The sequence below is a fragment of the Pantoea sp. X-Soil-ISGK-421 genome (assembly GCF_059730785.1).
Genome location: NZ_AP035979.1, coordinates 2411560 through 2526170, shown reverse-complemented (window position 1 = coordinate 2526170; position 114611 = coordinate 2411560). Strand labels below are relative to the sequence as shown.

The 114611-nt window shown below is 54.9% G+C and carries 112 protein-coding genes, 1 tRNA gene and 1 pseudogene (1 of these 114 running past the window's edge); 72 read left to right on the top strand and 42 right to left on the bottom strand.

What is annotated here, in order from left to right; all coding sequences use genetic code 11:
• Positions 1-307: 307 nt before the first annotated feature.
• Positions 308-457 (bottom strand): hypothetical protein, encoded by a 150-nt coding sequence (locus AC6I8K_RS11835; RefSeq protein WP_483817676.1) that lies wholly within the window; start codon positions 455-457, stop codon positions 308-310.
• A gap of 71 nt (positions 458-528) precedes the next feature.
• Positions 529-2694, bottom strand: a complete 2166-nt coding sequence (locus tag AC6I8K_RS11830; RefSeq protein WP_497826771.1) for a putative bifunctional diguanylate cyclase/phosphodiesterase — start codon at positions 2692-2694, stop codon at positions 529-531.
• A gap of 309 nt (positions 2695-3003) precedes the next feature.
• Between AC6I8K_RS11830 and phnF the strand changes: the two genes are divergently transcribed.
• The 13 genes from phnF (at position 3004) to phnE (AC6I8K_RS11765) (ending at position 13678) form a co-directional block, all read left to right on the top strand.
• A complete protein-coding gene (gene phnF, locus AC6I8K_RS11825) occupies positions 3004-3720 on the top strand; it encodes a phosphonate metabolism transcriptional regulator PhnF (RefSeq protein WP_064739159.1) in 717 nt (238 codons plus the stop codon).
• Positions 3717-4163 (top strand): phosphonate C-P lyase system protein PhnG, encoded by a 447-nt coding sequence (gene phnG / locus AC6I8K_RS11820; protein WP_064739158.1) that lies wholly within the window; start codon positions 3717-3719, stop codon positions 4161-4163. The genes phnF and phnG overlap by 4 nt, the downstream gene beginning before the upstream one ends.
• Positions 4163-4738, top strand: a complete 576-nt coding sequence (gene phnH / locus AC6I8K_RS11815; RefSeq protein ID WP_064739157.1) for a phosphonate C-P lyase system protein PhnH — start codon at positions 4163-4165, stop codon at positions 4736-4738. The genes phnG and phnH overlap by 1 nt, the downstream gene beginning before the upstream one ends.
• Entirely contained in the window at positions 4738-5814 is a 1077-nt protein-coding gene (locus tag AC6I8K_RS11810; protein WP_497826770.1) for a carbon-phosphorus lyase complex subunit, read from the top strand. The genes phnH and AC6I8K_RS11810 overlap by 1 nt, the downstream gene beginning before the upstream one ends.
• Complete coding sequence (locus AC6I8K_RS11805) at positions 5807-6655, top strand: alpha-D-ribose 1-methylphosphonate 5-phosphate C-P-lyase PhnJ (RefSeq protein WP_064739155.1); 849 nt, start codon at positions 5807-5809, stop codon at positions 6653-6655. The genes AC6I8K_RS11810 and AC6I8K_RS11805 overlap by 8 nt, the downstream gene beginning before the upstream one ends.
• Positions 6645-7406, top strand: coding sequence for a phosphonate C-P lyase system protein PhnK (gene phnK / locus AC6I8K_RS11800; protein ID WP_497826769.1), 762 nt, complete (start codon positions 6645-6647; stop codon positions 7404-7406). Before AC6I8K_RS11805 ends, phnK begins: the two co-directional genes overlap by 11 nt.
• A gap of 63 nt (positions 7407-7469) precedes the next feature.
• Positions 7470-8174, top strand: a complete 705-nt coding sequence (phnL, locus tag AC6I8K_RS11795; RefSeq protein WP_483817672.1) for a phosphonate C-P lyase system protein PhnL — start codon at positions 7470-7472, stop codon at positions 8172-8174.
• Positions 8171-9307, top strand: coding sequence for an alpha-D-ribose 1-methylphosphonate 5-triphosphate diphosphatase (phnM, locus tag AC6I8K_RS11790; protein ID WP_483817671.1), 1137 nt, complete (start codon positions 8171-8173; stop codon positions 9305-9307). The genes phnL and phnM overlap by 4 nt, the downstream gene beginning before the upstream one ends.
• Positions 9307-9840 carry a ribose 1,5-bisphosphokinase gene (phnN, locus tag AC6I8K_RS11785; protein ID WP_497826768.1) on the top strand — a complete coding sequence of 178 codons (534 nt, stop codon included), beginning with the start codon at positions 9307-9309 and terminating at the stop codon, positions 9838-9840. The genes phnM and phnN overlap by 1 nt, the downstream gene beginning before the upstream one ends.
• Before the next feature lie 226 nt (positions 9841-10066).
• Positions 10067-10897, top strand: coding sequence for a phosphonate ABC transporter ATP-binding protein (gene phnC / locus AC6I8K_RS11780; RefSeq protein WP_497826767.1), 831 nt, complete (start codon positions 10067-10069; stop codon positions 10895-10897).
• A 26-nt stretch (positions 10898-10923) separates the two neighbouring features.
• The gene (phnD, locus tag AC6I8K_RS11775; protein WP_064739149.1) at positions 10924-11850 is read left to right on the top strand and encodes a phosphonate ABC transporter substrate-binding protein; all 927 of its coding nucleotides are present in this window, start codon (positions 10924-10926) and stop codon (positions 11848-11850) included.
• Positions 11851-11933: 83 nt separating this feature from the next.
• Positions 11934-12797: a phosphonate ABC transporter, permease protein PhnE gene (gene phnE, locus AC6I8K_RS11770; protein ID WP_483817669.1), complete on the top strand. Its 864-nt coding sequence runs from the start codon at positions 11934-11936 to the stop codon at positions 12795-12797.
• Positions 12794-13678, top strand: a complete 885-nt coding sequence (gene phnE, locus AC6I8K_RS11765; RefSeq protein WP_064739147.1) for a phosphonate ABC transporter, permease protein PhnE — start codon at positions 12794-12796, stop codon at positions 13676-13678. The genes phnE (AC6I8K_RS11770) and phnE (AC6I8K_RS11765) overlap by 4 nt, the downstream gene beginning before the upstream one ends.
• On the opposite strand, the gene AC6I8K_RS11760 is transcribed toward phnE (AC6I8K_RS11765), so the two are convergent.
• Positions 13632-16220: an ATP-binding protein gene (locus AC6I8K_RS11760; RefSeq protein WP_497826766.1), complete on the bottom strand. Its 2589-nt coding sequence runs from the start codon at positions 16218-16220 to the stop codon at positions 13632-13634. The genes phnE (AC6I8K_RS11765) and AC6I8K_RS11760 overlap by 47 nt on opposite strands.
• Before the next feature lie 144 nt (positions 16221-16364).
• Between AC6I8K_RS11760 and AC6I8K_RS11755 the strand changes: the two genes are divergently transcribed.
• The 6 genes from AC6I8K_RS11755 (at position 16365) to AC6I8K_RS11730 (ending at position 22735) form a co-directional block, all read left to right on the top strand.
• Positions 16365-17870, top strand: a complete 1506-nt coding sequence (locus tag AC6I8K_RS11755) for a sugar ABC transporter ATP-binding protein (RefSeq protein WP_064739145.1) — start codon at positions 16365-16367, stop codon at positions 17868-17870.
• 10 nt (positions 17871-17880) lie between these two features.
• Positions 17881-18864, top strand: coding sequence for an ABC transporter permease subunit (locus tag AC6I8K_RS11750; RefSeq protein WP_064739144.1), 984 nt, complete (start codon positions 17881-17883; stop codon positions 18862-18864).
• A gap of 103 nt (positions 18865-18967) precedes the next feature.
• Positions 18968-19906 (top strand): ABC transporter substrate-binding protein, encoded by a 939-nt coding sequence (locus AC6I8K_RS11745; protein ID WP_483817667.1) that lies wholly within the window; start codon positions 18968-18970, stop codon positions 19904-19906.
• A 219-nt stretch (positions 19907-20125) separates the two neighbouring features.
• Positions 20126-20809: a D-lyxose/D-mannose isomerase gene (locus AC6I8K_RS11740; protein WP_497826765.1), complete on the top strand. Its 684-nt coding sequence runs from the start codon at positions 20126-20128 to the stop codon at positions 20807-20809.
• An 11-nt stretch (positions 20810-20820) separates the two neighbouring features.
• A complete protein-coding gene (locus tag AC6I8K_RS11735) occupies positions 20821-21681 on the top strand; it encodes a ketose 1,6-bisphosphate aldolase (protein WP_497826764.1) in 861 nt (286 codons plus the stop codon).
• Between the two features lies 1 nt (position 21682).
• Positions 21683-22735, top strand: a complete 1053-nt coding sequence (locus AC6I8K_RS11730; RefSeq protein WP_064739141.1) for a carbohydrate kinase family protein — start codon at positions 21683-21685, stop codon at positions 22733-22735.
• Here the strand turns inward: AC6I8K_RS11730 and AC6I8K_RS11725 are convergent.
• Positions 22672-23418 (bottom strand): response regulator, encoded by a 747-nt coding sequence (locus tag AC6I8K_RS11725; protein ID WP_064739140.1) that lies wholly within the window; start codon positions 23416-23418, stop codon positions 22672-22674. The genes AC6I8K_RS11730 and AC6I8K_RS11725 overlap by 64 nt on opposite strands.
• 410 nt (positions 23419-23828) lie before the next feature.
• Between AC6I8K_RS11725 and AC6I8K_RS11720 the strand changes: the two genes are divergently transcribed.
• Together AC6I8K_RS11720 and AC6I8K_RS11715 are read left to right on the top strand one after the other, a co-directional pair.
• The gene (locus tag AC6I8K_RS11720) at positions 23829-25127 is read left to right on the top strand and encodes an NCS2 family permease (protein WP_497827245.1); all 1299 of its coding nucleotides are present in this window, start codon (positions 23829-23831) and stop codon (positions 25125-25127) included.
• A gap of 262 nt (positions 25128-25389) precedes the next feature.
• Positions 25390-25947 (top strand): hypothetical protein, encoded by a 558-nt coding sequence (locus tag AC6I8K_RS11715; RefSeq protein WP_497826763.1) that lies wholly within the window; start codon positions 25390-25392, stop codon positions 25945-25947.
• A gap of 49 nt (positions 25948-25996) precedes the next feature.
• Here the strand turns inward: AC6I8K_RS11715 and AC6I8K_RS11710 are convergent, their stop codons facing one another.
• Entirely contained in the window at positions 25997-27445 is a 1449-nt protein-coding gene (locus tag AC6I8K_RS11710) for an AMP nucleosidase (RefSeq protein WP_064739139.1), read from the bottom strand.
• A 547-nt stretch (positions 27446-27992) separates the two neighbouring features.
• Here AC6I8K_RS11710 and AC6I8K_RS11705 point away from each other — a divergent pair.
• From AC6I8K_RS11705 to ybiX, 9 genes are all read left to right on the top strand, one after another.
• Complete coding sequence (locus AC6I8K_RS11705) at positions 27993-29108, top strand: branched-chain amino acid ABC transporter substrate-binding protein (protein ID WP_483817663.1); 1116 nt, start codon at positions 27993-27995, stop codon at positions 29106-29108.
• Positions 29109-29190: 82 nt separating this feature from the next.
• Positions 29191-30105, top strand: coding sequence for an ABC transporter permease subunit (locus AC6I8K_RS11700; RefSeq protein ID WP_497826762.1), 915 nt, complete (start codon positions 29191-29193; stop codon positions 30103-30105).
• Between the two features lie 10 nt (positions 30106-30115).
• Entirely contained in the window at positions 30116-31396 is a 1281-nt protein-coding gene (gene livM / locus AC6I8K_RS11695) for a high-affinity branched-chain amino acid ABC transporter permease LivM (RefSeq protein ID WP_497826761.1), read from the top strand.
• Positions 31389-32264 carry an ABC transporter ATP-binding protein gene (locus AC6I8K_RS11690; RefSeq protein ID WP_483817660.1) on the top strand — a complete coding sequence of 292 codons (876 nt, stop codon included), beginning with the start codon at positions 31389-31391 and terminating at the stop codon, positions 32262-32264. Before livM ends, AC6I8K_RS11690 begins: the two co-directional genes overlap by 8 nt.
• A complete protein-coding gene (locus tag AC6I8K_RS11685) occupies positions 32257-33006 on the top strand; it encodes an ABC transporter ATP-binding protein (RefSeq protein WP_064739134.1) in 750 nt (249 codons plus the stop codon). The genes AC6I8K_RS11690 and AC6I8K_RS11685 overlap by 8 nt, the downstream gene beginning before the upstream one ends.
• Positions 33007-33126: 120 nt before the next feature.
• Positions 33127-34539 carry an EmmdR/YeeO family multidrug/toxin efflux MATE transporter gene (locus tag AC6I8K_RS11680; protein WP_064739133.1) on the top strand — a complete coding sequence of 471 codons (1413 nt, stop codon included), beginning with the start codon at positions 33127-33129 and terminating at the stop codon, positions 34537-34539.
• Between the two features lie 136 nt (positions 34540-34675).
• Positions 34676-34843: a hypothetical protein gene (locus AC6I8K_RS11675; protein WP_196762334.1), complete on the top strand. Its 168-nt coding sequence runs from the start codon at positions 34676-34678 to the stop codon at positions 34841-34843.
• A 355-nt stretch (positions 34844-35198) separates the two neighbouring features.
• On the top strand, positions 35199-37484 hold the full coding sequence (locus AC6I8K_RS11670) for a catecholate siderophore receptor Fiu (RefSeq protein ID WP_497826760.1): 2286 nt from the start codon (positions 35199-35201) through the stop codon (positions 37482-37484).
• A 49-nt stretch (positions 37485-37533) separates the two neighbouring features.
• On the top strand, positions 37534-38211 hold the full coding sequence (ybiX, locus tag AC6I8K_RS11665; protein ID WP_064739131.1) for a PKHD-type hydroxylase YbiX: 678 nt from the start codon (positions 37534-37536) through the stop codon (positions 38209-38211).
• Positions 38212-38255: 44 nt separating this feature from the next.
• Here the strand turns inward: ybiX and AC6I8K_RS11660 are convergent.
• From AC6I8K_RS11660 to AC6I8K_RS11650, 3 genes are all read right to left on the bottom strand, one after another.
• Positions 38256-38331: transfer RNA gene (locus tag AC6I8K_RS11660), tRNA-Asn, on the bottom strand.
• Between the two features lie 103 nt (positions 38332-38434).
• The gene (mtfA, locus tag AC6I8K_RS11655) at positions 38435-39211 is read right to left on the bottom strand and encodes a DgsA anti-repressor MtfA (protein WP_064739130.1); all 777 of its coding nucleotides are present in this window, start codon (positions 39209-39211) and stop codon (positions 38435-38437) included.
• Between the two features lie 351 nt (positions 39212-39562).
• The gene (locus AC6I8K_RS11650; protein WP_483817657.1) at positions 39563-40237 is read right to left on the bottom strand and encodes an ASCH domain-containing protein; all 675 of its coding nucleotides are present in this window, start codon (positions 40235-40237) and stop codon (positions 39563-39565) included.
• A 590-nt stretch (positions 40238-40827) separates the two neighbouring features.
• Between AC6I8K_RS11650 and AC6I8K_RS11645 the strand changes: the two genes are divergently transcribed.
• Together AC6I8K_RS11645 and AC6I8K_RS11640 are read left to right on the top strand one after the other, a co-directional pair.
• On the top strand, positions 40828-41526 hold the full coding sequence (locus tag AC6I8K_RS11645; protein ID WP_497826759.1) for a phosphohydrolase: 699 nt from the start codon (positions 40828-40830) through the stop codon (positions 41524-41526).
• Between the two features lie 76 nt (positions 41527-41602).
• Entirely contained in the window at positions 41603-41851 is a 249-nt protein-coding gene (locus AC6I8K_RS11640; protein ID WP_064739127.1) for a hypothetical protein, read from the top strand.
• A 41-nt stretch (positions 41852-41892) separates the two neighbouring features.
• Here AC6I8K_RS11640 and AC6I8K_RS11635 read toward each other — a convergent pair whose 3' ends face one another.
• On the bottom strand, positions 41893-43494 hold the full coding sequence (locus AC6I8K_RS11635; protein WP_483817655.1) for a methyl-accepting chemotaxis protein: 1602 nt from the start codon (positions 43492-43494) through the stop codon (positions 41893-41895).
• Positions 43495-43618: 124 nt separating this feature from the next.
• Positions 43619-45010, bottom strand: a complete 1392-nt coding sequence (gene dcm, locus AC6I8K_RS11630) for a DNA (cytosine-5-)-methyltransferase (protein ID WP_497826758.1) — start codon at positions 45008-45010, stop codon at positions 43619-43621.
• Positions 45011-45138: 128 nt separating this feature from the next.
• On the opposite strand from dcm, the gene AC6I8K_RS11625 reads away from it, so the two are divergent.
• From AC6I8K_RS11625 to AC6I8K_RS11605, 5 genes are all read left to right on the top strand, one after another.
• A complete protein-coding gene (locus AC6I8K_RS11625; RefSeq protein WP_064739124.1) occupies positions 45139-45615 on the top strand; it encodes a very short patch repair endonuclease in 477 nt (158 codons plus the stop codon).
• A 70-nt stretch (positions 45616-45685) separates the two neighbouring features.
• Positions 45686-45958 carry a hypothetical protein gene (locus tag AC6I8K_RS11620; protein WP_483817653.1) on the top strand — a complete coding sequence of 91 codons (273 nt, stop codon included), beginning with the start codon at positions 45686-45688 and terminating at the stop codon, positions 45956-45958.
• A gap of 14 nt (positions 45959-45972) precedes the next feature.
• Entirely contained in the window at positions 45973-46875 is a 903-nt protein-coding gene (locus AC6I8K_RS11615) for a DUF808 domain-containing protein (RefSeq protein WP_497826757.1), read from the top strand.
• Between the two features lie 44 nt (positions 46876-46919).
• On the top strand, positions 46920-47054 hold the full coding sequence (locus AC6I8K_RS11610; protein ID WP_255253243.1) for a hypothetical protein: 135 nt from the start codon (positions 46920-46922) through the stop codon (positions 47052-47054).
• Between the two features lie 181 nt (positions 47055-47235).
• Positions 47236-47415 (top strand): YodC family protein, encoded by a 180-nt coding sequence (locus AC6I8K_RS11605; protein WP_064739122.1) that lies wholly within the window; start codon positions 47236-47238, stop codon positions 47413-47415.
• Positions 47416-47466: 51 nt separating this feature from the next.
• Here AC6I8K_RS11605 and AC6I8K_RS11600 read toward each other — a convergent pair whose 3' ends face one another.
• The 3 genes from AC6I8K_RS11600 to yodD form a co-directional block, all read right to left on the bottom strand.
• Positions 47467-48687, bottom strand: a complete 1221-nt coding sequence (locus tag AC6I8K_RS11600; protein ID WP_483817652.1) for a glycosyltransferase family protein — start codon at positions 48685-48687, stop codon at positions 47467-47469.
• A gap of 26 nt (positions 48688-48713) precedes the next feature.
• Positions 48714-49511: a mannosyl-3-phosphoglycerate phosphatase-related protein gene (locus tag AC6I8K_RS11595; protein ID WP_483817901.1), complete on the bottom strand. Its 798-nt coding sequence runs from the start codon at positions 49509-49511 to the stop codon at positions 48714-48716.
• A gap of 358 nt (positions 49512-49869) precedes the next feature.
• Positions 49870-50103, bottom strand: coding sequence for a YodD family peroxide/acid resistance protein (yodD, locus tag AC6I8K_RS11590; RefSeq protein ID WP_497826756.1), 234 nt, complete (start codon positions 50101-50103; stop codon positions 49870-49872).
• A 310-nt stretch (positions 50104-50413) separates the two neighbouring features.
• On the opposite strand from yodD, the gene AC6I8K_RS11585 reads away from it, so the two are divergent.
• Positions 50414-50572 (top strand): YqaE/Pmp3 family membrane protein, encoded by a 159-nt coding sequence (locus AC6I8K_RS11585; protein ID WP_073991665.1) that lies wholly within the window; start codon positions 50414-50416, stop codon positions 50570-50572.
• Positions 50573-50640: 68 nt separating this feature from the next.
• Positions 50641-50835: a protein DsrB gene (gene dsrB, locus AC6I8K_RS11580; RefSeq protein WP_064739120.1), complete on the top strand. Its 195-nt coding sequence runs from the start codon at positions 50641-50643 to the stop codon at positions 50833-50835.
• Positions 50836-51308: 473 nt separating this feature from the next.
• Here the strand turns inward: dsrB and AC6I8K_RS11575 are convergent, their stop codons facing one another.
• The 15 genes from AC6I8K_RS11575 to fliF all read right to left on the bottom strand — a co-directional run bounded on the left by AC6I8K_RS11575 (position 51309) and on the right by fliF (position 65197).
• Positions 51309-53012 carry a methyl-accepting chemotaxis protein gene (locus AC6I8K_RS11575; protein WP_497826755.1) on the bottom strand — a complete coding sequence of 568 codons (1704 nt, stop codon included), beginning with the start codon at positions 53010-53012 and terminating at the stop codon, positions 51309-51311.
• Positions 53013-53163: 151 nt separating this feature from the next.
• Positions 53164-53799, bottom strand: coding sequence for a transcriptional regulator RcsA (gene rcsA, locus AC6I8K_RS11570; RefSeq protein WP_064739118.1), 636 nt, complete (start codon positions 53797-53799; stop codon positions 53164-53166).
• Positions 53800-54430: 631 nt separating this feature from the next.
• Entirely contained in the window at positions 54431-55219 is a 789-nt protein-coding gene (gene fliR / locus AC6I8K_RS11565) for a flagellar biosynthetic protein FliR (RefSeq protein ID WP_064739117.1), read from the bottom strand.
• A complete protein-coding gene (gene fliQ, locus AC6I8K_RS11560; protein ID WP_008105408.1) occupies positions 55219-55488 on the bottom strand; it encodes a flagellar biosynthesis protein FliQ in 270 nt (89 codons plus the stop codon). The genes fliR and fliQ overlap by 1 nt, the downstream gene beginning before the upstream one ends.
• 40 nt (positions 55489-55528) lie before the next feature.
• Positions 55529-56260 (bottom strand): flagellar type III secretion system pore protein FliP, encoded by a 732-nt coding sequence (fliP, locus tag AC6I8K_RS11555; RefSeq protein WP_061723562.1) that lies wholly within the window; start codon positions 56258-56260, stop codon positions 55529-55531.
• The gene (gene fliO / locus AC6I8K_RS11550) at positions 56260-56655 is read right to left on the bottom strand and encodes a flagellar biosynthetic protein FliO (RefSeq protein WP_064739116.1); all 396 of its coding nucleotides are present in this window, start codon (positions 56653-56655) and stop codon (positions 56260-56262) included. Before fliO ends, fliP begins: the two co-directional genes overlap by 1 nt.
• Before the next feature lie 2 nt (positions 56656-56657).
• Positions 56658-57068, bottom strand: a complete 411-nt coding sequence (fliN, locus tag AC6I8K_RS11545) for a flagellar motor switch protein FliN (protein WP_007891449.1) — start codon at positions 57066-57068, stop codon at positions 56658-56660.
• The gene (gene fliM, locus AC6I8K_RS11540) at positions 57061-58068 is read right to left on the bottom strand and encodes a flagellar motor switch protein FliM (RefSeq protein WP_064739115.1); all 1008 of its coding nucleotides are present in this window, start codon (positions 58066-58068) and stop codon (positions 57061-57063) included. The genes fliN and fliM overlap by 8 nt, the downstream gene beginning before the upstream one ends.
• Positions 58069-58072: 4 nt before the next feature.
• Positions 58073-58558: a flagellar basal body-associated protein FliL gene (fliL, locus tag AC6I8K_RS11535; RefSeq protein WP_064739114.1), complete on the bottom strand. Its 486-nt coding sequence runs from the start codon at positions 58556-58558 to the stop codon at positions 58073-58075.
• A gap of 130 nt (positions 58559-58688) precedes the next feature.
• A complete protein-coding gene (locus tag AC6I8K_RS11530; protein ID WP_497826754.1) occupies positions 58689-59948 on the bottom strand; it encodes a flagellar hook-length control protein FliK in 1260 nt (419 codons plus the stop codon).
• Positions 59945-60388 (bottom strand): flagellar export protein FliJ, encoded by a 444-nt coding sequence (gene fliJ, locus AC6I8K_RS11525; RefSeq protein WP_008105396.1) that lies wholly within the window; start codon positions 60386-60388, stop codon positions 59945-59947. The genes AC6I8K_RS11530 and fliJ overlap by 4 nt, the downstream gene beginning before the upstream one ends.
• A 19-nt stretch (positions 60389-60407) precedes the next feature.
• A complete protein-coding gene (gene fliI, locus AC6I8K_RS11520) occupies positions 60408-61772 on the bottom strand; it encodes a flagellar protein export ATPase FliI (RefSeq protein ID WP_064739111.1) in 1365 nt (454 codons plus the stop codon).
• Positions 61772-62473: a flagellar assembly protein FliH gene (gene fliH, locus AC6I8K_RS11515; protein WP_483817648.1), complete on the bottom strand. Its 702-nt coding sequence runs from the start codon at positions 62471-62473 to the stop codon at positions 61772-61774. Before fliH ends, fliI begins: the two co-directional genes overlap by 1 nt.
• Complete coding sequence (gene fliG / locus AC6I8K_RS11510; RefSeq protein WP_483817647.1) at positions 62466-63458, bottom strand: flagellar motor switch protein FliG; 993 nt, start codon at positions 63456-63458, stop codon at positions 62466-62468. Before fliG ends, fliH begins: the two co-directional genes overlap by 8 nt.
• Positions 63455-65197 (bottom strand): flagellar basal-body MS-ring/collar protein FliF, encoded by a 1743-nt coding sequence (gene fliF, locus AC6I8K_RS11505; RefSeq protein WP_064739108.1) that lies wholly within the window; start codon positions 65195-65197, stop codon positions 63455-63457. Before fliF ends, fliG begins: the two co-directional genes overlap by 4 nt.
• A gap of 233 nt (positions 65198-65430) precedes the next feature.
• Here fliF and fliE point away from each other — a divergent pair, with 233 nt between their 5' ends.
• Together fliE and AC6I8K_RS11495 are read left to right on the top strand one after the other, a co-directional pair.
• Entirely contained in the window at positions 65431-65742 is a 312-nt protein-coding gene (gene fliE / locus AC6I8K_RS11500) for a flagellar hook-basal body complex protein FliE (protein WP_064739107.1), read from the top strand.
• Between the two features lie 133 nt (positions 65743-65875).
• Complete coding sequence (locus AC6I8K_RS11495; protein WP_483817646.1) at positions 65876-66583, top strand: YnfC family lipoprotein; 708 nt, start codon at positions 65876-65878, stop codon at positions 66581-66583.
• 39 nt (positions 66584-66622) lie between these two features.
• Here AC6I8K_RS11495 and AC6I8K_RS11490 read toward each other — a convergent pair whose 3' ends face one another.
• A complete protein-coding gene (locus tag AC6I8K_RS11490; RefSeq protein ID WP_497826753.1) occupies positions 66623-67834 on the bottom strand; it encodes a diguanylate phosphodiesterase in 1212 nt (403 codons plus the stop codon).
• Positions 67835-67954: 120 nt separating this feature from the next.
• Positions 67955-68599: a helix-turn-helix domain-containing protein gene (locus tag AC6I8K_RS11485; RefSeq protein WP_497826752.1), complete on the bottom strand. Its 645-nt coding sequence runs from the start codon at positions 68597-68599 to the stop codon at positions 67955-67957.
• Between the two features lie 144 nt (positions 68600-68743).
• Here AC6I8K_RS11485 and AC6I8K_RS11480 point away from each other — a divergent pair, with 144 nt between their 5' ends.
• The 4 genes from AC6I8K_RS11480 (at position 68744) to AC6I8K_RS11465 (ending at position 70470) form a co-directional block, all read left to right on the top strand.
• Complete coding sequence (locus tag AC6I8K_RS11480) at positions 68744-69133, top strand: hypothetical protein (RefSeq protein WP_007891426.1); 390 nt, start codon at positions 68744-68746, stop codon at positions 69131-69133.
• Entirely contained in the window at positions 69114-69443 is a 330-nt protein-coding gene (locus AC6I8K_RS11475; protein ID WP_064739104.1) for a hypothetical protein, read from the top strand. The genes AC6I8K_RS11480 and AC6I8K_RS11475 overlap by 20 nt, the downstream gene beginning before the upstream one ends.
• Before the next feature lie 82 nt (positions 69444-69525).
• Positions 69526-70047, top strand: a complete 522-nt coding sequence (locus AC6I8K_RS11470; protein WP_497826751.1) for a hypothetical protein — start codon at positions 69526-69528, stop codon at positions 70045-70047.
• A 156-nt stretch (positions 70048-70203) separates the two neighbouring features.
• A complete protein-coding gene (locus AC6I8K_RS11465) occupies positions 70204-70470 on the top strand; it encodes a hypothetical protein (RefSeq protein WP_101764034.1) in 267 nt (88 codons plus the stop codon).
• A 20-nt stretch (positions 70471-70490) separates the two neighbouring features.
• On the opposite strand, the gene AC6I8K_RS11460 is transcribed toward AC6I8K_RS11465, so the two are convergent.
• Entirely contained in the window at positions 70491-70730 is a 240-nt protein-coding gene (locus tag AC6I8K_RS11460; RefSeq protein WP_064739101.1) for a DinI-like family protein, read from the bottom strand.
• Between the two features lie 63 nt (positions 70731-70793).
• On the opposite strand from AC6I8K_RS11460, the gene iraP reads away from it, so the two are divergent.
• Positions 70794-71087 (top strand): anti-adapter protein IraP, encoded by a 294-nt coding sequence (gene iraP / locus AC6I8K_RS11455; RefSeq protein WP_064739100.1) that lies wholly within the window; start codon positions 70794-70796, stop codon positions 71085-71087.
• A gap of 195 nt (positions 71088-71282) precedes the next feature.
• On the opposite strand, the gene AC6I8K_RS11450 is transcribed toward iraP, so the two are convergent.
• The 3 genes from AC6I8K_RS11450 to AC6I8K_RS11440 form a co-directional block, all read right to left on the bottom strand.
• Positions 71283-71606: a DUF6388 family protein gene (locus tag AC6I8K_RS11450; protein ID WP_064739099.1), complete on the bottom strand. Its 324-nt coding sequence runs from the start codon at positions 71604-71606 to the stop codon at positions 71283-71285.
• Positions 71607-71739: 133 nt separating this feature from the next.
• Positions 71740-73032 (bottom strand): ABC transporter substrate-binding protein, encoded by a 1293-nt coding sequence (locus AC6I8K_RS11445; protein ID WP_497826750.1) that lies wholly within the window; start codon positions 73030-73032, stop codon positions 71740-71742.
• An 8-nt stretch (positions 73033-73040) separates the two neighbouring features.
• Positions 73041-74585 carry a methyl-accepting chemotaxis protein gene (locus AC6I8K_RS11440; protein ID WP_497826749.1) on the bottom strand — a complete coding sequence of 515 codons (1545 nt, stop codon included), beginning with the start codon at positions 74583-74585 and terminating at the stop codon, positions 73041-73043.
• A gap of 195 nt (positions 74586-74780) precedes the next feature.
• On the opposite strand from AC6I8K_RS11440, the gene yedD reads away from it, so the two are divergent.
• Complete coding sequence (gene yedD, locus AC6I8K_RS11435; protein WP_483817640.1) at positions 74781-75254, top strand: lipoprotein YedD; 474 nt, start codon at positions 74781-74783, stop codon at positions 75252-75254.
• A 171-nt stretch (positions 75255-75425) separates the two neighbouring features.
• On the opposite strand, the gene fliT is transcribed toward yedD, so the two are convergent.
• Genes fliT through fliD form a run of 3 tightly spaced genes read right to left on the bottom strand, consistent with a single transcriptional unit; the run spans position 75426 to position 77623 of the window.
• Positions 75426-75779 carry a flagella biosynthesis regulatory protein FliT gene (fliT, locus tag AC6I8K_RS11430; RefSeq protein WP_483817639.1) on the bottom strand — a complete coding sequence of 118 codons (354 nt, stop codon included), beginning with the start codon at positions 75777-75779 and terminating at the stop codon, positions 75426-75428.
• Positions 75779-76186: a flagellar export chaperone FliS gene (gene fliS / locus AC6I8K_RS11425; RefSeq protein WP_064739095.1), complete on the bottom strand. Its 408-nt coding sequence runs from the start codon at positions 76184-76186 to the stop codon at positions 75779-75781. The genes fliT and fliS overlap by 1 nt, the downstream gene beginning before the upstream one ends.
• Before the next feature lie 12 nt (positions 76187-76198).
• Entirely contained in the window at positions 76199-77623 is a 1425-nt protein-coding gene (gene fliD, locus AC6I8K_RS11420) for a flagellar filament capping protein FliD (RefSeq protein ID WP_064739094.1), read from the bottom strand.
• Between the two features lie 336 nt (positions 77624-77959).
• On the opposite strand from fliD, the gene AC6I8K_RS11415 reads away from it, so the two are divergent.
• The 16 genes from AC6I8K_RS11415 (at position 77960) to AC6I8K_RS11340 (ending at position 95231) form a co-directional block, all read left to right on the top strand.
• Positions 77960-79246 carry a FliC/FljB family flagellin gene (locus AC6I8K_RS11415; RefSeq protein WP_483817638.1) on the top strand — a complete coding sequence of 429 codons (1287 nt, stop codon included), beginning with the start codon at positions 77960-77962 and terminating at the stop codon, positions 79244-79246.
• Positions 79247-79309: 63 nt separating this feature from the next.
• Positions 79310-80269 carry an HNH endonuclease gene (locus tag AC6I8K_RS11410; protein ID WP_497826748.1) on the top strand — a complete coding sequence of 320 codons (960 nt, stop codon included), beginning with the start codon at positions 79310-79312 and terminating at the stop codon, positions 80267-80269.
• A gap of 73 nt (positions 80270-80342) precedes the next feature.
• Entirely contained in the window at positions 80343-80708 is a 366-nt protein-coding gene (locus AC6I8K_RS11405; RefSeq protein ID WP_497826747.1) for a cell envelope integrity TolA C-terminal domain-containing protein, read from the top strand.
• A gap of 555 nt (positions 80709-81263) precedes the next feature.
• Positions 81264-81854, top strand: coding sequence for a response regulator transcription factor UhpA (gene uhpA / locus AC6I8K_RS11400; protein WP_497826746.1), 591 nt, complete (start codon positions 81264-81266; stop codon positions 81852-81854).
• On the top strand, positions 81854-83350 hold the full coding sequence (uhpB, locus tag AC6I8K_RS11395) for a signal transduction histidine-protein kinase/phosphatase UhpB (RefSeq protein ID WP_497826745.1): 1497 nt from the start codon (positions 81854-81856) through the stop codon (positions 83348-83350). Before uhpA ends, uhpB begins: the two co-directional genes overlap by 1 nt.
• 10 nt (positions 83351-83360) lie before the next feature.
• Complete coding sequence (locus tag AC6I8K_RS11390; RefSeq protein WP_064739656.1) at positions 83361-84689, top strand: MFS transporter; 1329 nt, start codon at positions 83361-83363, stop codon at positions 84687-84689.
• A 137-nt stretch (positions 84690-84826) separates the two neighbouring features.
• On the top strand, positions 84827-86218 hold the full coding sequence (gene uhpT / locus AC6I8K_RS11385) for a hexose-6-phosphate:phosphate antiporter UhpT (protein ID WP_064739089.1): 1392 nt from the start codon (positions 84827-84829) through the stop codon (positions 86216-86218).
• 212 nt (positions 86219-86430) lie between these two features.
• The gene (locus tag AC6I8K_RS11380; protein WP_483817632.1) at positions 86431-87399 is read left to right on the top strand and encodes an HNH endonuclease signature motif containing protein; all 969 of its coding nucleotides are present in this window, start codon (positions 86431-86433) and stop codon (positions 87397-87399) included.
• A 143-nt stretch (positions 87400-87542) separates the two neighbouring features.
• On the top strand, positions 87543-88265 hold the full coding sequence (locus tag AC6I8K_RS11375; protein WP_007891379.1) for an RNA polymerase sigma factor FliA: 723 nt from the start codon (positions 87543-87545) through the stop codon (positions 88263-88265).
• A gap of 51 nt (positions 88266-88316) precedes the next feature.
• Positions 88317-88820: a flagella biosynthesis regulatory protein FliZ gene (fliZ, locus tag AC6I8K_RS11370; RefSeq protein ID WP_064739087.1), complete on the top strand. Its 504-nt coding sequence runs from the start codon at positions 88317-88319 to the stop codon at positions 88818-88820.
• Between the two features lie 131 nt (positions 88821-88951).
• Positions 88952-89938, top strand: a complete 987-nt coding sequence (locus AC6I8K_RS11365) for a D-cysteine desulfhydrase (protein ID WP_494517261.1) — start codon at positions 88952-88954, stop codon at positions 89936-89938.
• A 190-nt stretch (positions 89939-90128) separates the two neighbouring features.
• A complete protein-coding gene (gene tcyJ / locus AC6I8K_RS11360; protein ID WP_483817630.1) occupies positions 90129-90929 on the top strand; it encodes a cystine ABC transporter substrate-binding protein in 801 nt (266 codons plus the stop codon).
• Complete coding sequence (gene tcyL, locus AC6I8K_RS11355) at positions 90929-91597, top strand: cystine ABC transporter permease (protein ID WP_064739084.1); 669 nt, start codon at positions 90929-90931, stop codon at positions 91595-91597. Before tcyJ ends, tcyL begins: the two co-directional genes overlap by 1 nt.
• Positions 91594-92346: an L-cystine ABC transporter ATP-binding protein TcyN gene (gene tcyN, locus AC6I8K_RS11350; protein WP_064739083.1), complete on the top strand. Its 753-nt coding sequence runs from the start codon at positions 91594-91596 to the stop codon at positions 92344-92346. The genes tcyL and tcyN overlap by 4 nt, the downstream gene beginning before the upstream one ends.
• Before the next feature lie 236 nt (positions 92347-92582).
• A complete protein-coding gene (locus tag AC6I8K_RS11345; RefSeq protein WP_497826744.1) occupies positions 92583-93668 on the top strand; it encodes an acyltransferase family protein in 1086 nt (361 codons plus the stop codon).
• A gap of 480 nt (positions 93669-94148) precedes the next feature.
• Positions 94149-95231: an acyltransferase family protein gene (locus AC6I8K_RS11340; RefSeq protein WP_497826743.1), complete on the top strand. Its 1083-nt coding sequence runs from the start codon at positions 94149-94151 to the stop codon at positions 95229-95231.
• 73 nt (positions 95232-95304) lie between these two features.
• Here AC6I8K_RS11340 and putA read toward each other — a convergent pair whose 3' ends face one another.
• Positions 95305-99249, bottom strand: a complete 3945-nt coding sequence (putA, locus tag AC6I8K_RS11335; protein WP_497827244.1) for a trifunctional transcriptional regulator/proline dehydrogenase/L-glutamate gamma-semialdehyde dehydrogenase — start codon at positions 99247-99249, stop codon at positions 95305-95307.
• A gap of 391 nt (positions 99250-99640) precedes the next feature.
• Here putA and putP point away from each other — a divergent pair, with 391 nt between their 5' ends.
• From putP to phoH, 6 genes are all read left to right on the top strand, one after another.
• A complete protein-coding gene (gene putP, locus AC6I8K_RS11330; protein ID WP_064739079.1) occupies positions 99641-101125 on the top strand; it encodes a sodium/proline symporter PutP in 1485 nt (494 codons plus the stop codon).
• A gap of 309 nt (positions 101126-101434) precedes the next feature.
• Positions 101435-102268: an iron uptake transporter permease EfeU gene (gene efeU, locus AC6I8K_RS11325; protein WP_483817627.1), complete on the top strand. Its 834-nt coding sequence runs from the start codon at positions 101435-101437 to the stop codon at positions 102266-102268.
• A gap of 54 nt (positions 102269-102322) precedes the next feature.
• Complete coding sequence (efeO, locus tag AC6I8K_RS11320) at positions 102323-103441, top strand: iron uptake system protein EfeO (protein ID WP_497826742.1); 1119 nt, start codon at positions 102323-102325, stop codon at positions 103439-103441.
• Positions 103442-103443: 2 nt separating this feature from the next.
• On the top strand, positions 103444-104721 hold the full coding sequence (efeB, locus tag AC6I8K_RS11315; protein ID WP_497826741.1) for an iron uptake transporter deferrochelatase/peroxidase subunit: 1278 nt from the start codon (positions 103444-103446) through the stop codon (positions 104719-104721).
• A 296-nt stretch (positions 104722-105017) separates the two neighbouring features.
• The gene (locus AC6I8K_RS11310; protein WP_497826740.1) at positions 105018-105221 is read left to right on the top strand and encodes a hypothetical protein; all 204 of its coding nucleotides are present in this window, start codon (positions 105018-105020) and stop codon (positions 105219-105221) included.
• Between the two features lie 74 nt (positions 105222-105295).
• Positions 105296-106084 (top strand): phosphate starvation-inducible protein PhoH, encoded by a 789-nt coding sequence (gene phoH / locus AC6I8K_RS11305; RefSeq protein ID WP_008105319.1) that lies wholly within the window; start codon positions 105296-105298, stop codon positions 106082-106084.
• Between the two features lie 209 nt (positions 106085-106293).
• On the opposite strand, the gene araC is transcribed toward phoH, so the two are convergent.
• The 4 genes and pseudogenes from araC to AC6I8K_RS11285 form a co-directional block, all read right to left on the bottom strand.
• On the bottom strand, positions 106294-107172 hold the full coding sequence (gene araC / locus AC6I8K_RS11300; protein ID WP_497826739.1) for an arabinose operon transcriptional regulator AraC: 879 nt from the start codon (positions 107170-107172) through the stop codon (positions 106294-106296).
• An 87-nt stretch (positions 107173-107259) separates the two neighbouring features.
• Complete coding sequence (locus AC6I8K_RS11295; RefSeq protein ID WP_497826738.1) at positions 107260-108681, bottom strand: MFS transporter; 1422 nt, start codon at positions 108679-108681, stop codon at positions 107260-107262.
• Entirely contained in the window at positions 108681-110714 is a 2034-nt protein-coding gene (locus AC6I8K_RS11290; RefSeq protein ID WP_497826737.1) for a beta-galactosidase, read from the bottom strand. The genes AC6I8K_RS11295 and AC6I8K_RS11290 overlap by 1 nt, the downstream gene beginning before the upstream one ends.
• A gap of 142 nt (positions 110715-110856) precedes the next feature.
• A pseudogene (locus AC6I8K_RS11285) lies at positions 110857-111146 on the bottom strand (phosphoketolase family protein).
• 520 nt (positions 111147-111666) lie between these two features.
• Between AC6I8K_RS11285 and AC6I8K_RS11280 the strand changes: the two are divergent.
• The 3 genes in view from AC6I8K_RS11280 to AC6I8K_RS11270 are tightly spaced (at most 16 nt apart) and all read left to right on the top strand, a layout consistent with a single transcriptional unit that may run on beyond the window.
• On the top strand, positions 111667-112902 hold the full coding sequence (locus AC6I8K_RS11280) for an MFS transporter (RefSeq protein ID WP_497826736.1): 1236 nt from the start codon (positions 111667-111669) through the stop codon (positions 112900-112902).
• Between the two features lie 16 nt (positions 112903-112918).
• Positions 112919-113989, top strand: a complete 1071-nt coding sequence (locus tag AC6I8K_RS11275) for a sugar phosphate isomerase/epimerase family protein (protein WP_497826735.1) — start codon at positions 112919-112921, stop codon at positions 113987-113989.
• Positions 113986-114611 carry the 5' portion of a Gfo/Idh/MocA family protein gene (locus tag AC6I8K_RS11270; protein ID WP_497826734.1) on the top strand. Its footprint extends 526 nt past the window's final position, so 626 of the gene's 1152 nt are visible here — the first part of the coding sequence; it begins with the start codon at positions 113986-113988; the stop codon falls past the right edge of the window. Before AC6I8K_RS11275 ends, AC6I8K_RS11270 begins: the two co-directional genes overlap by 4 nt.

Below are 114611 nucleotides of genomic sequence, written 5' to 3'. Positions count from 1 at the left end.
GTAATTCAAAACCGCGCGATGAATCGCGCCGCTACAGATGCGGATAATAAATGATGCATCCCATACCGTAATGGGCACGGAGCTCTGGTTGATAAATAATGCATCCAACATCAGCCCACACCGTAGCGGCGCAATTTATTGCGCCATGCCGGGATGTGCACGGAGCTGCGGCGGGTAATTCAAAACCGCGCGATGAATCGCGCCGCTACAGGTGCGGATAATAAATGATGCATCCCATACCGTAATGGGCACGGAGCTGCGGTTGATAAATATTGTATCCAACATCGCCACACCGTAGCGGCGCAATTTATTGCGCAATAGCGGGATGAGCACGGAGCTGCGGCGGGTAATTCAAAACCACGCGATGAATCGCGCCGCTACAGGTGCGGATAATAAATGATGCATCCAATACCGTAATGGGCACGGAGCTATGGTTGATAAATAATGCATCCAACATCAGCCCACACCGTAGCGGCGCAATTTATTGCGCCATAGTGGGAGGGGCGCGCCGCCGCCACGTATGTTCGCTCACACCATCTTCTCAATCTCTTCAAACGGCACCGCGTGGCTAAATAAATACCCCTGCAGTTGATTGCAGCCCGCGTCGGCCAGCGCGCTTTTTTGACTTTCAGTTTCAACCCCTTCGGCGGTGACGGTTAAGCCCATCGCATGACCTAACCGCACCACCGATTCGACAATCGCGGTAGAGTTTTGCGCCACACCCAGCGACTGGGTAAAGGAGCGGTCGATTTTGATTTTATCCACCGGGAAAGTGCTGAGGTAATTCAGGCTCGAATAGCCGGTGTCAAAATCATCCAGCGCAATGCGGAAACCGGCTTCGCGCAGCGCGATGATGCTATTGCGCGCTTCATGTTCATCTTCAATCAACACGCCTTCGGTGATCTCCAGTTCCAGGCGCTTTGGATCGGCACCTTCTTCTTGCACGATCTGGACGACGCGCTCGACGAAATTGCTGGCACGGAACTGTACCGGCGAGACATTGACTGCCACCACAATAGCGGGCAGCTTTAATGACGTTTTACAGGCTTCGCGCAGCACCCATTCGCCCAGCGGAATGATCATCCCGGTCTCTTCAGCGATGGCGATGAAATCCCCCGGCGAGACATCACCGCGCAACGCATGATGCCAGCGCAGCAGCGCTTCCAAACCCACCACCTGCTGGCCGCTGATGTCCATTAACGGCTGATACCACACCGCTAATCCCTCAAATTTCACCAGTGCCTGACGTAAATCTGCCGCCATTTGCTGGCGGGTACGCAGCGATTCATCCATCACCTTCTCGAACTGGCGATACTGACCACGCCCGTGATTTTTCGCATCATAGAGCGCAATATCCGCTTTGCGCATCAACTCCAGCCGATCAATACCGTCTTTCGGTGCCAATGCCAGCCCAATACTCACACCCACCCACAATTCGCTACCGACCAGCGGATAGGGCTCGCTTAAACGCGTGATGATGCGGTTGGCCAGCGACTGCACCTGGCCAATATTATCGACACCGGGCATGACGATAATGAACTCGTCGCCGCCGATACGTCCGACGGTGTCACTGGCGCGCACAATCTCATTAAGTCGTCGCGCCACTTCAATAATCAGCTCATCACCGGCGTGATGGCCGTAGGTATCGTTAATGTTCTTAAAGCGATCAAGATCCAGCAGCAGCAGGGCCACGCGCTGATCGTGGCGTCCGGCGGCCGCCAGCGCTTGAGTGAGACGATCCTCCACCAGCGAACGATTCGGTAAACCGGTCAGCACATCATGGAAAGCCAGATGCTGCGCCTGCGCTTCGCTGGCACCGAGTTTGAGCAACGACTGCGACAGCTTGAGCGACGAAGTCCAGATGCGGCGCACCATCACCAGACATAACAGCGTAATTAAGATCACCGATAACAGCGTTGAAGGGCCGATGGTGCGCAGCATTTGTGCGCCAGGTTTGTCAGGCTGCCAGCTGAGATAACCCACCGGTTCACCCTGTTGCGAATTCAACAGATATCGCGCTTTGGTCTTTTCCGCCGGTTCGCTGTCGCTGAAGTGCAGCTGGCGCAATTGGCTGCGATCCGCGAGGTTACGCAGATAGCCATCATCCAGAAACTTGATGCTCACCAGACGATAGCGTCCGGCTTGTTTAGTGCTGCTAATATCGCCTACCGCCAGCGCAGCGGCGCGTTGACCAATGCGCACGAAATCGGCGTGGTCGGTCGGGCCCGCCACCACATCACTGTGTTGTACCAATGGGCTTTTCAGCATGTCTTGCAAGTAAGGGCCGATGCGTTTATCCGGCACCGGTTGGCCGTTGCGCCACACGTTAATCAGCTGGTTGTCGCGGTCCAGCAGCACCACCAGCTGGTGATCAAACATGTCATACAGCCAGCCGCCAACATTTTGCGTCAGCCAGCGCTGATCGGGATGCGACGACGCCAGCTGATCGGCCAGCGGCGACCAGCGCGTCAGGCTACGCAGCTGACGCAAATGTTCCGTCAGGCTCTGCGTAAAGGAGGCCTCAATCATGCGTTGCTGCTGATCGCGCGCTTCGTTATTGGTTAATGAGGTACCCCAAAACAACCCTACGCCCGCGCCAACAAAGGTAAGCAGCAAAATTGCCACCAGCGGCAGAATAACTTCGCGAACAAAGTTGCGACGAAAACCATCCGATAGTTTTAGTGCGTTAATCATTTTAGGGTTGGCCTGACAAGAAGGATTCATCTTTTAACTTAGCAGAACATCCCCATGCTGTACTGCGTAAGGGCAGTGAAAGCGTGATGTAAATAAGCGGTAAATTTTTGAACACTGTCACAAAGCAAACAGTTAAACATAATTTATTAAATCTGCTGCCGTTGCGCTGACATTCTGCTGTCCTAAAGCAAATTCATCTTCACGTCATTGAGCCGTCACGCCGCTGTCATCTGGCGCACGCAATGTAATCGCCATCCCGCAGCAAGCCCGCTGCGTTCCTCAACCAATGCGAACGAGGTATAGAGCGTGATGGAGATATCCAGACATCCGACCACTGTCTATCAGGCCGTTGCTGCCCAACTGGAGCAGGCGCTGCAGGAGCGCTATCGCTGCGGCGACTATCTGCCTTCCGAACAGCAGCTGGCCGATCACTACGAAGTAAACCGTCACACCTTGCGGCGCGCGGTCGACGAGTTAGTGAATAAAGGGCTGCTGCAACGGCGTCACGGCGTGGGCATTTTGGTGCTGATGCGTCCTTACGATTACCCGCTGCATGCGCAAGCGCGCTTTAGCCAAAACCTGATGGAGCAGGGCAGCCATCCCACCAGTGAACGCCTGCTGGCGGTGCTGCGTCCGGCCAGCAGCGATGTGGCCAGCGCGCTGGGCATCAATGAAGGCGACAACGTCATTCATCTGCGCACGCTGCGCCGTGTCAACGGCGTGGCGGTGTGCGTCATCAATCACTTCCTTGCCGATCTCAACTGGTGGCCGGCGCTGCAGCAGTTTCACAGCGGTTCATTGCACGACTTTATGCAACAGCAACTTGGCCTGAGCCTAACGCGCAGCCAAACCCGCATCAGCACCCGCCGCGCGCAGGCCAAAGAGTGCAAGCAGCTGGAGATTGCGCTGCAGTCGCCGCTGTTATGCGTGCGCACCCTGAATAAACATCGCGATGGTCAGGTGGCGGAATACTCCATCAGCCTGACGCGTGGCGACATGATTGAACTGACTCTGGAGCATCAATGAAACAGCAAACAGCCCGCCAGCATTGGCTCTCGGTGCTGGCACACAGTGAAGCCAGCCAGCTTGAGGCGCACTGGCAGCCGTTAAAACTCAACGCCAGTTTTGAACGCGTGCGCCCAGCGGAAACCGGTTTGACCCGGCTGCAGGCACGCATGGGCGGCAGCGGTAAGCGCTTCGTGATGGGTGATGCCACGGTGACGCGTGCGGTAGTAAAACTGCACGACGGCACGCTCGGCTTTAGCTACGTGCTGGGACGCGATAAATCGCACGCCGAACGCTGCGCGCTGATTGATGCGCTGCTGCAACAGCCCGAAACCCAGGCGCTGTTACAGGAAAAATTGATTGCCCCGCTGGCGGCACTGCGTGAAGAGCAGCGTCAGCTGCGCGCACGTGAAATCGCCAGCTCCAAAGTGGATTTCTTTACGCTGGTTCGCGGAGATAACTGATGACTTTACTGGCGAGTTTTAACCATCCGGTGGCTGATGCCCAACGTGCCTTCCGCCGCATCCTCAAAGCGATGAGCGAGCCGGGCGTGATGGTATCGCTGCCGCTGCAGCAGGGCTGGGGCGATCTCTCACCGGCGGCGACGGCGGTACTGCTGACGCTGGTCGATCAAGAGAGCGCGCTGTGGCTGGATGGCCGCATGGATAACGACGTGGTGCGCAGTAATCTGCGATTCCACACCGGCGTGCCGATTGTTGATGAGCGCGATGCGCCGTTTGCGCTGACGCACGCCGCGGCCAATCCCGATCCGTCGCTGTTCGCTGCGGGTGACAACATGTCACCGGAGAAGAGCACCACGTTGATCGTCGAAGTGCCGTCATTAAGCGGTGGGTTAACGCTACGCCTCTCTGGCCCCGGTTTACGCGAGCCACGCGCCATTGCGCCGCAGCTGCCGGAAGCGATTCTGCACTATCTGCGTGAGCGTCCACATCCGTTTCCCCAAGGCGTTGATCTGATTTTTACCTGCGGTGAAGCGATGATGGCGCTGCCACGCACCACCGACGTGGAGGTGTGCTGATGTACGTTGCGGTAAAAGGGGGCGAGAAGGCTATTGCCAGCGCCCATGAGCTGCAGGCCGATCTGCGCCGTGGCGACCGTGCGCTGCCGGAAGTGCAGTGCGATCAGGTGGCACAACAGCTCGGATTAGCGGTCGATCGCGTGATGACCGAAGGCGGCATCTACGATCCGCAGCTGGCGGCCTTAGCGATCAAACAAGCGAGCGGCGATCTGGTGGAGGCGATCTTCCTGCTGCGTGCCTATCGCACCACGCTGCCGCGCCTCGCCGACAGTCTGGCGCTGGCAACGGATGAGATGCGCATCGAGCGCCGAATCTCCGCCGTCTATAAAGATTTACCCGGCGGTCAGGTGCTCGGCCCAACCTACGATTACAGCCATCGCCTGCTCGATTTCACCCTGCTGGCCAACGGCGAAACGCCTGCCGCGCCGCGTGACGATCAGGCGTTGCCGGAGTGCTGTCCGCATGTGTTCAGCATGATGACGGCAGAAGGATTGGCGGCGCGCGAAGAGGATGACGGCAGCGAGCCGTGCGACATCACCCGCGAACCGCCCGGTTATCCGGCCACGCGTGCGGCACGCCTGCAGCAGCTGGTGCGCGGCGATGAAGGCTTCTTGCTGGCGCTCGGCTACTCGACGCAGCGCGGCTATGGCCGCAACCATCCGTTCGCCGGCGAAATTCGCACCGGCTATCTCAGCGTCTCCATCTGCCCGGAAGAGTTGGGCTTTGAGATTGAGATTGGCGAAATCCTGCTGACCGAATGCGAAATGGTCAACGGCTTCACCACCGAAACTGACGGCGCGCCGCACTTTACGCGCGGTTACGGCCTGGTGTTTGGTCGTTCAGAGCGTAAAGCGATGGCGATGGCGCTGGTGGATCGCGCACTGCAGGCGCCGGAGTATAACGAACGCATTGCCGGTCCGGCGCAGGACGAAGAGTTTGTGCTGTCGCATGCCGACAACGTGGAAGCGGCGGGCTTTGTCTCGCACTTGAAACTGCCGCACTACGTCGATTTCCAGGCGGAGCTTGAGCTGCTGAAACGGCTGCGCCAACAGCATCAGGAGCAGAACCATGAGTGAGTTAACCGGCTACAACAACGGTTATCTGGATGAGCAGACCAAACGCACCCTCCGCCGCGCCATTCTGAAAGCGGTAGCGATTCCCGGTTATCAGGTGCCGTTTGCCGGACGCGAAATGCCGATGCCCTATGGCTGGGGCACCGGCGGCATTCAGATCACCGCCAGCATTATTGGTGATGCCGATGTGCTGAAAGTGATCGATCAGGGCGCCGATGACACCACCAACGCGGTATCGATTCGTCACTTCTTCCAGCGCGTCAGCGGCGCGGCCACCACCGAACGCACTATGGATGCCACGCTGATCCAGACGCGTCACCGCATTCCGGAAACGCCGCTGGAAGAAGATCAGATCCTGATTTTCCAGGTACCGATCCCTGAGCCGCTGCGTTTTATTGAGCCGCGCGAGACCGAAACCCGCACCATGCACGCGTTGGAGGAGTACGGCATCATGCAGGTGAAACTGTATGAAGATATCGCCCGCTACGGCCATATCGCGACGACGTATGCGTATCCGGTGAAGGTCAACGATCGCTACGTGATGGATCCGTCGCCGATCCCCAAATTCGACAACCCCAAAATGCACATGATGCCGGCGCTGCAGCTGTTTGGTGCCGGGCGTGAAAAACGCATCTATGCGCTGCCGCCGTTCACCAAAGTAGAAAGCCTCGACTTCGACGATCACCCGTTCAGCGTGCAGCAGTGGGATGAACCTTGCGCGCTGTGCGGTTCGCGCCACAGCTACCTCGACGAGGTCGTAATGGATGACGCCGGTACGCGCATGTATGTCTGCTCCGATACCGATTTTTGCCACCAGCAGCAGGAACAACAGCATGCACAGTGAACAGCCGCTGCTTGCGGTCAACAATCTGACGCACCTTTATGCACCCGGCAAAGGGTTTGAAGAGGTGAGCTTTGAGCTTTATCCCGGCGAAGTGTTAGGCATTGTCGGGGAGTCCGGTTCGGGCAAAACCACGCTGCTGAGCAGCCTGTCGGCACGCTTAGCGCCGCAGCAGGGCAACATTCTCTATCGCGCGCAGGATCTCTATCAGCTGAGCGAGAGCGATCGTCGCCGCCTGCTGCGTACCGAATGGGGCGTGGTGCATCAACATCCGCTCGACGGTTTACGTCCGCAGGTCACCGCGGGCGGCAATATCGGCGAGCGCCTGATGGCGGTGGGCCAGCGTCATTACGGCGATATCCGCAAAGAGGCGATGCGCTGGTTGCAGGATGTGGAAATCCCCGCTAACCGCATCGACGATCTGCCCACCACCTTTTCCGGCGGCATGCAGCAACGTTTACAGATTGCGCGCAACCTGGTGACGCAGCCGACGCTGGTGTTTATGGATGAGCCGACCGGCGGGCTGGATGTGTCAGTGCAGGCGCGTCTGCTGGATTTGCTGCGCACGTTGGTGCGCGAGCTGAATCTGGCGGTAGTGATTGTCACCCACGATCTCGGCGTGGCGCGTTTGCTGGCGCATCGCCTGCTGGTGATGAAGCAGGGCCGCGTGGTGGAGAGCGGGTTGACCGATCGGGTGCTGGACGATCCGCATCATCCGTATACCCAGTTATTGGTTTCGTCGGTGCTGAGTTAATCGTTGGTGCGGACATGAATAAGGTCGCCATTTATGGCGACCACTCAACATCAGGACATCAACATGCAACCTTTATTGCGCGTAGAGCATCTGAGCAAAACCTTTGTACTGCACAACCAGAACAGCGCCGCGCTGCCGGTGTTGCAGGATGCCAATCTCGAAGTGAGCGGCGGCGAATGTGTGGTGCTGCATGGCCGTTCCGGCAGTGGAAAATCCACGCTGCTGCGCGCGCTGTACGGCAATTATCAGGCCAACAGCGGTCACATCTGGCTGCAACATCAGGGTGAATGGATCGATATGGCCAACGCGACCGCCCGCCAGATTCTGGCAATTCGCTGCCATACCGTCGGTTGGGTCAGCCAATTTTTGCGCGTCATTCCCCGCGTGCCGACGCTGGAGATCGTCATGCAGCCGCTGCTCGAACGCGGCACCGAGCGTGCTTTCTGTGAGAAGCGCGCCAAAGAGCTGTTGACGCGCCTCAACGTGCCGGAGCGTTTATGGTCGCTGGCGCCGTCCACTTTTTCCGGCGGTGAGCAGCAGCGCGTCAACATCGCACGCGGCTTTATTGCCGACTATCCGGTGCTGCTACTGGATGAGCCGACCGCTTCGCTCGACAGCGCCAACAGCGCTGCGGTGGTGGAATTGATTGAACAGGCACGCGCCCGTGGGGCCGCCATTGTCGGTATTTTCCATGACGAAGCGGTGCGCGAACGCGTGGCCGATCGCCTGCACGTCATGCAGCCAATGAAAGCAGGAGCAGAAGCATGATCATTAATAATGTCCGGTTGGTGCTGGAGCAGGCCGTGGTGGCGGGTTCACTGGAAATCCGCGACGGGCGCATCGCCAGCTTCAGTGACAGCGTCAGCCACTTGCCGGGCGCGCTGGATGGCGAAAACGCCTTCCTGCTGCCGGGTTTGGTGGAGCTGCACACCGATAACCTCGACAAGTTCTTTACGCCACGCCCCAAAGTTGATTGGCCCGCACACTCGGCGATGAGCAGCCACGATGCGCTGATGGTCGCCAGCGGCATTACCACGGTGCTGGATGCGATTGGCGTCGGTGACGTGCGCGACGGCGGTCATCGCCTGGATAATCTCACCAAAATGATTGATGCGATTCAGGACAGCAATCGCAAAGGCACTAACCGCGCCGATCACCATTTGCATCTGCGCTGTGAGCTGCCGCACAACACCACGTTGCCGCTGTTTGAAGCGCTGATGAACACACCGGAGCTGTCGCTGGTGTCGCTGATGGATCACTCGCCGGGTCAGCGTCAGTACGCCTCGCTGGAGATGTATCGCACCTATTATCAGGGCAAATATCAGCTCAACGACGCGCAGATGGATCAGTTTGAGCGTGAGCAACTGGCGCTGGCTGCCGAGTTCTCCACGCCCAACCGCAACGCCATCGCCAGTTTGTGCCGGTCGCGCGGCATCCCGCTGGCCAGCCACGATGACGCTACGGCAGCGCACGTTGCCGAGTCACATGACGTCGGCAGCGCCATTGCCGAATTCCCGACCACGCTGGAAGCGGCACGCGCGTCTCGCGACTGCGGCATGCAGGTGCTGATGGGCGCGCCCAACATCGTGCGCGGCGGTTCGCACTCCGGCAACGTGGCGGCGGCGGATCTCGCCAGCCACGGCCTGCTGGATATTCTCTCCTCCGACTATTATCCCGCCAGCTTGCTCGACGCGGTGTTCCGCCTTGTTGCCGATGAACGCAATACGATGACGTTACCGCAGGCTGCCGCGCTGGTGACGCGCAACCCGGCGCAGGCGATTGGCCTGCACGATCGTGGCCGCATCGCCGAAGGGCTGCGCGCCGATTTAGTGCTGGCGCATACCGATCACGGTCATGCGCACATTCGTCACGTCTGGTCGCAAGGCAAGTTGGTGTTCTGATGGCGCGCCTCATCTGGCTAACCGGGCCTTCGGGCGCGGGTAAAGACAGCCTGCTGAACGCGCTGCGTGAAGCGCCGCCGGAGAATTTGCTGATCGCCCATCGTTACATCACGCGCGCCGCCGATGCCGGCGGCGAGAACCATGTGGCGTTGAGCGAAACCGAATTCCGCCGACGCCAGTCGCTCGGTTTGTTCGCCGTGAGCTGGCAGGCGCACGGACTGCATTATGCGCTGGGCGAGGAGATCGATTTGTGGCTGGCGCGCGGACTTAACGTGCTGGTTAACGGTTCGCGCCTGCATCTGCCGATTGTGCAGCAGCATTACGGCGCGCTGCTGCTGCCGCTGGTGTTGCAGGTGTCGCCAGCGGTGCTGGAGACGCGATTGCGGCAGCGCGGGCGGGAGTCTGATGCGGAGATCGAGAAACGGCTAGCGCGAGCGGCTGAACCGCTGCCGGTGCACTGCTATGCGCTGAACAACGATGGCGCGTTGCGCGATACGCTAGACCAGCTGCGACGTTTGCTGGGTGCGCGATAAATCGCGCCGCTACGGATACGTGCGTTTTTTATGTCCCATTCACACCATTCGCACCATCCGTAGCGGCGCAATTTATTGCGCAATGCCCGGATGGGTGCGGAGCCGATCGCCACGTTGTGACGGGAAAACGCGCTGTCACCGTTTAATCATTTTACTGTCATCAAGCTTTCATCCGCTTTCCCCGTAATAGCGTGCAATCAACAGCTCAGAAGAGATGGAGTGCATCATGGCACAGGCATTACTGAAAACCGTCGTCGACAATCCATTCCCGCCGATTATCGGGCAGGGCAATAAGGTGCTGTCGGTGCAGGGATTGTGCAAAGCGTATGGCGCCAACCAGGTGCTGGATAACGTCAGCTTCGATCTGCATGCGGGCGAGCTGGTCGCGGTGATTGGCCGCTCAGGCGCAGGCAAATCGACACTGTTACACATGCTCAACGGCACCATCAGCGCGTCGCAGGGTGCGATTCTCAGCAATCGCCACGGCGAAGTGGATCGCGATGTGGTCACGCTCAATAGCTGCCAGATGCGCGAATGGCGCAGCGAATGCGGCATGATCTTCCAGGACTTCTGTCTGGTACCGCGCCTCGATGTGCTGACCAACGTGCTGCTCGGGCGTTTAAGCCAGACCTCCACGCTGAAATCGTTCTTCAAAGTGTTTTCCGAAACCGATCGCGCTCGCGCCATCGAACTGCTGCAGTGGATGAACATGCTGCCTCAGGCGCTGCAGCGTGCGGAAAACCTCTCCGGCGGCCAGATGCAGCGCGTAGCGATCTGCCGGGCGCTGATGCAGAACCCGCGCATTCTGCTGGCGGATGAGCCGGTGGCGTCACTCGATCCGAAAAACACCAAGCGCATCATGGATGTGCTGCGCCAGGTGAGCGAGCAGGGCATCAGCGTGATGGTGAATCTGCACTCGATAGAATTGGTAAAAAGCTACTGCACCCGCGTTATCGGCATTCAGCGCGGCAAAGTGCTGTTTGATGGACATCCTTCCCAGTTGACCGACGGCCTGATGCATGAGCTGTACGGCGACGAAATTAACCAGCTCCACTAACTCCCACGGCAAGAGAACAACCACCAATGAAACTGACTTCTTTAGCTTTACTGACTATTGCGATGGCTTTTGGCGTTAACGCAGCGGAAGCACCCAAACAACTGAATCTCGGTATTCTCGGCGGCCAGAACGCCACGCAGCAAATTGGTGATAACCAGTGCGTGAAAGATTTCTTCGACAAAGAATTGCAGGTGGATACCAAACTGCGCAATTCGTCTGACTATTCCGGCGTGATTCAGGGCTTGCTGGGTAACAAAATCGATCTGGTGCTGAGCATGTCACCGGCATCGTATGCATCGGTTTACCTGCAGAACCCGAAAGCGGTGGATGTGGTGGGCATCGTGGTGGATGACAAAGACGGTTCACAGGGTTATCACTCGGTGGTGATCGTCAAAGCCGACAGCCCGTACAAAAAGCTGGAAGACCTGAAAGGCAAATCGTTTGGCATGGCCGATCCGGATTCAACCTCGGGCTTCCTGATGCCTAACCAGGCGTTCAAGAAAGAGTTTGGTGGCACGGTTGACGATAAGTACAACAACACCTTCTCCAGCGTGACCTTCTCCGGCGGCCACGAGCAGGACATCCTCGGCGTGCTGAACGGCCAATTCGACGGTGCAGTGACCTGGACGTCACTGATTGGCGACCGCGAAACCGGTTATACCTCGGGGGCCTTTGGTCGTTTGATTCGGATGGATCATCCCGACCTGATGAAGCAGATCCGCATCATCTGGCAGTCGCCGCTGATCCCGAATGGCCCGATTCTGGTGAGCAATAACTTGCCCGCCGATTTCAAAGCGAAAGTGGTAGCCACCATCAAGAAGCTGGATAAAGAAGATCACGGCTGCTTTGTTAAAGCGGTGGGCGGCGCCCAGCACATCGGCCCGGCAACCGTGGCGGATTACCAGAATATCATCGATATGAAGCGCGATTTGATGAAGGGTTCGCGCGGTTAAGCGATAAAACGGTGCGCATTAATGCGCACCCTACAAAGTAGGGTCGCCATTCATGGCGACCGGGTTACACAGGAATCTCCCTCTTGACCGATTTCGAACACTATTACCAACGCATCCGCCGCCAGCAAAAGCGCGACTCGCTGCTGTGGTCGCTGCTGTTGTTGGCGCTCTATCTGGCCGCGGGCAAGATGGCGGAATTTAATCTGCTCACCGTCTGGCAGTCGCTGCCACACTTTTTTGACTACATCGGCGAAACGATGCCGGTGTTGCATCTGTCACTGCTGTTTGCCGATGGCAAAACCGAAGGCTCGCTGGCTTATTGGGGCTATCGGCTGCACTTCCAGCTGCCGCTGATCTGGGAAACCTTGCAGCTGGCGCTGTCGTCCACCATCGTGGCGGTGGCCGTTGCCGGTGTGCTGGCCTTCTTCGCCGCGGACAACACCCAAACGCCGCGCAGCCTGCGCATGGCGATTCGCGCTTTCGTCGCCTTCCTGCGTACCATGCCGGAGCTGGCGTGGGCGGTGATGTTCGTGATGGCGTTTGGCATTGGTGCCATTCCCGGTTTCCTCGCGCTGGCGCTGCACACCGTCGGCAGCCTGACCAAACTGTTCTACGAAGCGATTGAAAGCGCCTCGGATAAACCGGTGCGCGGCCTTGCGGCGTGCGGTGCCAGCAAACTGCAGCGCATGCGTTTTGCGTTTTGGCCGCAGGTTAAACCGACGTTTCTTTCCTACAGCTTTATGCGTCTGGAAGTTAACTTCCGCTCCTCAACCATTCTCGGTTTGGTCGGCGCGGGCGGCATTGGCCAGGAGCTGATGACCAATATCAAACTTGACCGTTACGATCAGGTCAGCATCACGTTGCTGCTGATTATCGTGGTGGTGTCGCTGCTGGATACGCTGTCCGGCTGGCTGCGCCGCCGCGTAGTAGAAGGAGACGTGCCATGATTGCCTTAGCGCCGGATGTCGCCAAACTCAAGCAGGAACATGCCGCGCTGTTTGCCGCGCAGCACCGCTATCTGCGCCGCGTCGCGTTGGTGGCGCTGGCCATCGCGCTCTATTACCTGTTCTTTTTCGAATTCTTTGGCATTGAGTGGAGCCGTTTTCTCGTTGGCTGCCAGCAACTCAGCCGCTATTTCCTGCGAATGTTTGTCTGGCAGGATTTCCTCAACTGGCCGTTTGGCTACTACTTCACGCAAATCGGTATTACGTTGGCGATTGTGTTCTCCGGCACGCTGACCGCTTCGCTGATCGCGCTGCCGGTCTCATTCCTGGCGGCGCGCAACGTGATGCACGATGCGCTAACGCGTCCGATTTCGCTGGTGGTGCGTCGTGTGCTTGATGTCCTGCGCGGCATCGACATGGCGATTTGGGGTCTGATTTTCGTGCGTGCCGTTGGCATGGGGCCGCTGGCGGGGGTGCTGGCGATTGTGATGCAGGATGTCGGTTTGCTCGGCAAACTGTATGCCGAAGGGCATGAAGCGGTAGAGCGTTCGCCAGGTCGCGGCCTGAGTGCGGTGGGCGCCAACAGCTTGCAGAAACATCGCTACGGTATTTTTACCCAATCATTCCCAACTTTCCTCGCGCTCAGCCTGTATCAAATTGAATCCAATACCCGATCAGCAGCGGTGTTAGGCTTCGTCGGCGCGGGTGGCGTGGGCCTGGTCTATGCCGAGAACATGCGTCTATGGAACTGGGATGTGGTGATGTTTCTGACCATTATCCTGGTGGCCGTGGTGATGATCATGGATGTCATCTCCAGCAAGCTGCGTAAGCGTTACATCACGGGGAAAGGGGTGCCGTTGTGGCAGCCTGCCGCGCGCGATTAAGCCGTGCGCTGCGCTGCCAGGCGCGCTCTAGCGCCTGCACCAGCTGCGCCTGATGCCAGGGTTTCGCCAGCCGTTCACACAGCGGCAGCGTCACCTGCGTCTGGCGCAGATCCTGGCCGCTGATTAACACGGTCGCCAGATGCGGCCACTGCGCCTGCGCCTGACGAATCACATCCGCACCGTTAATGCCGCCCGGCAGCATCAAGTCACTGATTAACAGCTCGATATCCAGCGTCTGGCGCAGCAGCGTCAGCGCGCTTTCGCCATCGCCACACTCCAGCGTCAGATAACCGAGCTGGTGCAGATGTTCGCACAGCGTTTGCCGCACCGTCGGTTCATCATCCAGCACCAACACCAGTCGATCGTTGCTGGCCTGCGAGAGCAACGGCGGTGGTACGCTGAGCGGCTGCGCCGCTTCTGGCGCGCGCGGCAGCAGTAACCGCACGGTGGTGCCTTGTCCGGGCGCGGTTTCCAGCTCGATTTGGCCGCCGGACTGGCGCACAAAGCCATACACCATCGATAAGCCCAAACCGCTGCCGCTGCCAATGGCTTTAGTGGTGAAGAACGGCTCAAACACCTGTTCGCGCACCTCCGCCGACATGCCGCAGCCGTGATCAATGACTTCTATCGTGACGCGATCGCGCTTGCCGTCGGCTTCCTGTTTGCGTTGATTCCAGATGCGCAGGCGGATTTCACCGCGCTGTTGCGCCATCGCATCGCGTGCATTGACCACCAGATTGATCAACGCGTTCTCTAGCTGGCCGGCATCGATCCATGCTGGCCAGCCGGGGCGCTGTGCATCGATTATCAGTTGTTGGCCGGGCAGCAGCGCATGCTGCAACAGCGAATGCAGATTATCCACCAGTTCCACCACCGACACGGCGCGCGGGTAGAGCGCCTGTTTGCGCGAAAAGGCCAGCAAACGTTGCGTCAGCTGCGCCGCTCGGTCGGCGGCCTGACGCGCGCGCTCGATGCGGTTGGCGAGCATACCGGGCGGCAGTTGATCGACGGTTAACGCCAGGCTGCCAATGATCACCGCCAGCAGATTATTGAAGTCGTGCGCCAGCCCGCCGGTCAGCTGACCGACCGCTTTCATTTTCTGGCTGTGCAGCAGCGCCTCTTCCAGTGCTTTGCGTGTGGTGCGTTCCAGCACGGTATTCACCATGCCACGGCGCGGCACCGGGCTGAAACGCAGCTCCAGCGTGCGTCCATCTGCCAGCCGCACTTCCTGCGCATCGGCTAACCCGTGAAGTTGCACATCGACGCGTTTTAAGAGCTGTTGGTAATGCAAACCGCGATGCAACTCGCGCGGCGCGATACCCAGCAGCTCGGCATATTGCGCGTTCCACACCACCAGCTGACCACTGTTATCAAACAGGGCAAAGCCGTCGCGCATGGCGAGGAAAGTGGATTCCAGCTGGTTACTTTTCTCTTTCAGCAGGCGTGAAGTGTGCGCCAGCGAGGCAGTATTGCGGGCAAACACGTTGAAGGCGCGCGCCAGATCGCCCAGCTCATCGCGCCGCGCCAGACCCGGTACATTGACGCTCTTTTCACCCTGCGCCAGCCGCGTCATGGCGTGGGCGATGGCGGTCAGACTCGAACCCAGATTGCGGTAGATGTAGTAACCGGCGTAACCGGTGATCAGCAGCGCCAGCAGCATAAACAGGCCAATAAAGCCGATGATCGAATCCAGTTCTTCATGGGTCACCGCGCTGCGTGCATCACTCTGCTGCGCCACCCGCTGCACGTAATGGGTGATGTCGTCGTTGAGCATCGCCACCAGCGCTTTGATGCGGTAGGTGGCGTAGGCGATGGCGATATCGCTCTGCTCCAGCTGTTGCGCCACCGGCAGCAAACTGCTGCTGCTGGCAATCAGCCGCTGCACCTGGGTGTTCAGCACGCCGCTTAGCGTTAGCGCTTGCCATTGGCGCAGCACCGTTTGCAGTTGCTGCACCGCGGCCTGCGGCGCGCTGGATTGGATCGCCACGCTGAATAAGCTGTGGGTTTGTTGGCGCAGCGCTGCAGAAGGGGAATCGGCGCGTGTCAGCAGGTCAATGCGATTGAGCAACAGCTGTGATTGCCACAAACCGCTCAGCATCACGTTGCGCTGCAGGTGACGCTGATGACCGGCCCGTAACAATTGATTGATGGTCTGTTCCAGCATCTGGCTGCGCTCACGAATACGCGTCAATAGCTGGGGGTGCTGTGCGGCCAGCGGCGCGTTAGCCAGTAAGGTTAGCGACTGTTGCAGTTCCTGCTGCGTTTGCTGCAAGCGGGCCGATTCACTCTGATACTCCAGCGCGCCGACCACCTGTGATAAACGCACCGCCGCGATTGCCACATTGGCGGTATCACGTGACAGCGCCAGGCTGCCGTTCATGTCTGCCAGCGTTTGTGCCTGCGCCTGTTCCTGAATGTGACCTGCGTGGCGAAATCCAAAAATGGCCACCAGGCTCACCGCCAGCGTCACTGACATCACCAGCAGATTAAACAGCAGCAGGCGACTGCGCGCGCCCGCGTGCCAACGCAGACTGTGACTCATGGTTGCCACTCCTTACCGCTCAACTGCTGGCGAGTATAGAAGCGTGAGCCAGGCGAAATATGACAAATGTGAACGGCGGCTGACATTTTCCATTTATCTGAAGCGGCTTTACTCGCTGCAACCTTTGCCAGCAGGAGCCTCTCAATGGACGGCACACCGATACTCTCGATGCGGGGAATTACCCGACGCTTCGGCAACTTCTATGCGCTGAAGGGCGTTGACCTCACGGTCTGGCCCGGGGAAGTGCATGCGCTGATGGGCGAAAACGGCGCGGGCAAAAGTACACTGATGAAAATTCTGGCCGGTGCCTATACCGCCAGCAGCGGGGAAATTCTCATCGACGGCCAGCCGTATGCGATTAAAGGCCCAAAAGAGGCGTTGGCGGCAGGCATCACATTGATTTATCAGGAGATCAATCTGGCACCGAATCTCACGGTGGCGGAGAACATCTTTCTCGGCAGTGAAATCACCCGCGTGGGCCTGGTGAAACGTCGCCAGATGGCGGAAGAAGCGCAGCAGGTGATTGATCGGTTGGGCGCACAGTTTACTGCCACCGATCTCGTTAGCCGTCTCAGCATTGCCGAGCAGCAGCAGGTGGAAATTGCCCGTGCGCTGCACCGCAACAGCCGCATTCTGGTGATGGATGAGCCCACTGCCGCACTCTCAAACCGTGAAACCGAGCAGCTGTTTGCACTGATTAAACGTCTGCGCAGCGAAGGGATGGCGATTATCTATATCAGCCATCGCATGGCGGAAGTGTATGAACTGTCGGATCGCGTCAGCGTGCTGCGCGACGGGCAATACGTCGGCAGCCTGACGCGTGAACAGCTTAACGCCAGCGAGCTGGTGCGCATGATGGTGGGGCGCCCGCTTAGCGATCTGTTCAACAAAGATCGCACCATTCCGCTCGGCGACATCCGTCTCGCCGTCAATCACCTGTGCGACAAACACAAAGTGCGGCCCAGCAGCCTTTCAGTGCGTGCCGGCGAGATTGTCGGCCTGGCGGGCCTGGTCGGAGCCGGACGCAGCGAGCTGGCGCAGCTGATTTTTGGCGTGCATCAACCGAGCGGCGGTGAAATCTGGATTGACGGGGAAAAAGTACAGATTCACTCCCCGCGTGACGCCATTGCGCGCGGCATCGGGTTTCTCACCGAGAACCGCAAAGAGCAGGGCTTGTTTCTTGAGCTGGCGGCGCAGGACAACATTGTGATGGCGACGCTGGAGCGCGATGCCAGCTATGGCCTGCTCAATCGGCGCAAAGGGCAGAAGATCGCCAGTGAGGCAATTGATGCGCTGAATATCCGCGTGCCGCATGCGCAAGTACGTGCGGGCGGCTTGTCCGGCGGCAATCAGCAGAAGCTGCTGATTTCACGCTGGGTGGCGATTGCGCCACGCATCCTGATTCTTGATGAACCGACGCGCGGCGTCGATGTCGGCGCCAAGAGCGAAATCTACCGCATGATGCAGCAGATGGCGCAGCAGGGCGTGGCGATTTTAATGATCTCCAGCGAGTTACCGGAAGTGGTCGGCATGAGCGACCGCGTGTATGTGATGCGTGAAGGCGCCATCGCCGGTGAGTTGAGTGGGGCAGAGATTAGCCAGGAAAACATTATGACACTGGCCACCGGCGCGCAGCCGGTTCAGGCCTGAGGAGAGCGCAATGACCAGTGAATCCGCACGCGTTAAAAGTCCCACGCTCAAGCGCGCGTTAATGAGCGACCTGCTGCAAACCGTCGGCATCCTGCCGATTCTGATTCTGATCGTGGCGGTGTTTGGCTTTGTTACGCCGAACTTCTTCACTGAAGGCAATCTGCTGAACATAACGCGTCAGGCTTCGATCAATATCGTGCTGGCGGCGGGCATGACGTTTGTCATTCTCACCGGCGGCATCGATTTATCAGTGGGTTCGATGCTCGGCACCACCGCGGTGGTGGCGATGGTGGTATCGCTCGATCCGGCGTTTGCTTCCCTGACGATACCGGCGGCGCTGGGTGCCGGGCTGATTATGGGGCTGTTTAACGGCATTCTGGTGGCATGGGCTGGGCTGCCGCCCTTTATTGTCACGCTCGGAACTTATACCGCGATGCGCGGTGCGGCTTATCTGCTGGCGGACGGCACGACGGTGATCAATTCCGACATCAACTTTGAGTGGATAGGCAACGGCTACCTCGGGCCGGTGCCGTGGCTGATCATTATCGCGTTTGCGGTGATTGCGCTGTGCTGGTTCATTCTGCGTCGTACCACGTTGGGCGTGCATATCTACGCGGTGGGCGGCAACGTGCAGGCGGCGCGCCTGACCGGCATCAAAGTGAGCGTGGTGCTGTTGTTTGTCTACGCCATGAGCGGCTTGCTGTCCGGACTCGGTGGATTGATGAGCGCCTCGCGCCTGTACAGCGCCAACGGCAACCTCGGCGTTGGCTATGAGTTGGATGCCATTGCCGCTGTGATCCTCGGCGGCACCAGTTTTGTTGGCGGCATCGGCACCATCACCGGCACGCTGATTGGCGCACTGATTATCGCCACGCTAAACAACGGCATGACGCTGATGGGCGTGTCGTATTTCTGGCAGTTAGTGATTAAGGGCGCGGTGATCATTATCGCGGTGTTGATCGATAAGTACCGGACGCGGCATCACGTGGGTTGAGGTTGTGATTGTATCCAGGTCGGCATAAATGCCGACCCTACAAGTAAGTAGGGGCGCCATTTATGGCGACCATAAAACCAAAAAAAGCAGGAGAACATCGACTATGCGTTTTAATCCGATTGTAACCGGGCTGCTGGCGGCGACGCTGTTCAGTGCGGGCGTGGCTCAGGCCAAAGAACTGAAATCTATTGGCGTGACGGTGGGCGATCTTGCTAACCCGTTCTTCGTGCAGATCACCAAAGGGGCGGAGCTCAAGGCGCGCGAATTAGCGGGCGACAAGGTCAATGTCACGCTGGTGTCCAGCGGCTACGATCTCGGTCAGCAGGTGGGGCAGATTGATAACTTCATCGCCGCCAAAGTGGACATGATCATCCTCAACGCCGCCGATTCCAAAGGGATTGCGCCCGCCGTAAAACGTGCGCGTGATGCCGGGATTGTGGTGGTGGCGGTCGACGTGGCGGCAGACGGCGCCAACGCCACCATCACCTCCGATAACACCGCGGCGGGCGCGATGGCATGTAAATACATCTCTGATCGTCTGAAAGCCAAAGGCAACGTGGTGATCATCAACGGGCCGCCGGTTTCTGCGGTGCAAAACCGTGTGGAAGGGTGTATGACCGAGCTGAAAAGCCATCCGGATATCAAGCTGCTCTCCTATAACCAGAACGCCAAAGGCAGCCGCGAAGGTGGCCTCGAAGTGATGACCGGCCTGCTGTCGGCTAATCCGAAGATTGATGCGGTATTTGCGATTAACGATCCAACGGCGATCGGTGCCGATCTGGCGGCGAAACAGGCGCAGCGTAATGAGTTCTTTATTGTTGGCGTGGATGGATCGCCAGACGGCGAAGAGGCGTTAAAACGTAAAGGCTCGCTGTTTGTCGCGACGCCAGCGCAGGATCCGCAGGTGATGGCGGCCAAAGCGGTGGAGATCGGGTACGACATCCTGCAGGGCAAACCCGCGCCGGATAAGCCCGTGCTGATTCCGGTGACGATGATCGACCGCAATAGCGTCAGCGGCTACAAGGGCTGGACGGTGAAGTAAGCCCACACACATGTAGGGTCGCCATTTATGGCGTAATGCTTGTCAGTTAATAGATGAAAACCCCAACTACCTGGCGCACACGTTGTAGCGGCGCAATTTATTGCGCGATAAATCGCGCCGCTACGGTATGTACGGTAATTAATACGGGGCTTAACTGATCGGCATTACGCTATTTATGGCGACCTGTATGCACCTGGCCCCTTAACCTGAGGAGCTTTTATGCAACGCTCTGAAGTGAATGCGATCTTACAACGCACCCGCGAATTCTTTATGCGCCAGGATGTGCATTTGCCGCCGTGGGCCGATTATGGCCTCAGCCAATGGCGCGCCTTGGATAAACACGATGCCGCTGAACTGCTGGCGCTGCACCTTGGTTGGGATGTCACCAGCTTCGGCGCTGACGATTTCAATCAAACCGGTCTAACCCTGTTCACGCTGCGCAACGGCTCGCGTGGCGGTCAGCCGTGGGCCAAACCTTATGCCGAAAAAATCATGCATGTGCGTGAAGGGCAGGTCACGCCGATGCATTATCACCCGCAAAAAATGGAAGACATTATCAATCGCGGCGGCGGCAATTTGATTGTCACGCTGCATAACCGCGCGGGCAATCAATTGGCCGATACGGCGGTCAACGTCACGCTCGACGGCATCCGTCAAACGCACGCCGCCGGTTCGCAACTGCGTTTATCACCAGGCGAAAGCGTCACCTTAATGCCCGGAGTCTGGCACAGCTTTTGGGGCGAAGAGGGCTACGGCGATGTGCTGGTGGGTGAAGTCTCGATGCCCAACGACGACGAACATGACAACGTGTTTCTCACCCCGCTGGCACGCTTCAATCCGCTTAATGAAGATGAAGAACCGCGCTGGCTGCTGTGTAACGAATATCACCGCTGGCTGGCCTAAAGGAGCCCATCATGGCACTGATTTCACTGGCGCAGGGCCTGGCCCATGCGCAACAGAACGGCTACGCGCTTGGCGCGTTTAATGTCCTCGACACCCATTTCCTGCGCGCGCTTTATCAGGCGGCGGAGCAGCAGCAATCCCCGTTTATTATCAGTATTGCCGAAGTGCATTTTAAGTATGTCAGCCTTGAGCATTTGGTGGCCGCCGTACGCACCGAAGCGGCACTGCACGATATTCCGGTGGTGCTGCATCTCGATCACGGCCTGCATTTTGAGGCGGTAATGCAGGCGATTCGCCTCGGCTTTACTTCCGTGATGTTTGATGGTTCCACGCTGAGCTACGACGAAAACGTCCGCCAGACGCGGGAAGTGGTAAAAATGTGCCACGCGCTCGGCGTCTCGGTTGAAGCCGAACTCGGCGCGGTGGGCGGTGATGAAGGCGGTGCGCTGTTTGGTGAGGCCGATAGCGGTAAATTCACCGATCCGGCGCAGGCGGCCGAGTTTGTTCGCGCCACCGGCATTGATTGCCTGGCGGTGGCGATTGGCAATGCACATGGCAAGTACAAAGGCGAACCGAAGCTCGACTTCGACCGACTGGCGGCGATCCGTTCTACGGCCGGCATTCCGCTGGTGCTGCATGGCGGCTCTGGCATTAGTGATGCGGATTTCCGCCGTGCCGTCAGCCTTGGCATTAACAAAATTAACTTCTACACCGGCATGTCGCAGGCGGCGCTCGGCGCGATTGAAGCGCAGATCACCCAGCGTGATGCGCGCTACGACTCCTTTGCCGAGTTGTTGATGGCGGTGGAGCGCGATATCGCCAACGTCGTCGCGCAGCAGATGCAGGTATTTGGCAGCGCCGGGAGGGCCTGAGATGGGAGCGCGTAACGGCATCATCGGTGCCGGCAGCATGCTGGTGGACCACGTGCAGCGCATCAGCCACTGGCCGGAACAGGGCTGGCTGACGGAAATTCAGCACAGCGAGAAATGCAGCGGCGGCGCGGCGCTCAACGTGCTGTTTACGCTGGCGCGTATGCAGGTGCATCTGCCGCTGGCGGGGATTGGCATGATTGGTGAGGACAGCGACGGCGACTACATCCTGCAACTGCTCGACGATCACCACATCGATCGCCACTTTGTGCAACGCACCGCGAGTAGCAACACGGCGATGACGCAGGTGATGACCGCGCCGGACGGCCAGCGCACCTTTTTCCATGCACGCGGTGCCAATGGCAAGCTCGATCTGGCCCATTTTGCTGACGTCTCCACATCCCATCGCATCTTCCATCTGGGTTATTTGCTGCTGCTGGATAGTCTCGATGTGCCCGACGACGAATACGGTACGCGCAGCGCACGGTTGCTGGCGCAAATGCAGCAGCGTGGCTATCTCACTTCACTCGATTTGGTGACACGCGTGGGCGAATATCGACCGCTGGTCGTTCCTGCGCTGCGCTGGCTCGATTATCTGGTGATTAACGAACTGGAGGCGCAATCACTCACTGGCGTCAGTTTGCGCACACCGCAAGGACTGGCTGCGCCCGCCGCGTTTGCCGAGGCGGCGACGTGGTTGCTGCAGCAAGGCGTGCGCCAGCGTGTGGTGATTCATGCGCCGGAAGGCGCGTGGGGCCAGCAAGCGGACGGAGAAGGGCGCTGGCAACCGGCATGGTGCATGGCGCCAGAAGAGATTGTGGGCAGCGTCGGGGCGGGCGATGCGTTTTGCGCCGGTGTGCTCTATGCCAGCCATGAAGGCTGGTCACTAACGGAAACGCTGAAGCTGGCGCACACCTGCGCCTGTTTTAATCTGCATGCAGCAAACGCGCTGGACGGCACGCGGCCTTTAGCCGAGATGCAGCGCTGGATGGATCAGGCGATTTGCGTTTCGCGCGCCGAAGAGGCAGGGCGCATCACATCGGCGGAAAAGACGTAGCCGAGGCCGCGAATGGTGCGGATCAGGCTCGGTTGATGCGGGTTAACTTCGATCTTACGTCGTAGCCGCATAATCAGCACATCAATGGTGCGATCAAATACTTCGAGGCTCTCACTGTGCGTGAGCTCTAGCAGCTGATCGCGGGTTAATACTTTACGCGCATGTGCCACCAGCGCACGCAGCAGCGTGTATTCACCTTGGGTCAGCGGTACACTTTCACGCTGCGGGTTGAACAGCTGGCAGCGCGCATCGTCCAGTCGCCAGCCGTTAAATTGCCAACCCTCATTCTGCAATGTTTCGGGCTGTACCAGTCGACCGCAGCGCCGTAATGCGGCCCGCGCCCGCGCAACCACCACGCGCGGGTTAAAAGGCTTGGCGATGTAGTCATCTGCACCCATTTCGAGCCCCACCACCATATCCGCTTCCGAACCCATGCCGGTCAACATGATCACCAGCAGGTCGGGACGCTGTCGCTGTATCTGTTGCAGTACCAGCAGGCCGTTGGTGTCTGGCAGCATCATATCCAGCATCACCAGCGAAATGTCCGGATGTAACGCTATCAGCGCCAGCGCATCTTTGCCCTGGTGGCAGCTATAAACGGTGAACACATGCTCGTTCAACACATCGTGCAGCAGTTCGCATACTGCACGGTCATCATCAACCACCAGAATCGCGGGCTTCATGGACGCGCCTCTTTTGTTACGAAAGGGTTAAAAGCAGTGTAACCCGATGTTTTTTACCTGCTGATTCAGCCCGCAGAAACGTGAGCGCCATCGCCTGTCAGAGTGCGAAAGCGTGCAGTGCAGCAATATTTTGATGTGAGAATCGCCGATGGGAAAACGATTGCGCGGCGCTGGTGCAATGCACCATAATCGCGCCTCGTTCTGGTTCAGAATTATCCTAACCGCTACGGCAATTAGAAACGTAATCGATTGCGTAGGGGAGTGGCATAGCTATTGCTATATGGACAGGGGAAAGCGGAAGGTTTTACCACCTTTTGTCCCGTTTGCTTCGCTTTCAAAACAACAATAAGCATGTAAACCACATTGGCAAGGAGCGCGCGCATTCGTGCCGACTCCGCTCATGAGAGATGATGATGTTAGAAAAACTCTTCAAACTTAAAGCGCACAACACCACGGTGCGTACCGAAATCATTGCGGGTATTACCACCTTCCTGGCAATGGCCTACATCCTGTTTGTGAACCCGAGCATTCTCGGTGCAACCGGCATGGATAAAGGTGCGGTCTTCGTGGCGACCTGTCTGGCGGCGGCGATTGGCTGCGTGTTAATGGGCTTGATCGCTAACTATCCGATCGCGCTCGCACCAGGCATGGGCCTCAACGCCTTCTTTACGTATACCGTGGTTTTGCATATGGGATACACGTGGCAAGTCGCGCTGGGTGCGGTGTTCTTGTCGGCAGTGATCTTCTTTGCCATGTCGCTTTTCAAAATTCGTGAGTGGATTATTAACAGCATTCCGCTGCCGCTGCGTGCCGGTATTGGTGCCGGCATCGGCCTCTTCCTGGCGATTATCGCGCTGGAAGGCGCGGGTATCGTGGTGGATAACCCAGCCACACTGGTTGGCCTGGGCGATCTGACTAAACCGGGCCCGCTGCTGGCGCTGCTGGGCTTCTTCATCATTGTGGTGCTGGAAGCGCGTCGCGTTACTGGCGCGGTGCTGATTGGCATTCTGGTGGTGACGTTCATTTCTATGGGCATCGGCCTGACACCGTTCGGCGGCGTGTTCTCCGCTCCGCCTTCCATCGCACCAACCTTTATGCAGCTGGATATCTCAGGGGCCTTTAACGTCGGTTTGGTCAGCGTGATCTTCGCCTTCCTGTTCGTGGACGTGTTCGACAACACCGGCACCTTGCTGGGTGTGACCAAGCGCGCCGGTCTGGCGGATGAGCAGGGCAACGTGCCGAAAATGGGCCGTGCGCTGATCGCCGATAGCGCCGCTGCGCTGTTTGGTTCGCTGCTCGGTACCTCAACCACCACCAGCTATGTGGAGTCTGCTGCGGGCGTCAGTGCCGGTGGCCGCACCGGTTTGACGGCGATTGTGGTAGCGATTCTGTTCCTGCTCAGCCTGTTCTTCTCGCCGTTGGCGGGCAGCGTGCCGGTTTATGCTACGGCACCTGCGTTATTGTTTGTTGCGGTGCTAATGGCATCAGGTCTGGCGGATATCGACTGGAAAGACATCACCACGGCGGCACCGGTTACCGTCACTGCGTTGACCATGCCACTGACCTACTCCATTGCCAACGGCATTGCGTTCGGTTTCATCACCTGGACGGTGGTGAAACTGCTAAGCGGCCGTACCAAAGAGGTCAACCCGGCGCTAATCATTCTGTCGATTCTGTTTGTCATCAAGCTGGGCTGGCTGAGCGCCTAATCCGAGCTTAACGGAAGCCCGCTCGGGCTTCCGTGTCTGCTATTGCATCCCTTCGCTTATTTTCTGCGTGACTCCTCGCAATCCTTTTTGATGCTCACTTCTTTTCCGTCTCGTGCCGGCCTACGCTCTGCATGTTGTTTACACCTGCCTGCAAAAAATGGGCTGTGAATGGCGGGATCGTGGAATGTTAACGCTGCATAAATCTGTTTCACTGACTGGGTGGTGGACGGATTGAAAGAAAGCGATGGAAGAGGATTCGGTGATGGATTACCCCATTAGCAATACAACTCGTGTGTTCCCACCGCTAATTTTTGACGTTGGTAACAAAGGAGATCATCAAATGGAACAAGTAATCAAACGGGTTGAACAGCTGGAAAAAACCACCCAGCAGATTCAGATGGATGTTGCGGTGCTAACGGCGCGTTCAGAACATTTTGCCACCAAAGCGGATATCGAAAAGGTGCGAGCCGAGCAGGGGGCAATGCGTGTCGAGATTATGGGCGAGCTCGGGGCGCTTGAACAACGTATCGATAAAAAGTTTGAGCGGATGGGAGAGAAGTTCGACCAGAAATTCGAGAAAATTGATAATAAGTTCGACAAAATAGATGCGCGGTTCGCAAGGATTGATGAGAAGTTCGAAAGGATTGATGAGAAGTTCGAAAGGATTGATGAGAAGTTCGAAAGAGTTGATCAAAGATTTAATCAGCTGGAAGAAAAAATATCGGCCTTTAATAACAGCCTAACCTGGAAAATCATGTTACCGACAGGCCTTCTGGTGTTGGCGTGGTTTGTTCAGAATATTGTTTTGAAAATGTCATGACGCGCTTTGCTGCACGGTTCCGGCCCTCAGGGGCCGGAACCCATCATGATTACCTAAACGGCGGCTCGTTGAAGGTTCTGAGCTTCCTCGAGTGCAGCTTATCGCCTTCGGCACGCAGCAGTTCAACCGCGCAGATGCCGATTTGTAAGTGCTCGGAAATCGCGCCCTCATAGAAGCGGTTTGCCTGGCCCGGTAGCTTGATCTCGCCGTGCAGCGGTTTATCGGATACGCACAGCAAGGTGCCATACGGCACGCGGAAGCGATAGCCCTGTGCAGCGATGGTGGCGCTTTCCATATCGACCGCCACAGCGCGGCTGAGGTTAAAGCGCAGTGCAGAAGCGGAGTAGCGCAGTTCCCAGTTGCGATCATCGGTGGTGACGACCGTGCCGGTACGCAGGCGCTGTTTCACTTCTTCACCCGGCATGCCGCTGACCGCTTTGGTGGCGTCATACAGTGCGCGCTGCACTTCGGCGATGCTTGGGATCGGGATGTCCGGCGGCAGTACGCTGTCGAGTACGTGATCGTCACGCAGGTAGGCATGCGCGAGTACATAGTCGCCGATGGTCTGACTTTCGCGCAGGCCGCCACAGTGGCCAATCATTAGCCAGGCGTGCGGACGAATCACCGCCAGATGGTCGCAGATAGTTTTGGCATTAGAGGGACCTACACCGATGTTCACCAGCGTGATACCGCGACGATTGGGTGACGTCAGATGCCAGGCGGGCATTTGATGCTTTTTCCATGCAAGGTCAGACATCATCGCCGTCGGATCTTGCGTATCGGCGGTGATCACCACCTCACCAGCGCAGGCCAGGCTGTCATACGGTGTGTTGGGGTCCTGCACCTGCTCAATGGCCCAACGCACAAACTCATCAACGTAGCGCGTGTAGTTGGTGAACAGCACAAACGGCTGGAAGTGCTCAACGCCGGTACCGGTGTAGTGACGCAGGCGCGCCAGCGAGAAATCGGTGCGTAGCGCATCGAAATGCGACAGCGGGAAAATCGCATTGGCATGGAACAGACCATCGGCGGTTTCATCACCGATTTGCGACAGTTCGGTGGTGGGGAAATGGCGTGCAATACTGGCGCTCATTGAGCGGTCAAGTGACAAACCGTCAATCACATAAGGATAAGGAATTTCCTGCTGTGACGGGCTCACTTCTATCAACACGTCGTACTCTTTCTCCAGCATCTGTAACTGCTCGCTGAGATAGTGGCGCAGCAGCGCCGGACGCGTAATGGTGGTGCTGTAGCTGCCGGTATGGGTGAAACGTCCCCATGCGCGAGTGCGATTAGTCTGCGGGCCTTCACCCAGCCAGGTGATGCGCAGCTGCGGATAAACAAACAACCCTTGCTGGCGCGCGGCTTCATCCGGCAATTGTCCGCTGGCGGTGAAATCGCGAATAGCGTTGCGCAGCGCGTCAACAGCGGCCTCATACAGGCGTTCTAATTCATCCAGCGCTTGCTGGCTGCTCAATCCGTTCCGTTGTGTATTCATGGGTTCTCCTTCTGGAAACGTGGACCGTTTTTACCAGAGCATAGCGGATAAAGCCTGCGCTACGATGAAGAATCTGTGATCGACCGCATTCTGCACCATCACGGTGCTGGTGCATGGCGTAACCGCAGCTATGTTTATGATCAGCAGGGATGTTACATCGCGTGTCTCCAGTCCTGGCGCGATGCCAATGCAAAAAATCGTCGGCGTTAAGTTTTGTTGGCGAGCTTATTGCTTGTTTTTCAACCGTGGCCTTAATCAACCTACGACTTTCCTGAAAGAAGATCGCCACAAATGGCGTAATGCCGCTCACTTAAGCAAAAATTGCTGGGTTATGCAGGTGCGCATGAATGCGCACCCTACGAAACCGAGCACTATAAACGTAGGGTCGCCATTTAAGGTGACCGATTCTTGCATAACTGACGAGCATGACGCGATAAATGGCGATCCCACGGGTTTGTGGGCCACATGCTGTTCTGCCAAGTTTCAGAAATTGATTTCTCCCAGGCCGTGGTATGGCTCCGTTCCTGACCCGTTGAGGATTGAAAGCATGTCTTTGAAATTCATAAAACACCCAATGAAGGTGGCGATTGCAGGTTGTTTAAGCGTGGCCTTTTACGCTCAGGCAGATATTAAAATTGGTGTGGCCGGTCCGTTCTCTGGGCCTAATGCGACGTACGGCGCGCAATACTGGAAAGGCGCAAGCCAGGCTGCGGAGGATATCAATGCGGCGGGCGGCATCAATGGCGAGAAAATCGTGCTGGTGCAGGGCGATGACGCTTGTGAACCGAAACAGGCGGTATCAGTGGCTAACCGACTGGTCGATCAGGACAAGGTCATGGCGGTCGTCGGCCACTTCTGCTCCTCATCTACCATGCCCGCCTCGGAAGTCTACGATGAGGCCGGTGTTCTGGCGATCACGCCTGGATCAACCAACCCGAAAATTACTGAACGCGGCATGAAAACCATGTTCCGCATGTGTGGTCGTGATGACCAGCAGGGTGCTATCGCCGCTGACTACATCATCGACAAGCTCAAGGCGAAGAAAGTGGTCATCATTCATGACAAAGACACTTACGGCCAAGGGCTAGCGGATGCCACCAAAGCCTCACTTGAGAAGCGTGGCGTGAAAGAAGTGCTGTATGAAGGGCTGTCGCGCGGCGAGAAAGATTTCAATGCGCTGGTAACAAAAATCGGTGCGCTGAAACCTGACGTGGTCTATTTCGGTGGCTGTCATCCGGAAGCCGGTCCGCTGGTGCGTCAGATGCGTGAGCAAGGCGTTAATGCCGCCTTCTTCTCCGGCGACTGCATCGTAACTGAAGAGATGGTGACCGCAGCAGGTGGCCCGCAATACACCAAAGGTGTCTACATGACCTTCGGCAACGATCCGCGCACCCTCGCCGATGGCAAAGCCGTAATCGAAAAATTCCGCGCCAGTGGTTTTGAGCCAGAAGGTTACACCTTGTACGCTTATGCCTCCGTGCAAACGCTGGCGGCCGCTTACAAAGCGGCAGGTAAAGACAACACCAAGGCCAGCGACTGGCTGAAAGCCAATAGCGTCGATACCGTAATGGGCAAAAAAGCCTGGGACAGTAAAGGCGATCTCAAAGTGTCGGATTACGTCGTGTATCAATGGGACGACAAAGGCAAGTATCACCAGCTGTAATGTGCCACGCGGCCCCGCGCATTGCGGGGTCATTCGCGATTGAGCGCGAGGTGTGCGCTCCCATTGAGTACGAGACGACATTATGGACGCCTTCTTCTTACAGCAGCTGATCAACGGTTTAACGCTCGGTGCCGTGTATGGCTTGATCGCCATCGGCTACACCATGGTTTACGGCATCATCGGCATGATCAACTTCGCCCACGGCGAGGTGTATATGATCTCCGCCTATCTGTGCGCCATCGGCTTAGCGATTTTGAGCTACTTTGGCATTCACTCTTTCCCGCTGCTGATTTTTGGCACCTTAATCTTCACCATCATTGTCACCTCGGCTTACGGCTGGGCGATTGAGCGTATCGCCTATCGTCCGCTGCGTAACTCGACGCGCCTCGCGCCGTTGATTTCGGCGATCGGCATGTCACTGATTTTGCAAAACTACGTGCAGCTCAGTCAGGGGCCGAATCAGCAGGGCATTCCGACGCTGCTGACCGGCGTGTGGCGCATGGAATTTGATGGCGGTGTGGTGCAAATCACCTGGACCAAAATATTCATCCTGATCGCGGCGTTTTGCGGCATGGCGCTGCTGACCTGGATTATCCAATACACCAAGCTGGGGCGTATTTGCCGTGCGGTACAACAGGACCGGCGCATGGCGTCGATTCTCGGTATCAATACCGATCGGGTTATCTCTCTGGTGTTTGTGATTGGCGCGGCGATGGCGGGATTGGCCGGTGTGCTGGTGACGATGAATTACGGCACCTTTGATTTTTACGCCGGCTTCATCATTGGTATCAAAGCCTTCACCGCGGCGGTACTCGGCGGCATCGGTTCGCTCCCAGGCGCAATGCTCGGGGGATTATTGCTGGGCGTAGCGGAAGCGCAGTTCGCGGGCATGGTGAATTCTGACTACAAAGATGTGTTCTCGTTTTCGCTGCTGGTGGTGATTTTGATCTTCCGCCCGCAAGGACTGCTGGGACGGCCGCTGGTCGCCAAAGTGTGAGGAAGCCACAATGAATGCAATGACGCAAAATCCGCTGCGCCAGGCGCTGCTCGATACGCTGTTAGCAGGTTTGGTGGCGCTGGTGGTATTTGGCCCGATTGTGGGCGTAGTGCTTGACGGTTACAGCTTCAAACTCTCGCCACAGCGCGTGGCGCTGCTGGTGGCGGTGGTGATGGCGGGACGTTTGCTGGTCAGTGTGTTTCTGCATACGGCATATGGGCAGCGCATGATGCGTAAGTTCGCTGGTAAAGATGATGGGGTTTACGTGCGCGATCCCGGCTATCGCTCACGGTTGCGCTGGATATTGCCGCTGCTGCTGATTGTGGCGCTGGCGTTTCCGTTTCTCTCCAGCAAATACCTGCTAACGGTGGCGATTCTCGGCCTGATCTATGTACTGCTGGGGTTGGGTTTGAATATTGTGGTCGGCCTCGCCGGATTGCTCGATCTCGGCTATGTCGCCTTTTATGCCATCGGCGCGTATGGCCTGGCGCTCGGCTATCAATATCTTGAGTTGGGCTTCTGGAGCATGCTGCCGCTGGCGGCGCTGCTGGCGGCCTTTGCCGGTGCGCTGCTAGGGTTCCCGGTGCTGCGCATGCACGGGGATTATCTGGCAATTGTCACGCTCGGCTTCGGTGAAATTATTCGCCTGGTGCTGACGAATTGGGTCGCGTTTACCGGCGGTCCGAACGGCGTTTCCGTGCCATCACCGACCTTCTTTGGTCTCGAGTTTGCTCGCCGCGCACGCGATGGCGGCGTGCCGTATCACGAGTTTCTGCATGTCACTTACAACCCGAATATGAAGTTTATCTTCATCTATGTGGTGCTGGTTCTGGTGGTGCTGCTGGTGCTGTGGATCAAACATCGCCTGACACGCATGCCGATTGGCCGCGCCTGGGAAGCGCTGCGCGAAGATGAGATTGCCTGCCGCGCGATGGGGCTTAATCATGTGTTAGTTAAGCTCTCGGCGTTTATGTTGGGCGCGTCAACCGCAGGTATTGCTGGGGTGTTTTTCGCCAGCTATCAGGGTTTCGTCAATCCCACCTCGTTCACCTTTTTTGAGTCGGCGCTGATTCTTGCCATCGTGGTGCTCGGCGGCATGGGATCGACGCTGGGCGTGGTGCTGGCGGCATTCGTGCTGACGGTGGCACCGGAACTGCTGCGCAGCTTTGCCGAATACCGCGTGTTGCTATTCGGCATGTTAATGGTGCTGATGATGATTTGGCGGCCACGCGGGCTGGTGCGCACGGCGCGCGTCGGCGTTCCAGTGCGAAAAGGAGTGCGCCATGAGTGATGCCATTCTGCAAGTGAACAACTTGATGATGCGCTTTGGCGGCATCAAGGCGCTGAATGATGTCAGCCTGAGGGTGGAACGCGGTTCGGTGACCTCATTAATCGGTCCCAACGGCGCGGGTAAAACGACGGTATTTAACTGCCTGACCGGCTTTTATCGCGCTACCGGCGGACGTATTGTGCTCAACGCCAATCAGCGCAGCACCGATGTGATTCAGGTGCTGGGGCAGAACCTCCATGCAAGTGATTGGGTTAATCCCACCCGGCTTGGTTCGCGGCTCTGGTACAAGATGTTTGGCGGTGCGCATCTGGTGAACCGTGCCGGATTGGCGCGTACCTTCCAAAATATCCGGCTGTTTCGTGAGATGTCAGTGATTGAGAATCTGCTGGTGGCGCAGCATATGCAGGTCAATCGTCAGCTGCTGGCGGGCGTACTGAACACGCGCGGCTACCGTGAGGCAGAAAATCGCGCGCTGGATCGGGCTTTCTACTGGCTGGAAAACGTTGATTTGGTCTCGAGCGCTAACCGTCTGGCGGGCACGCTCTCTTACGGTCAGCAGCGGCGGCTGGAGATTGCGCGCGCGATGTGTACGCGGCCCGAATTGATTTGCCTGGATGAACCGGCGGCTGGATTAAATCCGGTGGAAACCGAGGCGTTGAGCGAGATTTTGCATCGCTTGCGTGCCGATCATCGCATTAGCGTGTTGCTGATCGAACACGACATGCCGATGGTGATGCGCATTTCCGATCACATTGTGGTGCTCGATCATGGCGATGTCATTGCCCAGGGGACGCCGCAGCAGATTCGTCACGATCCCAAAGTGATTGCCGCCTATCTCGGCGCAGAAGAGGAGAGCGATTATGGCTGAACCGATGCTGGCATTTGAGCAGGTCGATGTGTTTTACGGTCCCTTGCAGGCGCTGAAACAGGTGTCACTGACGGTGAATCAGGGTGAAACCGTGGCGCTAATTGGCGCTAATGGCGCGGGTAAATCCACGTTGCTGATGTCGATTTTTGGTCAGCCGCGTATTGCTAGCGGCGAGATTCGCTTACGCGGCGAAGCAATCAGCCAGCGGTCAACCCACTTCATTGCCGCCAGCGGCATTGCGCAGGCGCCAGAAGGGCGGCGCATCTTTGCCGATATGACCGTGGAAGAGAACCTGCTGATGGGCACCATCGCCATCGGCGAACGTTTTGTTAAAGAGGACAAAGAGCGTATGTATCAGCTGTTCCCGCGCTTGCTCGAGCGGCGCAAGCAGCGCGCCATGACGCTCTCAGGCGGCGAGCAGCAGATGCTGGCCATTGCGCGCGCGCTGATGAGTCGCCCGAAACTGTTGCTGCTCGATGAACCCAGCCTGGGTCTGGCCCCGATTGTGGTGAAGCAGATCTTTGGCATTCTGCGGGAATTAACGCAGCAAGGCATGACGCTGTTTCTGGTGGAGCAGAATGCTCGGCATGCGCTGCAGCTGGCGGATCGCGGCTATGTGATGGTGAACGGTGAGATTCGGCTGAGCGGCAGCGGTGCAGAATTGCTTAATAACGATGAAGTACGCAGCGCGTATTTGGGCGGTGCAGCCGATCCTGCGGTGGTGGCGACAAAAAGTTTGTAATAATGATTAAATGGTGAGGGGAAACACTTTGCATAATTCTCAGTGGCCTATCATCATTATTACTCTTCTTCCTCTCCAAAGTGATTTGGTATTCCCTTGCAAAATCCTGGCGTAGCAGTGATGCGGGCGGTCAGAAACACGGCGTGGTATCCCAAACGTCGCTCTTACCGTACGTTGTTCTGGCGTGAAATCACCCCATTAGCCGTGCCCATTTTTATCGAAAACCTCTGCGTGATGCTGATGGGCGTCCTCAGCACTTTTTTGGTGAGCTGGCTCGGTAAAGAAGCGATGGCGGGCGTCGGCCTGGCCGACAGCTTCAACATGGTGATCATCTCCTTCTTCGCAGCGATCGATCTCGGCACCACGGTGGTGGTGGCCTTCAGCTTAGCCAAGCGCAACGGTAAACGTGCGCGTGCTGCTACGCGACAGTCGCTGGGACTGATGACCGCGCTGGCGTTTGTGCTGGTGATCGCCATCGAGTTTTGGGGACATCTGATCATTGATGTCATTGCCGGCAGCGCCGATCCCAAGGTGAAAGAGCTGGCGCTGAGCTATTTGCAAACCTCGGCGTGGAGCTATCCCGCGGCGGCGATAGCGCTGATTGGCAGCGGCGCGCTGCGTGGCGCGGGCAATACCAAGATCCCAATGCTGATTAACGGCGGCATGAATATTCTTAACATCGTCATCAGTAGCGTGCTGATTTACGGCTGCCTCGGTTGGGAAGGGCTGGGCTTTATGGGGGCCGGATTGGGCTTAACCATCTCGCGCTATATCGGCGCGGCAGCGGCGATTTACGTGCTGTATCGCGGCATTACCCCGGCATTGAAAATCTCTATCGCCAGCTATTTCCGCCGCTGGGACCGCAACATCCTGATGGAAGTGCTGGGTATTGGCGTGCCTGCCAGTATTGAATCGGTGCTGTTTAATGGGGGTAAATTGCTGACGCAGATTTTTGTTGCCGGTATGGGCACCAATGAAATCGCCGGTAACTTTATTGCCTTCTCGATTGCTTCACTGATTAATCTGCCGGGTAACGCGCTGGGTTCGGCCTCGACCATCATTACCGGCCGCAGGCTGGGGCTTAATCAGGTGATGCAGGCCGAGCGGCAAATCAAACATGTGTTTTGGCTGGCGATGATCGGATTGTGTTCGCTGGCGTTAATTACCGTGCCGCTGGCCGGCACCTTAGCGCAGTTTTATAGCCGCGATCCGGAAGTGATTTCAGTCACTAAGCATTTGATTTGGCTCAACGCCGCATTTATGCCGATCTGGACCGCGTCCTGGGTACTGCCAGCCAGCCTGAAAGGGGCGCGTGATGCGCGATACACCATGTATGTGTCGATGTTCAGCATGTGGGGCGCGCGCGTGGTCGCCGGTTATTTCCTTGGCATCGTGCTGGGAATGGGCGTTGTTGGCGTGTGGCTGGGGATGTTCCTCGACTGGACAGTGCGCGGCGTGTTCTTCTGGTGGCGTCTGGTCAGCGGCAAGTGGCTGAACAATTATCGTAAGATGATGGCGAAGAGCAGGGGATAGGGCGTTGGTTGGGTCGCCATAAATGGTGACCCAACATATATGCATTATTCGGCAAAGTAGCGTAGAACTAATCGTTTTGGTTATATGCCCGGATGCGGTTTACTGTCAGCGTCAATCATTTGTGGAGAAGCTGACAATGAAGAATCTCTTTCAGCAGTGGTTTAACCAACTGATCAATGGCGAGACGAAAGCCGCAGAAGAGCGTGAATTCGATCTCGGTAATCATATCGACCTGCTGATTCCTATCAGCCAGCTTTACGGTGTTGAATTCCATCCATCGGTGTATCGCTACTATGAGAGATAAGCGCCTTCACCATGTGATCCGCTACAGCTACTGGAATGAACTGTGCACTGTTGAATAAAAAACCCGCTCCTCGGCCGAGCGGGTTTTTTTATGGCTTAAACATGACCCTTCATTCAAAAAATCTCACCAGGATTTTCGCACTCTATCAATTGTATTGATTCCGTCATTTTATCGTAAAGAAATGTATTCCCAAGGCGTGGTGTGCGTGTAAGATAGAAAAGTAAATGATAACCATTGGCGTTATCATTTAGGTGTCACGCCAGCTCACCGCTTTGCCGCCGGACTGCTTCTGCGCAAAGCTATCCTCTGATGTGATGTGCGCGTCAATCATTACAAGAAACCACTCCCTTAAAAAATGGATAAAAATCGCAACCTGCCGTTTGGCAGCTTCAGTTCGCTGACCCTGTTTACCGGGCTTTGCATGGGTATTTCTCCTGCCGCCGCACTAGCAGCAGATAATTCCAACAAAAAATCTGACGATACTTTAGTCGTTGAAGCGCATACGCCATCGCTGTATGCCCCCAACGCTTCTGCCGATCCGAAATTCAATCGTCCGCTGGTGGATACCACCCGCACCATGACGGTGATTCCGGATCAGGTGATCAAGGATCAAGGCGTGACTAACCTCACCGATGCGCTGAAAAACGTACCGGGCGTGGGCGCATTCTATGCAGGGGAAAACGGCAGTTCATCAACCGGTGACGCAGTGTATATGCGCGGCATCGACACCTCGAATAGCATTTATGTTGATGGCATTCGCGATATTGGTAGCGTGACGCGCGATACCTTCAACACACAGCAGGTTGAAGTGATTAAAGGGCCATCGGGCACCGATTACGGACGCAGCGCGCCATCGGGCTCGATCAATATGATCAGTAAGCAGCCGCGCCTCGATACGGGCCTTGATGCGTCCGTCAGCGTTGGCAGCGCGTGGATGCGCCGCGGCACGCTGGATTATAACCAGGCGATCAACGATAACGCCGCATTCCGCCTCAATCTGATGGGTGAGAAAACCCATGATGCGGCGCGTGATAACGTGCAGAACGAACGTTATGGCGTGGCGCCATCGCTGGCGTTGGGTTTGGATACGTCAACCCGCTTGTACCTGAACTATCTGCATGTGCATCAGAACAATACGCCCGATGGCGGCATTCCTACCATCGGTCTGCCGGGCTATTCGGCACCCAATGCGGCAACGGCGGCCCTGAATCATTCCGGCAAAGTCGCGACCGGTAATTACTACGGCACCGATTCCGACTTTGATAAATCGACCACCGACAGCGCGACCATGCGCTTCGAGCACGATATCAACGACAGCACCACCATCCGCAACACTACGCGTTGGTCGCGCGTGAAGCAGGAATATCTGCTGACGGCGGTAATGGGCGGCGCCACCAATATCACTACGCCGAACCCGAGCGATGTGACTAGCTGGAGCTGGTCGCGTCTGGCGAACACCAAAGACACCAGTAACCGAATTCTCACCAACCAGACGAACATCACCTCGAAATTTTACACCGGTTCGGTTGGGCATGATGTCAGCGCGGGCGTGGAGTTTACGCGTGAAAAGCAAACCAATTACGGTATCAATGCGCTTACGCCGCCCTCGGTGAATATTTACCATCCGATCAGCAGCATTTCGGTGGGTGGACTGGACAGGAACGGCGCCAATGCAAATGGTCAAACCGATACCGCAGGGATTTATGCGTTTGATACACTCGCCATTACTAAAAGCGTTGAGCTGAACGGTGGTATTCGTCTCGATAACTATCATACCGAGTATGACAGTGCGACCGCCTGTGGCGGCACCGGACGCGGTGCGCTGACGTGTCCAGCTGGCGTGCCACGTAATACGCCGGTGACCACCGTGGATACCGCAAAATCGGGTAATCTGGTGAACTGGAAAGCCGGTGCGCTGTATCGTCTGACCGAGCAGGGCAACGTTTACGTGAACTATGCAATTTCTCAGCAACCGCCAGGCGGCAGCAGCTTTGCGCTGGCCGCGGGCGGCACCGGCAACAGCGCCAACCGCACCGATTTCAAGCCGCAGAAAGCCAAGTCCAGTGAAGTAGGCACCAAATGGCAGGTGCTGGATAAGCGCCTGTTGCTTAACGCGGCGTTGTTCCGTACCGACATTGAAAATGAAGTGACCGCCAACGACGACGGCACTTATTCGCAAGCCGGTAAGAAACGCGTGGAAGGCTATGAGCTCTCTGCCACTGGCAACATCACGCCAGATTGGGAAGTGATTGCTGGCTATACGCTGCAACACGCATCAGTGACTGAAGGGGATAGCGTATCGCAGGATGGCTCTTCTGCGCTGGCTTACACGCCGAAGCACGCCTTTACGCTATGGACCAACTATCAGGCAACGGATGCCATTTCTGTCGGTGCCGGTGCGCGTTATGTGGGGAGTCTGCGTCGCGGCAGCGACGGTGCGATCGGTACGCCGGATCATACCGAAGGTTACTGGGTAGCCGATGCCAAATTGGGCTACAAAGTGAACAACAACCTCGATTTGCAGCTCAACGTATACAACCTGTTTGATACCCATTATGTGGCCTCAATCAACAAGAGCGGTTATCGCTACCATCCGGGCGAGCCACGGACTTTCCTGCTGACGGCAAACGTCCACTTCTAAGTTAACGCCGTGGGGCGTACGCGCCCCACAATTTTGAGAGAACAACGCGATGATGTATCACATTCCTGCTGTACTGACGCCGGATGAAGTAGCGAGTTTTAGCACGCTGCTGCAACAGGCCGAATGGATCGACGGAAGGGCGACGGTCGGCAGCCAGGGCGCGACGGTGAAAAACAATCAGCAGATCGATACCCGCACGCCACTGTACGATCAGTTGCAAACGGCGGTGATGCAGGCGCTGAACAACAACCCGCTGTTCTTTTCCGCTGCGTTGCCACGATCGATTTCCACGCCGCTGTTTAACCGTTACGAACAAGGCGAAACCTACGGTTTCCATGTCGATGGCGCGGTACGTCATAATGGCGCGGCAGGCTGGATGCGTACCGATCTCTCTGCCACGCTATTTCTCAGCGAACCGGAGAGCTACGAAGGCGGCGAGTTGGTGATTGAAGATACTTACGGGCAGCACAAGGTGAAGCTGCCGGCGGGCCATCTGGTGTTATATCCGTCGAGCAGCCTGCACTGCGTTACGCCGGTTACCCAGGGCGCGCGCGTCGCGTCATTCCTGTGGATTCAATCGATGGTGCGCGACGATAAACAGCGCGCCATGCTGTTCGAGCTGGATCGTAATATTCAAAGCCTGAAAGCACGACATGGCGACAGTCCAGAGCTTTTGTCGCTGCTGAACATGTATCACAACCTGCTGCGCGGCTGGACGGAAGTGTAAAAGCAAAAAGCCCGCCTAGTTTCCTAAGCGGGCTTCTCTAAATTTGGCTCCTCTGACTGGACTCGAACCAGTGACATACGGATTAACAGTCCGCCGTTCTACCGACTGAACTACAGAGGAATCGTGTGAACGAGGCGAATATTAATGGCACCCCTTACAGGTGTCAACAGCTTAAAACATATTTGTATTCAACTGGCTAGCATTAGTACAAAGCGATCGCGATTTAAGCAGGTTCTGCTGTCAGCATCACTAATCGTGCCAGCGGATCCTGCCGATAGAACTGCTGCAGATGGCGATACATTTCCGGGAAACGGTTAGCCAATAAGTCGGGTGCGCTAAAGAAATACTCGGACAGCACAGCGAAACACTCCGCTGCATCGCTAGCAGCGTAAGGATCGATGGTCGCCGCTTGTTCACCCACTAACTCAACTTCAGCTTCAATTTCTGCCATTGCCTGCAGTAAATCTTTCTCCCAATTGGCGACATCACGCAGCGCCATGACGGGGATTCCGCTGGTATAGCCGCTACCGCGCGCATCGAGTTTATGCGCCACTTCGTGAATAACCAGGTTAAAGCCGGAGAGATCGAAAGAGTCCTGAATATCCAGCGCATTCAAAACCACCGGACCTTGCGTCCAGCTTTGTCCGGCATGAACCGCCGGCGCGTGATGCACCAAGCCGTTATCATCTTCCCAGCGATCGTCAACGTTAAAAGGTTCGGGATAAACCAGCACTTCATGGAAGCCGTCGAGCCATTCGAGACCAAGCTTCAACACCGGCAAACAAAACAGCAGCGCCAGACGCGCCAGCAGCAGTTCATCAAGCTGCAGGCCTTGCAGCGGCGAGATTTTTTTCTGTTGCAGGAAGCGTTGAGCCAGCGCAACGAGGGCGGTTTTTTCTTCAGGATCGAGCAGTGTAAAGATCGGCTGCGCCAGCGCCTGTTGCCAGGGAAGCGCCAGTACTGAAGTCTCTATTTGCGCATGCCACGGCCATTTGAACATTGCGTCACTCACTCTTCAGAGGAAAACCGTATCCTGGCGCGGCAAAAGGGAAATTGCCAGCGCGTGATCAAAGCCGGATATTCAACCAGTTAGTAGAGGATTTGTCTGTGATTGGCGTGGCAAACCGGGAAAGTCATGGCGTAATGCCGATCAGTTTAGCCCCATATTAATTACCGCACATTCCGTAGCGGCGCGATTTATCGCGCAATAAATTGCGCCGCTACAAGGTGTGCGCCAGGTTGTTGGGGTTTTCATCTCTTGACTGACAAGCATTAGGAAAGTCATGGCAAGGAAATAAAAAGGCCGTCATGCATGACGACCTTACATTTATGCGCGTTGCAGCCTTTATCGTTAACGTTCAACACGCTGAAACGCGATAACCCATACCCACGGGTTCACTTCCCAGCTGGTGGCGCCGTACTGTTTCTGCCACGCTTTGCGATACGCTTCTTTCGGTGATTCAGAATTCATATTCATGGTGAAGAAGTTATTAAGGAAGTGCGAATCGGTCTGCACACCTTCCGCCATAATGTCATCTTCACTGATGTCCTGAATTTTTTCGGCACGCACCGAGGTGATTTGTAGATCGATGCGGCTGGCCCAGCGCGGCATATGAATTGCTGTTTGCCAGCCAAATTGCTCGGCATTCTGCACATTCTCATCCAGCTGTCCCAGCTCATTGCTGTCAGCGCGATATTGGCAATAAGCCGCATTACGGAACGGCAGGGGATCGCGTTCGTAATCCGCCAGCAATGCTTCTGGCACGATCGGGCCACGCCAGGTTTCACGTACCCACAAACCATCGCCCGCCTGACCAAATGGGCAGTGCGAGCTAACATCGGTCATCGACATTAATTTATAACCGTGCAGATGGTTGGCGCTGACGTCAAACGCGTGTACACCTTCATGATGATCCTGACCCGGACCAAAAGCTTGGGTTTTCATAATGCGCCGGGTCTGCGTTTGCTGGCCAACCAGCAGGGCGCGTACCCGCTGTTCGGAAAAAAGAATCGGCCGTTCTTTCATTGCATACCTCTTATTTTTGTCACAAACCCGGAAACTGCAAAGAATCGCCAACATCCTCAGATGTGAGAGCTAGCATAATGGGTTTGAATCAGTTTGCTTAATAATTTGTCGCCTTAGTATCAGGCAATTCTGGCAATTTTAGATTTAAAAAATGGTTCATAAGCAAAGTGTGTGCTGAAAAGGACTTCACAAGCATCGGAAGCCAGAAATTTTCCAGATACAGTACGTTATAAAGGCCAGAATGGGAACCTTTTCAGATTATGCCGCGTTGATATGCCTCAAATTACCGCTGTTCTTCAGCATATTTAACTGGAAAAAACCACCTAAGTGAAATTTGTTGATGACGGAAATACATTACCTCTATTTAACTGAGCTATTTAACCTAAACGCCACTAAGGAAAAGCCGAAATCGTTATGGGGGCTGTGCAAGCGCTGTTAACAGCGTTATAACAAGATCGGGATCTCATTTTTACGCTTTGCCCATCCTGGATGGATGTAAAAAAAGTGTCATCACCAGACCGCTATGATGTCCACAGGAGCAGCACCCTGCCAAGGCGGTGCTTTATAACAGCAATAACAGGAGAAGCACGATGTCACTTACTCACTGGGAACAACGCTACGAGAACTGGCTGCAGCTCAACTGGCTGCACGACGATAAAGCCCACGATATCGCGCACCTGCGCCGCGTATGGATGAGTGCGAAACGCATCATGCAGCACAGCGACGCTGATCCTATGGTGGTGATGACCGCCTGTTACTTTCATGATGTGGTCAACCTGCCGAAAAACCATCCTGAACGTCATTTAGCCTCTACTTATGCCGCTGAAGAGACGCGCCGCATTCTGCAGCAGGATTTCCCGGATTTCCCCTTTGAACGGTTGGATGCAGTGGCTCATGCGGTGCAGGCACACAGTTTTAGCGCGCGTATCGCACCGCAAACACTGGAAGCGAAAATCGTACAGGATGCCGATCGTCTCGAATCTTTAGGTGCTATCGGCCTGGCGCGCGTTTTCTACACGGCAGGTGCGTTAGGGCGTCCGCTGTTTGATAGCGATGATCCATTAGGAAAAGAGCGCGAACTGGATGACGTGAAGTGGACGCTGGATCACTTTCAGAAAAAATTGCTGGGCCTACCGCAAACCATGCAAACCGAAGCAGGACGTCTGCTGGCCGAGCACAATGCGGATTTTCTCGTGCATTACATGGGCAAACTGTGCGCCGAGTTGCAGGGCAATCTCACCTCAGTCGATGAATCGGTGTTAAGGGATTTCAGTCCTATACACTCGTAATATTAAATTTTTATGACAGTCTGTTAACTTTCATCTGCTTCCGCTACGTTGTTGTAAATCAAAAGGGAGTATGAAAATGACCGAGACCGTTAACTTAACCATTAAAATTGACCCGGCACTGAAAGAGCACATCAAACAGTTAGCCGCAGATAACCAAATCTCCATGAGTCAAGAGATCGTTAATCGCCTGCAGGCCAGTTTAGATGCGGTTACGCAACCGGCCATTGACAGCCTGGATACGCAAGAAGCGGTTGAAGACCAACTCTCTACTGCGGAACTGAAGCAGGTTCGTGCGCTGCTGAAGAAAAGTAAGAAGAAGAAATAAGCGAAAAACCCGTCAATGACGGGTTTTTTTAGGGTTGGAGATTAAACATTGCTGACGCGGAACTGCTGCGCACGTTGCGCCAGGCGGTCCGATAACTCACGCAGCTGGACTGCCGATTGGACCTGATGGGCGTTTAACGCTTCGTTTTGCTGCAACTGCTCACTCATCTCCAGTACTTCACGGGCAATCTTCTTCACGCGATGGCTCTGTGCTGCACTGTTTTGCTGCAGCTCGCTTAACTGCGTCACCACGCCGGACACCGCGCCGCTGATTTGGGCAAACAGCACCTCCAGGGCTTTCACCTTATCAAAGCCATCATGCACATGCTGCTGAGTGTGCTGAATCAAGCCGTCGATCTGGCGGGTAGAGGCACCACTTTGTTGCGATAACAAGCCCATCTCTTTGGCGACCACCGAGAAGCTACGGCCGTAGGCGCCGGCATGGGCGGATTCGATCGCCGCATTTAGCGATAACAAACGTGTCTGCATCGACAAATCATCCAGCATGCTAACAATTCCGGCGATATCATCCGACGCGGTAACGATCTGCTGCATCTGAGTTTCCATGTTATCGACTTCCACCGCGCAGTTACGCATCAACGCATCGGCAGATTGCGCTTCCTGTGTCGCCTGCTGCGAGAACTGCGCACCGATCTCCACCTCTTCCGACACGCGGTCTAAACGCTGCGACAGATGATGGAAGCTGGCATTTTGCTTCTGGTGCTGCTGCATCACTTTTTCATTGTGCTGCTGCATATCCTCGGCACCGGCGGCGACGCTGACTGCCACCGTGTGGATGTCGCGCACAATCTGTTGCAAACCGCGACGCATGGTATCAATCGACTGGAACAGCTGACGCGTTTCCAGCGACTGGCGAGGCGGATTATTTTGCGCATCGAGCAGATCCCCGGTGGCGATCTGCTCCAGCTGCGCGTTCGCGCGGCGCAGCGGCATGAGTACGCCACGCATCAGCAAGCTGGATGCCAGCACCAGCAGCACCATCAGCACCGCGCTGACAATCAGAGACATATTACGGCTCTGTTTCAACGTGCTAAGCGTATTTTGATTGACGCTGCTGAGCTGATGATTGGCCTGCTCGATCTCACTGAACCAGGCGTCATTAAACTGTTGCTGGAAAGCCTGCATTGGCACCCTAAAAAAGGCGTTGATGTCGTTGGCCGCTAATCCTTTCAGCTGCTCCTGCAATCCTTCCGTCAGCATAGCGAAACCCTGCGCGAGCGGGCTTTCCGCATTAGCGTGGTAAGCGGCGAACTGTTGCTGCGCCTGTGTCAGCGAATCATCAGCAGCGGTCGCAAGGCTTTTCCAGCTATCTACCGAGCCACTTTGTTGGTCCTGCATCAGATAGATACCGGCGCGATGGCTGTTATCGCTGGCGGTGAGCAGTTCGATGCGCGCTTTGTCCAGCAGGGTCAGACGTTCACGTAGCTGATTCGCCTGCTGTAACGAGGTTTGCGTCTGGTTGACGTGCGTATTCAGCAACAATACGCCGGCAAACTGCAGCAAGCAGAACAGCACGATGAACAGGAAGAACTGGCTACGCAAACTGGTGAGCCACAGCGGAATGCGCGGGGAGAAACGCGCGCGCAGCCGCAGCGGCAGAGAGATAACGGACAGGAGTGACATCACACGCCTCCAAAAAAATAAAACAGGAGTATTGGCAGCACGTGTGACAGTGGGGTGACAGCGGGCGCGATTAGACAAAAACAGCATAAAGCGCGGCCCTAAATAAAATTGTGGTCCTGAATCGCTACACCTTTTGCGCGGCGTACTGTTCAATCAGCGGCAATAAGAGTTGCGCCACCGCAGCAAATACCGGCACCACCACCGAGTTACCGAACTGCTTGTAGGCTTGGGTATCAGAAACGGGAATGCGCAGTTTTGTCTCCCCCGGCGCCTCAAAGCCCATCAAGCGTGCGCATTCTCGCGGGGTTAAACGACGCGGACGGCGCGCCATATTCTCGGCCTGTTGAAAGTCGGCTTCGCCTTGTGCGTGATCCCAGCCGCGATCGATCAGGATTTCCGAACCATCTTTGTAATAGCGCGCCGATAAGGTACGGACACAGACCGTGGGATTGCGCGGGTCATTGAGGCCAAAGCCGAAGCCATTACCTTTGGCTTTATGCTTTTTCGCGTATTGATACAGATAATTCCACAGCGTCGGTGACAGCGTATATTTCGCTGCCGGCTGGGTTTCCAGCAGGCTGTGTAGTGACGGCACGCTTTGCGGGTAAAGCGCGGGCAGGGCGCGCAGCGAAAAGCCGTGGCTGAGTCCGCTATCCCGACGAATGCCCACCAGCACGATGCGTTCACGATGCTGCGGCAGGAAATGGCGCGCATCAATGATCTTCGCATCCGGCAACCCGCTGTCGTTGGCATCAGCCACGTCATAACCGAGTTCATCCAGCGTCGCCATAATGATGGCGAAGGTGCGCCCTTTATCGTGACTCTTGAGGTTTTTTACGTTCTCCAGTACGAAGAACGGCGGCTTCTTGGCGGCGAGAATACGCGCCACGTCGAAGAACAGCGTGCCTTGCGCTTCGCACTCAAAGCCGTGCGCGCGACCCAGCGCATTCTTCTTGCTGACACCCGCCAGCGAGAAGGGCTGACAAGGAAAACCAGCCAGCAATACCTGATGATCGGGAACGGTGCGATCGATATGCTGATAAATCGCCTGCTCATCGCGGATGCCCGCGGGCTGCGTCACCAGACGAATATCACTGTTGAAATGGTGCAACTGCGGATCGCTGTACAAATTGGCTTTGTAGGTGCGCACCGCTTCTTTATTCCATTCGCTGGTAAACACGCATTGGCCGCCAATCTGCTCGAAGCCACGGCGAATGCCGCCAATGCCGGCAAACAGATCAACAAACTGGAATGTCGCATCGTCATAATGCGCCGGACGTTGCGGCAGCAGTGCCTGCAGGCTGGTGATTTCACGACTGGAGAGCGCTGGCGCGGCGCTTTTACCGGCGCGAATACGATTCAAACGCGGCACGCTCCAGTCGCGGCCACCGGCTTCGGTTAAGGTGATAACCACATCGCGTGCGGCGTAGATATCGAGCACCTGCAGTAACAGCGGCGTCGCGTCATCCTGATTGGCAGTTAACGGGGAGGGCGAGACGGGGTCGATAGCGAGCATGCGTTTTTCCTTAACAGTGAAGTGGCTATGCTAACACTCATCACGCAACGAGGAAATTGGCGTACCCTGTGCTTTCGCTTTTGGCCTAAACCGCTAAAGTTGAAGAAGCGCAATAACAAGGAGACGCTATGGCAGACGTTCACTCGCAAGCCATTCGCAGTAAAAACATGCGCGCCATTCGCAATCAGGATACCGCGATTGAACAGCGTATTGCCTTGATCCTTAAAGATCGTGGTTTTACCTATCGCGTGCAGGATAAAGCGCTGCCGGGCCGCCCGGATTTTGTCCTGCCCGCCGAGAAAGCGATTATTTTTGTCCATGGCTGCTTCTGGCATCGTCATCACTGCTACTTATTCAAAATGCCCGCCACGCGTACCGAATTCTGGAGTGGCAAAATTAACAGTAACGTTGAACGCGACCGGCGTTACATCGAGCAACTACGCGAAGGAGGTTGGAAAGTACTGATTGTTTGGGAGTGCGCGCTGCGCGGCAAACTGCAGCTGGAGGACAGCGCGTTGATCGAACGTTTAGAAGAGTGGCTGCTGGCCGCGACCGACAGCAGCGAAATCGACCATCAGGGATTGCATCACTATCGCGATGAATAACGCGAGATTGTTGCTTTTAGCCGCCATAACAGTTTAGATCTTCCCTTTCTCTGGGACGCGGAATGAAGCCATGAGCAGCATCAAACTTACCGTTAAGCGCCTGTATCAACTCCGCGATGAGCGGATGGTGAATACCCAAGCCACGGCGCGCATTTATCTTGGCGATCGGCTGGTAGCTACCGAGGAGATCAGCGGTATGACGGAAAGTCCGGTGAGCAAGTATTTGCATGCCGGGGATCTGACGGGGCCGTTACGCGTCGAATGGGACTGTGCGGGCATCGCCGATATGTCAGTGACGGCGATTGAGCGTTGCCCCTGTTGTCAGGATCACGAACCGGAATAATAAGGAATACCACTTTGGCAGGAACCAGTTTACTCACGCTTCTGGACGATATTGCAACACTGCTCGACGATATCTCAGTAATGGGCAAAGTTGCGGCAAAGAAGACCGCAGGCGTATTGGGCGACGATCTGTCGTTGAATGCGCAACAGGTTAGCGGCGTCAAAGCCAACCGTGAATTGCCCGTAGTATGGAGCGTTGCAAAAGGCTCCTTTCTCAATAAACTCATTCTGGTGCCGCTGGCGTTATTGATCTCGGCTTTTGCGCCCTGGTTAATTACGCCGCTGCTGATGATTGGCGGCGCGTATCTCTGCTACGAAGGTGTGGAGAAAGTGCTGCATAGCCTTAATCACGATCAGGCCGAGCAGAGCCCGGAGGCGCGTCAGCAGCGTCTCGACAAACTGGCGCAGCAGGACGCTGGCCAGTTTGAAAAGGACAAAGTGAAGGGCGCGGTGCGCACTGACTTTATCCTCTCGGCGGAGATCGTTGCCATTACGCTGGGCATCGTCTCGGAGGCGCCGCTGCTGAATCAGGTGCTGATTCTGGCGGGCGTGGCGATTGTGGTGACCATCGGCGTTTACGGCATCGTGGCGATGATTGTGAAAATTGACGATCTCGGCTTCTGGCTGAAGGAGAAATCGTCAACGGTGGCGCAGGCGATCGGTGGCGTATTGCTGGCGCTGGCACCGTGGCTGATGAAAGCCTTAACGCTAATTGGCACCATCGCGATGTTCCTGGTCGGTGGCGGCATTGTGGTGCACGGCATTACGCCGCTCCATCACGCCATCACGGAATACAGCAGCGGCTTCAACGGGTTTGTTTCCGCGCTGCTGAGCAACGGCGCCAATCTGGTGATCGGCTTTATCATTGGGTCGATCGTGCTGTTAGGCGTAAATCTGATTGCTAAGCTGCGCGGCTAGCAGTTATAAAGCGCTGTAAATTTCTAATCACGGTCAGGAGAACGATGATGAACGACGATATGTTTGAATTTGATATCGATGCACAGCTGGAACAGGCGGAAGCCAAAGCGGCAGAAAAAGCCAACGAAGTCCCCGCTGACATCAGTGACGAAGCGGATTGCGAAGGCTGCAAAATCTAATTTTCCTGTCCAGGACGTGTTATCAAAGCCGACAATAAATTTTGTCGGCTTTTTTATTTACAGAGTTTTTAACTGCTTATTCCGATTTAGTAGCACTAATAGATTTATCGTATAGGAAAAATTCGGTTGCAGCTGCTATACCTTAATTCGGTCATTTAACGATGAAAGAGGGAGGTGCGGTATGATCTTTGCAATCAGTGACGAAGTTCAGCACAAACAGGGCGGACCCACGATGGTGGTGACCGGCTATGCCAGCGGAATGGTCGAGTGTCGTTGGTATGATGGTTACAGCGTGCGACGTGAGGCGTTCCACAGTGATGAACTCAGTCACTTATCCACCGCGCAACAGCTGGCCAGTTAAACACATTCGGGACGATGCCCGTCGTCCCGAATGTGGTCCTCACTCACCGCATCATACTTTGCCGTCATTATCCTCTTCAACCGCCTGATAAATACGCTGCAAAATATCCGGGAAGGCCGATTGCACGCGGCTCCAGCTCGGAATAAACGGTTTTTCATTTGGTCGCTCAATAAACGCTTGTCCGGCATCGAGAATGGACTGAGTGAACATTTCCACCGCTGCTTCTTCAATATGCTGATCAAACTTGAGGCCGTTCATGGTGGCTTCATGGTTATAGACTTCCATCATGTCCAGCGCGTTACGGTAATAAGTGGCTTTTAACACGCGGAAGGAGTCGCTGGTGAGCGGCACGCCCATCGTCGCCAGCTTACGCAACAGCGACTGCACGATGTCATTACTCATGCGCTTCAATCCGCCGGTGCCATCATCCTCGGCCAGCGGTTGATGCTTGTGATCATAGTTATCGGCAATTTCAACCTGACACGTCTGGCGCGTGGTGTAATTACGATAAATCTCCGACAGCACGCCAATCTCTAAGCCCCAATCGCCAGGTATTTTGATGCCGTTGAGCACGTGTGTGCGCATGGCGAACTCGCCAGAAAGGGGATAGCGGAAGCTGGTGAGATAGTCGAGATACTCCGAGTGACCGTAGACTTTCTGCAACGAGCGCAGCAGCGGACCCACCAGCAAACGCCCAACGCGACCATTCAGCTTGCCGTCGGCCACGCGCGCATAAAAGCCTTTGCAAAACTCATACTGAAACGATGGATTGGCCAGCGGATAGAGCAACCGTGCCAGCATGCCGCGTTCATAAGTGACGATATCGCAGTCGTGCAGCGCCACGCACTGGGTGCGGTCGGAAGCCAGCGTGTAGCCGGTACAGAACCACACATTGCGGCCTTTACCGGGCTGGCTGGGTGATAAACCCTCTTTATCTAGCTCGGCATCCAGCGCTTTCAAGCGCGGCCCATCATTCCACAAAATGCGATGGCGCTGCGGCAGACGTGAGAAAAACTCGCGTGCAAAGAGAAACTGGTCGCGGTCGGCACGGTCAAGGCCAATCACAATCTCATCCAGATAAGGCACTTTTGCCAGCTCGTTAACAATATTATCCAGCGCCGGACCTTCCAGTTCGGAGAACAGCGACGGTAAAATCAGCCCCATTTTGCGTTTACGCGCGAAGCGCACCATCTCTTTTTCCAGCGATTCAACGCTGCGGTGGGTGAGATTATGAAAATTAGTAATGACACCATTCTGGTAAAAATCACTCATCGTCTCATCCTTCGGTTTTTTGGCCGTTAATCGTCAGGCGCAAGAAAATAGTCCAGACCTTCACGCCAGCCCTGTGGGCCGACATGCGCAGTGTGGTAAACGTTCTCGGTATCCGTGCGTTGCAGTTCTACCGGCGTTTTGCTGAAGCCTTTTATCACCACAGCATAATCAACACGCTCCAGCATCGGAATATCGTTGGGTCCATCGCCCAGGCCGATGGTGGTCCGTGATTGTCCTTCCTGAGTGGCAAGATGCTGCTGGATTGCAGCCAGCGCAATCCCTTTTCCGGTACCGACGGGCATCACATGCCAGAAACGCCCGCCTTGGGTTAAGGTGAGATTGTGCTCGGCAAGGGCCTCGCGGAATGCCTGTAAACGATGTTCATCATCGCGCCACAGCACCACTTCAGACGCTTCACGCAGGCGACTTTGGCTGGCTTCGGTAAGGGTTAAACCGGTGAAGCGCGCTACTTCAGCATCGCTAAATTCATGAAAACCGTTGAAGCGAAATCGCGCTTGTAACGCCTGCAGCGCCTGGCACAGCGCGTGATAGGCGGCACTGGTTTCAGTTGGAAGTGTTTGTTCGCCCCCAAATGCTACGCGTGCACCGTTTTCAGCGATAAAGGGCGCACCCACGATACCGAGCTTTTTTTGCAGCGGAATGATCTCTGCGGCCGTTTTGCTGGAACACATCACTAAGGGAATCTGATGTTGTTTCAGGCGCGCCAACCATTCATTGGCCGCGTCCCAGTTGTAGTCATGATGATCCAGTAACGAGCCATCAAGATCGGTAATGATCATCAGGGAAGAGTTAAGACTCAGCATCATCACACTCCTTACGCCAGTGGCATCCGTAAAGCGAAGAGTAATCAGTATAATAGCGGAATCGCGATCACACTTTTTCCGGCACCCCGGCCGGCGAAATCCAGGATAATTCTTAAATGCCAGACGTGGCGGGATCCGCGATGCACATTTCTTGCACAGCAGAAACCAGTCGTGACGCGGGCCGTAAGGCGACGCGCGCGAAAGGTTATGCATTATTGTTCGATTAACATGCAGGGATAAGACTTGTCTTAAGTGTGCTAAGGCGTAATCTGAGCGGGTGTTAAGAATTCCCTGGTGTAACGAATTGACTGATTGACTTTACCCGGCCATCCCGCCGGGTATTTTTTTGAAATCGATTTCAGCGATTAACTTCGCTGATAGAGAAATCGCGAATATCGAGTTCGAAGGCTTCCGCTAACTCGGTGTAAGAGTCATAAGTTTCACCGCTCACTTTGACGCGATGCGCGTGCTCGACGTCCATAAACTCTTTGACCTCGCCCGATGTTCGCTTCTGAATCGCCTCCAGCAACGCATCAACATTGATATTCACTTCGCGCTGTACATTCTCGCTGTACTCTTTTGCAGTCGTCATAGCGGCCTCCCAGAGGCAATCGGATCAGTAGAGTATAGACGGAGATGAAAAGAGGGCGCGGAGGCTGATCACAGGCAAAAAAAAGCCCGCGCTGCGCGGGCAAAAATCCTTGTTACTTTTAGGTTGACTGCGCCTTTGGGGTTGGTGCAGTACTGAGAAGTGTACGAGCTGCCCACGTCAAAAGTCTCTCAGCGAAACGTTAAGAAAGTGAAAAAGCGCATCTTGACAGAGTTTTACCTGCCTCAGTGTGCATTGTGCGTAGCAGCGTCTATGCTTATCGCTTATTGATAAACGTTATCAGGGAGTTAGTATGGATTTTCTACGCATTGTGATTGCAATTTTATTGCCACCGTTAGGCGTGTTTCTGCAGGTTGGATTCGGTGGTGCTTTCTGGCTTAACATTCTCTTGACGCTGTGCGGTTATATCCCGGGCATCATACATGCGGTGTGGGTTATCGCCCGACGCTGATCGCGATCAGGCAGTGTTGATTATCTTCCGTTAAACTGTGTCGCAGGACAATTTGTGGAGAGTAATCAATGAAGGTGAACGATCGCGTTACGGTAAAAACCGACGGCGGCCCACGGCGTGTGGGTACGGTGCTGGCAGTGGAAGCATTCAATGAAGGCATCATGTATCTGGTGGCGTTAGAAGATTACCCGCTAGGAATTTGGTTCTTTAACGAAAGCGATCACGATGAAGGGGTTTTTGTTGAGCCGTATCAAGAGGCTTAAAGCCAGGTGCGCAGTAATGCGCACCCCACATCGTAGGGTCGCCATTCATGGCGTGATGCTCGTCAGTTAAGCGCCGTATCAAATCGCCGCACCTTCCGTAGCGACGCGATTTATCGCGCAATGAATTGCGCCGCTACAATGTGTGCATTCGGCAATTAGGGTTTTCATCTCTTAAATGGCGAGGATGAGCTATTTATGGCGACAAGGACATCACCCTTGTGCGGCACTCGTAACGGTCGCCATCAATGATGCCCCTACAATTCAGGCAGCGATTACGCGGTTTAATATGCACTGCCGTAGCGGCGGGTTGGGCTGGCGCAGGGCCCGGGAGTGAAGAGGGCGTGGCCAGACGCCCTCTTCTCGGTCGCCGCACGGCTGATCTGCAACTGCCACAGCCAGTGGCGAACGAAAGTGGCTTATTGCTTATTTGATCGGCATTACGCCATTCATGGCGACCTCTTTATTTCCATCGATTAAAACGTTTCCCAGTTATCATTCCCGGCTGTCGCCAGCGTGGGACGCGGCGCCAGATTCGGCGTGCGTAATGCGGACGGCCCGGCTTTAGCCACCTGCGCCACCGGCGAATCATTCAAGCGAAACACTGCCACCGCCTGCGTCAATCTGCCCGCCTGATCTTCCAGCGAAGCGGCTGCAGAAGAAGCTTCCTCAACCAGCGAGGCGTTCTGCTGCGTGACGTTATCCATTTCGGTCACCGCCAGACTCACCTGTTGAATACCGCGGCTCTGCTCATCAGACGCGGCGGCGATCTCCGCCATAATATCCGTCACGCGACGCACGGCTTCAACAATCTCACCCATGGTATTACCGGCTTCACCGACCTGGCGTGAACCGTTAGTGATTAAGCCCACCGATTCGGCGATCAGCGTTTCAATCTCTTTAGCCGCCTGCGCACTGCGTTGCGCCAGATTACGCACTTCGCTGGCGACGACCGCGAAACCACGGCCCTGTTCGCCGGCGCGCGCGGCTTCAACGGCGGCATTCAGCGCCAGAATATTGGTTTGGAAGGCGATGCTGTTAATGACGTTGGTGATCTCGGCAATCTTCTTCGAGCTGCCCGAAATATTGTTCATGGTTTGCACCACGCCACTGACCAGATCGCCGCCGCTGCGCGCTTTGCCTGAGGCATCTGCGGCCAGCTGGCTGGCGTGATGGGCGTTCTCGGCGTTCTGTTTCACGGTTGCGGTCAGCTGCTCCATGCTGGCGGCCGTTTGCTCCAGTGCTGAAGCCTGCTCTTCAGTGCGCGAAGAGAGATCGGTGTTACCGGCAGAGATCTCGCTAGAACCTTGATAAATCGCGACGGCGCCTTCCCGTACCGTTCCCACGGTGCGCACCAGCGAGGCCTGCATCAGTTGCAGGTTATGCAGCAGGCTACCAATCTCGCTGCGGCCATAGCTTTGCTCCGGTGCAGTAAGATCGCCTTGCGCGATACGCTCAATACGATCGACAGATTGACGCAGCGGCGTGATCACCACGCGACGCAGGAACACGAAGGTCAGCAACACCAGCAGCAGTGCCGCAGCAAAGGCTACCGCCATGGCGATAAAGCCAACGCGCGATTGGTGAGCCGCTTCCGCATTGATTGTTTCGGCGCGATCGGTACGGATTTTAATCGCCTTCAGCAGTACAGCGTTATAGGCATCATCAAGTTTGCGCGTGACGTCCGTCTCCTGCGCCACGATGCCTTCAAAGCTGCCTTGCTTAGCCGATTCAATCATCGGCTTAAGACCTTTATCGATGTAGGCGTTAAAGCTGGCGGTCAGGGGTTCATCGAGCGCAATGTCCGCTGGCGTTTTCGCCTTGCGATCCATATAGAGTTTAAAACCTTCGCGCGCTTGTTTGATACGCGTCTCGGTGCGCGCAAGATCGGCACGATAACCGTCCATCTCGCCAATACGCGCGGCGGCGCCAGATTGCAGTACATTAAGACGCGCGGTGCGCAGATGGTTGGAGCTGTTGGAGATGCCCATACGGATTTGAATTTCTTCCGTGGCATCGTTCAATGAATTATTACTCTGAATCAAAAAATAGCTGGCGAGTGCAATGCACAGGGCAAAAAGTAGCAGAATGCCACCAAAGATCATACTGAACAAAGGCATCAGGCGCAGGTTCTGCCAGATGCTGAGCTTATTTTGCTCATCAATCAATGCTGTTTTCATATCCTTGCTCTCATGTAGGTAGGTGTTATGAGAGTAAGCATCGGCAGGGTAGGGAAAAGGATTAGGCAGGAAAATGCGATCAAAGTCGCATAATGTACAAATCGTAAAAAAGGCCAATCGCAGGATTGGCCTTTTTATTCACTAAAGGAAATTATCGCACGTTAACATAAATCCCGGAGGTGACATTATCAGTCAAACGTACGACATGATAAATAACCTGTTTATTGTGGGTTTTAATTTTGCGTTTAATATTACCTTTGTGTGACGAAACTGTTTTAGCTTTAATTTGCATCTGGTCTGAAATCTGAATGGTGTCATGACCTGACATCCACATTTTCAGCATATTTGATTCAGTCTGACTTAATGTCAGTGGATGCACGTCGAGCCCAGCAGAAATACGCGGCGAAGCATTGAGTTTCTTTTGCAAATAGGTTCCTAATAAGGAATCCAACGTCGAAGTTTTTATCGATTTTGATGTAATAATCAGGTTCTTACGAACGTAGAGGTATTCCTCAAAATGGATATTCGAGATCGCCATGAAAATAAAGAATAAGGTATCTGGATGCTGCATAATAATGGCACGAATACGATCGCTTGAATCAGATTCGTGAATAAAGCACTCTTCGTTGATAAACACAACGCCCGGCTTTATTTGCTCACATCTTTGTTGCAATTGGTCGATGTCAGATACAGGAGTAATATTTTTCTTTTTAACTCCTTTCGCAGACATATAGTCAGACAAACCCAGGCGTGTGTAATTACATGAATCCATAATAATCGTTGGCATTATAGCGACCCTCACCAATTTGTTATCCGTTTAAATCAACGATGAATACGCGTTTGCGGTACGAGAGAAATTTCCAAAGACACTTTTTTATTCTGCTCTGCAGATTGGCGATAGTTATCCATGCGCCATTATGACTCTTCCCTGAACCGTGCTGCGAAGTTATTTTTTTTTAGTACATCCACGTCACTCTCATCTCAGCCATAGTGGGAATGGCTAAGGATTTGCATTAAGTGTTTAATTCGCTCTGTTTTGAGAGCCCTGTCACTATCGCGCAGATCACAGACAAATCTGATAGGACAATTCTTAAAAACATTTGAATTGCGAAAGTGTGACGCTTTAGCGAGCGTTGACAATGCCGTAAAAAAGGGATTTAGACAAGAAAAATCGCTGTGAAATTTTTTTTGTTTAAAAACAGCCCTTTGAGCATTTCATCAACCGATCCACAAGGTTTAGCACCTTAGGAATCGTCTGACTAAAATACGCGAAGCGCGGTTTAATAAGAATAATTTTCACTAAAAATGTGCATTTATCAGAATTTCCTCAGTTGATTTCTGGGAAATATGGTTCAGTAAATGCACTAACTGATTTTGATTTCTTAACTATTACTTAAGGGTGCCTACAGAATAGTTAATCAACGAGCGCGGGAAAGTTCTGACACAAACTGGGCGAGTAAATCAAAGACTTCGCTAAACAGATGTTCGCAGAAGGGAGCAAGCAGCGGCATCATCATACCCACGCTGAGGATACCCACCGTTAAGGTAATTGGGAAGCCAACCGCGAAGATAGAGAGCTGAGGTGAAACACGGTTTAACAAACCTAGTGCCATGTTTAGCGTGAGTAGCAGAACTATTAAGGGCAGCGCTAACATCATGCCATTAAGGAAAATTAATCCGGCGGCTTTCACCAACGCCATAAAGGCATTGGCGTTCAAAGGCTGATCGCTGATCGGTAACGTATGAAAACTGTCCACCAACAGCGAGATCAGCCACAGGTGTCCGTTGAAGGTCAGGAACAGCAGCATTGCCAGCATATCGAGAAAACGTGCCAGCACCGGCATGTTTAAGCGGCTGCCGGGATCAAAGAAGGTAGCGAAGGACAAGCCCATCTGTAAACCAATGACTTCACCCGCCATTCGCACCGCCGCAAAGGCGAACTGCATGGTCAGGCCGATGCTGATGCCAATCAGCAATTGTTGCAACAGCAACCAAAATCCTGCGGGAGTGAATAAGGTGGCTTCTACCGGCGGCAGCACCGGAAGAATGATCCAGGTGGTCAACACGGCGAGTCCAATCTTGACGCGCTTGGGAATCGATTTTTCACTCAGCACCGGGGCGCTGGCAAAAAGCGCCAGCAAACGCACCATGGGCCAGAAGAATTGTGCGACCCAATGGATCAGCTGGCTGCTGTCGAGGTTAATCATTAGCCAATGATGTAAGGCAGATTGCTAAACAGCGTACGGATGTAATCCAGCATCAGATTAAGCATCCACGGACCCGCGATAACCGCAGTGGCGGCCACCGCCAGAATCTTTGGGATAAAGGAGAGCGTTTGTTCGTTAATCTGCGTCGCCGCTTGCAACACACTGATGATCAAACCGCTGATCAACGCCACCAGCAACATCGGCGCGGCCATTAACAGGGCGACGCGCATTGCTTCCTGGCCCATAACCATCACTGATTCAGGTGTCATGCTGCACTCCTTGAGAAAGAAAGGTGAGGGCGAATGCCACTCAAGAGTAGAAACTTTGCGCCAGTGAACCCACCAGCAGCTGCCAGCCATCCACCAACACGAATAGCATCAGCTTGAACGGCAGGGAAATGGTGGCCGGAGGCACCATCATCATACCCAGCGCCATGAGCACGCTCGCCACCACCAGATCGATGATCAGGAACGGGATAAACACGGTGAAACCAATCTGGAAGGCGGTTTTTAATTCGCTGGTGACATACGCCGGCAGCAGAATGCGCATCGGTACCGCTTCCGGACCCTGAATCGGCGCGGTATTGGCCAGACGGGCAAACAGCGCTAAATCCGCTTCGCGCGTTTGACGCAGCATAAATTCGCGCAGCGGCTGCGCGCCTTTATCAATCGCGTCGGCCATGCTGATTTTGTCCTGGCTGAACGGTAGATAGGCGTCGGAGTAAATCTTGTCGAAGGTGGGTGCCATGATGAAAAACGTCAGGAACAGCGCCAGGCCAAGCAGTACCTGGTTCGGCGGCGCAGACGGCGTGCCGAGGGCGTTACGCAGCAGACCAAACACAATGATGATGCGCGTGAAGCTGGTCATCATCAGCAATACTGCCGGAATAAAGGTCAGCGAGGTGATGAACACCAACGTCTGCACCGGCAGCGACCAGCTCTGGCCGCCGTTGGCCAGGGGCTGGCTGATTAAACCTGGCAGTTGCGCATGGGCAACCGGTGCCAGCAACAGCAGCGGCAGAAGAGGAAGTAATCGACGCATCATTGTGGTTTTCCGGGACGTTTAACCAGATTCTGGAACAGCTGACGAAAATCCTGCGGGGCAGCGCGACTGCCGGTTTGTTCTTCCGGCGGCAGCGGCGGCAACGAGTGCAGATGCGTGATTTGCTGGGCGGTCACGCCCAACACCAAGCGCGCATCGGCGGTATCCACAATCACCACACGCTCACGCTGACCGACCTGCACGGTGGCGCTGACTTTCAGCGCCTGGCCGGTGACCGTTTTCGGTGCAAAGCCGAGACGTTTTGCCAGCCAGCCGCAGCCGAGAATCAGCAGAACAATCACCGCCAGCACGCTGCTGACCTGGCCAATCACCGAACCGGTCGAGACGACAGGCTGGCTGTTAACCGGTTGTTCCGTTTGCGTGTGCTTTAACATGCTTAACGGCTCAGACGACGCATACGTTCAGACGGGGTGATGATGTCGGTGATGCGCACGCCATATTTGTCGTTGACCACCACAACTTCACCCTGAGCGATCAGATACCCGTTGATCAGAATATCCAGCGGCTCACCGGCCAGGCCATCCAGCGCCACCACTGAACCCTGCGTCAGACGCAGCAGCTCTTTGATGGTCATCTTGGTGCGGCCCAGTTCGACAGTCAGTTTGACGGGGATATCCATAATCAGATCGATATCCTGCAGCGAACCGCTGATACCAGGATTTTCGAGTGATTTGAATACATTCTCAGTTGGATCAGGCGCGCTTGTCGCGGTCTGTTCGTTCATAGCTGCAGCCCACAGATCGTCCGCGGAGATGTCGTCGTCGGACGGTTTCTTGCTGTCACTCATCGGGCTGTTCCTCGTTCAGCGAATTCAAAATCGGGTTAATCAAATGTTCTACACGCAGGGCATACTGGCCATTAATGGTGCCGTATTGGCTGGTCAGCACCGGCACGCTATCGACGTGAGCAATGATGCGGTCCGGCTTCTCAATGGGCAGGACGTCACCAGGTTTCAGCTGCAAAATACGCGACAGACGCAGCGATGTTTCAGCGAAGTGGGCAATCAGCTCCAGCTCCGAGTGCTGCACCTGTTTCACCAGATTGTCGCGCCAGTGATTATCTTCACGGCGTGAGTTTTCCAGTGGGGGATTGACCAGCAACTCGCGCAGCGGCTCAATCATCGAAAACGGAATACAGATATTAAATTCACCGACCAGGTTACCAATCTCCACCTGGAAAGGCGTGTTAACCACGATATCGTTCGGTGAAGTGGTGATGTTGGTGAACTTCACCTGCATCTCGGAACGCACATATTCCACTTCCAGCGGATAAATCGCTTTCCATGCGTCGCTGTAGCCATCCAGCGCCAGCTTCAACATGCGGCGAATCACGCGCTGTTCGGTATGGGTGAATTCACGTCCTTCAACTTTGGTCGGAAAACGACCGTCGCCGCCAAACAGGTTATCGACAGCAATAAAGACCAGGCTCGGTGAAAACACCACCAGCGCCGTGCCGCGCAGCGGCTTCAGGTGGATCAGGTTCAGGTTGGTTGGCACCGGCAGGTTGCGGGCAAACTCGTGATACGGCTGAATCTTGATCGCACCCACACTAATATCTGGGCTACGGCGCAGCAGGTTAAACAGCGCCATACGGAAATGACGGGCAAAGCGCTCGTTGATGATCTCCAGCGCCTGCAGACGCTCACGAACAACGCGGCGCTGAGTATTGGGATCATAGGGACGGATGTCGCCATCGGTCCCTTTGGAACTGTTCTCTACTTCCGCACTGTCACTGTCGCCATTAAGCAGCGCGTCAATCTCAGCCTGGGAGAGAATGCTATCGCCCATTAAATCACCTCAAAATGAAGGCGGTAAACAGCACGTCATTGACGACCTGAGCCGGTTGACCTTTTACCAGCGGCGGTGCCAGCACCTGTTTGATCTGCTCAACCAGGGCCTGTTTGCCTTGCTCTGTTGCCAGTGCCGTCGCGCTTTGACGTGACAGCAGTAACAGCAGACGGCTGCGCACTTCCGGCAGGTAATCGTTTAACCGACGACGGGTATCCTCATCGGGCAGACGCAGGGTAAAACCCACGTACAGCACACGGTCGGGATCGTTGTCAGCATTGACCAGGTTTACTGTAAACGTATCCATTGCAAAAAATACGGGAGCAGCCGGTGGCTCGACTTTCGCCGTTTCCGGTTGGCTGCCTTCGTGTTTATTCATCATTCGCCAGACTGCATAGCCTGCCACGCTGCAAGCGGCCAGAGTTACAATCAGTAACACCGGTAGTAGTAGTGAACGTTTGCGGCCTTTAGCTTTCGCGTTATCAGACATGTTTGCAGTTACTTCCTGTGAATTATGGGCAAGCCTCTCGGCTTACCTGGACAGATTATCCCGCGTCTTAAGTCAAACAATGGGAAGAAAAGACGCGGGTTTTACGCTTACCTTCAGCGTTTAGCGGCTGTCAGGCAAAGATATCGACAGCGCCGTTACCGGCCGCGCGCGCTTGAAGGGCTGCCGGGACGGCAATAGGCGTTATCTCGGTGTCACTGTCCTGGGAGAGGGTAAAGCTGCCGTGCTGTCCGTCACGACGTCCTTCTTGCTGGCCTTGATAACTCTGGCCCTGTGCGAAGGCGTCGCTGCTGACGTTACTCTGTCCCAGGTTAATACCGCTCTCCGCCAGCGCTGTACGCAGTTGAGGGAGAGCCGCTTCCAGCGCGGCCCTCACTTGGCTGTGGCTGGAAACCATACTTAACTGTGCCTGATCCTTATCGAGGGTCAGGCTGATCTGGATGGCGCCCAGATCCTGCGGATGTAAACGCAATTCGGCGTTCTGCTGCCCGTTGCGACTAAACATCACAATCTGCTGACTTAGCGCCTGCTGCCACTCGTTGCTGCCGAGCTGCGCATTCAGCATTGGCGTCGACGGCGTGGTGCTGGTCGAGGCGGTACTGGTCATCAGCGAACTGGTGCTGCTGAGCGGGGCGCTGGTCATCGGCGCAACCGTGTCATCGCTGACCGGTGCGGCACTGCGTTCTTCTGGCTTACTCAACGCGTTCAGCACCTGCTTAAAACTTTCATCCAGCGTCAAAGCGCCGTTATTGCTTGTCGCTGTGCTGACGCTGGTCTGCGAACTGGCTGCCGTTTGCGTTAAGCGCGTTCCTGCATCGCTGGATATAGTCTTTGCGCTATCCGGCTGCGTGGCTTCTTCTTTTATTGCACCGTCCAGCGAACCACTTAACAGTGCCGAATGAAGCGAAGCGCGCGTGTCAGCTTTGCCTTCGCCTAAGCTGCTACTGACGGTTGTTTGGCTGGTGCGGTTCTCTACCGCCACCGGCAACATGGCGAATAACGCCTGCATATTCTGTAAGTCGCTGGCACTTAACGGACTTGCCTCACGCTTATCTTTATCATCGGCTGATTTCAGCGCGGCTTTAGTGTTTTCCGGCTGTAAAAGTGCGTTTAACGCATCGGGTTTCTCCAGCGCCTGCAATAACGCGCTTAAAGAGGCCTTGCTGGCGTCTTTTTCATCAACTTCTGTTGTCAGATCAGTCGATTGCGTGTTAACAGCTTGTTGCTTTACCAGCGTCAGCAAGCGGTTGCCGAGTTCAGTAACAAACCCCTGCGGCAGCGTATCTGTGCCCGGCAAAAGAGTTGATGAAACTGATGTGTCAGCGTCTCCCAAAACCGAGGTTTGCGTAGCAACTGTTGGCAGCGTAATCATTCGCCTTTCCTCAATGCGGCCCGTTGGGCAAATTCATCCATCCGTTTCTGATCGAGACGGTTTTCTTGTCGTAATGCGTTTTCCTCAGCACGCGTAATCAGCGTTTGATAAGCATTGAGTCGCTTATGCTTTTCACGCCAGTTGCTTAGCGCGGTATCGAGGCGCTGATTCCACTGGGAAAGCTGTTGGCGATGCTGTTCAATGGCCTTTTCCAGCGTCTGAATAAACTGGTGATAATTGGTCCAGCGGGTGCTGGCGATGCCGCCGGACATATCCTGATTGAGCTTGTTGCGATACTCATCCTGATAATCCAGCAGCATGCTGAGTTGTTCGTCGGCCTGCTGCACGCCACGGCGCATATCGCCGAGGTGAATCACTGCACTCTCCAGCTCCTGCTCCGCCATATCGCGCAGCTTATTAATCGCACTGGCCGTTTTCATGGCTTAACCTCGTTTGGCGTTAACCGAACATCGCCTGCAGATGCAAACAGGCATCGTCGTAGTCGCTGCGTTCGAAAATGCCCTGATGCAGGAAGGCTTCCATCTCCGGATAGAGCTTGATGGCTCGATCCAGCATCGGATCGCTGCCCGCGGCATAGGCACCCACACTCACCAGATCGCGGTTACGCTGGAAACTGGAGAGTAACTGTTTGAACTGGCGCACGCGTGCATAGTGCGTCTCATCAATTAAAGAGGTCATGGCACGGCTGATCGATGCTTCAATATCAATCGCCGGATAGTGACCGGCTTCTGCCAGGCGGCGCGACAGCACAATGTGGCCGTCGAGAATGGCACGCGCCGAGTCAGCAATCGGGTCTTGCTGATCGTCGCCCTCGGTCAACACGGTATAAAACGCGGTGATGGATCCGCTACCGTGCGTGCCGTTACCGGCGCGTTCAACCAGCGCGGGCAATTTAGCAAACACCGAAGGCGGATAGCCTTTGGTCGCCGGAGGTTCACCGATGGCCAGCGCAATTTCACGTTGCGCCATGGCGTAGCGGGTGAGGGAATCCATGATCAGCAATACGTGCTGACCGCGATCGCGAAAATCTTCGGCAATACGCGTGGCGTAAGCGGCACCCTGCATACGCAACAGCGGCGACACGTCGGCCGGTGCGGCGATGACCACCGAACGTGCACGGCCTTCTGCGCCAAGGATGTTCTCAATAAACTCTTTTACTTCACGGCCACGTTCACCAATCAAACCCACCACAATGACATCGGCTTTGGTGTAACGCGCCATCATGCCAAGCAGTACGCTTTTACCGACGCCAGAACCGGCGAACAAGCCCATACGTTGGCCGCGGCCGACCGTCAGCAGGGCATTAATGGCGCGCACGCCGGTATCCAGTACATCCTCAATCGGCGTACGTTGCAGCGGGTTGAAAGGGGCGGTGATCAGCGGGGCGCGATAGCCGGTTTCTGGCGCGGGCAAACCATCCAGCGGTTTGCCGCTGCCATCGAGTACGCGACCGAGCAATTCCGGGCCCAGCAGCATCTGCTTGCCGCTGTGTCCGCTGTCGCCACTGACGCGTGCATACACGCGCGCGCCCGGCAAGATGCCGTCCACTTCTTCCAGCGGCATCATTAAGAGTTTCTGCCCGTTAAAGCCGACCACTTCACTTTCAACTTCGGTGATTTTGCTGCCATCGGTCCGTTCAATAATGCAGGTGGCACCGAGCGGCAGTTGCAGGCCGGTGGCTTCCAGCACTAAGCCGGTGGCACGCGTCAGGCGACCGTAACGACGCACGGTTTGCACCTGCGAAATGCGATCTTCGAAAGCGTCGAGCGCGCCGAGCCAGCGTGAAAGGCGTGAGGAGGTCATTACAGTGTCCCCGGCGCGGCGAGGCGGCAGAGTTCCTGCCAGCGCGTTGCCACGCTGGCATCAAGGTCGCCATCTTCAGCGCTGAGCTTACAGCCGCCGGGATGCAGCGTGCTGTCAGCCAGCAAACGCCAACCGTGCAGATCGAGTGTTGGACCGAGCGTCTGTTCGATGCGTTGCAAATCATCCGGGTGCACGCGTAATTGCGGTTTGCCGCTGAACATCGGCTCTTGCTGAATCAGCTGCTGAATCTGACGCAGCAGGGCGGTGCCATCCACCTGCGTGGCCTGACCAATCACCGTGCGTGCCGCTTCGAGTGCCAGCTGCATCAAACGTGAAGCAATCACGCTGTCGAGTGCTTCGAGCGTGTGATGGAACTCGGTCACCAACTGCTGCATACGTGCCTGCAGCGGTGCTTGCTGTTGCTGAGCATCGGCTAAGCCTTGCTGGAAACCGGCGTCATAGCCGTTCTGTTGCGCTTCGGCGAACCCTTTTTGATAACCTTCGCTGTAGCCCTGCGTCTGCGCATCTTTGCGCATCTGCTGCTGCATGCGCTCCAGCTGCTGCTGTTGCTCGGCTTCGGCGCTCAGTTCGACAGCGCTTTCCGGCTCCTCTAATTGAGGCTCCGGTTCGGCGCCAAACGGGCTGCCTAAATCATCAGGCTGCCAGCGCTGCCACGCGCGGGCGGAAAAGGCATCAGACATAGGTTTCCTCGCCACCACCAATCACCATCTCGCCGGATTCTGCTAAGCGGCGCACCACCAGAAGAATGGCTTTCTGTTCGTTCTCCACCGCGGACATACGCACCGGACCCCGGTTGGCCAGATCGTCGCGCAGGATATCGGCTGCACGCGCGGACATGTTCTTGAGGAACTTCTCGCGCAGCGGCTGTTCGGCACCTTTCAGTGCGACCAACAACTGCTCGGATTCCACTTCCTGCAACAGGCGCTGGATGCTGCGATCGTCCACTTCCACCAGGTTTTCGAACAGGAACATCTCGTCGATGATCTTTTGTGCCAGCTCGCCATCGAAGTCGCGTACCGCTTCGATAACCGCTTCTTCCTGCTGCGTTTTCATCAGGTTGATAATTTCTGCTGCGGTTCTCACGCCGCCCATCTTCGCGCGCTTGAGGTTGGTACCATCCAGCAGGCCGTTGAGCACTTCGGTGAGTTCTGCCAGTGCCGCCGGCTGGACACCACCAAAGGTGGCGATACGCAGCATGACATCGTGACGCAGACGTTCGTCGAACAGCGCCAGAATATCCGCCGCCTGACCACGTTTGAGGTGGACGAGGATGGTGGCGATGATCTGTGGATGCTCGTCGCGGATGAGGTCGGCCGCGGCTTGTGGCTCCATAAAGTTGAGCGTTTCCATACCGCTGGTGGTCTCGTTTTTCTCGAGAATATCTTCCAGCAGGCTTGACGCGCGCTCCTCGCCCAGCGCTTTGATCAGCACTGAACGCAGGTATTCGTTGGAGTTGAGGCTCAGCGCCGCAAACTGTTCTGCATCCGCTTCAAATTCGCGTAGCACTTCGGTCAGCTGCTTGTGTGAAACCTGGCGCATAGCCGCCATTGCCGCACTGAGATGCTGGACTTCACGCTGGTTGAGGTGTTTGAACACCTCCGCTGCGCGCTCTTCGCCGATGGTCATCATCAGAATGGCGCTTTTTTCAGTACCGGTCAGACTCATAGTTCTTTACTCATCCATTCGCGGATAACCAGCGCGACGACGCGCGGATCGTTTTCAGACATGTCGCGGATACGCTGGCTCATCACCTCGGCGCTCATGCGGTTAGTAGATTTACGCTCCTGATCCAGCTCGTCTTTGCTGAGCTGAACGTTAAAGGCTTCTTCTTCCTGCATCGCCGTTGAACGTGCCGCCAGCGCTTCAGCCGCCGCCTTCTCCTGCTCTTTCTTACGCATCAGCTGTGGACGTACCAGCTTGCGATAGAGGATGAAGCCAACCAACGCCACCAGCAGCCAGCGACCGGCAGTCATCAGCTGATCGAAGAACGATTGCTGCTGCCAGAATGGCAGGTCGCCACCGGTTGGCTCGGTCATGTTGAACTGTGAGTTCACTACGTTGACGCTGTCGCCGCGCGTTTGCGAATAGCCCATCGCTTCGCGGGTTAAATCTTCAATCTGCTTAATCTGCTGTTCGTTGAGTGCCACCGCTTTGCCTTTGCCGTCGTCGCGGAAGTTCACCACCACGGCAACGGAGAGGCGCTGCACATCGCCAACGTTCAGCTTGGTATGACGAATGGTGCGATCCAGCTCGTAGTTAACCGTATCGTTGCGCGTTGAGCTGCTTGGACCGGTAGATTGTGCGGTGCTGGTGGTGCTGCCGTTATTGGCGGCATTGTTTTGCGCATTGGCGGTTTGACCGTTCGCGTTCTGACCATTGGCATTATTGTTGTTATTGGCTGGCGGAGTGGTCACCGGCGCAGTGTTGGCTGGCGCAGGCTGATTCGACAAGGCACCCGGCACGCCGCCCGGATAGGGGCTGCCATTCTGTTCGGAATTGCTGGTTTGGCGTGAACGCACAGCGCTATTGTTTGGATTGGCGTTCGGTTGATATTTCTCGTCGGTCTGCTCGCTGCGGTCAAAGTTAATCTGCGCCGTCACCTGCGCATGCACATTGCCCTGACCAAGAATAGGATTAAGGATCGCTTCGATGCGCTGCTGGAAGCGGGCTTCCACTTCAGACGCATATTTCAGTTGTGCATCATTCAGGTCACGACCTTCGCTATCGGAGCGGGTCAACAGACGACCGGACTGATCGACAACGGTAACGTTGCCTGGCGGCAAACCGGCCACGCTGCTGGAAACCATATGCTGAATGGCCTGAATCTGGCCTTCATCTAATGCGCGGCCTGGCTGCAGGTTCAGTGTCACCGAGGCGGAAGGGGCCTTCTGCTCACGCACGAACAGCGTCGGCTTCGGCATCGCCAGATGCACGCGCACGCTCTTTACCGGACCGAGCGTTTCGATGGTGCGCGACAGTTCACCTTCCAGCGCACGCTGATAGTTAATCTGCTCGCTGAATTGGCTGATACCGAACTTCTCTTTGTCCATCAGCTCAAAACCAACATTGCCGCCTTTCGGCAGGCCTTGCTGTGCGAGACGCAGACGCAGCTCATGCACTTTATCGGCGGGCACCATCAGTGCGCCACCGTTATCGGCGAACTGGTAAGGAATGTTCATCTGCGTCAGCTGGGTAACAATCGCGCCGCCGTCCTCATCAGAGAGGTTGTTATAAAGGACGCGATAGTCCGGCGCTTTCGCCCACAGCACCAACGCAAACACCACTGCGATGACGGCAGCGGCGGCAATAATTAAGGGAATTCGCGGATTGGCGCGCAGGCGGGCGAGAAGGTCACTGAAGCCTTTCTTTGCTGTATCCTGTGTAGCGGCTGCACTCGCATTCATGACCGTTTCCTGCCTGACATAATTGACCGGGTGTGTGGTTGTGACAAAACTGACTCCCTGAATACGTCCAAAATGAAATTCCAAACTAATGCGGGCATTATTTGATGAATCGAGTCACTTCGATGGCTGGATAAGCCGGGTTTTTTGCGGTCATTTAGCGCCTTTGTCCTATTGACAGTGTGTTAACTTTCTCATCGTGAAAATTTAATCACTTCTTCATTGAGGATCAGGCAATGGCAATTCAGGCAATTGAAGGCGTACTGCAGCAGCTGCAGATGACCTCTCTGCAGGCCAGCGGTAAGCAGGCGGAGTCAAGCAATCAGGTGGATTTCAGCGCCACCATGAAAGCTGCGCTGGATAAGATTAGCGAAACCCAAACCACGGCGCGCAGCCAGGCACAGGATTTCGAAATGGGTAAACCCGGCATCCAGTTAAACGATGTGATGGTTGATCTGCAAAAATCCTCTATTTCTATGCAGATGGGTGTGCAGGTGCGTAATAAGTTGGTGTCGGCTTATACCGACATCATGAGCATGCAGGTTTAGTTTCTTTAGGGTATTTCTTTCGGGTATAGTCCAGCGCGGTGATAGCTTTGTATCAAGCGGGAAGGTTGCTGTATCAGCATTTAGGTGCAAACCGGCCTTACGCGCTGCCTTATTTTGAGAAGAGGATTCTCACGTGAAGAAAACCCTGCTGTTTTTAATCGCCATTGTCCTGCTGTCAGGCTGTAACAAGGATGAGGCGACGTATTACCCGCAAATGAAAAACTTTGCCTATCTCTATCAATTCGAAGCGCTGCCCGGAAAAGTCAAAAATACCCATCAAACGCTGTTTACCGCCGAAGGTCAGCAAATCTTTGACGTCAATGTTGATTTTGACCGCAACGGATGCCCTGTGCATGTGAGGTCTGTTGGCAAAGAGGGCGAAGTCATTGAAGTGACGCGCAACGGTGAGGAATTAAAAGGCAGCGAAAACGGTCAGGAAGTGGTGGTGACGTTAGATAAAAACTGCGCCATGGTGAAGAAGGTCACACCGACCATGACCGTGGATATCGCCTATAACAAACAGGGTTTGGTTGAGCGGATTTCCTCTCCCGCCTCCGATGCAGCGTTTCACCTGGCGTATAACAGTACCGGTGAAATGGCGGTATTAAGTATCACTCAGGCCGGAAAGGAAGTATCGCGCGCCACCGCGGTACGGGCAGAAGATAAGAAAAAGATTTCAGACGTAGTCACCACGGTTAAACGTAATGATCAAATTAAAACCGTCAGTAATGTCTGTAAGTATAAAAACGCCGTGCCTTATTATTGCGACATTATTACCCGGGATGCGGCAGGCGAGGTAGTGGACAAGCAGTATGGCAATATTGAGGTTACGTATTATTGATATGGTTTTGTAGGGTCGCCATTCATGGCGACCACCACATTACTTAATTTCTGGCCACGCCACCGCCGGGAATCCATTCAGCAGCGGATAGGCAAACAGGTAACCCTGGAACTGGCTTATGCCTGCGGCTTCCAGCCACATCCACTCTTCGGCTTGTTCCACACCTTCGGCAATCACCGCTATCTCCAGCGACGCACAGCACTTAATAATGGCGTGCATAATCGCCTGCTTAGGACCGCTTTTGTGCACATCGCGGATAATCTCACGATCAATTTTGATCTTGTCCGGCTGGAACTTTGATAACAGCGACAACCCGGCAAAACCGGCACCAAAATCATCCAGCGCCAGACTGATGCCGGCTGCTTTCAGTTTTCTCACTTCTGCAGCAAATTCATCCGCGCGTGAAATGATCTCGTTTTCGGTTACTTCGACAATGACTTGCTGTGGCACCAGTCCGCTCGCGGTGATCTCCTCAAGCAGGAAATCGACCGCATTGGGCACGGTAACCAGCGACATCGGTAACAGGTTAATTGATAGACGATGATCGCCAATGCCGAGTTTACTCGCCACGTTAAACGCCAGCCGTTTGGAACGAATATCGGCGTGATAAATCGCCTCGCCGCCAAACGCTGAAAAATACTCTTCGGGTGAGCCGCCGGTTGGTGTGCGGATCAGCGCTTCAAACGAGGTGACACGACGCGCGAAGGGATCGATGATCGGTTGAAAGGCAAAGCGGCAGTCCTGCAAGCTCAGATCGAGATCGTCTAACTCATTCAGCCATACTTCATCGGGAATAAATTCCCAGGTATTGGCCGGTGGGATCTCAAAGTAGTTTTCTTTATCACGTGCCACCACAAAGGTCCGCAAAAACTGCAGCGCGCGATCCTTATAAGTGAGCTGATAGCGTGAGGTGCCTTTATCCAGCACCGTTTGCAACAACGTGTCTTTGTCATGATCGCGCAGATCAAATAACTCCATGCCGATCTTGCCAAAACGGCGTTCTGGCGCAAAGTCATGCATCAATTCCACCAGATTATGGTGGCGCGCATCCTGGCAAATACGCTGATAAATACTCTGTACGGCGTCACGCGGCCCTTCCAGCAACTGGAAAAAATGCAGACCGTCAAACAGTAAGATGCCGGTAACGTCGAAGTTTTTATTTTTGCTGTTGGCCTTGGCGACCATATCTTCGAGGGTTTTAACCGGCACATGGTCGTGCAAATGGCTGCGGTAAATAATCGTAGTAAGCATGGCGATTGTCCGGCTAATTTATAATTTTGCGGCTACATTAACAGGCTTACCGCAGGGTCTGTCCATAGCTTCCCGCGCTTAGGCTAAACTTTTTTCAAAATAACAGCTTAAGCGAAGCGGCTAGCCGCTTCGGTAACGTCTTAACTCCATTAGCGTGCCGATGATGTGCAGTGCAGATTCCGCCGAATGCAGTTGGGGAAAATCATCGTTCAGCGCGCGCAGTGAGAAGATGTGCTCATGCTGCTGCGTTTGCAGGCGATAAATCCGCATGAGCGCCACGCCATCCACCAACGCCAGCACCACATCGCCTGGCTGCGGTGGAACGTCCGGATCAAAGATCACGCTGTCGCCGGGCCGGTAATCGGGCTGCATCGCGTGATCTTCCACGATTACTGCTAGCGCGCCATCGCTTAGTTTGCTTTCGCTGTAAAGAAAGCGGGTGGCCTGCTGCTGAAGCAACAGACGCTGCTCACTCAACCACGCTGACGCTTGCGCCAGGCTAATCAATGGTACCGCTGCAACCGGTGCGCCTTTAGCCTGTGCGGCAAACACCTCGCCATCTCCATCAATAATCCATGCCGCTGTGCATTGCAGCCACTCCGCCAACCGCAACAGATTTTCTCCACGCGGTACGGTTTCTTCTTTTTCCCATTGTGATACAGCCACATGAGAAACGCCGATGCTTTTTGCCAGCGCCTGCTGAGTGAGCTGCAGTGCTTTACGTCGTGTCCGGATACGCTCACCGGAAGATTCTTTTTTCATCATCTTGACATCTCCTGAAGGAACGACTTAAGTATACTTAAATTCATGAGTTAAAGTAAACTTAAATTCAGGCGTTGACCGCGAAGCTGGCAAGGGTGGTCAGCGTGCTTATGGGGCACAACCCTTGCCAGGGGTGAGAGGTGAAGCATGGAAAGTAGTTTAGTCACCAGCGTAGGTGCGTTGCTTCTCGGCGGCGGCGCAGCAGCTGTGTTCTGGAAACCGTTAATGGCGGGTATTGCCGCTATCGTCACCAGCAATCGGGCCGGCGGGGAGATCATCACCAGCTACAAGGAACAGGTGATGCTGCTCAAAGAGGGGCACGCCTTGATGCGCCAGGAAAACGACGAACTGCGCATCCGACATGACAAAAATCTGCGGCGTATCTCTTCGCTGGAAACCGATCTGCGGCTGATTAAAAACGCCCTGAGTATTTTACTGGCGACCACCGAAGCTGAACACAGCGATAAGTTTCGCAGTCAGGTTAACCAACTGATTACCACTCTGGAGGAGAGTCGTGATGATGCAGATAAACAGTGAGTACGTAGTGAAAAACCATCGGCGCCAACTTTTCTTCGGCGGCTTTCTGTTGATGCTTTCGCTGATGTGTGTGGCGATGACGGTGTTGTTCTTGTTCGTCAGTAACAGCGCTAATCAGCGCGTGGAGGAGATTCGCCAGCAGTATCGGACGATATCCGAACGGCGGGAGGCGCGCGTGGCAGAACTGACCAGCCAGCTGGTCGCACTGCAGAACACCCTCGATGGGATTTCTAAGCACCCGACTAGCAACCCGGCTGATAAAGGAAAACCGGTTGCAGGAGAAAACTCGCCACCTCAACCCAAGCGTTAAGGAGGGCATGATGCGAATTACCACGTGGATTGCAGCCAGTCTTGCCCGACTGCGGTCTTTATTCAGTAAGAAGGAGAGCATTATGAGCGATCAAACTGTTATCAATCCAACCAGTACCAAAACATCTTCACCTGCGGAAGATTTTGCCAACGAAGTTGCCACGCCAGTGACAGCGCCACCGGCTGTGACCGCTGCACCTGAAGCTGCGCCCGCTGCACCTGAAGCCGCACCCGCAGTAGTCGCTGAAGCGGCACCGACGGCTACGCCTGAAGCGGCAGCAGCGGCAACCCCTGAAGCGGCCCCGAACGTTACATCAGAGGCGATATCACCTGCGCCAGCGGAGGCGGCTCCCCCTGCTGCGCCTGAGGCGGTAACGCCTGCGCCAGCCGAGGTTGCGCCGCCCAGCGTACCGGAAGTCGCTGCTCCCGCTTCAGCCGATGCGCCGCCAGCCGCCGCAGCGGCGGAGAGCCATGACGCAAGTCAGGCGTTTTCTGAAGGTGTGAAGGATTTCGTCCAGGCGTTTAGCTTTGTCGAACAGGGCGTGATCAAACTGGGAGATGCAGCGAAGGATGAGCTGATTGAGTTGGCGAGGAAGTATCTGTAATGCCTGATGGCTCGCCAGCGGGGGCAGGGATGTCCCCTGATTAATAACAGGTTTCAGTCACTTCCGATTATTCCTAAGGCGGCTTCGATATTTTGCACTATCTTTAATCATTCAAGCGTTATTTAAATCGTCTTATTAAGCGAAAAGGAAGATAGCATGAGTGATACAGAAACTGTAAAAACCAAAACTGAATACTTGCGTGATGTCACCTCCCAGCTTAAAGAGATGCGCCACTATGCGCAGACCAATACTGAAACGCTGTCTGCTCACTGGCTCGCTTTTGATGCAGGTGAATATAAAGACACCGAATACGCGGGACGCTTCGACACCTTGCTGAACAAACAGGGCAAGCTGCTGGATGATATTGATGAGGCGATTCAAGACCTGGAAATCGCCATCAACCATGCTGAGCAGGAAAGCTAAGCGCCAATTGTACTGGTGGCCTAATCGGCCACCAGCCACATTTCCGCCTCATCGAACATCTCTTCAACAATCCGCGCAATCGTCGCTTTCTCGTTCTTACTCATGTCGGTATCAATCGCGTTACGCTCCATTGGTTTGACGCGCACCTCAATATCGGGAAAGACGCGCTGTACACGCTTTTCCAACTCCTGCAAAATCATCTCGCGTGCACCCGGTAATCCGGCCACGTTGCGCTTATCGTAAATCAACTCCACAAACATCAGGGTCGTTCCATTCATTGGATCGGGTGCGATATAGTACTGTAAATAAAAACAGGGGTAAATATGCGCCAACTGGTTATCGATATCTTATTGAAAATGGCAAAAATGGATGTGGAAGCAAAAGAGCTGGTGGCGCAGGTTGAGGCGCAATCCTTACTGATTGCCGCACTGCTGATTCAGGCTAAAGAGGATAACTCGCTGACCATTTCCGACACGGTGCAAGAGGCGATTGTCACGGCTTCGCGCGCGTCGCAGGAGTTTTTACAGTCGGATGTGGATCTGCTGCTCACCCACGTCAATCGTCTGCTGGCGGTGGCAAGTTATATTGAAGTTAAAGGGATTGAGCGGGAAGGGTAGAAAAAATATAACCTCTGGAAGTGGAAATCCAGCAACACTTCCAGAGGCGGTGCAACAGCACCATTCGTTCAAGGACAATCTACGACTGACGTCGTGATGAGTAAGTTATACAACTTCGATTAACTTGTACAACTTTTTCCTGATCATTTTGAGTGGTTGGAGCAGTATCCTTGATGCATTTACAGCGGCTAAGGGTTAAAGCTCATTCTTGATGCAGAACGCTTCCCACGTCATACCCAACGCTTCCGCGTGAGATTTCAGATATTTTTCAATGGCATCTGCTGCCACGGCTTTATCGGGTTCCGCCAGCTGAATGGAAAACAGCATGCCATCCAACTTCTTCTGACGCAGAAACGCGGCGTAGATGCGTTCTGCATGCCAGGCGCGTAACTGCGCTAACGACAGGTTCGCTTGCCGTGCATCGCTTTCGGTGAGTTCATCCAGTGCAGACTGAAAATCGGGGTGGGCGGCGAAAAACATCGTGCGCGCCTGAGCGTAATACTCTTCTGGGGTTTTCATTCGGAGTTCCTGCGTATCAACTTGCGCGCTAGTGTAACGCGCGCAGACAGCATTGTCAGGATTTGTAGGGTCGCCATTTATGGCGACCAGGTGCGCATAAATGCACACCCTACGAACCCCTTTTGGCTACAAACTAATGCAGCTGCTGATAAATCCGCATCACGTCCTGCTGATTTTTTGCCAGCGTTTCATCCAGCGTCAGTTTACCGCTCAGCATATCCGCCAGATTCTGTCCGACGGCGTTACCCATCTGATCAAACCCGGGAATACTCACATACTGCACGCCCTGATACGGCACCGGATTGAGCGTAGGTTGCTCGACGGTAGCGGAGTCAATCGCCGCCCGCACCTGCGCTGCATACGGTGCCAGACGCTGATAGCTCACCTGTTGATAGGTAGAGTTACGGCTACCCGGCGGCACCGCGCCCCAGCCGACAGTATCGGCCACCTGCTGGATATACTGTTTGGACGTCGCCCAGCTAATAAAGGCTATCGCCGCATCGCGATTCGGCGTGTTGGCCGGTACCGCCAGCGCCCAGGACCACAGCCAGTTGGAGCCATTGCGCGTGATGCCGCCCGGTGCAGGCGCGAAGGCGAGCTTATCCGCCACCAATGAAATCTGCGGATTGACCAGCAAACCGGCCGCTACCGTGCTGTCGATCCACATCGCGCACTTACCTTGCGCTGTCAGACGCAGAATCTGACCGAAACTGTTTTTCACCGTATCCGGCGGCCCATCCTGTTTGACTATCTGCAGATAATCACCCAGCGCCTCGCGCCACTCCGGCGAGTTGAGCGTCGGCTGCCAGTTTTCATCGAACCACTGCGCGCCATAGGCATTCGCCATGGTTGTTATTAACGCCACATTATCGCCCCAGCCAGGCTGGCCGCGCAGGCACAAACCGTAAATGCCTTTTTGCGGGTCGGTGAGTTTGGCGGCGAAGTTTTTGATGTCGGTCCAGTCGGGATTATCGGGCATGGTTAACCCTTTTTCCGCAAACAGATCTTTGCGGTAATAGGTCATGCTGCTTTCACCGTAGAACGGCAGGGCGTACAACGTTTGCTGAAACGACAGCGCTTTACGCACCGGCGCGATCAGGTCATCGCTGTCGTAATCCGCCGGCAATGTATTCAGTGGTGCCAGCCAGCCTTTTTCACCCCACAGCGGCGCTTCATAGGTGCCGACAGTGATGACATCGAACTGCGCCTGACCGCTGTTCATCGCCGACAGCACCGCCTGACGCAGCGCACCATCGTCCATCACATGCCATTGCAGTTTGACGTCAGGATGTTGTTGTTCGTAACGCGTGGCGAGCTGCTGCATGATGGTCATATCGCCGTTGGCGATGGTGGCGATATTCAGCGTGGTTGCCGCCTGACTCAACAGCGGCGTGGCCAGCAACAGGGCGAGAAGTTTACGCATCATATCGCTCCTTAGCGTTGTTGCAGGCGGAAGAAGGCCATCTTCTCCACCAGCAATCCGGCGTGTTCACTGACGGTTTGACTGGCGGCGCTGGCTTCCTGCACCAGCGAGGCGTTCTGCTGCGTTGCGCCATCCATCTGGATCACCGCAGTGTTCACCTGTTCGATGCCGCTGGATTGCTGGCGGCTGGCCACGGCAATTTCACCGACAATATCCACCACGCGCGCCACGCCGTGATTGATGTCATTGAGCATCGCGCCGGAACGCTGCACCAGCGCGCTGCCGGCTTCCACTTTGCCGACGCTGGCATCGATCAACGCTTTAATTTCATGTGCAGCCCCGGCAGATCGCTGCGCCAGCTGACGCACTTCGGATGCCACCACCGCAAAGCCGCGGCCTTGTTCACCGGCACGCGCTGCTTCAACCGCCGCGTTGAGCGCCAGCAGGTTGGTCTGGAAAGCGATCTCATCGATCACCCGGTTGATATCCGCGATACGCTTGCTGGAAGACTCGATCTCTTCCATCGCACTGACCGCATCACGCAATACGCTGCTGCCGCGTTCGGCCTGATGGCGCACGTCGGTGGCCAGTTCGTTGGCCTGCGCGGCGTTATCGGCATTGTGTTTTACCGTGGCGGTCATCTGCTCCATGCTGGCAGCGGTCTGTTCCAGCGAGCTGGCCTGCGAGTGGGTACGCTCGGAAAGATCGTCGTTGCCGTCGGCCATCTGACGTGCCGCATCACTCAATGCGCTGGCACTGTCGCCCACATCGCGCACGATCTCCGCCAGACGCACATCCATACGCAGCAACGACTGCATCAGTTCGCCCATCTCATCGCGCGAAACGGTGCCGATATCATGATTGAGTTCACCGGCCGCAATCGACTCGGCGAGTTCGCGTGCCTGACCAATCGAACGATTGATCGAGCGAATCAGCAGCCAGCCAAACACCAGCGCCACGCTTAAGCCCACCAGCAGAATGACAATCAGGCTGTTTCGCGCCAGTTGATAATCACTGTTGCTCTGCTGATAGGTGAGTTCCGCATGCTGGCGCATCTGCGCATCGAGCTGGTCGATATCCTGTTGCAACAGTTGGCTGCCGCTGCGCAGGCGGGTTTCAATCACCACCAGTGCCGCAGAAGGATTGCCGCTTTTCAGCAGTTCGCCGGCATCCTTTAGCGCAGTTTGCCAGCCGTCGAGGTGGGTGATGAATTGCTGACTGAGCGGCTTGGTTTGCGCATCAAACGACAGCTGCTGCCAGGTTTGGCGGTCTTTCGCAATCTGCTCGCCGTAGTGCGCAATGCGCGCCAGACGTTTCTCCACTTCGCTGCTGTCGGTCCAGTAGCGCAGCGCATCGAAAAGGGTAGAGGACTGTTCCTGCACCATGCGGTACAGGCGAGAAGAGTATTGCAACGGTAACAGCTCATTTTGGTAGGCGTTTTGCGCCCGCTGGTCGGCGGCACGCAGGCCCATGATTCCCCAGCTGGCGGCAACAATCAGTAATATGCACAGCAGGCCAACAATCGATGTCAGACGTGCGCGAAGGGTCAATCGCATAACGGTGTTCTCCGTAACGAAGGTGAGTGTGTAGTCGGTAATTATTGTTTTTGCAGATGCTTTTAACTCCACAAGAGTTATCGGCGCAGAAGTGAGCAGCTTGAGGAAAAACGCGTGCCGCACCGCAGATACCTTGCGCAACGGGCGGGAAAAATTATAACGTAGCCGCCATTGATGCGAGTCTAGGGACCGAGAATGAAAAAGTGGATGATGGTGGCCGCGCTGGCGCTAAGTGGCTGTGCGCAGATCAGTAATTATGACCAGGCCGTGAAAACCCCGGCACCGCTGGAACTGCAGGGCAGCTGGCAAACCGTCGGCCCGCAGAGCAAGTTGATCAGCAAGCAGGCGATGGGCAGCCTGATTATCAGTGCCGAAGGTGACACGCTGGATTGCCGTCAGTGGCAGCGTGTGATTGCCAAACCGGGCAAATTAACCCGTCTGGGCGATGATTGGGTCAATGTGACGCGTCAGGTGCGCGTAATGCCGCTGGTGCTGGAGAACGGTGAGCTGCGTTACGATGGGTTAAGACTGCGTAAAGTAGATCGCCCAACCGTTGAGTGCCAGCAGGCGCTGGACGAAGTGGCAAAGCGCCCGAATGAGGCGGTGATTCAGGATATCGAGCCGGAGATCATGCAGCCGGTTTCGGTGTCTTCTAAGCCGGCACAATAATCCCCGGGTCACCATAAATGGCGACCCTACATATTCTGCCCGTAGGGTCGCCATTTATGGTGACCCTATATATTCTGCCCGTAGGACGCCATTTATGGTGACCTGGAAATCGGAAAAAAAAGGGTGAGAAGATATCTTCTCACCCTTTTTCATTCAGGTCATCGCAAGCGATCAACCCTGCGGTAAATACACGCTACCTTGCTTGCCATACGCGCTCATCACCGATTTCTGCATCGATGACTGGCCTACCAGCTGCGTCAATTCGTCCATGCGCAATTGCAGCAGACGTTTCACTTCGCTCTCATTATCGAGAATATGGCGTAACACCGGGCGCAGCTGCTCTTGCAGTTGGCGCGACGGTGCGGCGGCTGTGGTGGTTTGCGCCAGTCTTTGCACCGCACTGACATAGTCCACTTCCTTGGTAATCAAATCATCCCATTCGCCGTCTGCTGCCAAACGCAGCATTCCGTGGCTGAGGTCGAGTAACTGTTGGTAAACGGTGACGAGTGACGGTGCAATATTCATTAAACGGCGTCCTGAAGGTGTTGAGGTTGTACGACTTCTTTCCAGGCATCAGCGATATTGCGCAGAAGACCTTCAACTTCTTCGAGGGCTTCGACATCATTATGCAGATTGGCCTGAACCAGACGGCGAACCATATAGGCGTAAAGCCCTAACAGGTTGTCGGTGAGGTCATCGCCTGATTGCTCATCGAGGCCCTGCTTGAGTCCGCCTTCGATGATATTAATGGCCTTGGAAATCGAGTTACCTTTTCCCTGGATATTGTTGTCCTGCATAAACAGGCGGGCGCGGACCAGTGCGCTGATCGCACCGTCAAACAGCAAGGTAATCAGCTGCTGTTGATTGGCGCTCATCACTGAGCTCTCCACCCCGATTTTTGCATAGGCTTGGGTGCCATTGGCGCTGTACATAGTCATTCCCTATTAGGATGAGCTGCTAGAGCTTGAGCTGCTTGACTCGAACTGCTGCGTCAGGTAGCTGCTGGTCTGATTCAACGAGCTCATCATTACATCAAGCTGAGTAAACTGGGCTTTATAACGCGCCACCATGTTATCGATGCGGGTGCTCATGGTGTTGTACTGGTCGGTCAGGTCGTTCAGCGTTTTACTCACGCCATCCGTTGCCGCCTGCACGATACCGGTGCTGGAGAGCCAGCCCGTAAGGCTGGTGGCGATGGTGGTAGTGATACCTGTGGTTTTACCGTCACCGACAATCATCTCTTTCACGCCATCCGCATCGCTGCTCAGCGCGGTTTTCAGCTTGTCGGAGTCCAGCTCCAGCGAACCGGTGGTCGGGTCAGTGGTGATACCGATCTGCGCCAGCGATTTATAGGTGGAAGAACTCTGCGCATTGGTCAGCATGCTTTTCAGCTGCGTCTGGATGGTGCGCAGGGTGCTGTCACCTAACAGCGCGCCGTTGCTGGAGTCTTGCGCAGAGGCGCCGGTATCAACCGCAGTGTATTTGGTCAGCGTGTTGAACTGATCAAGCAGGGTGTTGTAAGCGTTAACCCACGTGGTAATCGCGCTTTCTGCTTTCGAGGTGTCTTTGGTAATGGTCAGCGTCTGGTTGCCAGTGGTGGTGTCGTTAAGATTGAGGGTAATCCCTTCCAGCGCATCGCTGATGGTGTTGCTGCTGTTCTCAATTTCAACGTTGTTCACCGTCAGCTTGGCGTTTTGCGCAGTCACACTTTCGGTCATCGCATTGCTGCTGGCGCTGGCGTCATAGCCAACAATGCCTTGTAGCGTGTCATCACCGGTTACCGCAATTTTGCTGACCGCATTATCACTGCCGGTTTCGCTTGACGTCAGCGATAAGCGGTAGCTGCCATCGCCCACCTTAATAATGGTGGCGCTAACGCCGGCATCGGCGCCGTTGATCGCATCACGCATACCGGTCAGTGAGGTTTGGTCACTGGTCAGGGTAATGTCTTTGCTGGTGCCATCTTTCAACGTGATCGACATGGTGCGGCTGCTGGCGGACGAGTCGCCCAACGCCGTGGTGTTACTGGTCTGCACGGCGGACGTCAGGGTTTGCGCCTGCGCCAGCTGTGAAACGCTGACGGTGTATTTGCCGGCAACCACGGAACCTGACGTGGTGGCACTAAACGCACTTGAGCTGGAGCTTGCGGATGTCGCGCTAAACAGATCGGCACTGTTTAATGCAGTGTTGGCGGTCTGGAAGGTAGAAAGCGAGCTTTTCAGCGTTGCGTAAGCGCTCAGCTTGGCGGTGTAAGCCGTCTGTTGCGTAGAAATAGGCGTTAAAGACGCTTTCTCGGCAGTGGTCAGACTATCAAGAATGCTACTTAAGTCGAGGCCAGAACCGATACCCAGCGTAGAGATACTTGCCATGTTGTTTCCTTTAAGTGGTCGACACGGAGTTTGAATACCCGGGTTATCGGCTTTGAATAGTCAAAGTTTAAAATTAATTCTTAATCGGTGATGAAGTGAATAGCGTATATAGAGAAGGGTATTTCTGCGGCTAGAAAAAATGATCAAATCGCTAAAGAAGTGACGGGAGAGGGCGATAAAGATAAGCGTGACAGGTTGAAGGGAAAAATTTTCACCTGGTCCTAAAAAAAATCTAAAGGTTGTTTAAGGGCAGACGATAACAACATTGACGGCGCTGAAGCCGGCGGGTTGAAGCCCACACCTTAACCGAAAGACTTGATTAACAGGAAAATTATCATGGCCCAAGTCATTAATACCAACAGCCTCTCGCTGATCACTCAGAACAACATCAACAAGAACCAGTCTGCTCTGTCTACCTCTATCGAGCGTCTGTCTTCTGGTCTTCGTATTAACAGCGCTAAAGATGACGCAGCGGGCCAGGCAATTGCCAACCGCTTCACCTCTAACATCAACGGCCTGACTCAGGCAGCGCGTAACGCTAACGACGGTATCTCTGCAGCGCAGACTACTGAAGGCGCACTGTCAGAAATCAACAACAACTTGCAGCGTGTACGTGAACTGACCGTACAAGCACAGAACGGTACCAACTCTGATTCTGACCTGTCTTCAATCCAGGACGAAATCAAATCACGTCTGGACGAAATTGACCGTGTTTCTGGTCAGACTCAGTTCAACGGCGTGAATGTGCTGGCATCTAACAACTCTATGAAAATTCAGGTTGGCGCAAACGATGGTCAGACCATCTCAATCGATTTGCAAAAAATTGATTCTTCAACTCTGGGTCTGAGCGGTTTCGGTGTTGATAAAACTGCACTGAAAACCAGCGATGCTATCACTCAGGTTGGCGCGAGCGGTTCACTGAAAGATGTTAATTTGTCTTCAGTTGCAACGGCTCTGAAAGTTGATGCAAGCTCTCTGTCACTCAAAAACGTTCAGGACTCAACTGGTGCTGCTACTGCAAACTATGTTGTTTCTTCTGGTAGCGACAACTATTCAGTTTCTGTAGACGATGCAACGGGTACCGTTACTCTTAACACCACCGACGTAACTTATGATGACACCACTAACGGCGTAACTGATGGTTCTATGACCGGTAAGTTTGTCAAAGTAGGTGCAGATGCAACTGGTGGAGCAGTTGGTTATGTTACCGTTCAGGGTAAAGACTACAAAACGGACGCTGGCGCATTGGTCAACAGTGCTGACGCGACTGGTACTCAGAACGTTGCCAGCGACATTGGCGATATTGCTGATACCGCTAACGCCAGCCTCTACGATGGTGCCGCGACTTCAGATCCATTGGCTCTGCTGGACAAAGCTATCGCTAAAGTTGATACCTTCCGTTCAAGCCTGGGTGCGGTGCAGAACCGTCTGGACTCTGCAATCACCAACCTGAACAACACCACCACTAACCTGTCTGAAGCACAGTCTCGTATCCAGGATGCTGACTACGCTACTGAAGTTTCAAACATGTCTAAAGCACAGATCATCCAGCAGGCGGGTAACTCAGTGTTGGCTAAAGCTAACCAGGTTCCACAGCAGGTTCTGTCTCTGCTGCAGGGCTAATCGCTCTAAGCTCCTTGCTTATCAAACCCCGCTTCGGCGGGGTTTTTTTATGGAGAAAATACAATGACCAACCTTCTGATACCGCATATTGGTGAGCTGCTTACTTTTAGGCAAATTGATGATAAGTATCGTCAGGATATTAAGCACCAAACGGGTTTGCCTAATAGCGGATTTTTAAGGCCCAACGGCACTCACAAATTACCTCGTGCCATCTTCGCGGAAGCTTCGCTGAACGGGGACATTGATGAACTATTGTTTGTTGGCGATGGTAAAGGTAACTATCGAAGGAACTTTATAAATCTGCTCACCAACAAAAATAGCATTTGGGTTTTTCGCCGTACAAATTCACGCCAAAATAAATGGCGGGTTGCTGGCGAAGCCAGAGTGGACGCATTATTAAAGCCCAATGAGGGTGAGTTAAAGAAACTCTTAAAGAAATCAGGTCATAAGTTGATCGAGCAAGATCAACGCTGGCAGCTTATAAATACGCAGGGCGAGCCGCAGTTTAGTGCCGCCCGTGATTTCACCTATGCAGTGAAACTCATCTATACCCAACAGGCTGAAATACCTAAAGATGAGGATAGTGAGGATGTTGGCAGACGGATTGAGCGTGAAGTTTTGGTAAGAATGGATCAGCAAAAGCTTCGAAACACATTATTCAACTATTATCCTGGCTGTGTGGTCACGGGCTTACCCCACAATAAACAAGCAGCCTCGTGGCTTGAAGCTGCGCACATCGTAGATGACAAAAATAGCGACAAACATTTTTGCCATAATGGTCTGGGCAATGGTTTGCTGCTGCGTAGTGATTTGCACCGCTTATTTGATGCTAAAATTCTCACCATAAATCCTGACAATGGTACGGTTGAACTATTAACCCATGATGCCGCGTTACTGAAAGCATATGAAAAAATTAACGGTAGAATCTGTAAACACTGGGATGAAATTAAACATCACGCCAAAATACAGTTTTTGAAGCGACATTATTATGCTTGTCAGGAAAAATTTAAGAACATGCGCTAAGGTTCGTTCTTGTTTACGTGATACCTGCATATAAATAATATGTGGGTATAATAATCCTCACAGGACGTGATGTATGCGCATTCTTCTATTCGTTGTTCTGCTGTTAACCGGTTGTGCCGCACCAAAACATCCACGTACTCATCTTAACCTTCCGCCGCCGCCGTTGGTGACCGATATCAACAGCTATGTTGCTGGGATCAACTATTCCATCACAACGCAGTTATTTGATGCCGATACTTATGCAGGCAAAACCTGTGATGTGCGACTTGATTTGGACGAGAAAGGACAACTGACAGGTTTCCATGTCTTAACCGGCGATTTGGGTTTGTGCACGGCCGCCTCAGATGCGTTAAAAAATGCCACGTTCCCGGCGCCCCCGTCGCAAGAGATACACAAAATGTTCACGCAACCGGTGATACATTTCGCCCCAGAGAAGTAAATCGGTCGCCATGAATGGCGCCCCTACGAAAACCCAGGCAAACGACTGCAGCGTCGCCATGAACGGCATAATGCTTGTCAGTTAAGAGATGAAAACCCCAACTACCTGGCGCACACATTGTAGCGGCGCAATTTATTGCGCGATAAATCGCGCCGCTACGGTATGTACGGTAATTAATACGGGGCTTAACTGATCGGCATTACGCCATGAACAGCGCCCCTACGAAAACCCAGGCAAACGATTGTAGGGTCGCTATTCATGGCGACCTAACACGGTTGCTACGCCCGTCGACCAGCTTTCGCAACGTGGTGGTCCGCGCACTGTTCGCGCAGAAGGAGTTCAACAGTCCGATCGAGGATCTGCTGTGGGTTGCGGACGACAACAAGCGCAAAAACTATCTATGCCGCTTGAGCCTTACCTGAAAAACAGCGAGTGTTTCTCTATTTACGACGCAACGATTTACCTGCCCCAAACCTGCCATCCCCACGCAATCCGCTTGAAGCTTCTCCGGCTTATCGCTAAGGTAAGCGCGTTTTTTCGCCGCCAGGAAACCTCATGACCACCATCGCGCTCATTGACGACCATGTGATCGTCCGTTCGGGTTTTGCTCAATTGCTGGGGCTGGAGCCGGATTTTCAGGTTGTCGCCGAATGCAGTTCCGGGCGGGAAGCGCTCACCCAGTTGCCGGGGCGCGGCGTGCAGGTATGCATCTGCGATATCTCGATGCCGGACATCTCCGGGCTGGAACTGTTAAGCCAGCTGCCGAAAGGCATGGCGACCATCATGCTGTCGGTGCACGACAGCCCGGCGCTGGTGGAGCAGGCGCTCAATGCCGGCGCGCGCGGGTTTCTTTCTAAACGTTGCAGTCCCGATGAACTGATCGCCGCAGTGCATACCGTGGCCAAAGGCGGCTGCTACCTAACGCCGGATATCGCCATCAAGCTCGCCTCGGCACGGCAGGATCCGCTCACCAAACGCGAACGCCAGGTGGCGGAGAAACTGGCGCAAGGCTTAGCGGTGAAAGAGATCGCTGCTGAACTCGGCCTGTCGCCAAAAACCGTTCACGTTCATCGCGCCAATTTGCTGGAAAAGCTCAACGTCAGCAACGACGTTGAACTGGCGCGCCGCATGTTTGATGGCTGGTAATGCAGCCACTCTTTTCACGGCTGATTGCCGTCATCGCCAGTTTTTGTATCTTCTCCGCCGCGTGGTTTTGCCTGTGGAGCATCAGCCTGCATCTGGCGGATCGTCCTGAGCTGGCGGTGCTGCTGTTTCCCTTTGGCCTGCGCCTCGGCTTGATGTTGCAGTGTCCACGCGCTTACTGGCCGGTGCTGCTCGGTGCCGAGTGGTTGATGCTGTATGGGTTATCCCGCGAAGTGGCGCTGGCGCATCTGCCGCTGCTGATGCTCGGTAGCTTATTAACACTGCTGCCGGTGGCATTGATCTCCCGTTATCGTCATCAACGCGACTGGCACACCTTGCTGTGGCAGGGCGGAGCGATGATGTGCGCGGCGCTGTTGCAGGCATTGCCGTGGCTTGCTGAACCCGCCGCGTTAAACGCGGTGCTGCTGACGCTAACCGGCGCGCTGACCATTGCGCCCACCTGCCTGGTGATCTGGCACTACCTCACCAGCACCCGCTGGCAGCCGCTCGGCCCTTCGCTGGTTGGACAGCCGGTTAACTGGCGCGTGCGTCATCTGTTTGGTTATGTGCTGCTGTTTATTGTCAGCTTGTGGTTGCAGCTTGGATTGCCCACGGAGCTGTCACGCTTCACACCATTTTGTCTGGCGCTGCCGATTATCGCGCTGGCGTGGCATTACGGCTGGCAGGGCGCGCTGATCGCTACCTTAATGAACGCTATCGCCCTGATCGCCAGCCAGACCTGGCACGATCACGCGGTCGATCTGCTGCTCTCACTATTGGCGCAAAGTCTCACCGGGCTGCTGCTGGGCGCGGGTATTCAGCGTTTACGTGAACTCAATCAATCGCTGCAAACCGAGTTGCTGCGCAATCGCCGCCTGACGGAACGCTTGCTGGAGACCGAAGAGAGCGTACGCCGCGAAGTGGCGCGCGAACTGCACGATGATATCGGCCAAACTATCACCGCGATTCGCACCCAGGCCGGGATCATGCAGCGCATCAGTCCGGAAAGGGGTGTGAAGCAGAGCGGCCTGTTGATTGAGCAACTATCACTCGGCATCTACGACTCCGTGCGTCGACTGCTTGGGCGCTTGCGTCCGCGGCAGTTGGACGATCTATCGCTGGAGCAGGCTATTCGTTCGCTGATGCGGGAAATGGAGCTGGAAGGGCATGGCATCGTCAGCCATCTCGATTGGCACATCGACGAAGCGCGACTGAGTGAAGCACAGCGCGTCACGCTGTTCCGCGTTTGTCAGGAAGGGCTTAACAATGTGGTGAAACACGCCAGCGCTCGCGCCGTCACGCTGCAGGGTGTCTTGCAGGACGAACGGTTGTTGTTAGTGATTGAAGACGACGGCTGCGGCTTGCCCGTGGGATCCACGCCACACGGTTTTGGTCTCGCCGGCATGCGCGAACGCGTGACGGCATTAGGCGGCGCGCTGGGGATCTCCTGCACCCATGGCACGCGCGTCAGCGTCACGTTACCGTTGCGCAAGGAATAGGCAAAAGATGATGTTCAGATTTCTCCAGGCACCCGCCAGCGCGCGGCCACTCGAGGATAACGCGACCATTGATGCGCGCTATCGCTACTGGCGGCGGCACATCATGATCACCATCTGGCTCGGCTACGCGCTGTTTTATTTCACCCGTAAAAGCTTTAACGCTGCGTCACCGGAAATTCTGGCCGCAGGCGTGATGACGCGCACTGACATCGGCCTGTTAGCGACGCTGTTCTACATCACCTATGGCTTGTCGAAGTTTTTCTCGGGCATCGTCAGCGATCGTTCCGATGCGCGCTACTTCATGGGCATTGGGCTGATGGCGACGGGCGTGGTCAATATCCTGTTTGGCTTCTCGACCTCGCTGTGGGCGTTCGCGCTGCTGTGGGTGCTGAATGCGTTTTTCCAGGGATGGGGATCGCCGGTGTGCGCGCGCCTGCTGACCAGCTGGTTTTCGCGCACCGAACGCGGCGGCTGGTGGGCGCTGTGGAATACGGCGCAAAATGTTGGCGGTGCGCTCATCCCAATGATCGTCGGGGCCGCCGCGCTGCATTATGGCTGGCGCGCCGGCATGATGATTGCGGGCGGATTGGCGATCGTTGCCGGCATTTTTCTGTGCTGGCGGCTGCGCGATCGTCCGCAAACCGTGGGTTTACCGCCGGTGGGTGACTGGCGCCACGATGCGCTGGAGATCGCCCAGCAGCAAGAGGGCGCGGGGCTAAGTCATAAAGAGATCCTCGCTAAATATGTGCTGCTTAACCCTTACATCTGGCTGCTATCCCTGTGCTACGTGCTGGTGTACGTGGTGCGAGCCGCCATCAATGACTGGGGCAATCTCTACATGTCCGAGACGCTGGGGGTGAATCTGGTGACGGCTAACTCGGCGGTCACCATGTTTGAACTCGGCGGCTTCGGCGGCGCGTTGGTGGCGGGATGGGGATCGGATAAATTGTTCAATGGCAATCGCGGACCGATGAACCTGATCTTTGCCGCCGGCATTTTGCTCTCGGTGGGATCGCTGTGGCTGATGCCCTTTGCCAGTTACGTGCTGCAGGCTGCGTGTTTCTTTACCATCGGCTTTTTTGTTTTTGGCCCCCAAATGTTGATCGGCATGGCGGCGGCGGAGTGTTCGCACAAAGATGCGGCGGGCGCGGCGACCGGTTTCGTTGGTCTGTTTGCCTATCTGGGCGCGTCGCTGTCCGGCTGGCCATTGGCGCGGGTGATCGATGTCTGGCACTGGAGCGGCTTCTTCGCGGTCATCGCCTGCGCCGCGGGGATTTCGGCCTTGCTGCTGCTGCCGTTCCTGCATGCCCAAACGCCGCGTCAGCGCGAGGAAGTGTGATGCATCCCCGCTTTTTGCGCTTACATCGACAAAACTAAGAAATTTTCCCGGTTGCGCCGGGCAGTTGTCTCAGGCTGAAACCGCTGCTGATTTTTACAATGCCTGCCATCACGCAGGTCATTAATCAGGAGCACTCCATGCTGGCTTTCTTAAATCAGGTGCGCAAGCCGACCCTGAATCTGTCGCTCGAAGAGCGGCGCAAGATGTGGTTCAAACCCTTTATGCAGTCCTATCTGGTGGTCTTTATCGGCTATCTGACCATGTATCTGATCCGCAAAAACTTCAACATTGCGCAGAACGATATGATCACCACCTACGGACTCAGCATGACGCAGCTGGGGATGATTGGGCTCGGCTTCTCTATCACCTACGGCGTCGGTAAAACCCTGGTTTCCTATTACGCCGATGGCAAAAACACCAAGCAGTTCCTGCCGTTTATGCTGATCCTCTCGGCAATCTGCATGCTGGGCTTCAGCGCCAGCATGGGCGCGGGTTCGGTGAGTCTGTTCATGATGATCGCGTTTTATGCGCTCAGCGGATTCTTCCAAAGTACCGGCGGCTCGTGTAGCTACTCAACCATCACCAAATGGACGCCGCGCCGGAAACGTGGCAGTTATCTGGGCATGTGGAATATTTCGCATAACCTGGGCGGCGCGGGCGCAGCCGGTGTGGCGCTGTTTGGTGCTAATTACCTGTTCGATGGTCATGTGGTCGGCATGTTTGTTTTCCCTTCACTTATCGCGCTGGTGGTGGGCTTTATCGGTCTGCGCTACGGCAGTGATTCTCCAGAATCCTACGGTCTGGGCAAAGCCGAAGAGTTGTTTGGTGAAGAGATCAGCGAAGAGGACCAAGAAACCGAAGATCAGGCGATGACCAAGTGGCAGATCTTTGTCGAATACGTGCTGAAAAATAAAGTGATTTGGCTGCTGTGCTTCGCCAACATCTTCCTGTACGTGGTGCGAATTGGCATCGATCAGTGGTCGACGGTGTATGCCTATCAGGAGTTAAAACTGTCGAAAGAGGTGGCAATCCAGGGCTTCACGCTGTTTGAAGTCGGTGCGTTAGTCGGCACGCTGCTGTGGGGCTGGTTGTCGGATTTGGCAAATGGCCGTCGCGCGCTGGTGGCGTGCGTGGCGCTGGCGTTGATTATCGCCACGATCGGTATCTATCAACACGCCAGCAATCAATATGTTTATCTGGCCTCGCTGTTTGCGTTGGGTTTTCTGGTGTTTGGTCCACAACTACTGATTGGCGTGGCAGCCGTGGGCTTTGTGCCGAAAAAAGCCATTGGCGCTGCCGATGGCATCAAAGGCACCTTTGCTTACCTGATTGGTGACAGTTTCGCGAAGTTAGGCTTAGGGATGATTGCGGATGGCACGCCGATCTTTGGCTTAACTGGTTGGGCCGGTACCTTTGCGGCGCTGGATGCGGCCGCGATCGGCTGCATTGCGTTGATGGCGATGGTGGCGGTGTTTGAAGAGCGCAAAATTCGGCGCGAGAAACGCCTGCAACGGCTCAAAGCGGCATAATCGTGCGCCCCGGTTTTCCGCCGGGGCTTTTTTATACGTTAATCCTGCTGACCTAAAACAAATTTATGCGCGGGGGAAAGGACGATTTTAGCTGACACCCTACATCCACAGAAAAGTAACCAACCTGTTACAGTCCGCTCTCACCTTGCCGATAACTCCCTTCAGAACCATTCCCATTTTTTGAACCACATTTTTCCGTTTCTGGGGTGTCTATGCGCTTCAATTATGACTTGTTACCGGGTGAGCTACTGACCTTCGAAGAGATTGCCCTGCGCTACACGCAGCAACATCCCGACGAGAAAGAGCTCACTGCACGCGGGTTGCTGAGCCCGTCGACCAGCTTTCGCAATTTGGTGATTCGCGCGCTGTTCGCGCAAGAGGAGATCAACAGTCCGATTGAGGATCTGTTGTTTGTCTCGGACGACAACGAGCGCAAAAACTATCTGCGCCGCTTTGAGCACTACCTGAAGAATCAGCAGGCGTTTCTTTATTTTCGTCGCAACGAGGACGCGCGCAAAGAAGGGCGCTGGAAAGTGGTGGGCGAAACCCAGGTGTTTGCCATGCTCGATCCCAATTCGGCGGCGGCGCAGAACCTGCTAAACAGCCGCGGCTATAAGCTGGTGCTGATGCGTCAAACGGAAGAGGATGAGTATTGGCAACTGTTCGATGCGCAAGCGCATCCCTGTTTCCCACTGTCACGCAAGATCCAATTCCTCGTGGTGCTGAGCACGCCACAATACAAAGTACCGAGCGGTGTGATGCCCGGCACCGAAGTTGGGCGACGCGTAAAAGCCAAAGTATTGCAGCGCACCAGCCAGGCGGAATTCACCTCGGCGGTCAAAGCGCGCTACGGTGCCTGCATCATCACCGGCACGCAGTTGACCGAACGTCACAGCTGGCCGTGGGTGGAAGCCTGCTATATCGATACGCAAGAGAATGAAGAGGGTTTTCTGGCGGATAACAGTGCGGATAACGGCTTATTCCTGCGTAGCGACCTGCAGCGGTTGTTTATCAACAAAATGATAAGCATTAACGCGGAAACCGGTGAGGTGCTGTTTAATCCTGCGCTGGAAACTGAAGCGTTGATTACCCCTTTTTATCAGGCACTTGAGGGCAAAGTTTGCGCATTATGGGACGCGGTGCCGCCTGGCACGCGGAAAAGGCTGCGTAACTTGCGCTAGCGCTCGCGCAGATGGCGGTGCGATCCACCGCCATCCATAACAAATTTGAAATAACCTCGCTTTTGCCCGCCTATTCTGCCAATCAAAACCCCTACAGAATTGGATAATCATGCCGATAACTTTACTAACGCAGGGTAGTCACCGTGAACGATCTCTATACCGCCGATGGCGTGATGGATAAACATTCGCTCTGGCAGCGCTACGTTCCTCTGGTGCGGCATGAAGCGCTGCGCCTGCAGGTACGTTTGCCAGCCAGCGTTGAGCTTGACGATCTGCTGCAGGCTGGTGGCATTGGCTTATTAAATGCCGTGGAGCGCTACGATGCGCTGCAGGGCACCGCCTTTACCACCTACGCTGTGCAGCGTATCCGGGGAGCGATGCTGGATGAGCTGCGCAGTCGCGACTGGGCGCCACGCAGCGTGCGCAGAAATGCGCGCGAAGTCGCGGGTGCCATGCATCAGGTAGAACAAGCGTTGGGGCGCTCGGCTACTGAGCAGGAAGTGGCTGAACGACTGAATGTTTCGCTCGAGGAGTATCGGCAGATTCTGCTCGATACCAATAACAGCCAACTCTTCTCCTACGACGAGTATCGGGAAGAACACGGCGACAGTGCGGAGCTGGTGACGGAGGGGCACGAGGAAGCCAACCCGCTTCATCAGTTATTGGAAGGAAACCTACGTGACCGCGTAATTGAAGCGATTGAGGCGTTGCCTGAACGTGAAAAACTCGTGCTCACACTGTACTACCAGGAAGAACTGAACCTGAAGGAGATTGGCGCGGTGCTGGAAGTGGGGGAATCCCGCGTCAGTCAACTGCACAGTCAGGCGATCAAACGCCTGCGTGCCCGATTATCGGGGGCGCGCTAACAGACTCAGTTCCTGGCGATCGAAAAAAACAATAAAACCGGGGACTCAGCAATGGGAGCCAAAGTTAAAGCCAGACCTTTAAGTCGCTATCTTAAAGACTATAAGCACAGCCAAAGCAATTGTTCACACTGTGGCAAAGTTTTAGATCGTATGGCGTTAGTCTTTCGCGGCCAGATCATCAATAAAGAGGCCATCGCACGCATGGACCAAATGATTGACGATCAGGTGTGGATGAAACTCCAGCCAGAATTGACCGCCTTGTGTCGTTTCTGCAGCGATATTTTTTGTAACACCCATCCGAATTACTTCGACATTATGGCGTTTAAGCAATATCTGTTCGAGCAGACGGAGATGAGCCACAGTACCATTCGTGAGTATGTGGTACGTTTGCGTCGGCTTGATGACATGCTGAAAGCGAAAAATTTCCCCGCCGATCGGTTGAGTGGAAATAGCTGGCATGAATGCCTGGAGAACGATCTGCCTGATGCGGGTAATAACAATTACCGCATTGCACTGCGTAAATATGACCAGTTTTTAGGCTGGCAGCAGGGCTGATTGTGATCCCACCCTTGTTGTTGTCGAGCATGACAGCAACAAGGGCAGCCTGCATTGAATTCCGGGTGCGACTTTTCTCATCTTCTGCAACACTGTAGGGATAACTGCACATTGCCCGAATGGAGGCTGCATTGTCTTTACATCTTCTGCACCAGTTCCCCCGTCTTGAATTACTCGGTGCACCGACGCCGCTTGAGCATTTGCCACGGCTTTCTGACTACCTTGGTCGCGATATCTTTATTAAGCGCGATGACTTTACGCCGGTTGCCCTCGGCGGCAACAAGCTGCGCAAACTCGAATTCCTCGCCGCCGATGCGCTGCGCGAAGGCGCGGATGTGTTGTTAACGGCGGGCGCAATTCAGTCCAATCATGTGCGTCAAACAGCGGCGGTCGCGGCAAAGCTGGGTCTTAAATGCGTGGCGCTGCTGGAAAACCCAATTGGCACCACAGCAGAAAACTACCTCAGCAACGGTAACCGTCTGCTGCTCGATTTGATGGATGTGGAAATCGTCATGGTCGAGGCGCTGCACAATCCCACCGCACAGTTGGCCGCTCAGGCCGAACACCTCGAAGCGCAGGGATTCCGTCCGTATATTGTGCCGGTTGGCGGCTCCAATGCGCTCGGCGCGCTCGGCTACGTTGAGTGCGCGCAGGAGATTGCGCATCAGAGCGAAGGCGTGGTGGATTTCGCCGCCGTGGTGGTGGCCTCAGGCAGCGCGGGTACGCATGCCGGTTTAGCGATTGGTCTGGAGCAGCTGCTGCCAGATACCGAGCTGGTGGGCGTGACGGTTTCGCGTAAAATTGAGGCGCAGCTGCCGGTGGTCGAACGCATCCGCAGCGCGCTGGCTGAACAGCTGGAAGTGCAGACGCAAGCGCCGATCACCTTGTGGGATGATTACTTCGCCCCGCGTTACGGCGAGCCGAACGAAGAGGGGATGGCGGCGGTGAAGCTGCTAGCGCGGCTGGAAGGCATCATGCTCGATCCGGTTTACACCGGTAAAGCGATGGCCGGCTTAATCGATGGCATTGCGCAAAATCGCTTCCGTCGCGAAGGGCCGCTGCTGTTTGTGCATACCGGTGGATCGCCAGCGTTATTTGCTTATCACCCTTCGGTCTGAGAAAGATTTTAAAAACAGTTTATAATCCGCCGGTTATTGCAACGCGCACCCACCGTAGCGGCGCAATTTATTGCGCGATAAATCGCGCCGCTACGGAATGTGCGGTGAATGAATCACGGTAGTCGTAAGATGCGCATTTATGCGCAGCAAAATAAGCACACAACAACACATCACAATAAATGGGGTAAACATGACTTTCTCTCCTATTCGTCGCCAAGTGGTGATGGGCATGATGGCGGTCGCGCTGGTTGCGGGCGTTAACGTTAAATCCTTCGCAGCAGAAGATTTGCTGGCAAAAGTGAAGAGCAAAGGCGAGCTGCGTGTGGGTCTGGAAGGCACCTATCCGCCGTTCAGCTTCCAGGATGAAAAAGGCCAGCTGACCGGCTTTGAAGTCGAGTTCGCGCAGGCGCTGGCGCAGCACCTTGGCGTGAAAGCCGATCTGCGTCCGACCAAATGGGACGGCATGCTGGCATCGCTGGATTCCAAGCGTATTGATGTGGTGATCAATCAGGTGACCATCTCGCCAGAGCGTCAGAAGAAGTATGACTTCTCCACGCCGTACACCATTTCTGGCGTGCAGGCGCTGACGCTGAAGCAAAACGCGGCGAGCATCACCAAGCCGGACGATCTGTCAGGCAAGAAAGTCGGCGTGGGTCTCGGCTCTAACTATGAACAGTGGCTGCGTGACAACGTCAAAGGCGTGGATATCCGCACCTATGATGATGACCCAACCAAATATCAGGATCTGCGTTCCAAACGTATTGATGCCATTCTGGTGGATCGCTTAGCGGCGCTGGATCTGGTGAAGAAAACCGGCGACACCATGGCGGTAGCGGGCCCAGCCTTCTCACGTCTGGAATCGGGCGTGGCGCTGCGTAAAGGCAACGACGATCTGCTGAAAGCCATCGACTCCGCCATTGCGGATATGCAGAAAGATGGCTCGCTGAGCAAACTGTCTGAGAAATGGTTCGGCGCGGACGTCACTAAATAATGCAGGAAAGCTTACAGCTGGTGCTGGATTCAGCACCATTTTTACTGAAAGGCGCGCTGTTCACGCTGCAGCTGAGTATCGGCGGGATGTTCTTCGGCCTGATTCTCGGCTTCGTGCTGGCGCTGATGCGCCTGTCGCACTTCTGGCCGATCAACTGGCTGGCGCGCATCTACGTGTCGATTTTCCGTGGCACACCGCTCATCGCCCAACTGTTTATGATCTATTACGGTCTGCCGCAGTTTGGTATCGAGCTGGATCCGATTCCGTCGGCGATGATTGGCTTGTCGCTGAATACCGCCGCTTACGCGTCTGAATCACTGCGTGGCGCGATTGCCGCGATTGAACGCGGGCAGTGGGAAGCCGCTGCCAGCATCGGCATGACGCCGTGGCAAACGCTGCGTCGTGTGATCCTGCCGCAGGCCGCGCGCACCGCGCTGCCGCCGCTGGGTAACAGCTTTATCAGCCTGGTGAAAGATACCTCGCTGGCCGCCACCATTCAGGTGCCTGAGCTGTTCCGTCAGGCGCAGCTCATCACCTCACGAACGCTGGAAGTGTTCACCATGTATCTGGCGGCTTCGCTGATCTATTGGGTGATGGCAACCGTGCTGTCGGCGTTGCAAAACCGCCTGGAAGCGCATGTGAATCGACAGGATCGGGAGGGCAAATGAGCGCAATTGAAGTCCGTCAGCTGGTGAAACAATTTCACGGCCAGACGGTGCTGCACGGCATCGATCTCGATGTGGCGCCTGGCGAAGTGGTGGCGATTATTGGGCCGAGCGGTTCCGGTAAAACCACCCTGCTGCGCAGTATCAATCTGCTGGAAGTACCGGAAAGCGGACGTATCAAAGTGGGTGATATCGCCATTGATGCGGCGCTCGGCCTTAATAAGCAGAAGCAGTTGGTGCGCCAGTTGCGTCAGCAGGTGGGTTTTGTGTTCCAGAACTTCAATCTGTTCCCACACCGCTCGGTGCTGGAGAACATTATTGAAGGGCCGGTCATCGTCAAAGGCGAGCCGAAGGCGGAAGCCATCGCACGTGCGCGCAGTTTGCTGGAAAAAGTCGGTTTGCACGGTAAGGAAGAGAGCTTCCCACGCCGTCTCTCCGGTGGACAGCAGCAGCGAGTGGCGATTGCCCGCGCGCTGGCGATGCGTCCGGAAGTGATTTTGTTCGATGAGCCGACGTCGGCGCTCGATCCGGAGCTGGTGGGCGAGGTGCTAAACACCATTCGCGCGCTGGCGCAGGAGAAGCGCACCATGGTGATCGTCACTCACGAGATGAGCTTTGCGCGCGACGTCGCGGATCGCGCCATCTTTATGGATCAGGGGCGCATTGTGGAGCAGGGCGCGGCGAAAGCACTGTTCAGTAATCCACAGCAGGCGCGTACCCGGCAATTTCTCGACAAATTTCTTAACCAATAATCTCAAGCGTCGCTAGATAATGGCGACGCTTCATTTACCTTTCCCGCTCTTTCCTCTCTCAGCATTTTCCTAAAGTTACTTTGCGGTAATTTCGTAATTTATTGAATTTAAACCTTTATTCTATATTAAATCCCTGCCAGCGATAGGACGTTTCTTTATTAGGAAAGTCCCGATTGAGACATCTTTGTAAATATAAATAATTCTTTACAAATTCATGGCGCAATTAGGACATAGCAATGACGACAGCCAGGAAAGAAGTCCTCTGGATCAACACGCTCAAAGGGGGCTGCATTTTGATGGTGGTGTTACATCACTCCATCATCACCACGTTCGCGCCTTCGCTGCATCATCTCACCGCTGGACTGCTGCCCGCGCACTGGTGGGTGGCGTTCAACACCTATCTGTCGCCGCTGCGCATGCCGGCCTTCTTCTTTGTTTCCGGTTTGCTGGCCGCCAGCTCAATCACTAAAAAGAGCTGGCAAGAGGTGTTCACGAAGAAGTTCAGCAACATTGTCTATCTCTACCTGCTGTGGGGCGTGATTCAGTGGCTGAGTATTCACTACATCTCTACGCATTTGGGCGAGCGACTTTCCAGCACCAAAAACGCCGCCTACGCCGACACGCCGTTTGAGTTTGTAAAGCTGCTGATGACCTCAATGACCAGCCTGTGGTATCTCTACGCGCTGGCCGGATTCTTCCTGTTCACCAAGCTGTTCCACAAACAGAAGATGGCGTTAATGGCGCTGGCCGTTGTCGCCACCTACGCGGCGCAGTTCAGCCTGATTCCCGGCTGGGGACCGGCCAGCGTGGCGCAGAACTATCTCTACTTCCTGCTCGGCGTTTACTTCAGTCAGGCATTGATTGAGTTGAGTGAACTGAAGCGTCAGCACTGGTTGATGCTGGGCGGCATTGCGCTGATCGGCATGCTGCATCATGTTGGCGGCATCTATAAAAATCCGTTCTACAGCTTGCTGACCATCGTGTTTGGCATTGTGCTGTGCCGTTTCCTCAATGAACGCTTCAATATGGCGTGGCTCAACTGGATTGGCCGCAACACGCTGCAAATCTACGTGCTGCACCGCATCTTTATTGAGCTGCTGGGGCTGAGTGCGATTGTGCTGGCGGTGCATTATGGCTGGTTTGATAATACCGTCTTTAGCTGGGCTTGGGCGCTGCTGATGCCGATTACCGGCGTGGCGTTGTGTACCAGCATTTCGCTGCTGGTGTGGACGCTACTCAATCGTGGTCCGGGCCGCATCTTGTTTATTTATCCGCGCCTGCTGCGTAAACCGACACTCGCACCCAAAAGCGAAACGCAGTAATAATAATCCTGCCGGGCCAGCTAGCTGGCCCAAAACATGTTTTATCCCAGGTCGCCATGAATGGCGACCCTACGTTGTAGGGTGCGCATTTATGCGCACCTACTAGCACACGGCTAATATCCCTGCTTATCCATTTGCCACATTAAATAATTAACTATTTAGGATTTGAATTAAATCTGGCATGCGAAAGGGTGGATTGTTCTTAATTTCCCGCAGTGATGTCTTTCACACTTATTTTCGTTAAATATCTTTTAGTGACTCTAATTAAGGCAAATTTCCTTAGCCTGCTCAGGGTTCTATTTTTGTCTGGATCTGTAAAGTATTGTTATATCAGGGCCACAAAAAAACATTTAGGACTTTCGCTACATCATGCCCGCGCTACCTGTTGAATAATCGTTTAATAATCATAAAGGCGTCATCGCTTAATTCCTCATACTTCTCCTTTAAGACCTACACAGCAACAGCAGCGGGAGTCATCATATGAATAACGCCAGGAAAGAAGATATCGCATGGATAAATACCCTCAAGGGAGCCTGCATATTACTGGTGGTGTTGTATCACACCGTATTACCTGGATTTGAAGGGACGGTAAAATTATTGACGGCAGGTTGGATCCCGGCCGAAATATGGGTGCAGTTTAATACCGTTTTATCGCCGCTGCGTATGCCCGCATTTTTCTTTGTTTCTGGCTTATTAGCCACCAATGGAATTTTAAATCGTCCCTGGAAACAGGTGTTTACCAGTCGAATTACCAATCTGTTTTATCTTTATATTTTGTGGGGCTTTATCCAGTGGTGGTCGATTGTTGGCATCTCAACCGAGATTACCGGACAGCGTATTTCGCAGAATCTGAATGCGGCGTATGCCGGCTCGCTGCTGGAGTTCTTAAAGCTCACGTTCCTCGCCATGAGCACCTCGTGGTATCTCTACGGTTTGGCGATCTATTTCCTGTGCGCCAAAATCTTCAAACAGCAGAAAGTCGCGTTGCTGGTGGTGGCGATTGCGCTTAACTATCTGGCGGTGGAGAAGATTATTCCGTATTGGGGCCCGCAAAGCGTGGCGCAGTATTTCCTGTTCTTCCTGCTGGGCGCTTTCTGGAGCCCGATGATGTTGCGCCTGAGCGAATGGCGTCGCGATAACATCGTGCCGTGGGCACTTTTGGCGGCGATCTCGGGTCTGCACATCATCTTAGGTCTGGATAAGAGTCTGTTCCTATGCATCCTTGCCGTGCTGGGCAGCGTAGCGGCGTGCCGCTGGCTGAACGCACATTTCAAGATGAGCTATTTGAATTGGGTCGGGCGCAACACGCTGCAAATTTACGTGATTCACCGCATCTTCATTGAGTTCTTCGGGATGTCGGCGATTCTGTTCGCCCAGCGCCATCACCTGTTTGATCACGCGTGGTTCTCAATACTGTGGGCGTGTTTCTATCCGCTGGCGATCGTGGGGATTTGTTCGCTGTGTTCGGTCGCGGTGTGGCAGATGACTAACCGGGGATTGGGTCAGTCGCTGTTTGTGTTCCCAACGTTGATTGGATTGAAGCGGAATAAGTCGGCGGCGTAAAAATGGGTCGCCATGAATATGAATGGCGACCCTACACGTAGGGTGCGCATTTATGCGCACCGGGTTGTTATCGTTAACCGATGGTCATCAAACTCGCATTACCGCCCGCCGCGGCGGTATTGACGCTCAGTGAGCGCTCAATCAGTAAACGCTCCAGCAGCAGATTGGTTTCACCGCGGGCAAAGCCCTGTACCGAAACAATCGCGCCCTCGCGTGCCGCCACCTGCTCGCACAGGCTGCGCAGTTGGTCGGCATCACCGTGATAAATCACCGCATCAAACTCTGCTACCAGCGCATCCTTCACTAACTTCACGTGCGCTTGCACCTCTGCAGGTAACGATTTACGCAGTGAACGATGCAGCTCATCGTCCTGCCACAGCGCCTGGCTGCCAACACTGGTCACCGCCGCCAACTGCGTCAGCGCATCGTCTTCATTATCCGCGATGCACAGCACATGTTCGCGCGGCAGCAGGGTGAAGGTGTTACGCTCGCCAGTTGGGCCTGGCAGCAAACGCACAGTGCCGGCCTGCGCCAGCTCGTCATAACGTTGACACAGCGCCAGCAGTTCGGGTTTATCTTTTGCCCACTGCTGCAATGCCTGATGCGCGCGCATCAGTTCCGTGCGCACCGTGCTATCAACCGGACGCTCGGCATCCTGACGATCAAAGGTGATACGCAGCGCGCCATCAGGACGATTGGCCAGCAAGCGATAGAGATAGAGCGGGCCGCCGGCTTTCGGACCGGTTCCGGATAAACCTTCACCGCCGAATGGCTGCACGCCAACCACCGCACCCACCATATTGCGGTTGACGTACAGGTTGCCGACTTTGGCGTTCGCCGTCACTTGCGCGATGGTTTCATCAATACGCGTGTGCACGCCGAGCGTCAGACCGTAACCCGAGGCGTTGATCTGCTCCACCAGCTGCGGCAAATTGTTGCGCGCGAAACGCACCACGTGCAGCACCGGACCAAACACCTCTTTATCCAGATCGCTCACCTGATTCAGCTCAATCAGCGTGGGTTTGATAAAGGTGCCGCTGTTCCACTCTTTGCTGTCCTGTGGATTCTCCTGTGCCGCCTGATAGACGGTGAAGCCTTTGTTGCGTAGCGCCTGAATGTGGCGTTCGATATTGGCTTTTGCTTCGGCATCAATGACCGGACCAATGTCGGTTGAGAGGCGTTCCGGATTGCCCATGCGGCATTCCGCCATCGCGCCACGCAGCATTTTCAGCGTGTGATCGGCCACATCATCCTGTACGCACAGCAGACGCAGCGCCGAGCAGCGTTGACCGGCGCTATCGAACGCCGAGGCAACGATATCGACCACCACCTGTTCGGTGAGCGCGGAGGAATCAACAATCATTGCATTCATGCCGCCGGTTTCAGCGACAAGCGGCGTGGGGCGACCTTGTGGATCGAGACGACCGGCCAGATTACGCTGCAGCAGCGTCGCCACCGCAGTTGAACCGGTGAACATCACACCGCGCACGCGCTCGTCGCCGGTCAGTTGCGCACCCACGGTTTCGCCCTGGCCCGGCAGCAGTTGCAGCACGCCCGCCGGCACGCCGGCATCCAGCAGAATTTGCACCGCCTGTGCGGCGATCAGCGGCGTTTGCTCCGCCGGTTTCGCCAGCACGCTGTTGCCCGCCGCCAGCGCGGCAGCAATTTGCCCGGTAAAGATCGCCAGCGGGAAGTTCCACGGGCTGATGCACACCACCGGGCCGAGCGGGCGATGGGTTTCGTTATCGAAATCATCGCGCACCATGCCGGCGTAGTAGTAGAGGAAATCGACCGCTTCACGCACTTCAGCGATGGCGTTGTTGTAGGTTTTACCCGCTTCACGCACCAGCAAACCAATCAGCTGCTGCATCTGGCCTTCCATCGCTTCGGCCGCACGCTCCAGAATGGCGGCGCGCTCCTGCGGCGGCGTGGCGAACCAGATTGGCCCGGCATTCACCGCCGCATCCAGCGCAGCCGACACTTCAGCTTCGCTGGCTTCGCGCACGTTGCCCACCACATCCGCAGGCGCGGAAGGATTAAGCACTGGGCGGCTGACGCCGTCACCTAACTGGCCTTCCACCAGCGGCTGAGAGATCCACGGCTGGCTGGCGCTGTTGAGCAGGGCGCTGGACAGCGACGCCAGACGGTGTTCGTTGGCCAGATCGAGACCGGCCGAGTTAGCGCGCTTCGTGCCGTACAGATCGCGCGGCAGCGGAATTTTCGGATGTGGCAGACCGACCGCACCTTCCGCGACGCCCATTTTCTCAACGGCGGCGACGGGATCGGCCACCAGTTCATCCAGCGGCAAGGTGTTATCGGCAATGCGGTTGACAAACGAGGTATTGGCCCCGTTCTCCAGCAGACGGCGCACCAGATACGCCAGCAGCGTTTCGTGGGTACCGACCGGCGCATAAATACGGCACGGACGATTGAGTTTGCCGTCGGCGACTTTGCCCACCACCTGCTCATACAGCGGTTCACCCATGCCGTGCAGGCACTGGAATTCGTACTGTCCCGGATAATAGTTGTTGCCCGCCAGCTGGTAGATCGCCGCCAGCGTGTGCGCATTGTGCGTGGCAAACTGCGGATAGATCAGGTTCGGCACCGCCAGCAGCTTGCGTGCGCAAGCCAGATAGGAGATGTCGGTATACACCTTGCGGGTGTAAACCGGATAGCCTTCCAGGCCATCAATCTGCGCGCGTTTGATTTCGCTATCCCAATACGCGCCTTTTACCAGGCGGATCATCAGGCGGCGACGGCTGCGCTGCGCCAGATCGATCAGCGCATCAATCACAAACGGACAGCGCTTCTGATAGGCCTGAATCACAAAGCCGATGCCGTTCCAGCCTTCCAACTCCGGTTCAAAACAGAGTTTTTCCAGTAAATCGAGCGACAGCTCCAGACGATCCGCTTCTTCGGCATCGATGTTGATACCGATGTCATACGAGCGCGCCAGCAGCGTCAGCGATTTGAGGATCGGATAGAGCTCGTCCATCACGCGCTCATACTGCGCGCGGCTGTAGCGCGGATGCAGTGCCGACAGCTTAATCGAGATGCCCGGACCTTCATAAATGCCGCGACCATTGGACGCTTTACCAATGGCGTGAATCGCCTGTTGGTAGGAAACCAAATAGGCTTTGGCATCGCTGGCGGTCAGCGCCGCTTCGCCGAGCATATCGTAAGAGTAACGGAAACCTTTCTCTTCCAGCTTGCGGGCATTGGCCAGCGCTTCGGCGATGGTTTCACCCGTAACAAACTGCTCGCCCATCAGGCGCATCGCCATATCCACGCCCTTGCGGATCAGCGGTTCACCGCTCTTGCCGATAATGCGATTGAGCGATCGCGACAGGTTAGCTTCGTTATGGGTAGAAACCAGACGGCCGGTAAACAGCAAGCCCCAGGTGGCCGCATTGACAAACATCGACGGACTGCGGCCCAGATGCGACTGCCAGTTGCCGTTGCTGATCTTGTCGCGGATTAGCGCATCACGCGTCGGCTTATCCGGAATACGCAGCAGCGCTTCCGCCAGACACATCAGCGCCACGCCTTCCTGTGAAGAGAGTGAAAACTCCTGCAGCAAACTTTGCACCATGCCCGCGCGGCCCGTTGCGCCTTTTTGGTGGCGCAGCTTATCGGCGAGGCTATAAGCCAGCTGATGAGTTTTCTCCGCCAGCGGGGCAGGGAGACGCGCTTGTTCCAGCAGCATCGGCACCGCATCCGTTTCCGGACGACGCCAGGCGGCAGTGATAGCCGCGCGGCTGACCGACTGCGGTAAAATATGTTCAGCGAAGTCGAGGAAAGGTTGCAGCGCCTCGTCGGGCACGCTCTCATCACCGGCGGCATCAATCAGCAACTGGGGGATTTCTGGCACGGATTCACCGGCTTCCAGCTGCTCAAGATAGTTAAAAATCGCCTGCTTAATGAGCCAGTGTGATGTGCGGTCAAGCTTTTGTGCCGCCAGTTTAATGCGATCGCGGGTGGCTTCATCCAGCTTCACCCCCATGGTAGTGCTTCCCATGATGTCCTCGTCCTCAGAATAGTGATTCAACTCCAGCGTGGCAGCAATATCACCCATGTTGCAACTTTGTGCAACCCGTGTTGCCAGGAGGTCGCCATGAATGGCGACCCTACCTACAACGTCTGGCTTCGTAGGGGCGCCATTTATGGCGACCGGGGTGCAACCAGAGTGTGATCAGGTGCAACCTCTAAGCAGAGAAAACGCAGCATCAGTGTCATCATTGTGACAGCTGTGTTAAATGCATTGTGCGCGCCGCACCTTTGCGGCAGGATACCGCGCCTTAAGAGAAATCGCTTTCTCTGGATGCGGTGAAATCATGCTGCTGTCCCGTTCCGACAGCGCTGATACACAAGATTTCTCTTGATGGATCAAATAATAAGTGGAGAGACTGATGAGTGTAAGTACACCGATGTTGGTGACCTTTGTAGTGTATATCCTTGGGATGGTGTTAATCGGTTTCATCGCCTGGCGATCAACCAAAAGCTTCGATGACTATATCCTTGGCGGCCGCAGTTTAGGCAGCGTTGTCACCGCGCTGTCAGCCGGTGCGTCCGACATGAGCGGCTGGTTATTAATGGGCCTGCCGGGCGCCATTTTCCTCTCAGGTATCTCAGAAAGCTGGATCGCTATCGGCCTGATCATTGGTGCATGGTTGAACTGGCGCATTGTTGCCGGTCGTCTGCGCGTGCAGACCGAGCATCATGATAATGCGTTAACCCTGCCGGACTTCTTCTCCAGCCGTTTCGAGGATAACAGCAAGCTGCTGCGCGTGATCTCGGCGGTGGTGATTCTGATCTTCTTCACGATCTATTGTGCCTCTGGCGTGGTCGCCGGTGCGCGTCTGTTTGAAAGCACCTTCGGTATGGATTACCAAACCGCGCTGTGGGCCGGTGCTGCCGCAACCATTCTCTACACGCTGGTGGGCGGTTTCCTTGCGGTAAGCTGGACCGATACCGTGCAGGCCAGTCTGATGATCTTCGCGCTGATTTTGACGCCGATCATCGTGATTGTCGCCGTGGGCGGCCTGGATGACTCATTGGCGGTGATCAGAGCGAAAAGCCTCGAAAACCTCGACATGCTGAAGGGACTGAACTTTGTCGCGGTGATTTCACTGCTCGGTTGGGGCCTTGGCTACTTTGGTCAGCCGCATATTCTGGCGCGCTTTATGGCGGCCGACTCGCATCACACTATCCGTAGCGCACGTCGTATCGGCATGATTTGGATGATCCTGTGCCTCGGTGGCGCGGTGGCGGTGGGCTTCTTCGGTATCGCCTACTTCCAGAACCATCCCGATCAGGCGGCGGGCGTAAGTCAGAACGGCGAGCGAATCTTTATCGAACTGGCGCGAATTCTGTTCAACCCGTGGATTGCCGGTATCTTGCTGTCGGCGATTTTGGCGGCGGTGATGTCGACCTTAAGCTGCCAGCTGCTGGTGTGCTCAAGTGCCTTGACCGAAGATCTCTATAAAGGCTTTTTGCGTAAAAACGCCAGCCAGAAAGAGCTGGTGTGGGTAGGACGCTTGATGGTGCTGGTGATTGCGTTGATTGCTATCGCGCTGGCGGCCAATCCGGAAAACCGGGTGCTGGGTCTGGTGAGCTATGCGTGGGCAGGCTTCGGTGCGGCGTTTGGCCCAGTGGTGCTGTTCGGTGTGTGCTGGAAGCGTATGACGCGCAACGGCGCGCTGGCGGGTATGGTGATTGGCGCGCTGACCGTGCTGTTGTGGAAAGATTATGGCTACGCAGCGCTGTATGAAATCATTCCAGGCTTTGCGTTCGCCAGTATCGCGATTGTGGTGTTCAGCCTGCTGGGTCGCGGCCCATCCGAAGCGGCGCAGCAGCGCTTTGCGGCGGCAGAAGCGCAATATCAAAGCAAGTAATCCGTAGGGTCGCCATTCATGGCGACCAGGTGCGTATAGATGCGCGCCCTACAAATCCCGCATCGTTTTTCGTAGGGTCGCCATTCATGGCGACCTCGATCGTAAGGTCGTCATTTATGGCGACCCCTTCGCTAAACCCAGGTGCGCATGAATGCGCACCCTACAAATCCCCCCTCCCTAAAACGCAAAAAACAAATTAATTTCGCGCAGTGACTTGTATTTCTCCCTTCGATAATGATAATCGATATCGTTCGCACTTTACGTATTTTTACCTAAGGTTTACCCTTCTTAAAATTCAAGAGGTTGGTGATGTTCGTACCGTTTCTCATTATGTTGCGCGAAGGTCTGGAAGCCGCGCTCATCGTCAGCCTGATTGCCAGCTATCTCAAACGCACCCAGCGCACTCAATGGTTTCCCGCCATGTGGGCTGGCGTCTTTATTGCCGCCGCGCTGTGTCTGGCGCTGGGCATCTTTATCAATGAAACCACCGGCGAGTTCCCGCAGAAACAGCAGGAACTGTTTGAAGGGATTGTCGCGGTCATTGCCGTGGTGATCCTGACATCGATGGTGTTTTGGATGCGCAAAGTGTCGCGCAATATCAAAGCCACGCTGGAAAAGTCCGTCGATCAGGCGCTGCAGAAGCAGGGCAGCAGCGGCTTCCCGCTGGTGCTGATGGTATTTCTGGCGGTGGCGCGTGAAGGGCTGGAATCGGTGTTCTTCCTGTTGGCGGCATTCACCCAGGATGTGGGTTATGCGCCGCCGATGGGCGCGGTGCTTGGCCTCGCGACCGCCGTGGCGCTGGGCTTTTTGCTCTATTACGGCGGCATTCGCCTGAATCTGGCGCATTTTTTCCGCTGGACCAGCTTGTTCATTCTGTTTGTCGCCGCTGGACTGGCCGCCGGTGCTATTCGCGCCTTCCATGAAGCCGGATTGTGGAATCACTTCCAGGATGTGGCATTTGATCTGAGCAACACGCTCTCAACACATTCGGTGTTCGGCACGCTGCTGGAAGGGATTCTGGGTTATCAGGAAACGCCAAGCGTTAGCGAAGTGGCGGTGTGGCTGATCTATCTGATTCCGGCGCTGCTGCTGTTTTTCTTTCCGGCTCGACCTTCGGTCAACGCGGCACGCACCACACGCTGAAATTAATTCAGGCGCGATTGCGCGCCTGATCTTCTCTCTAACAGGGATATCACTATGACGATTCGCTTCCGCCGCAAGGCGCTGTTGGTTTCAATGCTGGCGCTTTCCGGCGCCGCCTCTGCTGCGGCCATCCCGCAAGTCACGGTCACCGTGACCGATAAACAATGTGAGCCGATGTCGCTCAATGTGCAGGCCGGTAAAACCCAGTTCATTATCAAGAACAACAGCCAGAGAGCGCTGGAGTGGGAGATTCTGAAAGGCGTCATGGTGGTGGAAGAGCGTGAAAACATCGCGCCAGGCTTCAGCCAGAAACTCACCGCGAATCTGGAAGCGGGCGAATATGAGATGACCTGCGGCCTGCTCAGCAACCCGAAAGGTAAACTGGTGGTGAGCGGCGCTTCGCAGAAAGCCGCGACCGGTAAGCCTGACGTGCTGGAGTTGGTCGGCCCCATCGCCGACTACAAAGTCTACGTCATGAATGAAGTGAAAGAGTTAGTCACCGGCACCAAAGCGTTTACCGATGCGGTGAAAGCCGGCGACATTGAGAAAGCCAGGGCGCTCTATGCGCCAACGCGTGTGCATTACGAGCGCATCGAACCGATTGCTGAGCTGTTCTCCGATCTGGATGGCAGCATTGATGCGCGTGAAGACGACTTCGAGAAGAAAAACGAAGATCCGAAATTCACCGGCTTCCACCGTCTGGAAAAAATCCTGTTCGCGGATAACACCACCAAAGGTGCTGAAGTGTTTGCCACTCAGCTGAATCAGGATGTGTTGGATCTGCAAACCCGCATCAGCGAACTGGCGTTTCCACCCGTCAAAGTGGTGGGCGGCGCGGCGGGTCTGATTGAAGAAGTGGCCTCCAGCAAAATCTCCGGAGAAGAAGACCGCTACAGCCGTACCGATCTTTCTGACTTCAAGGCTAACATCGACGGCGCGCAGAAAATTGTTGATCTGCTGCGTCCGCTGCTGCTGAAAAACAATCCGCAGCTGCTGGCGAAAGTGGATGCTAACTTCAAAAAAGTGGACGGCATCCTCAGCAAATATCGCACGCAAGAGGGCTATGAGTCGTACGAAAAACTGACCACCGCTGACCGTAACGCGCTAAAAGGCCCGATTACCACCCTGGCGGAAGATCTCTCATTACTGCGTGGAACTTTAGGTCTCGACTGATCATGAGTAATAAAAATGACGCGGCGCAGCCGTCGCGTCGTCGACTTTTGCAGGGATTAGGCATGTTGGGCGGCGCGGCCGCACTGAGCGGCGGTTGTCCGTTCCATACCGCCGCCGCCGATAGCTTCTCTCCCGGCACGGTTGCACCCAACTCGCGTCAACAGGCGCAACCTTTTTACGGCGCGCATCAGGCGGGTATCGTTACGCCACAACAGGCGTCGATGATGCTGGTGGCGTTTGATGTGCTGGCCAGCGACAAAGCCGATCTTGAGCGCCTGTTCCGCTTGCTGACTGCGCGCTTCGCTTTTCTCACGCAAGGTGGACCGGCGCCCGCCGTCACCAATCCTCAGTTGCCGCCGATGGATTCGGGGATTCTCGGTGCTGATATCGCACCCGATAATCTCACCCTGACACTGTCGGTCGGCACCTCGCTGTTTGATGAGCGCTTCGGCTTGAGCAAACACAAGCCCGCGCAGTTGCAAACCATGACGCGGTTTCCTAACGATTCGCTGGATGCCGAACAGTGCCATGGCGATCTGCTGCTACAAATCTGCGCCAACACCCAGGATACGGTCATTCACGCGCTGCGCGACATCATCAAACGCACGCCCGATCTGCTGGCAGTGCGCTGGCGTCGTGACGGCTTTATTGCCGATCATGCGGCGCGCAGCAACGGCAAGGAAACCCCTATAAACCTGCTGGGATTTAAAGATGGCACCGCCAATCCCGATACCCATAATCCGGCGTTAATGAACCAGCTGTTGTGGGTCACCGACGAGCAGCAGGAACCCGCGTGGACGCGCGGTGGCAGCTATCAGGCGGTACGCATCATTCGTTTCCACGTGGAAATGTGGGACCGCACGCCGCTCGGTGAGCAGCAAACCATCTTTGGCCGTGAGAAGTTGTCGGGTGCGCCGCTCGGCATGAAAAACGAGCATGACGTGCCGGATTACAATAACGATCCGGATGGTGATGTGATTGCGCTGGATGCGCATATTCGCCTCGCCAATCCGCGCACGCGGGAAACCGACAGCAGTTTGATGTTGCGGCGCGGTTACAGTTATTCCAGCGGTATTACCGGATCGGGCCAGCTGGATATGGGGTTATTGTTTGTTTGCTACCAGCATGATTTAGCCAAAGGCTTTATTACCGTGCAGCAGCGCCTCAATGGCGAAGCGCTGGAAGAATATATTCGCCCGATTGGCGGCGGATACTTTTTCGCGCTGCCGGGCGTGGCGGATGAAAATCATTATCTTGGACAACCTTTACTGCAAGCCTGATTAATAAATGTGCAGCGCCTGCGTTGGCTACCGCCCGCAGGCGCATTTGTTAAGCATTCCTTAAACTTTCCGCTGGATACAGCTTCTTCCGAATGTGTATCAAAACTTCGCTGACCCGCCAATAAACCATCTATCTGATTAATCTACTAAATTTAATTTAAGGTGAAGGCACTCAGGCTTCGCTTATCATTTTTTCTTTACCGGGACGTAAAATTACTGTTGCAAACCACCGCAAATATGATGCACTTTATTCATAAGCGTTGTCAGTTGTGTGGCTAAGCCACTGGAGTTCGCGCATGATTCGTCTCTCTCTGGGACAGTTAAATAGTTTCAACACACGCAGTACTCTGCGGGGGATTTTTTCCCTCAAAAGCAACCTCTCTCAATTTAAAACTTCGTTCTCGTTCAATCTCAATTTGTTAACCGGTGCGCGCCTGCGTCTCGGCGCTGATGCACACCATTCTCACTGGCTCGATACGGCTTACAAGGAAGCCAACTAAAAACCTCTAAAGCGTTCAAGTCATCGCCGCGGGTGATCCGCCGCGATAAATGAAACCAACTGTAAGGTGCCACTATGGGAAGACAGAAAGCAGTGATCAAAGCACGTCGTGAAGCCAGACGCGTTATTCGTAGCGACTCTCGCAGTCACCGTCAGCGTGAAGAAGAATCGGTCACTTCGCTGGTGCAGATGGGTGGGTTGGATTCGATCGGTATGGCACGTGATGCACGTGACCGCGGGCCGATTGAAGCCAGAAATGAAGCTCAGGCACACTATCTCCATGCCATAGAAACGAAACAGCTTATTTTCGCCACCGGAGAAGCCGGCTGCGGAAAAACCTGGATTAGCGCAGCCAAAGCGGCTGAGGCCCTGATCAATAAGGATATCGAAAGGATTATTGTGACGCGCCCGGTTCTGCAGGCGGATGAAGATCTCGGTTTCCTCCCCGGAGACATTTCCGAGAAATTCGCGCCTTATTTCCGACCGGTATATGACGTTCTGGTTAAACGTCTCGGCGCTTCCTTTATGCAATACTGCCTGCGGCCCGAAATCGCCAAGGTAGAGATCGCGCCCTTCGCCTACATGCGTGGACGTACCTTTGAAAATGCGGTGGTGATCCTTGATGAGGCACAAAACGTCACTGCCGCACAGATGAAGATGTTCCTGACTCGCCTGGGGGAAAACGTAACGGTTATCGTCAACGGCGATATCACCCAGTGCGACCTGCCGTCCCATGCTAAATCTGGCCTTGCCGATGCGTTAGCACGCTTCGAAGAGGATGAGATGATTGGCGTGGTGCGTTTCGGCAAAGAGGATTGCGTCCGTTCAGCGCTGTGTCAACGCACGCTGCACGCTTACAGTTAACCGTTTGATTGAGAATGTAGCTAAGCAAAACCCGGCGCAAGCCGGGTTTTTTATGCATGAATTCACTGCGAATACCGGCAGCGCAACACAGCAAATGATATGCCACGCCAAAAGAGTTTTCTCCCGAGCCCTGATTTCTCCATACCCTGAAAAGAAAGCGGTCTGACGAAAAACCCGGCGTGAGCAGGGACATTCAGCCTCCTGCGCAATCAGAAGAGTGGGGCGCACTCAAACTTCTTACGATAATCGCGCGGGCTCAACTGATAGTGCTGGCTGAACACGCGTGAAAAGTACAGCGGATCTTCATAGCCCACCGCACGCGCAACCTGAGTGACATTGAGCTGGGTATGCCAAAGTAAATCACAGGCGCGTGAGACACGCTGCTGTTCCCGCCAGCCATAAATGGTATTGCCCATCTCTTTGCGGAATAGGTGCGTCAAACGAGAGGTTGAGAGGAACGTCATGCGCGCGAGTTCTTCAATACGCGTGTCTTGGGAAAGGTGTTCATTAATGTAATCGCAAACCGTTTGAATTCGCGGGTCTCGGTTATGACGATTACTGGAAGGCTGGAGCTGGAAGGTGGTTAAAATGATGCGCTCAAGGGCATTCATGGCCATGGCTTCTGGCAGCGCAGCGCCTAGCGCATTACTCGCGATGACCTCTTTAAAGAGCTGAACCATTTGCTGGCGCTGAGCCTCATCGGGGAGTGTCATGCGACCGATATGTCCCTGCTTAGTATCCCAGCGCAGCCAATCAATCCAGTAGGGACGAGGGATAAAATAGATCCAGAGATGATCCCATGCGATGCTCTCTTTGGCCCTGCCATAATGGTGAATTACGCCCGGTGGGAAAAGTAACATCTCATGTTGCTGACAGTGAAATTCCCCCTCTGCATGATGAATAATCCCTTCGCCTTTCAGCGTCAGGTTAATCATGTACCCTTTCATGCCGTTAGGGCGATGGATGAAAAAGTCGAGTTTGCTACCGGGGCTTATCGGAGTGAACCCGGAGACCATAAATGCGTTGAAGGTAAAACTTTTCATGAGCGGAGAAAAACTCAACATATCCGCATGTTGTAATTCTTCCATTGGCATCCCCCGGGCTTAAAAATTCGGCATACTATAAATGACTCCCTCCATTGCTGAAGGGAATATGTATGAAATTTGTTAAAGAGATCACTCCTGGCTTTGCCATCTTTTACCGGCAATTGACGTAGCCGATACGTCATCTTGCTGATAACGTCCGGCAGAAAGATCCTGCGCAACGCGACTGTAGAAATTATCCAGTTTGTAAAACCACAGCAGCACCAGATTCAGAGCCGCAAGGATCAGAGGGAAAAAGATAAACAGGAATTCGATGGTCTTAATCACTGTTTCAGACTGAGGCGTGCTGCCCCCACTGACAAAACCTGCCGCCCCCAAAATCCAGCCAACGCTTGCCGTACCCAGCCCCATTCCCAGCGTTTGACCGAGCGTTCCCGCGCTAAAGAGGATTCCTTCGATACGTAGCCCGGTTCGCCATTCTCCATAATCGATGGTGTCAGCCAGCAGTGCGAACATGGTGGCACCAATCCCGCAGAAGCCCACGCTGCGAACTGCCGTCGCCATTATCACGAAGAACGCATCCTGCTTGTTGAGTAGCGGCAGCAGGTAAGCAACACAACAGACGATCAGTCCAAGCATGGCAAGACGTCGTTTACCCAATTTTTTAAGCAGTAAGGGAATAATCATCAAGGTGAGCAAGCCCGGGATATATTGGGCCATGCTGATATAAGCAATCAGCGAAACATCTGACAGGACATATTTTGAATAATAAACGCCTACCGCTGACAATGCCGTGAGGCTAGTGAAGGTGATCATCAGATAAAAAAAGATGATGATCCAATAACGATTGGCCATGACTGAGCGCACGACCTGTTGGGTATTAATTCGCTGGCTATTGTCACTGCTAATTGGCTCCACGCGTTCCCGGGTTCCAAGCGCGGTCAACAGCAGAAAAACCGCCGTAAACACGCCGAAAATCGCGAAGACGATTATCCAGGATGTGCTGGTGTTGCCAAAGAACGCCACCATCGGCAGGGTTAACACCCCAACGGTAAGTGAGCCACAGGTGGAGAAGCCTTTTCGAAAAACGCTCAGCATGCCACGTTGATAATTGTCGCGCGTGATTAAAGCCAGCAGCGAGCCGTATGCGATATTGTTGGCGGTGAACATGATGTTGGTCAGTAAATAGGTAATGCAGACATACGTTACTTGCCATGTATAGCTCACGTCCGGGACAGTGGACATTAAAAATGCCGACAGGCCAAAAGGTACGGCAGTCCATAATACCCAGGGGCGAGCCTTACCCCGTTTAGATCGCGTTTTATCAATGCGTATCCCGACATAAATGCAAATTATGCCATCCAGTACGCGGGCAAAAAACATTAGCGATCCAACCAACAGCGCCGATACCCCGACGACATCGGTGTAATAAAACGCCAGAAAGGTCACCATTAACGTGTAGGTTAAGTTAGTGCCGTAATCGCCCACGCCAAAAGCCAGGCGTTCACGGGTGCTAATGCGCTGCAAATCCTGATGCGATGCGTTATCAGTCATCACGCGTTCTCCACTTCAAATATAGCGACGCCCCAATCGGACAGGTTCAGCGTCTCTCCTTTTACGTAACGCTGCTTGCTCAGCAACTCCTCTCCGCAAGTAAACGGAAGGGTAACTTTTTGAGGCTGACTGGAATAATTCAGAAAGAAAAGCAGCGTATTGCCTGAACGATTCACCGCGCGTTTGACCGCCAGCGGGAAGCGCAACGGCGATGTTGCGACGTTCAGATTGGTTTTGTTGAGGAGTTCAAGCAGCACGGCTTCCACTGCTTCAGAATTGATGCTGCAGCCGACATACGTTGTCGTCCCGGCTCCGTAGCGGTTGTGAACAATCGCCGCATATTTGGTCCAGTAGGGATGTTGATAGCGAGCCCAGACTTCAGCACCGGCATCAGCCTCCAGCAGCTCCATCCAGTGATTCACCTCGGCAGATTCCGCTGAGATGTTCAGCAGATCAGACTGAAGGGTTACCTCGTGTGGCTCAACGAAAAGCTGATAACTGGCGCCGATAGCTTCCCGGATGATGGCCGGTTGCCGGGTATGCCGTACTTTGAGGTGTTCATTGGCAAAGCCAGACTTGAAGGAATACAGAATATGTCCGCCTTCCTCGGAAAATCGGTTCAGGCGCTGCAATGATTCCGCTGACACCGCGTAAAGCAGGGGCGCTATCAACAATGAGTAACGAGACAGTCGGGGATCATCGACGGTCAGAATGTCCACCTCAATATTGAGGCGATAAAGCGCATCATAATAGGTGCGAACCGTGTCGTTATACTGATGTTCCTTATGGCGGCCAAACTGATGTCCCTTATAAGGGTGCCAGTCAACGGCCGTCAGCGAGTCGTGACTGACCAGCAGCGCCACACGATTGGTTTTTTTCAGACCGGCTAACTGCGGCGAGAGGCGTGCGAAGGCCTGACCAACCTCTTTAGCCTCATCAAAGATCGGGTTCGGCTCCAGATCGTGGCTGAGCAGTCCCTTCCAATAGGTTTCATAAGCATTGTGCAAAGAGTGCCAGTGCCAATAGCTCACCATGGCTGCCCCGGAAGCAATGTGGCTAAAAGCCTGAAGGCGCAGCTGGCCAGGGTAGGGGGTCCAGTTCTTAAAAGCCTGAGCCTGGGTTTCCAGAACCAGATAATTTGTATCTTTTGTCGTGCGTGCGATGTCCCCGCAAAAGGCAATTTCCACGCCGGTAAGTTGATGCTGGCCAGGGTGATAGATATCCACGCCGGTAATATCGAGCGCCGAGGATGCTTTGAAGTGGTCGACTTCCCCGCGCACACCAAAGGACCAGGTTCGCCATTCGAAATCGAAATTATGCGTAATAAACTGACCAGGCAGACGATACTCACTCACCAGCGTTGCCTGCCACGCCAGGAAATCCGTAACCAGCCCACGCTGATAGCGCTGGAAAGCCGCGCCAAGACTCGCATTAATGGTGCTTTCCAGCGGCGGGAAATCTTCCCATGCATCAATTCGATTGCTCCAGTAATCTAGCCCATATTCGGCATTGAGCTTTTCAAGATCATCACCGAACTGTTTTTTCAGTTGCTCAACAAACCCCCGCTGTACGTGATCGCCACAGGTATCATAATATTTCGTTTCATTATCAATCTGATACCCGATCACCGCTGGATGGTTAGCGGTAGCGCTTAAGAGCGCGCGAATAATCCGCTCAGCGTATCGCAGGTAGATTGGGCTGGTGATATCCATCTTTTGACGATGACCGTATTTGTTCACCCCCTGCGGGGTGGTGGCCATCACGGAAGGGTGTTTTTTCGCCAGCCATGCCGGGATCGCGTAAGTCGGGGTACCAATAATCACGGCAATCTGGTTTTCATGCATGCGATCCAGCACGGTTAGAACACTGGAAAAGTCAAAGTCGCCATCCTGCCGCTCATAACTGCTCCAGGTGCTTTCCGCGATACGAACAACATTGATGCCAGCGGCCTTCATCAGACGAATGTCTTCATCAAGCCTCTCTTCAGGCATGTATTCACGGTAGTAAGCGACACCATAAAGTAACTTTTCCATTTTTTATCTGCCTCTTGATGTAAGTATCTGGCAGGTAAATTAGAGGAAGGAGGCCGGTCATAGATGAAGCATGTCGCTGGCAACATAGAGAAACTCGCTCCTTGCTAAGTCTTATGAAGGGCATCACAAAAAGGAGGCATCGTCAGGTTTCGACCGGGCTCAAAAACGTATTGGAATGCCAGGCCGTAGCCAGTGGCCCCGTTGCTGCTTCACCATCGCCTATTACGCAGGCAACAATAAGATCCGGATTATAAATGCCGCCTCAAAAGCAGGGTTGAGTGAATAGCCTAATTCTCCACCTTCGAGGATAGAGCCATGGCATTCAGGTGAGGCGTAGCTGGGAATACCGCCCGGAGCAGGAAACTGTTTGGGTGGCCTTTTAATTCCGATAAAATCCTGACCAGGTGCAGTCCCTCTGTGGCCTAAAAGCATTTTTTGATGTCTGATGCAGTGAGAGGCCGATTGAAAGGGGGGCACAAAGATATATTTGTCCGACTGAAAGATAATTAGCTGCTCGCCAATAATAATTAATTACCCCCCAAGCGCTGTAATTTCCCTGCGGCCTCAATAACACCTTCTCGTCTGACGCCTAATATTGGCAATTAATTCTTGTGTCATATTTAGATAATTATCGGGAAAGCGATTAAGAGAGAGTAATAACCAGCGACATAATTGCCAGCAACTTTCCATGACGTCGTTTTGCTAATGAATCCAGGAATGAGCGCTGGCTTAGCGAGAGTGGTCTCGCTCGGAGAATCATTGATGCAAGCATCACGATGATAACCCGTGTCGTTCTTAACCAGCACTGAAAGTTCATGGTGCTGCCAAAGCCTGACGCATTACGGCGTGAATCTTCAAAATTGTGATCCGTCTAAAAGTTACTATTATTGTAATCGATTACATTCTATCTCACCTAAATGTAATCGATTACTTTTCTCTGGGAAGGTTCACCATGTCGACTTCACATAGTACCGACGTTGTAGTCTCGCAGCACCGGCTTTTGGTTCCCCGACTGTCACTCATGATGTTTATGCAGTTCTTCATCTGGGGCAGTTGGTCCGTCACGCTGGGACTGGTGATGACACAACACAACATGTCGCTGCTGATCGGCGATGCATTTTCTGCCGGGCCAATTGCGTCAATTTTGTCACCGTTCGTGTTGGGAATGCTGGTGGACAGATTCTTTCCGTCGCAGAAAGTGATGGCGGTGATGAACCTGGCGGGAGCGGTCATCCTCTGGTTTGTGCCCGCTGCGCTGGCCGCGGAAAACGGTACGCTGCTTATCGCGCTGCTGTTTGGCTACACGCTGTGTTTCATGCCGACCTTAGCGCTTGCTAATAACATTGCTTTCCACAGCCTGAGCAATAGCGATAAAAGTTTTCCCGTGGTCAGGGTATTCGGCACCATCGGCTGGATTGTGGCCGGCATCTTTATTGGTTTCACCGGCATTTCTGCCAGCACCTCGGTCTTTACCGTTGCTGCCCTTTGTTCTGTGGCGCTGGCGATTTACAGCCTGACGCTGCCACATACGCCAGCACCGGCTAAAGGCCAGCCACTGAAAGTGCGCGATCTGTTCTGCGCAGATGCCTTTGCGCTGCTAAAAATCCGCCACTTTTTTGTCTTTGCGCTGTGCGCCACGCTGATCTCCATTCCGCTTGGCACCTATTACGCCTATACCGCGTCGTGGCTGGCGGATGCCGGAGTAAGCAACGTCAGCACCGCCATGTCATTCGGTCAGATGTCTGAAATCTTCTTCATGCTGGTGATCCCGCTGCTGTTTCGCCGTCTTGGCGTGAAATACATGCTGCTGGTCGGCATGCTGGCCTGGTTCGTGCGTTATGCGCTGTTCGCTATGGGCATGGGCGATGAAGGCCGAGCGCTGATCTATCTGGGCATTCTGCTGCACGGCGTCTGCTACGACTTCTTTTTCGTGGTGGGATTCATCTACACCGACCGCATCGCGGGCGAGAAAGTGAAAGGGCAGGCGCAGAGCATGGTAGTGATGTTCACCTACGGCATCGGCATGCTGCTGGGCTCGCAAATTTCCGGCGCATTGTATAACCGCTTGATCGCGGGACAGGGCAGTGCGGACAACTGGGCAACATTCTGGTGGATCCCGGCTATTGCAGCGGCGGCGATCGCCATTCTTTTCCTCTTCACCTTTAAGTATCGGGATGAAGCGGCTTGATTAACGGGAGGTGTACGTGAAAACGTTAAAAGGACCGGGTATTTTTCTGTCGCAGTTTATCGGACAGCAGGCACCCTTTAATTCGCTGGAAGGACTGGCGCAATGGGCGTCGGCACTGGGTTACAAAGCTTTGCAGATCCCGTGCAATCATCCGTCGATTTTCAACCTTGATCGTGCTGCAACCAGCCAGACCTATTGCGATGAAGTGAGCGGGTTGCTGGCAACGTACGGCCTGGAAGTGAGCGAGTTATCAACGCATCTGGAAGGGCAGTTGATTGCAGTGCATCCGGCGCATGACATCGCTTTCGACGGCTTCGCTCCGGTGCAGGTGCGTGGTGATAACGCAAAGCGCACGGCATGGGCGATTGAGACGGTCAAAAAGGCGGCGGCGGCATCGGCGAACCTGGGACTGCGCGCGCACGCGACCTTTTCCGGTTCGCTCGCCTGGCCCTATCTCTATCCGTGGCCGCCACACAATCCGGCGCTGCTGGAAGAGGCGTTCGCCGAACTGGCGCGCCGCTGGCTGCCGGTGCTGGACGAGTTTGATCGTCACGGCGTTGATGTCTGTTATGAACTTCATCCGGGCGAAGACCTGCACGATGGTGTGACCTTTGAACGTTTTCTTACCGGCGTAAATCATCATCCGCGCTGCAACATCCTGTTCGATCCCAGTCATCTGCTGCTGCAGCATATTGATTATCTGCAGTTTATTGATATCTATCATCAGCGCATCAAAGCGTTCCACGTTAAAGATGCCGAGTACCAGACTAACGGGCGCAGCGGCGTATACGGCGGCTACCAGCGTTGGATCGATCGCGCCGGTCGCTTCCGTTCACTGGGCGATGGCCAGGTGGATTTCAAAGGGATCTTCAGCAAGCTGGCGCAGTACGACTACAACGGTTGGGCGGTGCTGGAGTGGGAGTGCTGCTTAAAAGAGAGTGAAACCGGTGCGCGTGAAGGCGCCGAATTTATTCAGCGGCACATTATCCCGGTGGCCGATCGCGCCTTTGATGATTTTGCCGCGCAGGGCGACCAGCAGGCGAGCGTGCGGGCACAGCTGGGTCTGGAACAGGGGAGTGTTAAATGATCAACGTAGGCATTATCGGCACCGGCTTTATTGGCCCCGCGCATATTGAAGCGCTGCGCCGCCTCGGCAACATCAATGTGGTGGCGATATGCGATGCCAGCCAGAGTGGCGCTGCCGCGCGTGCGGCCGAACTCAATGTGCCACACGCCTACAGTGACGTGGCGACGTTTTTACAGCATGAAGGGCTGCACGCGGTGCATAACTGCACGCCGAACCATCTGCATGCGGCGATTAACCGGCAGATCATTGCCGCCGGTAAGCATGTGTTCTCGGAAAAGCCGCTGTGCATGACGATGGATGAAGCGCACGAACTGGTGGAACTGGCCGAAAAAGCGGGCGTGATACATGGCGTCAGCTTTGTCTATCGCCAATTTGCCATGGTGCAGCAGGCGGCAAGCATGGTGCGTTACCAGCAGCTGGGGCGACTGTTCTCGGCGCAGGGCAGTTATCTGCAGGACTGGATGCTGGAGGAAACCGACTACAACTGGCGGGTGGATGCAGAGAAGGGCGGCGCATCGCGCGCGGTAGCGGATATTGGTTCGCACTGGTGCGATACCATTCAGTTCGTCACCGGACGCAAAATTGTTGAGGTGATGGCCGACCTGTCGATTGTCTGGCCGAC

Coding starts and splice junctions, on each gene's coding strand:
- AC6I8K_RS11835 (WP_483817676.1), bottom strand. CDS start 457: ATGTTGGATGCATTATTTATCAACCATAGCTCCGTGCCCATTACGGTA.
- AC6I8K_RS11830 (WP_497826771.1), bottom strand. CDS start 2,694: ATGATTAACGCACTAAAACTATCGGATGGTTTTCGTCGCAACTTTGTT.
- phnF (WP_064739159.1), top strand. CDS start 3,004: ATGGAGATATCCAGACATCCGACCACTGTCTATCAGGCCGTTGCTGCC.
- phnG (WP_064739158.1), top strand. CDS start 3,717: ATGAAACAGCAAACAGCCCGCCAGCATTGGCTCTCGGTGCTGGCACAC.
- phnH (WP_064739157.1), top strand. CDS start 4,163: ATGACTTTACTGGCGAGTTTTAACCATCCGGTGGCTGATGCCCAACGT.
- AC6I8K_RS11810 (WP_497826770.1), top strand. CDS start 4,738: ATGTACGTTGCGGTAAAAGGGGGCGAGAAGGCTATTGCCAGCGCCCAT.
- AC6I8K_RS11805 (WP_064739155.1), top strand. CDS start 5,807: ATGAGTGAGTTAACCGGCTACAACAACGGTTATCTGGATGAGCAGACC.
- phnK (WP_497826769.1), top strand. CDS start 6,645: ATGCACAGTGAACAGCCGCTGCTTGCGGTCAACAATCTGACGCACCTT.
- phnL (WP_483817672.1), top strand. CDS start 7,470: ATGCAACCTTTATTGCGCGTAGAGCATCTGAGCAAAACCTTTGTACTG.
- phnM (WP_483817671.1), top strand. CDS start 8,171: ATGATCATTAATAATGTCCGGTTGGTGCTGGAGCAGGCCGTGGTGGCG.
- phnN (WP_497826768.1), top strand. CDS start 9,307: ATGGCGCGCCTCATCTGGCTAACCGGGCCTTCGGGCGCGGGTAAAGAC.
- phnC (WP_497826767.1), top strand. CDS start 10,067: ATGGCACAGGCATTACTGAAAACCGTCGTCGACAATCCATTCCCGCCG.
- phnD (WP_064739149.1), top strand. CDS start 10,924: ATGAAACTGACTTCTTTAGCTTTACTGACTATTGCGATGGCTTTTGGC.
- phnE (WP_064739147.1), top strand. CDS start 12,794: ATGATTGCCTTAGCGCCGGATGTCGCCAAACTCAAGCAGGAACATGCC.
- AC6I8K_RS11760 (WP_497826766.1), bottom strand. CDS start 16,220: ATGAGTCACAGTCTGCGTTGGCACGCGGGCGCGCGCAGTCGCCTGCTG.
- AC6I8K_RS11755 (WP_064739145.1), top strand. CDS start 16,365: ATGGACGGCACACCGATACTCTCGATGCGGGGAATTACCCGACGCTTC.
- AC6I8K_RS11750 (WP_064739144.1), top strand. CDS start 17,881: ATGACCAGTGAATCCGCACGCGTTAAAAGTCCCACGCTCAAGCGCGCG.
- AC6I8K_RS11745 (WP_483817667.1), top strand. CDS start 18,968: ATGCGTTTTAATCCGATTGTAACCGGGCTGCTGGCGGCGACGCTGTTC.
- AC6I8K_RS11740 (WP_497826765.1), top strand. CDS start 20,126: ATGCAACGCTCTGAAGTGAATGCGATCTTACAACGCACCCGCGAATTC.
- AC6I8K_RS11735 (WP_497826764.1), top strand. CDS start 20,821: ATGGCACTGATTTCACTGGCGCAGGGCCTGGCCCATGCGCAACAGAAC.
- AC6I8K_RS11730 (WP_064739141.1), top strand. CDS start 21,683: ATGGGAGCGCGTAACGGCATCATCGGTGCCGGCAGCATGCTGGTGGAC.
- AC6I8K_RS11725 (WP_064739140.1), bottom strand. CDS start 23,418: ATGAAGCCCGCGATTCTGGTGGTTGATGATGACCGTGCAGTATGCGAA.
- AC6I8K_RS11720 (WP_497827245.1), top strand. CDS start 23,829: ATGATGTTAGAAAAACTCTTCAAACTTAAAGCGCACAACACCACGGTG.
- AC6I8K_RS11715 (WP_497826763.1), top strand. CDS start 25,390: ATGGATTACCCCATTAGCAATACAACTCGTGTGTTCCCACCGCTAATT.
- AC6I8K_RS11710 (WP_064739139.1), bottom strand. CDS start 27,445: ATGAATACACAACGGAACGGATTGAGCAGCCAGCAAGCGCTGGATGAA.
- AC6I8K_RS11705 (WP_483817663.1), top strand. CDS start 27,993: ATGTCTTTGAAATTCATAAAACACCCAATGAAGGTGGCGATTGCAGGT.
- AC6I8K_RS11700 (WP_497826762.1), top strand. CDS start 29,191: ATGGACGCCTTCTTCTTACAGCAGCTGATCAACGGTTTAACGCTCGGT.
- livM (WP_497826761.1), top strand. CDS start 30,116: ATGAATGCAATGACGCAAAATCCGCTGCGCCAGGCGCTGCTCGATACG.
- AC6I8K_RS11690 (WP_483817660.1), top strand. CDS start 31,389: ATGAGTGATGCCATTCTGCAAGTGAACAACTTGATGATGCGCTTTGGC.
- AC6I8K_RS11685 (WP_064739134.1), top strand. CDS start 32,257: ATGGCTGAACCGATGCTGGCATTTGAGCAGGTCGATGTGTTTTACGGT.
- AC6I8K_RS11680 (WP_064739133.1), top strand. CDS start 33,127: ATGCGGGCGGTCAGAAACACGGCGTGGTATCCCAAACGTCGCTCTTAC.
- AC6I8K_RS11675 (WP_196762334.1), top strand. CDS start 34,676: ATGAAGAATCTCTTTCAGCAGTGGTTTAACCAACTGATCAATGGCGAG.
- AC6I8K_RS11670 (WP_497826760.1), top strand. CDS start 35,199: ATGGATAAAAATCGCAACCTGCCGTTTGGCAGCTTCAGTTCGCTGACC.
- ybiX (WP_064739131.1), top strand. CDS start 37,534: ATGATGTATCACATTCCTGCTGTACTGACGCCGGATGAAGTAGCGAGT.
- mtfA (WP_064739130.1), bottom strand. CDS start 39,211: ATGTTCAAATGGCCGTGGCATGCGCAAATAGAGACTTCAGTACTGGCG.
- AC6I8K_RS11650 (WP_483817657.1), bottom strand. CDS start 40,237: ATGAAAGAACGGCCGATTCTTTTTTCCGAACAGCGGGTACGCGCCCTG.
- AC6I8K_RS11645 (WP_497826759.1), top strand. CDS start 40,828: ATGTCACTTACTCACTGGGAACAACGCTACGAGAACTGGCTGCAGCTC.
- AC6I8K_RS11640 (WP_064739127.1), top strand. CDS start 41,603: ATGACCGAGACCGTTAACTTAACCATTAAAATTGACCCGGCACTGAAA.
- AC6I8K_RS11635 (WP_483817655.1), bottom strand. CDS start 43,494: ATGTCACTCCTGTCCGTTATCTCTCTGCCGCTGCGGCTGCGCGCGCGT.
- dcm (WP_497826758.1), bottom strand. CDS start 45,010: ATGCTCGCTATCGACCCCGTCTCGCCCTCCCCGTTAACTGCCAATCAG.
- AC6I8K_RS11625 (WP_064739124.1), top strand. CDS start 45,139: ATGGCAGACGTTCACTCGCAAGCCATTCGCAGTAAAAACATGCGCGCC.
- AC6I8K_RS11620 (WP_483817653.1), top strand. CDS start 45,686: ATGAGCAGCATCAAACTTACCGTTAAGCGCCTGTATCAACTCCGCGAT.
- AC6I8K_RS11610 (WP_255253243.1), top strand. CDS start 46,920: ATGATGAACGACGATATGTTTGAATTTGATATCGATGCACAGCTGGAA.
- AC6I8K_RS11605 (WP_064739122.1), top strand. CDS start 47,236: ATGATCTTTGCAATCAGTGACGAAGTTCAGCACAAACAGGGCGGACCC.
- AC6I8K_RS11600 (WP_483817652.1), bottom strand. CDS start 48,687: ATGAGTGATTTTTACCAGAATGGTGTCATTACTAATTTTCATAATCTC.
- AC6I8K_RS11595 (WP_483817901.1), bottom strand. CDS start 49,511: ATGCTGAGTCTTAACTCTTCCCTGATGATCATTACCGATCTTGATGGC.
- yodD (WP_497826756.1), bottom strand. CDS start 50,103: ATGACGACTGCAAAAGAGTACAGCGAGAATGTACAGCGCGAAGTGAAT.
- AC6I8K_RS11585 (WP_073991665.1), top strand. CDS start 50,414: ATGGATTTTCTACGCATTGTGATTGCAATTTTATTGCCACCGTTAGGC.
- dsrB (WP_064739120.1), top strand. CDS start 50,641: ATGAAGGTGAACGATCGCGTTACGGTAAAAACCGACGGCGGCCCACGG.
- AC6I8K_RS11575 (WP_497826755.1), bottom strand. CDS start 53,012: ATGAAAACAGCATTGATTGATGAGCAAAATAAGCTCAGCATCTGGCAG.
- rcsA (WP_064739118.1), bottom strand. CDS start 53,799: ATGCCAACGATTATTATGGATTCATGTAATTACACACGCCTGGGTTTG.
- fliR (WP_064739117.1), bottom strand. CDS start 55,219: ATGATTAACCTCGACAGCAGCCAGCTGATCCATTGGGTCGCACAATTC.
- fliQ (WP_008105408.1), bottom strand. CDS start 55,488: ATGACACCTGAATCAGTGATGGTTATGGGCCAGGAAGCAATGCGCGTC.
- fliP (WP_061723562.1), bottom strand. CDS start 56,260: ATGCGTCGATTACTTCCTCTTCTGCCGCTGCTGTTGCTGGCACCGGTT.
- fliO (WP_064739116.1), bottom strand. CDS start 56,655: ATGTTAAAGCACACGCAAACGGAACAACCGGTTAACAGCCAGCCTGTC.
- fliN (WP_007891449.1), bottom strand. CDS start 57,068: ATGAGTGACAGCAAGAAACCGTCCGACGACGACATCTCCGCGGACGAT.
- fliM (WP_064739115.1), bottom strand. CDS start 58,068: ATGGGCGATAGCATTCTCTCCCAGGCTGAGATTGACGCGCTGCTTAAT.
- fliL (WP_064739114.1), bottom strand. CDS start 58,558: ATGTCTGATAACGCGAAAGCTAAAGGCCGCAAACGTTCACTACTACTA.
- AC6I8K_RS11530 (WP_497826754.1), bottom strand. CDS start 59,948: ATGATTACGCTGCCAACAGTTGCTACGCAAACCTCGGTTTTGGGAGAC.
- fliJ (WP_008105396.1), bottom strand. CDS start 60,388: ATGAAAACGGCCAGTGCGATTAATAAGCTGCGCGATATGGCGGAGCAG.
- fliI (WP_064739111.1), bottom strand. CDS start 61,772: ATGACCTCCTCACGCCTTTCACGCTGGCTCGGCGCGCTCGACGCTTTC.
- fliH (WP_483817648.1), bottom strand. CDS start 62,473: ATGTCTGATGCCTTTTCCGCCCGCGCGTGGCAGCGCTGGCAGCCTGAT.
- fliG (WP_483817647.1), bottom strand. CDS start 63,458: ATGAGTCTGACCGGTACTGAAAAAAGCGCCATTCTGATGATGACCATC.
- fliF (WP_064739108.1), bottom strand. CDS start 65,197: ATGAATGCGAGTGCAGCCGCTACACAGGATACAGCAAAGAAAGGCTTC.
- fliE (WP_064739107.1), top strand. CDS start 65,431: ATGGCAATTCAGGCAATTGAAGGCGTACTGCAGCAGCTGCAGATGACC.
- AC6I8K_RS11490 (WP_497826753.1), bottom strand. CDS start 67,834: ATGCTTACTACGATTATTTACCGCAGCCATTTGCACGACCATGTGCCG.
- AC6I8K_RS11485 (WP_497826752.1), bottom strand. CDS start 68,599: ATGATGAAAAAAGAATCTTCCGGTGAGCGTATCCGGACACGACGTAAA.
- AC6I8K_RS11480 (WP_007891426.1), top strand. CDS start 68,744: ATGGAAAGTAGTTTAGTCACCAGCGTAGGTGCGTTGCTTCTCGGCGGC.
- AC6I8K_RS11475 (WP_064739104.1), top strand. CDS start 69,114: ATGATGCAGATAAACAGTGAGTACGTAGTGAAAAACCATCGGCGCCAA.
- AC6I8K_RS11470 (WP_497826751.1), top strand. CDS start 69,526: ATGAGCGATCAAACTGTTATCAATCCAACCAGTACCAAAACATCTTCA.
- AC6I8K_RS11465 (WP_101764034.1), top strand. CDS start 70,204: ATGAGTGATACAGAAACTGTAAAAACCAAAACTGAATACTTGCGTGAT.
- AC6I8K_RS11460 (WP_064739101.1), bottom strand. CDS start 70,730: ATGTTTGTGGAGTTGATTTACGATAAGCGCAACGTGGCCGGATTACCG.
- iraP (WP_064739100.1), top strand. CDS start 70,794: ATGCGCCAACTGGTTATCGATATCTTATTGAAAATGGCAAAAATGGAT.
- AC6I8K_RS11450 (WP_064739099.1), bottom strand. CDS start 71,606: ATGAAAACCCCAGAAGAGTATTACGCTCAGGCGCGCACGATGTTTTTC.
- AC6I8K_RS11445 (WP_497826750.1), bottom strand. CDS start 73,032: ATGATGCGTAAACTTCTCGCCCTGTTGCTGGCCACGCCGCTGTTGAGT.
- AC6I8K_RS11440 (WP_497826749.1), bottom strand. CDS start 74,585: ATGCGATTGACCCTTCGCGCACGTCTGACATCGATTGTTGGCCTGCTG.
- yedD (WP_483817640.1), top strand. CDS start 74,781: ATGAAAAAGTGGATGATGGTGGCCGCGCTGGCGCTAAGTGGCTGTGCG.
- fliT (WP_483817639.1), bottom strand. CDS start 75,779: ATGAATATTGCACCGTCACTCGTCACCGTTTACCAACAGTTACTCGAC.
- fliS (WP_064739095.1), bottom strand. CDS start 76,186: ATGTACAGCGCCAATGGCACCCAAGCCTATGCAAAAATCGGGGTGGAG.
- fliD (WP_064739094.1), bottom strand. CDS start 77,623: ATGGCAAGTATCTCTACGCTGGGTATCGGTTCTGGCCTCGACTTAAGT.
- AC6I8K_RS11415 (WP_483817638.1), top strand. CDS start 77,960: ATGGCCCAAGTCATTAATACCAACAGCCTCTCGCTGATCACTCAGAAC.
- AC6I8K_RS11410 (WP_497826748.1), top strand. CDS start 79,310: ATGACCAACCTTCTGATACCGCATATTGGTGAGCTGCTTACTTTTAGG.
- AC6I8K_RS11405 (WP_497826747.1), top strand. CDS start 80,343: ATGCGCATTCTTCTATTCGTTGTTCTGCTGTTAACCGGTTGTGCCGCA.
- uhpA (WP_497826746.1), top strand. CDS start 81,264: ATGACCACCATCGCGCTCATTGACGACCATGTGATCGTCCGTTCGGGT.
- uhpB (WP_497826745.1), top strand. CDS start 81,854: ATGCAGCCACTCTTTTCACGGCTGATTGCCGTCATCGCCAGTTTTTGT.
- AC6I8K_RS11390 (WP_064739656.1), top strand. CDS start 83,361: ATGTTCAGATTTCTCCAGGCACCCGCCAGCGCGCGGCCACTCGAGGAT.
- uhpT (WP_064739089.1), top strand. CDS start 84,827: ATGCTGGCTTTCTTAAATCAGGTGCGCAAGCCGACCCTGAATCTGTCG.
- AC6I8K_RS11380 (WP_483817632.1), top strand. CDS start 86,431: ATGCGCTTCAATTATGACTTGTTACCGGGTGAGCTACTGACCTTCGAA.
- fliZ (WP_064739087.1), top strand. CDS start 88,317: ATGGGAGCCAAAGTTAAAGCCAGACCTTTAAGTCGCTATCTTAAAGAC.
- tcyJ (WP_483817630.1), top strand. CDS start 90,129: ATGACTTTCTCTCCTATTCGTCGCCAAGTGGTGATGGGCATGATGGCG.
- tcyL (WP_064739084.1), top strand. CDS start 90,929: ATGCAGGAAAGCTTACAGCTGGTGCTGGATTCAGCACCATTTTTACTG.
- tcyN (WP_064739083.1), top strand. CDS start 91,594: ATGAGCGCAATTGAAGTCCGTCAGCTGGTGAAACAATTTCACGGCCAG.
- AC6I8K_RS11345 (WP_497826744.1), top strand. CDS start 92,583: ATGACGACAGCCAGGAAAGAAGTCCTCTGGATCAACACGCTCAAAGGG.
- AC6I8K_RS11340 (WP_497826743.1), top strand. CDS start 94,149: ATGAATAACGCCAGGAAAGAAGATATCGCATGGATAAATACCCTCAAG.
- putA (WP_497827244.1), bottom strand. CDS start 99,249: ATGGGAAGCACTACCATGGGGGTGAAGCTGGATGAAGCCACCCGCGAT.
- putP (WP_064739079.1), top strand. CDS start 99,641: ATGAGTGTAAGTACACCGATGTTGGTGACCTTTGTAGTGTATATCCTT.
- efeU (WP_483817627.1), top strand. CDS start 101,435: ATGTTCGTACCGTTTCTCATTATGTTGCGCGAAGGTCTGGAAGCCGCG.
- efeO (WP_497826742.1), top strand. CDS start 102,323: ATGACGATTCGCTTCCGCCGCAAGGCGCTGTTGGTTTCAATGCTGGCG.
- efeB (WP_497826741.1), top strand. CDS start 103,444: ATGAGTAATAAAAATGACGCGGCGCAGCCGTCGCGTCGTCGACTTTTG.
- AC6I8K_RS11310 (WP_497826740.1), top strand. CDS start 105,018: ATGATTCGTCTCTCTCTGGGACAGTTAAATAGTTTCAACACACGCAGT.
- phoH (WP_008105319.1), top strand. CDS start 105,296: ATGGGAAGACAGAAAGCAGTGATCAAAGCACGTCGTGAAGCCAGACGC.
- araC (WP_497826739.1), bottom strand. CDS start 107,172: ATGGAAGAATTACAACATGCGGATATGTTGAGTTTTTCTCCGCTCATG.
- AC6I8K_RS11295 (WP_497826738.1), bottom strand. CDS start 108,681: ATGACTGATAACGCATCGCATCAGGATTTGCAGCGCATTAGCACCCGT.
- AC6I8K_RS11290 (WP_497826737.1), bottom strand. CDS start 110,714: ATGGAAAAGTTACTTTATGGTGTCGCTTACTACCGTGAATACATGCCT.
- AC6I8K_RS11280 (WP_497826736.1), top strand. CDS start 111,667: ATGTCGACTTCACATAGTACCGACGTTGTAGTCTCGCAGCACCGGCTT.